The organism is Geobacter hydrogenophilus (assembly GCF_018501225.1).
GTDB classification, from domain to species: domain Bacteria; phylum Desulfobacterota; class Desulfuromonadia; order Geobacterales; family Geobacteraceae; genus Geobacter; species Geobacter hydrogenophilus.
Map to the genome: position 1 here is coordinate 1 of NZ_JAHCZI010000011.1, position 115,343 is coordinate 115,343.

The 115,343-nt window shown below is 60.7% G+C and carries 98 protein-coding genes, 1 pseudogene and 2 riboswitches (1 of these 101 running past the window's edge); of the genes and pseudogenes, 28 read left to right on the forward strand and 71 right to left on the reverse strand.

What is annotated here, in order from left to right:
• Window positions 1–57 precede the first annotated feature (57 nt).
• From KI811_RS14620 to KI811_RS18680, 13 genes are all read right to left on the reverse strand, one after another.
• Window positions 58–4,338, reverse strand: a complete 4,281-nt coding sequence (locus tag KI811_RS14620) for a tetratricopeptide repeat protein (protein WP_214187218.1) — start codon at window positions 4,336–4,338, stop codon at window positions 58–60.
• A 37-nt stretch (window positions 4,339–4,375) separates the two neighbouring features.
• Window positions 4,376–8,248 carry a tetratricopeptide repeat protein gene (locus tag KI811_RS14625; RefSeq protein WP_214187219.1) on the reverse strand — a complete coding sequence of 1,291 codons (3,873 nt, stop codon included), beginning with the start codon at window positions 8,246–8,248 and terminating at the stop codon, window positions 4,376–4,378.
• A 56-nt stretch (window positions 8,249–8,304) separates the two neighbouring features.
• Window positions 8,305–10,389, reverse strand: coding sequence for a caspase family protein (locus tag KI811_RS14630; RefSeq protein WP_214187220.1), 2,085 nt, complete (start codon window positions 10,387–10,389; stop codon window positions 8,305–8,307).
• 314 nt (window positions 10,390–10,703) lie between these two features.
• Complete coding sequence (locus KI811_RS14635; RefSeq protein WP_214187221.1) at window positions 10,704–11,438, reverse strand: hypothetical protein; 735 nt, start codon at window positions 11,436–11,438, stop codon at window positions 10,704–10,706.
• Window positions 11,439–11,526: 88 nt separating this feature from the next.
• On the reverse strand, window positions 11,527–12,666 hold the full coding sequence (locus KI811_RS14640) for a caspase family protein (protein WP_214187222.1): 1,140 nt from the start codon (window positions 12,664–12,666) through the stop codon (window positions 11,527–11,529).
• Between the two features lie 36 nt (window positions 12,667–12,702).
• Window positions 12,703–13,929, reverse strand: a complete 1,227-nt coding sequence (locus KI811_RS14645; RefSeq protein WP_214187223.1) for a formylglycine-generating enzyme family protein — start codon at window positions 13,927–13,929, stop codon at window positions 12,703–12,705.
• A 79-nt stretch (window positions 13,930–14,008) separates the two neighbouring features.
• Window positions 14,009–15,601, reverse strand: coding sequence for a S1C family serine protease (locus KI811_RS14650; protein WP_214187224.1), 1,593 nt, complete (start codon window positions 15,599–15,601; stop codon window positions 14,009–14,011).
• A complete protein-coding gene (locus KI811_RS14655) occupies window positions 15,601–17,418 on the reverse strand; it encodes a M48 family metalloprotease (RefSeq protein ID WP_214187225.1) in 1,818 nt (605 codons plus the stop codon). Before KI811_RS14655 ends, KI811_RS14650 begins: the two co-directional genes overlap by 1 nt.
• Window positions 17,419–17,517: 99 nt before the next feature.
• On the reverse strand, window positions 17,518–17,931 hold the full coding sequence (locus tag KI811_RS14660; protein WP_214187226.1) for a hypothetical protein: 414 nt from the start codon (window positions 17,929–17,931) through the stop codon (window positions 17,518–17,520).
• Window positions 17,932–17,943: 12 nt separating this feature from the next.
• Window positions 17,944–18,657, reverse strand: a complete 714-nt coding sequence (locus KI811_RS14665; protein WP_214187227.1) for a hypothetical protein — start codon at window positions 18,655–18,657, stop codon at window positions 17,944–17,946.
• A 134-nt stretch (window positions 18,658–18,791) separates the two neighbouring features.
• Window positions 18,792–19,937, reverse strand: coding sequence for a S1C family serine protease (locus KI811_RS14670; RefSeq protein WP_214187228.1), 1,146 nt, complete (start codon window positions 19,935–19,937; stop codon window positions 18,792–18,794).
• Window positions 19,937–20,353 (reverse strand): hypothetical protein, encoded by a 417-nt coding sequence (locus tag KI811_RS14675; protein ID WP_214187229.1) that lies wholly within the window; start codon window positions 20,351–20,353, stop codon window positions 19,937–19,939. Before KI811_RS14675 ends, KI811_RS14670 begins: the two co-directional genes overlap by 1 nt.
• Window positions 20,354–20,449: 96 nt before the next feature.
• Window positions 20,450–20,983 carry a hypothetical protein gene (locus tag KI811_RS18680; RefSeq protein WP_246551788.1) on the reverse strand — a complete coding sequence of 178 codons (534 nt, stop codon included), beginning with the start codon at window positions 20,981–20,983 and terminating at the stop codon, window positions 20,450–20,452.
• Window positions 20,984–21,152: 169 nt separating this feature from the next.
• Between KI811_RS18680 and KI811_RS18810 the strand changes: the two genes are divergently transcribed.
• Window positions 21,153–21,284 carry a hypothetical protein gene (locus tag KI811_RS18810; RefSeq protein WP_281415220.1) on the forward strand — a complete coding sequence of 44 codons (132 nt, stop codon included), beginning with the start codon at window positions 21,153–21,155 and terminating at the stop codon, window positions 21,282–21,284.
• 47 nt (window positions 21,285–21,331) lie between these two features.
• Here the strand turns inward: KI811_RS18810 and KI811_RS18980 are convergent.
• Both KI811_RS18980 and KI811_RS14685 read right to left on the reverse strand, forming a co-directional pair.
• Window positions 21,332–21,517, reverse strand: a pseudogene (locus KI811_RS18980) (hypothetical protein); the annotation flags it as partial.
• A 34-nt stretch (window positions 21,518–21,551) separates the two neighbouring features.
• The gene (locus KI811_RS14685) at window positions 21,552–22,439 is read right to left on the reverse strand and encodes a sigma-70 family RNA polymerase sigma factor (RefSeq protein ID WP_214187231.1); all 888 of its coding nucleotides are present in this window, start codon (window positions 22,437–22,439) and stop codon (window positions 21,552–21,554) included.
• Window positions 22,440–22,810: 371 nt separating this feature from the next.
• Between KI811_RS14685 and KI811_RS14690 the strand changes: the two genes are divergently transcribed.
• Window positions 22,811–24,010 carry a sulfotransferase family protein gene (locus KI811_RS14690; protein WP_214187232.1) on the forward strand — a complete coding sequence of 400 codons (1,200 nt, stop codon included), beginning with the start codon at window positions 22,811–22,813 and terminating at the stop codon, window positions 24,008–24,010.
• A gap of 14 nt (window positions 24,011–24,024) precedes the next feature.
• Here the strand turns inward: KI811_RS14690 and KI811_RS14695 are convergent, their stop codons facing one another.
• Both KI811_RS14695 and KI811_RS14700 read right to left on the reverse strand, forming a co-directional pair.
• Window positions 24,025–25,077, reverse strand: coding sequence for a lysylphosphatidylglycerol synthase domain-containing protein (locus KI811_RS14695; protein WP_246551789.1), 1,053 nt, complete (start codon window positions 25,075–25,077; stop codon window positions 24,025–24,027).
• Between the two features lie 5 nt (window positions 25,078–25,082).
• Window positions 25,083–25,655, reverse strand: coding sequence for a dual specificity protein phosphatase family protein (locus KI811_RS14700; RefSeq protein WP_214187234.1), 573 nt, complete (start codon window positions 25,653–25,655; stop codon window positions 25,083–25,085).
• Between the two features lie 329 nt (window positions 25,656–25,984).
• Here KI811_RS14700 and KI811_RS14705 point away from each other — a divergent pair, with 329 nt between their 5' ends.
• Window positions 25,985–26,272: a sll1863 family stress response protein gene (locus tag KI811_RS14705; RefSeq protein ID WP_214187235.1), complete on the forward strand. Its 288-nt coding sequence runs from the start codon at window positions 25,985–25,987 to the stop codon at window positions 26,270–26,272.
• Window positions 26,273–26,307: 35 nt separating this feature from the next.
• Window positions 26,308–27,663: an FAD-dependent oxidoreductase gene (locus tag KI811_RS14710; RefSeq protein ID WP_214187236.1), complete on the forward strand. Its 1,356-nt coding sequence runs from the start codon at window positions 26,308–26,310 to the stop codon at window positions 27,661–27,663.
• Between the two features lie 64 nt (window positions 27,664–27,727).
• On the opposite strand, the gene KI811_RS14715 is transcribed toward KI811_RS14710, so the two are convergent.
• The 18 genes from KI811_RS14715 to KI811_RS14800 all read right to left on the reverse strand — a co-directional run bounded on the left by KI811_RS14715 (window position 27,728) and on the right by KI811_RS14800 (window position 51,973).
• Window positions 27,728–30,124: a hypothetical protein gene (locus KI811_RS14715; RefSeq protein ID WP_214187237.1), complete on the reverse strand. Its 2,397-nt coding sequence runs from the start codon at window positions 30,122–30,124 to the stop codon at window positions 27,728–27,730.
• A gap of 13 nt (window positions 30,125–30,137) precedes the next feature.
• Window positions 30,138–32,060, reverse strand: coding sequence for an eCIS core domain-containing protein (locus tag KI811_RS14720; protein ID WP_214187238.1), 1,923 nt, complete (start codon window positions 32,058–32,060; stop codon window positions 30,138–30,140).
• Window positions 32,061–32,102: 42 nt separating this feature from the next.
• Window positions 32,103–35,156, reverse strand: coding sequence for a DUF6519 domain-containing protein (locus tag KI811_RS14725; RefSeq protein WP_214187239.1), 3,054 nt, complete (start codon window positions 35,154–35,156; stop codon window positions 32,103–32,105).
• A gap of 64 nt (window positions 35,157–35,220) precedes the next feature.
• The gene (locus KI811_RS14730) at window positions 35,221–36,726 is read right to left on the reverse strand and encodes a phage tail protein (protein WP_214187240.1); all 1,506 of its coding nucleotides are present in this window, start codon (window positions 36,724–36,726) and stop codon (window positions 35,221–35,223) included.
• Between the two features lie 150 nt (window positions 36,727–36,876).
• Entirely contained in the window at window positions 36,877–40,131 is a 3,255-nt protein-coding gene (locus tag KI811_RS14735) for a baseplate J/gp47 family protein (RefSeq protein ID WP_214187241.1), read from the reverse strand.
• The gene (locus tag KI811_RS14740; protein ID WP_214187242.1) at window positions 40,128–41,303 is read right to left on the reverse strand and encodes a baseplate J/gp47 family protein; all 1,176 of its coding nucleotides are present in this window, start codon (window positions 41,301–41,303) and stop codon (window positions 40,128–40,130) included. Before KI811_RS14740 ends, KI811_RS14735 begins: the two co-directional genes overlap by 4 nt.
• 4 nt (window positions 41,304–41,307) lie before the next feature.
• The gene (locus tag KI811_RS14745; RefSeq protein ID WP_214187243.1) at window positions 41,308–41,682 is read right to left on the reverse strand and encodes a GPW/gp25 family protein; all 375 of its coding nucleotides are present in this window, start codon (window positions 41,680–41,682) and stop codon (window positions 41,308–41,310) included.
• Between the two features lie 180 nt (window positions 41,683–41,862).
• Window positions 41,863–42,675 (reverse strand): phage baseplate assembly protein V, encoded by an 813-nt coding sequence (locus KI811_RS14750; protein ID WP_214187244.1) that lies wholly within the window; start codon window positions 42,673–42,675, stop codon window positions 41,863–41,865.
• Window positions 42,676–43,833 (reverse strand): phage late control D family protein, encoded by a 1,158-nt coding sequence (locus KI811_RS14755; protein ID WP_246551790.1) that lies wholly within the window; start codon window positions 43,831–43,833, stop codon window positions 42,676–42,678.
• 97 nt (window positions 43,834–43,930) lie between these two features.
• Window positions 43,931–44,221 (reverse strand): LysM peptidoglycan-binding domain-containing protein, encoded by a 291-nt coding sequence (locus KI811_RS14760; RefSeq protein WP_214187245.1) that lies wholly within the window; start codon window positions 44,219–44,221, stop codon window positions 43,931–43,933.
• Between the two features lies 1 nt (window position 44,222).
• Entirely contained in the window at window positions 44,223–44,861 is a 639-nt protein-coding gene (locus KI811_RS14765; RefSeq protein ID WP_214187246.1) for a hypothetical protein, read from the reverse strand.
• 67 nt (window positions 44,862–44,928) lie between these two features.
• Window positions 44,929–45,180 carry a hypothetical protein gene (locus tag KI811_RS14770; RefSeq protein ID WP_214187247.1) on the reverse strand — a complete coding sequence of 84 codons (252 nt, stop codon included), beginning with the start codon at window positions 45,178–45,180 and terminating at the stop codon, window positions 44,929–44,931.
• A complete protein-coding gene (locus KI811_RS14775) occupies window positions 45,174–46,511 on the reverse strand; it encodes an ATP-binding protein (RefSeq protein WP_214187248.1) in 1,338 nt (445 codons plus the stop codon). Before KI811_RS14775 ends, KI811_RS14770 begins: the two co-directional genes overlap by 7 nt.
• Window positions 46,511–47,545 (reverse strand): Pvc16 family protein, encoded by a 1,035-nt coding sequence (locus KI811_RS14780; RefSeq protein WP_214187249.1) that lies wholly within the window; start codon window positions 47,543–47,545, stop codon window positions 46,511–46,513. The genes KI811_RS14775 and KI811_RS14780 overlap by 1 nt, the downstream gene beginning before the upstream one ends.
• A 1-nt stretch (window position 47,546) precedes the next feature.
• On the reverse strand, window positions 47,547–48,599 hold the full coding sequence (locus KI811_RS14785) for a hypothetical protein (protein WP_214187250.1): 1,053 nt from the start codon (window positions 48,597–48,599) through the stop codon (window positions 47,547–47,549).
• A 16-nt stretch (window positions 48,600–48,615) separates the two neighbouring features.
• Window positions 48,616–49,431: a hypothetical protein gene (locus KI811_RS14790; RefSeq protein WP_214187251.1), complete on the reverse strand. Its 816-nt coding sequence runs from the start codon at window positions 49,429–49,431 to the stop codon at window positions 48,616–48,618.
• Complete coding sequence (locus KI811_RS14795; protein ID WP_214187252.1) at window positions 49,431–49,940, reverse strand: phage tail protein; 510 nt, start codon at window positions 49,938–49,940, stop codon at window positions 49,431–49,433. The genes KI811_RS14790 and KI811_RS14795 overlap by 1 nt, the downstream gene beginning before the upstream one ends.
• Before the next feature lie 116 nt (window positions 49,941–50,056).
• Complete coding sequence (locus tag KI811_RS14800) at window positions 50,057–51,973, reverse strand: phage tail sheath C-terminal domain-containing protein (RefSeq protein WP_214187253.1); 1,917 nt, start codon at window positions 51,971–51,973, stop codon at window positions 50,057–50,059.
• A gap of 232 nt (window positions 51,974–52,205) precedes the next feature.
• Between KI811_RS14800 and sfsA the strand changes: the two genes are divergently transcribed.
• Window positions 52,206–52,904, forward strand: a complete 699-nt coding sequence (sfsA, locus tag KI811_RS14805; RefSeq protein ID WP_214187254.1) for a DNA/RNA nuclease SfsA — start codon at window positions 52,206–52,208, stop codon at window positions 52,902–52,904.
• Window positions 52,905–53,013: 109 nt separating this feature from the next.
• Here sfsA and KI811_RS14810 read toward each other — a convergent pair whose 3' ends face one another.
• From KI811_RS14810 to ald, 23 genes are all read right to left on the reverse strand, one after another.
• Window positions 53,014–53,361, reverse strand: a complete 348-nt coding sequence (locus KI811_RS14810) for an NTF2 fold immunity protein (RefSeq protein WP_214187255.1) — start codon at window positions 53,359–53,361, stop codon at window positions 53,014–53,016.
• 75 nt (window positions 53,362–53,436) lie between these two features.
• Window positions 53,437–54,069 carry a hypothetical protein gene (locus KI811_RS14815; RefSeq protein ID WP_214187256.1) on the reverse strand — a complete coding sequence of 211 codons (633 nt, stop codon included), beginning with the start codon at window positions 54,067–54,069 and terminating at the stop codon, window positions 53,437–53,439.
• A 120-nt stretch (window positions 54,070–54,189) separates the two neighbouring features.
• Window positions 54,190–54,996, reverse strand: coding sequence for a hypothetical protein (locus KI811_RS14820; RefSeq protein ID WP_214187257.1), 807 nt, complete (start codon window positions 54,994–54,996; stop codon window positions 54,190–54,192).
• A gap of 65 nt (window positions 54,997–55,061) precedes the next feature.
• Entirely contained in the window at window positions 55,062–55,880 is an 819-nt protein-coding gene (locus tag KI811_RS14825; RefSeq protein WP_214187258.1) for a GIY-YIG nuclease family protein, read from the reverse strand.
• 81 nt (window positions 55,881–55,961) lie between these two features.
• The gene (locus KI811_RS14830) at window positions 55,962–57,200 is read right to left on the reverse strand and encodes an ATP-binding protein (protein WP_214187259.1); all 1,239 of its coding nucleotides are present in this window, start codon (window positions 57,198–57,200) and stop codon (window positions 55,962–55,964) included.
• 93 nt (window positions 57,201–57,293) lie between these two features.
• The gene (locus KI811_RS14835; RefSeq protein WP_214187260.1) at window positions 57,294–58,274 is read right to left on the reverse strand and encodes a hypothetical protein; all 981 of its coding nucleotides are present in this window, start codon (window positions 58,272–58,274) and stop codon (window positions 57,294–57,296) included.
• Between the two features lie 123 nt (window positions 58,275–58,397).
• Complete coding sequence (locus KI811_RS14840) at window positions 58,398–58,904, reverse strand: hypothetical protein (RefSeq protein WP_214187261.1); 507 nt, start codon at window positions 58,902–58,904, stop codon at window positions 58,398–58,400.
• A 178-nt stretch (window positions 58,905–59,082) separates the two neighbouring features.
• Window positions 59,083–60,513, reverse strand: a complete 1,431-nt coding sequence (locus tag KI811_RS18930) for a Ni/Fe hydrogenase subunit alpha (RefSeq protein WP_214187262.1) — start codon at window positions 60,511–60,513, stop codon at window positions 59,083–59,085.
• Between the two features lie 154 nt (window positions 60,514–60,667).
• Window positions 60,668–61,210 (reverse strand): NADH-quinone oxidoreductase subunit B family protein, encoded by a 543-nt coding sequence (locus tag KI811_RS14850; protein WP_214187263.1) that lies wholly within the window; start codon window positions 61,208–61,210, stop codon window positions 60,668–60,670.
• 42 nt (window positions 61,211–61,252) lie between these two features.
• Entirely contained in the window at window positions 61,253–61,969 is a 717-nt protein-coding gene (gene hoxU / locus KI811_RS14855) for a bidirectional hydrogenase complex protein HoxU (protein ID WP_214187264.1), read from the reverse strand.
• Window positions 61,969–63,678, reverse strand: coding sequence for a (2Fe-2S) ferredoxin domain-containing protein (locus KI811_RS14860; protein WP_214187265.1), 1,710 nt, complete (start codon window positions 63,676–63,678; stop codon window positions 61,969–61,971). The genes hoxU and KI811_RS14860 overlap by 1 nt, the downstream gene beginning before the upstream one ends.
• On the reverse strand, window positions 63,675–64,253 hold the full coding sequence (gene hoxE, locus KI811_RS14865) for a bidirectional hydrogenase complex protein HoxE (protein ID WP_214187266.1): 579 nt from the start codon (window positions 64,251–64,253) through the stop codon (window positions 63,675–63,677). Before hoxE ends, KI811_RS14860 begins: the two co-directional genes overlap by 4 nt.
• A 22-nt stretch (window positions 64,254–64,275) precedes the next feature.
• Complete coding sequence (msrP, locus tag KI811_RS14870) at window positions 64,276–65,256, reverse strand: protein-methionine-sulfoxide reductase catalytic subunit MsrP (protein ID WP_214187267.1); 981 nt, start codon at window positions 65,254–65,256, stop codon at window positions 64,276–64,278.
• A 63-nt stretch (window positions 65,257–65,319) separates the two neighbouring features.
• Window positions 65,320–65,658, reverse strand: a complete 339-nt coding sequence (locus KI811_RS14875; protein ID WP_214187268.1) for a DUF2845 domain-containing protein — start codon at window positions 65,656–65,658, stop codon at window positions 65,320–65,322.
• A gap of 10 nt (window positions 65,659–65,668) precedes the next feature.
• Complete coding sequence (locus KI811_RS14880) at window positions 65,669–66,277, reverse strand: HD domain-containing protein (protein ID WP_214187269.1); 609 nt, start codon at window positions 66,275–66,277, stop codon at window positions 65,669–65,671.
• Window positions 66,277–66,747 (reverse strand): flavodoxin family protein, encoded by a 471-nt coding sequence (locus KI811_RS14885; protein ID WP_214187270.1) that lies wholly within the window; start codon window positions 66,745–66,747, stop codon window positions 66,277–66,279. Before KI811_RS14885 ends, KI811_RS14880 begins: the two co-directional genes overlap by 1 nt.
• A gap of 26 nt (window positions 66,748–66,773) precedes the next feature.
• The gene (locus KI811_RS14890; protein ID WP_214187271.1) at window positions 66,774–68,792 is read right to left on the reverse strand and encodes a monovalent cation:proton antiporter family protein; all 2,019 of its coding nucleotides are present in this window, start codon (window positions 68,790–68,792) and stop codon (window positions 66,774–66,776) included.
• Complete coding sequence (locus KI811_RS14895) at window positions 68,792–69,865, reverse strand: mannose-1-phosphate guanylyltransferase (RefSeq protein WP_214187272.1); 1,074 nt, start codon at window positions 69,863–69,865, stop codon at window positions 68,792–68,794. The genes KI811_RS14890 and KI811_RS14895 overlap by 1 nt, the downstream gene beginning before the upstream one ends.
• A 103-nt stretch (window positions 69,866–69,968) precedes the next feature.
• Window positions 69,969–70,454, reverse strand: coding sequence for a transcription elongation factor GreB (gene greB / locus KI811_RS14900; protein WP_214187273.1), 486 nt, complete (start codon window positions 70,452–70,454; stop codon window positions 69,969–69,971).
• The gene (rpsA, locus tag KI811_RS14905; RefSeq protein WP_214187274.1) at window positions 70,455–71,660 is read right to left on the reverse strand and encodes a 30S ribosomal protein S1; all 1,206 of its coding nucleotides are present in this window, start codon (window positions 71,658–71,660) and stop codon (window positions 70,455–70,457) included.
• A gap of 129 nt (window positions 71,661–71,789) precedes the next feature.
• A complete protein-coding gene (locus tag KI811_RS14910) occupies window positions 71,790–73,316 on the reverse strand; it encodes a hypothetical protein (RefSeq protein ID WP_214187275.1) in 1,527 nt (508 codons plus the stop codon).
• A 59-nt stretch (window positions 73,317–73,375) separates the two neighbouring features.
• Window positions 73,376–73,609 (reverse strand): hypothetical protein, encoded by a 234-nt coding sequence (locus KI811_RS14915; protein ID WP_214187276.1) that lies wholly within the window; start codon window positions 73,607–73,609, stop codon window positions 73,376–73,378.
• 28 nt (window positions 73,610–73,637) lie between these two features.
• Window positions 73,638–74,735 carry an alanine dehydrogenase gene (gene ald, locus KI811_RS14920; protein WP_214187277.1) on the reverse strand — a complete coding sequence of 366 codons (1,098 nt, stop codon included), beginning with the start codon at window positions 74,733–74,735 and terminating at the stop codon, window positions 73,638–73,640.
• Window positions 74,736–74,897: 162 nt separating this feature from the next.
• On the opposite strand from ald, the gene KI811_RS14925 reads away from it, so the two are divergent.
• The 3 genes from KI811_RS14925 to KI811_RS14935 all read left to right on the forward strand — a co-directional run bounded on the left by KI811_RS14925 (window position 74,898) and on the right by KI811_RS14935 (window position 77,133).
• Window positions 74,898–75,512 (forward strand): hypothetical protein, encoded by a 615-nt coding sequence (locus tag KI811_RS14925; protein ID WP_214187278.1) that lies wholly within the window; start codon window positions 74,898–74,900, stop codon window positions 75,510–75,512.
• A 2-nt stretch (window positions 75,513–75,514) separates the two neighbouring features.
• Window positions 75,515–76,306: a sulfite exporter TauE/SafE family protein gene (locus KI811_RS14930; protein ID WP_214187279.1), complete on the forward strand. Its 792-nt coding sequence runs from the start codon at window positions 75,515–75,517 to the stop codon at window positions 76,304–76,306.
• A gap of 446 nt (window positions 76,307–76,752) precedes the next feature.
• The gene (locus tag KI811_RS14935) at window positions 76,753–77,133 is read left to right on the forward strand and encodes a hypothetical protein (protein ID WP_214187280.1); all 381 of its coding nucleotides are present in this window, start codon (window positions 76,753–76,755) and stop codon (window positions 77,131–77,133) included.
• Between the two features lie 91 nt (window positions 77,134–77,224).
• Here the strand turns inward: KI811_RS14935 and KI811_RS14940 are convergent, their stop codons facing one another.
• Window positions 77,225–77,707, reverse strand: a complete 483-nt coding sequence (locus KI811_RS14940; RefSeq protein ID WP_214187281.1) for a ferritin family protein — start codon at window positions 77,705–77,707, stop codon at window positions 77,225–77,227.
• 322 nt (window positions 77,708–78,029) lie between these two features.
• On the opposite strand from KI811_RS14940, the gene KI811_RS14945 reads away from it, so the two are divergent.
• On the forward strand, window positions 78,030–79,439 hold the full coding sequence (locus KI811_RS14945; RefSeq protein WP_214187282.1) for a cytochrome B6: 1,410 nt from the start codon (window positions 78,030–78,032) through the stop codon (window positions 79,437–79,439).
• Between the two features lie 95 nt (window positions 79,440–79,534).
• Here the strand turns inward: KI811_RS14945 and KI811_RS14950 are convergent, their stop codons facing one another.
• Window positions 79,535–80,494 carry a hypothetical protein gene (locus KI811_RS14950; protein WP_214187283.1) on the reverse strand — a complete coding sequence of 320 codons (960 nt, stop codon included), beginning with the start codon at window positions 80,492–80,494 and terminating at the stop codon, window positions 79,535–79,537.
• Window positions 80,495–80,664: 170 nt separating this feature from the next.
• On the opposite strand from KI811_RS14950, the gene KI811_RS14955 reads away from it, so the two are divergent.
• The 6 genes from KI811_RS14955 to KI811_RS14980 all read left to right on the forward strand — a co-directional run bounded on the left by KI811_RS14955 (window position 80,665) and on the right by KI811_RS14980 (window position 85,760).
• Entirely contained in the window at window positions 80,665–81,564 is a 900-nt protein-coding gene (locus KI811_RS14955; protein WP_214187284.1) for a polyphosphate kinase 2 family protein, read from the forward strand.
• A gap of 109 nt (window positions 81,565–81,673) precedes the next feature.
• Window positions 81,674–82,018 (forward strand): hypothetical protein, encoded by a 345-nt coding sequence (locus tag KI811_RS14960; RefSeq protein ID WP_246551791.1) that lies wholly within the window; start codon window positions 81,674–81,676, stop codon window positions 82,016–82,018.
• 251 nt (window positions 82,019–82,269) lie between these two features.
• Window positions 82,270–83,052: a trehalose-phosphatase gene (locus KI811_RS14965; protein ID WP_281875413.1), complete on the forward strand. Its 783-nt coding sequence runs from the start codon at window positions 82,270–82,272 to the stop codon at window positions 83,050–83,052.
• 91 nt (window positions 83,053–83,143) lie between these two features.
• Window positions 83,144–84,292 carry a Na+/H+ antiporter NhaA gene (locus tag KI811_RS14970; protein WP_214187286.1) on the forward strand — a complete coding sequence of 383 codons (1,149 nt, stop codon included), beginning with the start codon at window positions 83,144–83,146 and terminating at the stop codon, window positions 84,290–84,292.
• Between the two features lie 85 nt (window positions 84,293–84,377).
• The gene (locus KI811_RS14975; RefSeq protein ID WP_214187287.1) at window positions 84,378–84,809 is read left to right on the forward strand and encodes a c-type cytochrome; all 432 of its coding nucleotides are present in this window, start codon (window positions 84,378–84,380) and stop codon (window positions 84,807–84,809) included.
• Window positions 84,810–84,901: 92 nt separating this feature from the next.
• A riboswitch (cyclic di-GMP riboswitch) is annotated at window positions 84,902–84,978 on the forward strand.
• 105 nt (window positions 84,979–85,083) lie between these two features.
• Window positions 85,084–85,160: riboswitch (cyclic di-GMP riboswitch) on the forward strand.
• Between the two features lie 153 nt (window positions 85,161–85,313).
• Window positions 85,314–85,760: a c-type cytochrome gene (locus KI811_RS14980; protein WP_214187288.1), complete on the forward strand. Its 447-nt coding sequence runs from the start codon at window positions 85,314–85,316 to the stop codon at window positions 85,758–85,760.
• A gap of 85 nt (window positions 85,761–85,845) precedes the next feature.
• On the opposite strand, the gene KI811_RS14985 is transcribed toward KI811_RS14980, so the two are convergent.
• From KI811_RS14985 to yedF, 5 genes are all read right to left on the reverse strand, one after another.
• Window positions 85,846–86,856 carry a transglutaminase-like domain-containing protein gene (locus KI811_RS14985; protein WP_214187289.1) on the reverse strand — a complete coding sequence of 337 codons (1,011 nt, stop codon included), beginning with the start codon at window positions 86,854–86,856 and terminating at the stop codon, window positions 85,846–85,848.
• A 42-nt stretch (window positions 86,857–86,898) separates the two neighbouring features.
• Window positions 86,899–87,327, reverse strand: coding sequence for a rhodanese-like domain-containing protein (locus KI811_RS14990; protein ID WP_214187290.1), 429 nt, complete (start codon window positions 87,325–87,327; stop codon window positions 86,899–86,901).
• A 26-nt stretch (window positions 87,328–87,353) separates the two neighbouring features.
• On the reverse strand, window positions 87,354–88,526 hold the full coding sequence (locus KI811_RS14995) for a double-cubane-cluster-containing anaerobic reductase (RefSeq protein WP_246551792.1): 1,173 nt from the start codon (window positions 88,524–88,526) through the stop codon (window positions 87,354–87,356).
• 23 nt (window positions 88,527–88,549) lie between these two features.
• Window positions 88,550–89,311, reverse strand: a complete 762-nt coding sequence (locus KI811_RS15000) for an acyl-CoA dehydratase activase (protein WP_214187291.1) — start codon at window positions 89,309–89,311, stop codon at window positions 88,550–88,552.
• Window positions 89,312–89,380: 69 nt separating this feature from the next.
• Window positions 89,381–89,971: a sulfurtransferase-like selenium metabolism protein YedF gene (gene yedF / locus KI811_RS15005; RefSeq protein ID WP_214187292.1), complete on the reverse strand. Its 591-nt coding sequence runs from the start codon at window positions 89,969–89,971 to the stop codon at window positions 89,381–89,383.
• 140 nt (window positions 89,972–90,111) lie between these two features.
• Between yedF and KI811_RS15010 the strand changes: the two genes are divergently transcribed.
• The 11 genes from KI811_RS15010 to KI811_RS15070 all read left to right on the forward strand — a co-directional run bounded on the left by KI811_RS15010 (window position 90,112) and on the right by KI811_RS15070 (window position 104,857).
• Window positions 90,112–91,005 (forward strand): selenium metabolism-associated LysR family transcriptional regulator, encoded by an 894-nt coding sequence (locus KI811_RS15010; RefSeq protein ID WP_214187293.1) that lies wholly within the window; start codon window positions 90,112–90,114, stop codon window positions 91,003–91,005.
• Window positions 91,006–91,123: 118 nt separating this feature from the next.
• Window positions 91,124–94,582 (forward strand): PAS domain S-box protein, encoded by a 3,459-nt coding sequence (locus tag KI811_RS18685; RefSeq protein ID WP_246551793.1) that lies wholly within the window; start codon window positions 91,124–91,126, stop codon window positions 94,580–94,582.
• Window positions 94,575–95,993, forward strand: coding sequence for a sigma-54-dependent transcriptional regulator (locus tag KI811_RS15030; protein WP_214187294.1), 1,419 nt, complete (start codon window positions 94,575–94,577; stop codon window positions 95,991–95,993). The genes KI811_RS18685 and KI811_RS15030 overlap by 8 nt, the downstream gene beginning before the upstream one ends.
• A 245-nt stretch (window positions 95,994–96,238) precedes the next feature.
• On the forward strand, window positions 96,239–96,574 hold the full coding sequence (locus tag KI811_RS15035) for an STAS domain-containing protein (RefSeq protein WP_214187295.1): 336 nt from the start codon (window positions 96,239–96,241) through the stop codon (window positions 96,572–96,574).
• Window positions 96,571–98,619: a chemotaxis protein CheW gene (locus KI811_RS15040; RefSeq protein ID WP_214187296.1), complete on the forward strand. Its 2,049-nt coding sequence runs from the start codon at window positions 96,571–96,573 to the stop codon at window positions 98,617–98,619. Before KI811_RS15035 ends, KI811_RS15040 begins: the two co-directional genes overlap by 4 nt.
• A 27-nt stretch (window positions 98,620–98,646) precedes the next feature.
• On the forward strand, window positions 98,647–99,117 hold the full coding sequence (locus KI811_RS15045; protein ID WP_214187297.1) for a chemotaxis protein CheW: 471 nt from the start codon (window positions 98,647–98,649) through the stop codon (window positions 99,115–99,117).
• 66 nt (window positions 99,118–99,183) lie between these two features.
• Window positions 99,184–100,950 (forward strand): methyl-accepting chemotaxis protein, encoded by a 1,767-nt coding sequence (locus tag KI811_RS15050; protein WP_214187298.1) that lies wholly within the window; start codon window positions 99,184–99,186, stop codon window positions 100,948–100,950.
• A 9-nt stretch (window positions 100,951–100,959) separates the two neighbouring features.
• On the forward strand, window positions 100,960–101,862 hold the full coding sequence (locus tag KI811_RS15055; protein WP_214187299.1) for a CheR family methyltransferase: 903 nt from the start codon (window positions 100,960–100,962) through the stop codon (window positions 101,860–101,862).
• A 20-nt stretch (window positions 101,863–101,882) separates the two neighbouring features.
• On the forward strand, window positions 101,883–102,434 hold the full coding sequence (gene cheD / locus KI811_RS15060; protein ID WP_214187300.1) for a chemoreceptor glutamine deamidase CheD: 552 nt from the start codon (window positions 101,883–101,885) through the stop codon (window positions 102,432–102,434).
• A gap of 5 nt (window positions 102,435–102,439) precedes the next feature.
• The gene (locus KI811_RS15065) at window positions 102,440–103,744 is read left to right on the forward strand and encodes an HD-GYP domain-containing protein (RefSeq protein WP_214187301.1); all 1,305 of its coding nucleotides are present in this window, start codon (window positions 102,440–102,442) and stop codon (window positions 103,742–103,744) included.
• Window positions 103,745–103,771: 27 nt separating this feature from the next.
• Window positions 103,772–104,857 (forward strand): protein-glutamate methylesterase/protein-glutamine glutaminase, encoded by a 1,086-nt coding sequence (locus tag KI811_RS15070; RefSeq protein ID WP_214187302.1) that lies wholly within the window; start codon window positions 103,772–103,774, stop codon window positions 104,855–104,857.
• Between the two features lie 6 nt (window positions 104,858–104,863).
• On the opposite strand, the gene KI811_RS15075 is transcribed toward KI811_RS15070, so the two are convergent.
• The 6 genes from KI811_RS15075 to fdnG form a co-directional block, all read right to left on the reverse strand.
• Window positions 104,864–105,367, reverse strand: coding sequence for a nitroreductase family protein (locus KI811_RS15075; protein ID WP_214187303.1), 504 nt, complete (start codon window positions 105,365–105,367; stop codon window positions 104,864–104,866).
• Between the two features lie 517 nt (window positions 105,368–105,884).
• Window positions 105,885–106,067 (reverse strand): twin-arginine translocase TatA/TatE family subunit, encoded by a 183-nt coding sequence (locus KI811_RS15080; protein WP_214187304.1) that lies wholly within the window; start codon window positions 106,065–106,067, stop codon window positions 105,885–105,887.
• A gap of 50 nt (window positions 106,068–106,117) precedes the next feature.
• Complete coding sequence (fdhD, locus tag KI811_RS15085; protein ID WP_214187305.1) at window positions 106,118–107,554, reverse strand: formate dehydrogenase accessory sulfurtransferase FdhD; 1,437 nt, start codon at window positions 107,552–107,554, stop codon at window positions 106,118–106,120.
• Between the two features lie 123 nt (window positions 107,555–107,677).
• Window positions 107,678–108,889: an NrfD/PsrC family molybdoenzyme membrane anchor subunit gene (gene nrfD, locus KI811_RS15090; protein ID WP_214187306.1), complete on the reverse strand. Its 1,212-nt coding sequence runs from the start codon at window positions 108,887–108,889 to the stop codon at window positions 107,678–107,680.
• A complete protein-coding gene (locus KI811_RS15095; RefSeq protein WP_214187307.1) occupies window positions 108,886–109,719 on the reverse strand; it encodes a 4Fe-4S dicluster domain-containing protein in 834 nt (277 codons plus the stop codon). The genes nrfD and KI811_RS15095 overlap by 4 nt, the downstream gene beginning before the upstream one ends.
• On the reverse strand, window positions 109,716–112,748 hold the full coding sequence (gene fdnG / locus KI811_RS15100) for a formate dehydrogenase-N subunit alpha (RefSeq protein ID WP_214187308.1): 3,033 nt from the start codon (window positions 112,746–112,748) through the stop codon (window positions 109,716–109,718). Before fdnG ends, KI811_RS15095 begins: the two co-directional genes overlap by 4 nt.
• 278 nt (window positions 112,749–113,026) lie before the next feature.
• On the opposite strand from fdnG, the gene KI811_RS15105 reads away from it, so the two are divergent.
• Together KI811_RS15105 and KI811_RS15110 are read left to right on the forward strand one after the other, a co-directional pair.
• Window positions 113,027–114,415 (forward strand): sigma-54-dependent transcriptional regulator, encoded by a 1,389-nt coding sequence (locus KI811_RS15105; protein ID WP_214187309.1) that lies wholly within the window; start codon window positions 113,027–113,029, stop codon window positions 114,413–114,415.
• Window positions 114,416–115,343, forward strand: partial view of a cache domain-containing protein gene (locus KI811_RS15110; protein ID WP_214187310.1) — the beginning only. The gene runs 1,073 nt beyond the window's last position; only the first 928 of its 2,001 coding nucleotides appear in the window; it begins with the start codon at window positions 114,416–114,418; its stop codon lies beyond the right edge, outside the window.

Here is a 115,343-nt window from a genome sequence, read left to right on the forward strand (position 1 = left end):
TGAGAAGTTCTCTCCCAGGGAGTGGTACACTTTTCAATTCCCGTAACTGGTACACTTTTACGTTCCCATTGACACCTGTTGTGAAACCTGTTTGCCGGCGAGGAGATCGAATACTGCCTGGATGTTCCCCTTGGTGGCCTGTTCGTCGGCAAGGGTGATGGGAACGATGTCGGCGTAAGGGTTCGCCCCAGGAACCCGGTTTTCAAGGGACTGGCGAATCTTTTGCGCATCGCTGGCGGCGTACTGGAGATTCCAGGCGCTGTTCTGGTAGCGGTTGACGCCGATGGTGACGAGGTACGCCTTTCCCCTGACCGGCGTGATGTCGACGGGCATGGCGAAGGCGCTGCGGTTGGTGAGGCTCTTCACGCCGTCGTCGTTGAAGGCATAGGCGGAGAACTCCACTTCTTTGATTCCCGCAGTTCTCGGCAGACGGATGTCGGTGAAAGTGACGGTTCCTTTCCCGTCGCGGTCCAGGTCGATCCTTCCTTCCTGAAAGCCGACCAGTTGTCCGGCGCGGAACAGCTTCAGGTCGGCAGCGCCGGTTTCCCGCTCCCGTTCGCCGATCTTCCGCTTCTGGCCGTAGACGGCGACCGTCACGGAAACGGTGTCCCCCTCCCCTTCGCGGGTGACCGAGGTGATGGCGACCGTCGGCAGCACCCGGTTGAGCGTCATCAGGTTCTTGACCGGCTTGAAGGTGTCGCCGTTAAGGATGCGCGGCAGCAGGCGGGGTTCGTAGTACTCCTTCATAAATACTTCAAGGGGCAGAGGAGTGAGTGGATCGTCAGGCAGAACCCAGTGCAGATCTTTGATCCCCTCAATATCGTTGGTGTCGAATCGCCCTTCCGGCGTGGCTACCGCCCACCCGCCGCCATCAAAGAACTTAATCGAGTAGGCTAAAACCGGATTCCCTCCAGTGGCAGCCGCAGCAGAAGCACTGTGCAGCACCCTGACGACATTGCCTGAAAGATAGAGATAAATCCGGTCATTTTTGCTCTGGACGCTCTGAAGGTGGCCGTAATCATACCCATGGTAGATCTGCTTGCCATTCTTCTCGTACAGAAACAGTTCTCCCGATGACGTGACAAAGAAGAGATGCTTCTCACTTATGCCGGCCTTGACGACGTTATCAAGCGTAACCGGAAGCGAAGCACCTGCCTTGGTGTAGGTGAAATGTTCGTTGTCATAGGTTGATATGGTTTCGTCGTCATACACCGCGACAATCCTGCCCCGTATTCTCCATTTTCCTCCCGTGGCCTTATCGACGAAGTAGTAGCGGTGTTGCTCATTGTGTTTATAGAGAATACGAGTACCAATGACCGTTATGACTGAAAGCGGTGTTTTGCTGATGCCGAACTGCTTGACTTCCTGTTCGCAGAAACTCTTGAAATCAAGCAGGTCATAGTATTTCAGGACCATCCTCGCTCTGTCGTAAACCACAAATTCCGATGTGCCCGCTATTGCAAGTGGCACTTCGTTGTCGAGCAGGAGATGACAGGTTCGCCTCTCGGGAGCGCTGACATCCAGACTGCAAACACTCTTTTCATCAGTCGCGGCAATCTTGGATTTTGCGACAAAAATTCTCGTAATAGTGCTTAACTCATCAAGCTTGACATTGGCAGAGTCCAGATTTTCCGTATCGTACAGGGTCAACACATTGCCACTATATACGACATCGCCTGTGACCAGAGCCTGGGGGTTCACTCTGAGGGCAGGGACATTTGCCAATCGTTGCGCTGAAGACACCGTAAACTTGATCCTCAGGGTTTCTCCATTGCGCTCTACCAACATCGGTATGACTTGACCGGGAGGAATTTGTGAAACATAGCCACTAAAATTCCGTTGCGTCGTGGTGCTTGTGATTTCAAGATCACCAATTCGCTTCAGCCTGTCCCCAACCTTCAGCTCCGATGTATTTTCAACGTCACCGAACAAAAATTCTTTAACAACATAATTCCTGGAATCATATTTGATGCCGAGCGTCGCTTTATAATTCTTTCTCAGCAAAATTCCATGTGTCGTGTATATGTAGTCAGCCAACCTTGTTGACACCTTATACCCGGCATCATTGACCGTTGCTGCGACAATATCCTCATTGGTGGTATTTGCAAGGATCGCAACCCCATTCCGGCACACCTTGAATCTGTTCTTCTCGAATTCGAGAGCGATTTGTCCGCTACCGGTTGCGCCGGCATTCCCAGAGCATCTCTCGAAAATCAGTTTCGGTTCCACCTTCGCACACAAATCCTCAATAATTCGATACCGTGATGCAGGATTAGCAAACAAATCTTTCATATATGGGGTAATTTTGTCATTTTTATAGACGACTCTGAATATGTCCGCATACTGATAACCATCGAGAGCCCATCCGTATGTGATTAAATCCTCTGCGTTAAGGTAATTTTTCAACCTGTACAGGTCGTGATTCTGCATGACAGATATTGCAGTCCGATAGTCATGTCTCTCAAGGCTGGTTACAAACAGATTGAACGCTAGCATCAACTGCTGCTTTTCATTCAAGTTCATCAAACGGCTATATGCGTCTCTAACCAATTTGTCAGCCCTGTCGATATTTCCGGATGCTCTGGTTATGCCGGCAAAGAGCGAGACAATATCTATCATGTCGCCATCGTCTTGATTCAAATCAAGAGTGCTGTTCAATGCCATAGAATCGAGCAGCAGTAAATTTCTGGTGGTTATATATTTTCCAATATATTTTATATAAATGGCATGTTTTACAATTCTGTTAATATTCCCTAGTGCTTCTTCAATATTTCCTCTCCTTTCTTCCGAAACACTAATACTGAGATCAAAAATATTCTCAAGTAATTCTATCTTGTCTTTCCTGTTGGTGAACAGTTCAATATAATTTTCCGGGAACGACTTGTCGTCAGCAAGGACAAAGAGTTCTGGATAGCTGTCAGTCAGAGGATGTTCAGGCAACTTGCCTGCCTCCAGGTAACAATGAGCAATCCTGCGCGAAACAGCATCTATTTCTCCGTATTCACTGAGATCTAGGGAATACTCCTCCTTGGATTTGTTGCATTGGTATTCTTGACTGTACTTTCCGTTTCTCCCCTCCCCAGACTTTCCCTTATCTTTACTATCGCCACCGGTACTACTGCAGTAACCTTGCAGCCACGTTTCAACATCATATTTGTTTTTAATAAGGGAGATATAATCGCGGCAACGTAATGCTGCAGACGCTGTATCGCCTCTATTGACATATAGTTCGACCAATGCCTCTGCGTACTCGCTTTTTCTGTCATCCGAAGAAACAGTGAGGGCCTGCTGGTACAGACGTTCGGCATCGTCAAATTTGCGGTACCGTTCATAGTGGGCCGCGCGCCTTGCCAAGTATTCGGCATAGGTTTTTCTGTCTTTGGTTGAACCTTGCGAGAGGATTCTCTCCCCTTGTTCGTAGTACTGCTCGGCAGTATCATAGTTACCCATTGCCGAGTTAAATTCGGCAAGTTTAGCCAAGGTCTCGACGGCGGCGTCATTATTTTCCAGGCTGATCCCGGCCATTGCCGCATTCATGGAAGTTAATGCCTTGCGGTATTTGTTGTAGGCCACATACCGTGCCTGCTTGTCATGGATAAACCCCGCCAGGGTGGAAACAATTTCCACCCTTTGCCCGCTTGCGGAAAAATCCGGAAGCCTCCCTTCCAGTAGCGAAATGGCTTTATCGTGATCACCCGAGCGATACGTTGCCTTAGCAAGGGGCAAGAGATAGTAGGCCACCATTTCGGCACCTTTCCCTTCCACGGCTTCCCGCAGTCCAAGCGCCTTTTCAAAAAGCGGAATCGCTTCGACGTGCTTTTCTTGCCGGTAGAACGACAATCCTTGGGATCGGGCAAGCTGGGCATTGAATCTGGCGTCGGCCTTTTTCCAGGCACCGGCAGCATCGTCTCCTGAAATTGCCAGTTTCAGCTCGGCCAGATCGTAATTGCAATTATCAACCGTCGCGGCAAGGTGCCGCTCCTGGAGGGTGCCGCTGGCACTGTCACCATTGAGTGAAAGCTTCAGCCTGTGCCCTTCTGCCAGCTCCTGTTCGGCAAAGGGGTAAACGACGGCAAGCGACCCGGCGTCCTTGCCGCTGAACTGGCCAGTGGCGATATCCGTTCCGGAGAAATAGCCGGTCACCCCGGTGGCACCCTGATCGAGCACCAGTTCCAGCTCCACCGCCTTACCTGCTTCTTTACCCGGGCATGCCCCGCCCGATATTGCCTTCACCTCCAGCGAACCCTTGTAAAGCACCGGCGCGGCTTGGAGTTTCGCTGAACAATAAAACAAAAGTATGATGATCAACAAATAACGTATTGCACGACTTGATTCCATTTAACCTCTGCCTCCCTCACCCTGGCCTGCCCTTGCATCACTTCCAGTTCCCCATGAGGATGAACGGCGCCCAATAGTAGGGATGGGCATAGGGAGCGGTTGCCTTTGCCGTCTCAGTCGTTCCCTCGTTTGCCGGTTTCCGCAGGCTGATCCCTCCACGGTCGGCCGGGGACGCGGCGCCCCCAGGTCGTATCTCGCCGGTGAGCAGCCGAAGCTGCGCCTGGCGCAGCGCCTCCACCTTGGTGAGCTTCCCCTCATGCTGACGGTAAAACTCTCGCATCAGCAGCGCCGTGCTCTCGTCGGCCACCGGCCAGAGGGTAGCGATGACCGCCTTGGCGCCCTGCCCCATGGCCAGGGCGCCGAAGCCCTCAATCTCCGCACCCTTGCCGCTTGAGCCCATGGCGGTTTCACAGGCAGATAGGGTGAGCAGTTCGCTCTCCTGGAAGTAGCTCCCCCCCTTGACTTGGGCCAGAGTCAGTCTGCTGCCGTCACCCAGGAGCAGGAACGAATCGGTGTCGGTGCCCGGGACGAATCTGAAGTGGCTGGCGATGTGCAGTACCGGTTTGCGTGCCGCAGCCTCCTGCAGCGCGACTTCGGTGAACTGTTTGTCCAGATGGATTTCGCCGGGGATGACACCGCCGGCGTCGCTGCGGATGATGCCGCTCAACTCCCCCGGCACCGAGGGTAGCGGTGAGAAGCCGGGCCATTCGGCGCTGGTGCCCAGGGCCGCAACCTGCCAGGTGGAGGCTGCGGGGAGCGCTACTTTGTCCTTAGCCACTTCGGAGTACATGACGGTGCGGTACCGGCTGACCAGATAGCCCTTCCCGTCATACAGGGCGGCAAAGGGAAGGTAGCGCAGAGCGCCGTCCAGGGAGAGCATGAGGGTCCAGGCTTTACTCTCCTGCAGCTCCTTCGCCACCGGGGCGATGAGGATGCCATAGAGTTCCCTGGCCAGGATCAAGGGGTCGGAATGGGGGTTTTTGAGTTGTTCGCGGAAGGCGAAGATCTTCTTGTTCAGTTCTGTGGCCGTGATGGCACTCTGCCGGGCCAGTTGCATGTCGGGGGTGGTGAGGAGTATATGCAGCCTGTCGTCCATGATCAGGTAGTGCAGCACGACGGAGCCTTCGCCCAGGGCCTTCAGGGTGCTGCGCAGGGCCGCGGTCTTGGCCAGCCCCTTTTGCCCCAGTTCTTCCAGGCGCTGCTCCCGTGCATCCTCGGCCAGCTTACGGGCATCTTCCCGCAGCCCTTTGATGAGGCGCTCCAGGAAGGCGTTGAAGGCGGCGGTCTGCTTTTTGTTCTCCTCTTCGAGAACCGCCAACCGCTTCTTTTCTTCTACACGGATGAAGCCTTTTTTCTGCAGCTCCCGCAGCTCTCCCAGCTCTTTGCCCAGTTCGGCGGCCCCGGCGGAAAGGGCCTCATATTCCTGCTGCCACGGTTCTTCGGCAGGGGTGAAACTGGCGGTGGTGTTCAGTTTGGAGGCATCGGCGGCGGAGCGCTGCACGTATTGAAAGTACTCCTCCTCCTTGAGCATTGCTAGTACCTGCTGGGCTTCGGCCAGGCGCCCCTGCTCAATGAGGAGATTTGCTAGATGCTTGTAATTTTCCTCTACGGTTCCGGTGAAGCTGTTCAGGACATTCTTGCCCAGCTTGGCGACGTTCTGGCGCAGACTCTGGATGGTGTTTACCGCCTGTTTGAGGAAGAATACCGCCGCTGTCGGGTTTTGCTGTTTCTCCAATGACTGGCCGTAGCAGTTATTAACCTTCCAGTGCAACTCTGGATTGCCGGTATCTGCAGCGATCGCCAGGGCGCGCTTGTAGAGCGGCTCCGCATCGGCGTAGCGGCCGGTGGTAGTGTACAGCACAGCCAGATTGTGAAGGGCGGCGGCGGTCTCTGCATGCTCTGGACCGAACACCTTTTCCCTGATCGACAGGGCACGTCTGTAGAGCGGCTCGGCATTGGCGTAACGGCCGGTGGTATCGTACAGCGCAGCCAGGTTGTTGAGGGAGTCGGCAGTGTCGGGATGCTTCGGACCGAGCACTTTCTCCCTGATCGACAGGGCGTGCTTGAAGAGCGGCTCCGCATCGGCGTAACGGCCGGTGGTATAGTACAGCACGGCCAGGTTGCTGAGGGAGGCGGCAGTGTCAGGATGCTCCGGGCCGAGCGCCTTCTCCCTGATCGACAGGGCATGCTTATAGAGCGGCTCCGCATCGGCGTAGCGGCCGGTGGTCTGGTACAGCGCGGCCAAGTTGTTAAGGGAGGCGGCGGTCTCTGCATGCTCCGGACCGAACACCTTCTCCCTGATCGACAGGGCACGTCTGTAGAGCGGCTCTGCCTCGGCGTAGCGACCGATAGTATCGTACAGTGTAGCCAGGTTGTTGAGGGAGATGGCGGTCTCTGCATGCTCCGGACCGAACACCTTCTCTCTGATCGACAGGGCACGTCTGTAGAGCGACTCGGCATCGGTGTAGCGGCCGGTGGTTTTGTACAGCAAGGCCAAGTTGTTGAGGGAGGTGGCGGTGTCGGGATGCTCCGGGCCGAGCACTTTCTCCCTGATTTCCAGGGCGCGCTTGAAGAGCGGCTCCACATCGGTGTAGCGGCTGGTGGCGTAGTACAGCACTGCCTGGGAGTTGAGGATGGAGGCGGTGTCGGGATGCTCCGGGCCTAGGGCTTTCTCTATTATCGCCAGGGCGCGCTTGTGGAGCGGCTCGGCATCAGCGTAGCGGCCAGTGGCCTGGTACAACGCGGCCAGATTGCTGAGGGAGGTGGAGGTGCCAGGATGCTCCGGGCCGAGGACCATCTCCCTAATCGCCAAGGCGCGCGTGAAGAGCGGCTCGGCCTCGGCGTAACGGCCGGTGGTATAGTACAGAACGGCCAGGCTGTTGAGGGAGGTTGCCAACTTTATCGATTCCGGGCCATATTCTTTTTCCTTAAGGTCAACCGTTTCCCGGTAATACAGTTCCGCCTTGCCCCACTGCTGCAACTCCATGTGACAGGATGCTAACTGTGCCATAATATCGGCCACGTCATGGGGACGAAGGCGCTGAGCGATTTCAAGGGCTTTCTGATAGAGCGGGATCGCTTCGGCATAGCTCTGTTTGTCTTCGAGATCCCTCCCTTGGGAAAAGTACCGGTCGGCAAGGGTAGTTTCCGGCAGATCAATCAGCCATTTGTCTGTCTCCGCAAGGGCCTTGCCGACCTCCACGCCGTGAAAGCGTTTCACTCCGTCATCCAGCATCTTTCGGGCCTCTTCGAGGCGTCCCGCGTTACCGTAAGCCCGCACCAGTCCGTTCAGAAACCATCCAACCGCCTCGGCAGTTTTGCCGTCGGCTTCTTCTCGCAGAGTCAAGGCCTTTTCGTAAAGCGGAATTGCCTCGGCGTATTTTTTCTGCCGGTACAGCGCCTGCCCCTGCGACCTGGCCAAACTGGCATTGAATCTTGCCTCGACCGTTTTCCAGGCAGTGTTGGCATCATCACCGGCAAGAGTCAGCTTCAATTGGGCCAGATCGTAATTGCAATTATCAACCGTCGCGGCAAGATGCCGCTCATGGAGGGTGCCGCTGGCACTGTCGCCATTGAGTAAAAGCTTCAGCCTGTGTCCTTCCGGCAGCTCCTGTTCGGCAAATGGGTAAACGACGGCAAGCGACCCGGCGTCCTTGCCGCTGAACTGGCCGGTGGCGATGTCCGCTCCGGAGAAATAGCCGGTCACCCCGGTGGCACTCTGGTCGAGCACCAGTTCCAGCTCCATCACTTTCCCGACTTCTTTCCCCGTGCATGCCCCGCCCGACGTCGCTTTCACCTCCAGCGTCCCCTTGTAGAGCACCGGCGCGGCCCAAAGAGGCACAGAGGAAAGTAAAAAAAACACCATGCCCGACAATACCCGTATGGCAGCCCCTCGTTGCTTTCCGGTCATTGCTCAATTCCCCTCAAATCCTTCTATTGATTCTCACAACCAGCAAATCCGCCCTGTCACCGCACCTCAAACATGGCGGAAGCCGCCCCCCAACGGGCGTTGTTGCTGTTCGTGGCAACACCGCTCCCCCTCGTTCGGCCCCCCATGGCATTTGCCAGATAATCCTCCAACGGATTGGCTCCACCTTTCATTGCGCCGCGGGTCCGGTACCCCCCCTGCTCGAAGAGGGAGACATCAAGCGGCACCTGCGAGGCAATGACTTTCAGGGTCTCCTGCCCCGGCTCTTCGATTATGAGCCCGGCAACATCGGCAAAGTCGCGGGTGGTGCGGGCAGAAACGAGTACCTCGCTGGCGCTGTTCTCCGGTTTCGGATATATCGCCTCTATCTTGCCTGCCTGGGTGATGTCGATCAGGTAACAGTACAGGTCCGTGGTGGAATTGTTCCGCACGCTCAGGGTGAGGATATCGCCGCGGGAAAGCTGCTGCTCCTGCATCTGATGGGCAGGAAAGGTGCCCACCTTGCGGTAGAGTCCCTTGGCCTTTTCATCCGGCACATCGAGACATCCGTCGCCCGTGCAGTTCTTGTCGGGAACGTAGCGGGTAATCATCAACTCGATCGCAGCGCCGCCACCGCCGGACTTTTCGCCGAGACTCCGTATCTCACGCACTTTCGCCATCTTGCGGAGATTTTCCGTCACAAGCTCCCTGGCACGTTTCGGATCTGACGCAGAAATCCTGAGATTCTCCCGCGTCGGGCGCTCATCGGGGGCCAGCACCCAGATCTCCGGTTGCGCAGCAGGGTCTGGCTGGGGGAGTGTCGCATTGGGCGTTTCTTTCACGTACTGGTCCCCCTGGCGTTTGGGGCGGATAACCAGCAGCAACAGGTCGGCTTCTTTCTGGGAGGTGGCCGGAGCATATCCCGGAATACCGGTCACGGCGTCGCGCAGGATGGCGGCCACGGGAGAATCCTGGCCAAGGTCGGCCCGCACGAAGACCCTCAGGGGCTCGAAAGGATAGACATGGGTCTCTTCGACCACAAGGTCGCCGGCCTTGAAGGTTCCGGCCGTAACATCGGCGGTGCTGGCAAAGGGCTGGACGGATGTTATGACCAGCGTCGCAGCGCCACCCTTTTTGCGGAACGTCGAGCCGATGGTCATGCCGGTGAATTTCCCGGCCTTGAGGGTAACGGCTTTGCCATCGTCCAGAACATCGGTGACCGGTATGCTCAGAACCGGCGGCGGGAAACTGCCGTCAAAGGCGCTGCGCCGTATCTCCCCCTCGATCTGGGGATGCTGGCGGGTCTCGCGCTCTTTTCCGATCAGGGCCACGGTGCGCTTGAAGACATCGTCCCAGGTGTCGCCCGGCGAGGATTGATAGAGCGCTTGAACCCAATGCCAGGTGAAGAGACCATAGCTTTTGCCGTCAGGGGCAGGAAACTCCCCGGCCTCCTGGTCATCGCGGGCAGCCCCGATCCGCACCCCGGCCTGCACGGGCAGGGCGAATTTCCGCTCGCCGAGAGGGTGGCGACGCATATCGACGGGGATTGCCCGCGTCTTGGGAGCCTCGCCCCGAGTCATGCTCCCCGAATGGCACGAATCGGAGACAAAGGCCACGTTCGCCGTCTTCCGGTAAATGGGGGCAAGCCACTCGCCGAGCTCATCATCCAGAATGTCGTAGTTGTCCGCATCCTTCATCCCGCCGCGTGCGTCACCCTTCCCTTCGGCTTTGACCCGCGCCCCGAAGGATACCCAGGTGGAATCCAAAGGCTGGTCGCCTGAAAAGCGGGGCTTCTCATCACCATTGAGGTCGGGGGTTCGTGAACCATGCCCCGAATACTGGATGTAGACGAAGTCTCCCTCCTTGACCCGTGCCGCCAGGTCGGCAAAGGCCTTCTGGATACTGCTGTGATTCGCTGCGGCGTTAGTCAGCACCCGAATATCGCTCTCCGCAAACCCGAAGCGATCCTTGAGCATCCCGCGCACAAGTTCCACATCGTTCAGGGTACCGTCGAGATTCCTGAAGCCGGTGCCGCCGTAGTCGGAGATGCCAATGAGAAGCGCATGTTGCGCAGCGCGGGCAGAAATGACATTCTGGCAGAGCACCATCCAGAGCAGCAACGGCAACAGACGCAATGCCTTCATAGGGAACTTGCCTCCATATTCATTTCATATAATCCGCCTTTATACAAAAGCGGCGCGGCAGGGAAATCTGCACACGCCAGCAAAACGAACACGGCTATCAGCATGGGGATCATTCCCGTCATGGGTGGCCCTTTCGACATCCTTCTGCAACACCTGCTAAGTTAGACGGACAATGCGTCCATTAATCTCAATAACAGGAATCCATTGTTTGCCCTGCTGACTCCCTCACTGAAGCGGCAAGCTCCCTGTCGAATGCGTCCGCGCCTGCAAGGTCGTCCGGCAAGAGTTCAGAGGCAGCCACAACCCTGAACAGTTCAGATATTTCGCGATAGATAGTCAATCGCCTCATCCCAGCCGCTGAAACGGTGCGGCCGCTGCCGAAAATAGGGCATGAGTTCGGCACTTTCAAACGGGTAATCCCTATTAACCGGACCGTAGAAACCAAAGGTGCCGGGAGTTTCCTTGAATGCGGCAATCAGGAATTTTCGCCCCGCATCATCGAGGAACACACGACTGAAATATCCTTCCGACTCTGACGAGCCCTGCTCGACCAGCTTTGAGAATCCGGCCGCCCTGATATCCGAACGCTCAGCCACACAACGAGCCAGGCGCGACCTTATGGCGGCAGCTTCATCAAGCACGATCATAGAAACGCCGTCCCCTGAAACGGGCGGCACCGATGCGGGGATTTCCAGATCAGCCATGGAGTTTGGCTCATACTCGGAGAAATAGGCACTGGGGCGCACCACCCCCTGATCTGCCAGAGTCCCTTCAATCGCTATCCGGACCTTGTTTTCCATCACCCTGAGAGCGGTCGTAAGGTGCGGGGCAATGTCCGCAAGGTTTTCCAGCAGCCGGCTGCAAACGTAGGTGGTGCAGGCAAGGTGCGAATTGCAGAATTCGACCCCCCGGGTATTGTAAAGCTTGCATTCGTGCCTGTTCTCCTGGTCCCGGCAGCACAAGCCGCCGCACACCTCGCGGCAGTATGCGCGCACCCCCAGATCGTCCAATAACCTGCCCACGGCAACCACCAGATCACGGTACTTCATTCTCAATCCTTTCGGTCTGCATAGTCTTTGGGGGGTTCAGAGCGGCAAGCCTGCGCCGATGCAACATGTTCCGCATACGTTCAAAGGGTTACCGCAATTTTACGAAGACGAAGTCTCCGCCATCATGGCCGGAGTTGTGGATGACTTTATATTGGGGCGTTTGTGCGCTGTGGCCGGCCACAGATTCCTTTATCTGGCGGGTTAACAGTTCCTCTGCGGTAAATTGGGTGTCAAAGGGGCTTGTAAGGGCCTTGACGAATGCATCGGCAAAGGGAGAGTGCCCGGTGGCGCCGTCGGCGACTGGTTCATTGCCGCCGCTGGCTATCAGGACACGGGATGGCTTGCCCATCATCTTTTGCAGATAATTATTTCGAGAACCCTCACCTGCAAGATTGGGATTGAATGAACGGGAAATTGTGCCGGCATAGCAGGAGTCCGACACGATAAGGACCTGGCGGGCCTTGCACCTGTGCAACTCGTCGGTGACATCCCTGGTCGGCAGCCATTCTGTGACCTCATTCTGATCGGCATCCACCGGCAGCCAGTAGGATGTGTCGGTCTCTTTATCGTGAAAGCCGTGACCGGCATAATAGATCAGGAGCCGGTCTTCTGGATTGAGCTCTTTCCTGATCCTGGCCAACTCCCGGGCAATACCGGATCGTGTCGCCATTGCGTCGATGAGAACCGTTGTTACGAAGCCATAGTCGTCCCGCAAGACTTGAGTGACTGTATTAACGTCGTTTATGGCGCTCGTAAGTGGCTGAATGTTCTTATAGCCATTAATGCCTATCAAGAGAGCATAGTTCTTGCCCTGGCCCGAGCCGTTTACGTTGTCTGCAAGAGGCACGCTGCCTGAGCGGTTGAGGGTAATGACTTGTTGCGACTTGTTTCCATTGGCATCAAAGGCGGCCACTACTATTTGGCTTTGGCCGGGGTTAAGCATGACATCGGCAGCAAAGGCGCCTTGATCATCTATGGTAACCTCCTTGCCATTGACCGTGACAGAGGCCACGCCACTTTCGTCGGTCGCAATCCCCTTCACCGCCAATTTCGCCCCCTTAGCAAGCGTTACAGGACCACGATTTACTATCGGGGATATGATGACTATCGAGGGAAGGGTCGTATCAACATGAGGTTGCACCGACATCTTGACCTTTTGGCGCACAGCCAAGGCAGCCGTTGCGGAACAAATAAACAGCAGCACCATGACTGCAAGACGAATCAGCATAGTTCAACCTCACTGCCAGGCAATTTTCACGATCTTTCACGGAGACGGAAACGCCAGACGAAAGCCGATGGAGTTGGCGCCATAGTTCGGATTCATCCGGTCGCGAAATGTTGTGCGCGAATCATTGGGCACGGAGCGCCACGAACTTCCACGAACTACCCGCTTTTCACCGTTATTCGGACCAGTGGGATTATCACGGGGACTATCCTGGTAATATTTTTCGGAATACCAATCTGACACCCACTGAGAAACATTGCCGGCCAAGTCATACACCCCCATCTCGTTGGGAGCGTAAAAACCTACTTTTGACGTGAATGGCCAACCGTCATCGTATCCGACCCCGATATCGTACTTCCACCCAGCAAGCTCACGTTTCAATGCCTCGTCTCCAACATTCCCCTGCTTTTCGCCGTTTCCCCACGGAAATTGATAGAACTTGCCGCCATCTCTTGCTGCATATTCCCATTCGGCCTCTGTCGGTAGCCGGTAGGATTTCCCGCTTTTCCCTGATAGCCACTTTATAAAGGTAAGAGCATCGTTGTAGCTGATGCAGACAGCAGGATGATTCTGGTTTTGGTAAAAACCGGGGCCGGCCCAGTTCCCCTCGGGGATCATGCCCCATTTAAGGCCGGCGTAGCTATAACACCCCTTATCGGTCTTGCGTGTCTCCGCATCGCTGAGGTAGCCGGTTTCGCCGACGAATCTTTCGAAATCTCCGCGAGTGACGTCATACTTTGCCAAAGCGTAGTTATCGACACAAACCACATGTGCCGGCGCTTCATCCGAATCTCCCTGGCCAAAGGTGTTGCCCATTTTGAAACATCCGCCTTTTACGGAGACAAACTCAATACCGAGGGTCGGGTCGACGAATACGGCCCTGCTTGTTCCTGAATTTTCTATGACCGATCCGCCTGAGGCCTCAATATCCCAAATGACATCACCATCTATTCCTCCTGGAATGTCCTTCAGAACATCCCACCAGATTTTTTTACCCTTGCCGATTGTTACGTTTTTCCCGACATCGCCACTGATTGTAAGCTTATCGGCAGAATAGCGCTTACCGGCATATTCGATAAAAACCGTGATATCTGAATCTTTCTCATCGGACCTGCCTACAAGATCAAAGCTCGCGAGTCCCCGGTCCCCGACTTGGACGGGTTTCAAGTTCCTTATCTCAGCAGCATTCAGAGCTTGAGCGCAGCCGATAAGGATACTTAATGGCAATAGAACTCGCATGAGGATACTTATAAACTCATGGAACATGGCAAGCCCATTTCTCGTACAGTGGACGTGATAAAAGCCGAAGGACTTGTACCAAGCGAGTCATTTATCCCCCTTGTTTTCAGTAGATCAGCGTTTTCAGCACGGTTTCACCGCCATCATCGGTAAGCAACATTGTGACGATACTACGCTCGTCATCAACTTTTCCGCTTACTGAAACAGAACCATTCAGTGCGGCAAGCCTGATTATGAGCCCAAGATTGGCGAGGTTGCGGACACGCCACACCTTGTAGCGGTCATCCTTCAGGCCAATAACGACACCGGCAGCTGTGATCCGGTAATCCTCGTGACACCCCTCAAGCTCTTCGTAGTCATCACTCTTGCGGTCAAGCTCAGCAAATACGGCTCTGTTGCCGCACGAAACGGGATTGTTGGAATCGCCGCAGGTGGGGGATGGCTCGATAATGACGCTATCGGTCCCTCTTTTCAGGTCAAGAGAGGCAAAGGAACGGAGAAAATAGGATGCCAGTTCGCCATGCTGTCGCTGGCTCAGTTCGCCGGCGACAAAGCTCACCTGTGAACGCTCTTTGTTCTCTTCCAGTTCCAGGGTCACGCGGTCACCAGGGCGGACTTTCTCAAATTCTCCAAGTGCCTCCTCCACATTGCGAATGGTCACCCCGTTGATTTTGGCAAGCGCGTACCCTTCCCGCCCCTTTAGAGCCTCTGCTCCCGGGCCACCTGGAACAATGCCCGAAATGCGTGGGTGTGCCGTTTCGGCAACTGTTTTATCCTTACCAACCCTGTTGGTCAGCGTGAGCCCCATGTAAGCGCGAACAACTCTTCCCTGCTCGATAAGATCGTCGACAACCCTTCGGGCTATGCCTGATTCGAGGGCAAAATTGAGCTGGGGCTGAACAAATGTGCCGAATTTCCGCTCTACAATCTCGATCTGGGTGTTGATTCCGACAACCTCGCCGGCGGCATCTATCAACGGTCCACCGCTATTGCCCCAAATGGTGGTTGCCGAACTCTGCAGATAGCCGAACTTGCCGGTCATCCCACCACGAACCCGATTCTTGCCGCCGATGATCCCCTGGGTAACGGTGTAGGGGAAATCTCCAAGGGGATTGCCGATGGCAAAAACCTGCTCGCCGATCCTCGGCTCATCCTTGCGGAAGTCGATAACGCTCAGCTCTGTTCCGGGCTGGCGGTCGGTGAACTCAAGCACCGCAACGTCATAAAACGAGTCCGCGCCGATTACCCGCACAGGGTACCTGGTGCGATTGATGCTGAACGCGGCGATGGATCCGCTCTGGTCGGCAGCATCGTCGATAACGTGGGCATTAGTGACGATGTACTTCTTGCCGCCGCGCTCTACCACAAAACCGGAACCGCTGCTCTGGACGCCGGACAGATCGAGGGACTTCGCATAGGCGATATCACTGGCCGTACTGGCAAAACCATAGGCAGTCCCGATATCCGACCCTTCAAATACACCGATGGTTACGATGGCCGGCAAAGCCTGCTCCAGCATATCCGGCACGGACGCGACTTGCTGCTTCACCGGTCCAGGGTGTCCTGCGTAGACGGGCAAGACATCACAGCTCAGGCCTGCCACGGCAAGGGCGGCTGCCATGGCCAGCGACGAAATACGGCTGATCCCGGAAAGATCGTTCATCATGAAATTTCCTTTCTGCATGCGATTGAAAAACATCAGATCCCCCCCCGCGGAAAAAAGGCAATGCCGCGTACCATATCCCCTGTGATGTCGGCGACAAATCCATCATAAACAAGCGCTGCGCCGGCTGGAGTGCGCAGCTCCCGCAGGGGAGTGCCATAAGCCTTGCGAAACGCGTCAATTGTTTGCGGCTTCTCCACAACCATCTCAACAAGGTCGACCATGTCATCTTTTACCAGTGCCGTCACCCCCTTGCCGGCATACACTTGTACCTGCACGGTCCCCAGAGTGAACTCTTTCTTTGCCATGGCGTGAAGCAGTTTTGGCGTGGTCCCCTGAACGTCACCAAGAGGAATGGGTGACTTGGGAGCGGATTTCGCTTTGGCTGTTGCAACAGGTACCTGCTTGCCAAGAAGCCTGCCGGCAGCCGCAGCGAATGGGCCGTCCTTTTCTACGGCGAGAAAGGCATTGAGGTGCGACTGCATAGCAGCAGTTCTTCCCCGCTCCTGCTCGAAGGCGGCCATGTTGTAAAGAGCATCCGCGCTTGGGGTCGGCCCTTCAGCATAACTCCCGAGCAAGGCCAGCGACGCCTCCACGGTATCTATGGCATTGGCGCGTCCAAAGAGATAGAGCGCGACTGCCTTGGCCGATGTGGCGTTCACATCCCCCGGTTTTATTCGAAGGGCAGTTTCGGCTGCGGCCATGGCCCTGGTAGGTTCGCCTGCCATGATATACGCAGCGGCAAGATTCACCGGCGCGGGGAAGTAGCCGGAATCACGCGACTGGGCTAGTTCGAGATTGCGCACGGCCTCGGCAATATAGGTTTTGTAGGTTTCGTCCTGGAAGCAGCGGGAGGCCTGCGACAGGTCGCCTTTACCGCGGGTTGCAGCGGCAAGGGTTTCAGAATCGAACAATGTAGGGAGCTTGAAGCGGTAGGGCAGACTGGCATCACACTGGCTGAGATGCCCCATGGCCAGTTGGAAGTAACTCAATCCCAGGTCGTTAAATACTTCACGGCTCGGGAAACGCTCGCGAAAACGCCCCAGAAAGGCTACAGCATCTTCGTAGCGACCCTGCTGATAGTAGCGGACTCCAATCCTGAACAGCTCCAGTTCCTCTGCCACCGATGCAAGGTTGACCCTAAGGAAATCAGCCCGCTGGGCCGGCGTCGGATGCTCCGGATCCTCGTAGGCAACCTTGCCGGTGATCTGGGATACGAAATCCTGGATGAAATTGGTCCCATCGCCGCTGACCACATCATGGGGATCGTAGCCGGCCATCGCCATGATTACGATTCCGTAACCGTCGGCCTGGAGTTCTTTGATTTTGGCCACCTCCCTGGCATGAACACCGGCTCCGAGATCAGAGGTGCTCTGGATATACGAAGATACCGCCGCCAGCTCCTTACCGCTGCCAGCAAATTCCTGAACCGCCTGAGACGCCCGGGAATGCCAGAAGTCGTCTTTGGACTGGTGGGAGAGTTCATGCCCCAGCACAAATGCCAGACGGGCATCACCCCTCTCGGGCGTTACACCCTTATAACAGGTCTCAAGCCCTCCTCTGCTCAGGATAATGGTGCCGTCAGGGATTGCCGCCGCCCAGGGATCACCCTTCTCCCGAATGACTAGCAGTCGAGGGAGCCGGCCGGCCGCTTTGTCTGCTGCGGCAGCAACGCGCGAGAATACATCTGTTGCCCGCACTGCGAGGGGTTCATCCTTTGCGGAAACTGCCCCGTAACGACTGAGCCACCATTCGGCGCTATCCTTCGGATTCTGTTCAAGAGCAGCAGCAGGGGCAGACATCGAAGCGGCAACGATCATCACCGATAGAATTAAGTGGCCTATTGCTTTCATCGTCTCCCCAATCTCAGGTTCCCTGAAAGGATGTTGCCAAGTCTCCTTAAGGCAAGAGGCGGGTGTGCACCCCGCCTCTCTCCCTCGCTCTCTGTTGCATTACTTTGTGAGTATGCCGAAACAAAAATCCGTGTTTTTGTACACATCAACGGTGTAGGCAAATTTGCCTGTCCACTTTGGCGTATGCGACGCTACTGCCATGCGGACATCAGTGTCTTCCTCGATCAATTTTTCATTTTCGTCGAAGACCTTTACCCTGATCTTGGTTTCATCTTCAACGGCCACGCCTACGGCCGCATAGGTTACGTCTGCCTCTCTATTACCAGAGTACCGTTTGACTTGAGAGGTGGTCAGGTCGTCGGCATCGGCATAGTCAATCTCATACCCTTCTCCGGCTAACTTGAGAAAGGCAGCCGTGCAGAGGAGCTTGGAACCTTCACTTGCCGCGGCAAAGGCCGAACCGGCGGAACAGAGCATTACAGCTGCAACCATGGCGATAATTTTCTTTTTCATCGTATTTCCCCCTTAAGACATGGTTTCTTGAATTGCGGCAAGTGCCTTAAGTGCAGCTTTCACTTCGGCACCGGTAATTTTGGTCTTTTCAAGGGCAGCAAGGGAGGTGAGGCCGTCTGTTGCCCCCTGTGGCAGGTTCAATCCTTTCATTTCTTCAAGGAAGTAGGATGCCATGTTGACTCCGTTGAGGAAATTTCCGGCGAGGTTGCTTTTCTGCTGTTGTGAGGCCAGAAGCGCCAACCGGGTAGACTCAGTCCATTCGCCGAGTTTCTGGTATGCAGTCTTACCCTCCTTTTTTACAAAATCATCCAGGAAGGGGCGAAGGACCGGCATACTGGCGGCGCTCACCGCCTTGAGATCAGTTCCGCCGGTTATGGCGGCTTTGATGTTTACGACGGATATGACAAGCGGCGTCGGGGCTCCAAGGGCTGTCAGGCCCTCTGCCAGGGTATCCACAGCTTTGAGCGATTTGTCCTTGTCGCCGGCCAGAAGCGTTGTTTCAAGGTCGGCCAACAGAATCCCGAGCTTGAAGGAACCTTTTTCCTCGGAGACGCCGGTAGTAAAGCCATAGGCCTTTGCGGAAGCAGCCTTTACCCCTTTGGCAAGACGCTTTGCTCCGGCCGACTTAGTGGCCCCTTTTACCAACACGCGTGATGACGGGGGCACCACGACTGTCTTCTTCTCCTGCTTCGGGGCATCTGCCCCGATCGCCGTACCGGCAAACATGAGCCCAACGGCAACAACTGCAGCAATTCTTGAAAGTCTCATTATTGTCCCTCCTTGTTTTTATCTCAGCACAGCTGAGCAGTCTTGATACTGTTAGACGGACACATTGCCCATTTCCGATCGAAAATTTTCGTTCACTCCTTTCTGCCCGGTACAATCGTGATGCTGATCGTTTCCCCCAGACGTTTGAGCCGAATTGAAACGGCTTTTCCAGGCCTTTTGCTGCTCAACTGCTTCAGCAGATCTTCAGAACTGTTCACCTTGCGCCCGTCAACAAATAGAATACGGTCATCGGGCTTCAGCCCCGCTTCGTGAGCCGGACTCCCCACATCGACAGAGTCAACGACAGGAGAGCCATCCCCCTTGAGACGGATACCGATATACATGCCCTCCGCCTCATCCTTTCCTCTCATCAACTCTTTTACCCTGTTTGACGGAACGGCAAATGCGAGCCCGACATTGAATCCTTTTCCGCCCTGCCCTGTGGCAGGGGTGTAAATGGCATGGGAAACGCCGATGACTTCGCCGTCCATGTTGAGCAATGGGCCACCGCTGTTACCGGGGTTCAGGGGGGCATCGGTCTGGATGAGTCCTGAAGTCCCCTCGCCAAGGGAGCGGTTGAGTGCGCTTACAATGCCGCTTGTCACCGTAAAGGTAATGCCGAAGGGGTTGCCGATTGCGATAACCGGTTCCGCTATTTCCACCGCTTCGGAATCGGCAAGGGGCATGAACGGGAATGGGCCGTTGCCCCCTTCGACTTTCAACACTGCCACATCGTTTTCCTGTGATGACCTGGTTACCCGGGCACGGTAGATATTTTTGTCCCATGTGGTCACATACACTTGCCTGTGCCCCTCAATCACATGCTCCGCAGTCACCACAGTCCCTGTTTCGTCAACAAAAAAACCAGAACCGACCACAGCAATATCGTCGAGAGTTACGGAATCACTTTTCGGGTCCCACTGGGGCTTACCCTTCTTTCGGAATTCTTTTTCCTCACGCTTGTATTGTTTCTGGAACTCTTCCCAGAAAGAATTGTCCCCCGCGAACCGAAACCCTATCCTGGTCCTCTTGTCGACACCAATTCCAACCACAGCCGGCATGGCCTTCTTTACCATACCGACCTGCGGCAAAGGCGCAGGAGCAGCAATGGCGATTGATCCAGAACCAACCACCAGCAGAAGCATTCCGGCAAGCGATGACAAAAATGAGACCATCATCCCCTTCGCACCAATGGCCCAAAACCCTGCAGTTACTGCATCACGGATCGCAGTTCCCATTATCTCACCGTCACTACAAAAACTTGCTTGGTTATCCCGCCTGCACTATCGCCTAGCGTAAATCTGATTTTGTGAACGCCGGAAGGGACCTTGGCCTGAGCAACATGAATTCCCGTAGCAGAGGCATAGGGACGCACGCGAGAGGTAACATTCAGCGGCATGAGTTTAAGGGCCTCAACTTTGAGCGTGCCGAGATCAACCGAAGTTCCGGGTCTGGGAGTAAATTTCACCCTCAGGCTGAAAGGAGACTTCTGTTCCTGTTCCAGGCTCGGCGAAACCAGTTCTACCGCAGGCCCCGAATTTTCAAGAATCTGACTAGAAGCAAAGCCATATGACCTTTCATTCGGAATCGCACCTTCAGCGGATGTCAGGAGCTCGACTTCCGTAGAATCTGCCAGACAAAGCGATGCTGCCATGCATATTCCTGCAAGTATCGTCAACAAACGAAGCCTCATGTTTCGTACCTCCTCCCATCACCCATTAACACTGTTGGCACGACCGTCATCGACCCTTCAATGGATATCAGCTATTTCGTTCAGCAATCGTCGAATGTCACGATAATCCTTGTCAGAAAGGACCTGTCCCTCTTTGTACCGGGAGAGCTTCTCCAGGGCCTCCCTGACCGGCGCAGGGAGTTTCCCTTGTCCAGGATCGGCAAGAAAGTATTCAATAACCACGTCATTCACTATAGTCGACACTTCGTGCTGAGACGCCATACGCGCTGCTTCGACCCACGCTCCTAAACGGAATGACACAAGCTGGCCTGAAACTTCTGCGTGACGCTCTAATTGCCGGGCAATCTCAAGGCATTGTCCCCTCGATAACGGAACATCTCCCGGAAGCAGGCGCTTCACGCCAACCTCATTTGCATCATCTCCAAGCAAGACAACGAGACGATCAAGAACAGTCCGCTGATCTCCAATACTCGAGACATTCACTGCGGCGGCAAGGTCCAGAAGAGCAACACCGCTCCTAAAGCCAGCATGCGAAGGATCAATGGCACCACTGAAAGCGTAATGAGTGCCTGGTGCTTTCGGAACTCTCACTCCCGATTTTCGGTCAAGCACATTTAGCGCGTACGCAACTGCAGTCGGTTTAAAGGTCTCCATTGTGTTACGGGGAGAACTCGGAAGAGGACGAGATGATCGGGATTTGATCGGGGGGAGAGAAGACGGCGCCGACGCTGGTCGTGGTTCCGGGAGTGGTTGCCCGGGCATGACCGAAGGAGCCTTCGCCGTCTGTACCGGTACCTGCGGCTTAGCCATAATGACTGCAATAACTACCGCAGCCACCGCTGCCAATGCTGCAGCGGAACCGAACCACCTTCTCCGCTTTGCTGGCTTCTGACGTTGCAGCCTTGCCGCAAGCGTATAGGTTGCGAGACAACGATCGCAGGAAGCAAGGTGGGCCATCAGTCGGTCACGCTCGAGCCCAGACAGTGCCCCGGCGAGTAGTTCGGTCAGTGCAACTTCGCTTGGGCAGCAACCAGTGTGCTCAACCGTGGCAATTTCTGCGGAAAGCGCCCTGCCAAGGGTCTCATCACGCTGCTTTCGGGATATGTCACTCTGTTTATTGTTCATTACCGTTACATTATTTGACGGACAGATTGGATTTTCATACCAAGTCGTCGAAACTGACCCCTTTCCGGAGCAGCTCCTCTCGACACTTCTTCAAAATGTACCGGATTTTCCGGTCCACCTGCTTGGGGGACAGTCCGGTAAGGACAGCAATTTCACCAACATCACAAGGTTCCACATCATCAATGGGGAATCTAAGCCGCAGGATCAAACGCTCCTCGCCACAGAACCCGTCAATGAGCCCCTCAAGTATCTCCCTACAGCGCAACCGTTGGACGTTGGAGGAGCACATGTCTTCAGGCGTCTGATTATGGACAACTACAAGCTCCCCTTCCTCTCCCCAAGCCATCTCCAAGTCGCCGTCAGAATGACAACGACTGCGGCGTCCGAGTAATCCTTCATGGATTTCACGCAGTTGATCCGGCGTAGCTTGAATGGAAAATGTGGTTTGAAGAATATCGACGGCTTCATCTGCCGTGTGTCCGCGCCCCACCATGAGTTCATAAACGTGAGACCCAAGGGTGCCATAGCGTTCAGCCCGTTCCCTGGCCCGATTGCGCCCGGTACGCTGGCGAACGATATCAACAACCAATCGACTGATAACGGTGGTGAGATAGGTAGGGAGGGATGACCGGCCCTTGAACTCTCTCAAACGCCGGTAATCGTCCTCACGAAGATGGTCAACTGCCTGGATGAAAAGCTCGTCGGCATCGATGACAACTTGCTGCTGAACAACGTATCTTGCTCCACCCTCTCCGGTAATACCGTGATAGCCGCCATATCCTCGAATCCCCGAGGCAGCCTTTTCGCAGATCGTGGCGACACAGTCGAGATTTTCATTAAGGAACTCTCGATAGTCATCAGATTCAAGGCTTGATGGAACCTGCGGATTCCCCGGTCGTTTGCGAATCAGAAAACGGGTCATGACATCTCATGGATTAAGACACTTATTCTTCCCAATCCAACTTTCAGTCAACATTTTATATAGTTACATTGCACAATTAATATAAACCACCAAAACAAGACAAAATGAGCCCTTACGGTGTGCAAACATCATTAGTGCAATCAGCTTGGTGAAATTTTGCTATTGAATGTCTTGTTTATTAAATTATCGACTACATGAAGAAAAACTTTAGCTGACGGTCTAAAAAAACGACTCATTTGGCAAGGGGCAACGAGGTTTTGGGGCTGGGTCGTAATTTCGTTGCGATGGGTTATACTTTGGTCACAGGTTGTGCGGGAGGGATGATGCGTCGTGCTGCAGGGGTTGCAGTTTTGAATCGTGGGGAGATTTAATTGTCAATTTCCAGCCTCCTGGAAAAAATCAGATGCACATTGATTCCCATCGATTTCGACAAACTACTTTCGACGGCAGAACGCCGAACCGGATTGAAGTATTTCTGTGATCAGCAGTGTGAAGATTCCTTAAAATTCCTAATCGATTCGTGTAATAACGAGGCCAATCTCAGCCTGATCGGACGGATCGGTGCCCGGCAGCATCTGCTCGAACTGCTCAAAACACGTTTCAGACTTATTGATCACTGGTTGCGATATCCCGAGATCCAGGAGCAGCCGGTGCTTCCTCAGATATTCATTACCGGCACGCCCAAGAGCGCCTCAACTTTCCTGCATCGCCTGTTAGGACATGATGGTACCAATCGTGTGCCACGGATGTGGGAAGTGATGTTCCCCCTCCCTTCCCCTAAGAGCGTTACGTTCGATTCCGATCCACTCATCAAGAAAGCGGAGAAACGCTTGCGATGGCTGCGTCTGATCCATCCGGATCTCGCCAGGGCCCATCCCATCGGCGCCTTTATTCCCCAAGAATGCGGGTCCATTTTAGGCTATTCCTTTAAATCAAATGTCTTTCTCGATATGTTCTCAATTCCTTCCTATGAAACTTGGCTGAGAATCCAGGATATGGACTCGGCTTATGAATTTCACCAGAGGTTTTTGAAGCACCTGCAATGGCATTGCCCTGCTGAGAGGTGGGTATTGAAGTCATCTGACCACGTACACTCCCTGAAAACGCTGATCAAGATATACCCGGAAGCAAGGATTGTTTTTCTTCACCGTGACCCGCTGAAAGTGTTGCAGGCGGCCTCCAGCCAGATGACCCTTCTGAAGAGAGTATTCAGCCTCACCATAAATCTTCGCCAATTGGGCGCCTACGAAACCCGCAGTTTGAATGACAAGGTAAAAAAGATAATGGAATTCCGTGAAAATCATGTCGATTTGGAAGACCATTTTATGGACGTCCGCTTCCTGGATCTGGTTTCTGACCCGATCGGAACGGTACGGGCCATCTATGACCGCTTTGGCCTCACCCTTTCCGCCGAAGATGAGTCCCGTATGGAAGCCTTTGTAATCGGCGAGCGGCACAAGAAGAGATCGGACACCTTCTCACTGGCGGATTTCAGCCTCGGTCCCGAGCAGGAATCCGCTCACTTCGATCTCTACTGCGAGCGCTTCAGCATCGGACGCGAAGCCTTGTGATTTTGACCAGGCACTCATTTTTTCCGTCTTCTCCAGAGCGACCAGAGGTGTTTCCCTTCCAGACCTTGCCAGACGAGCAAGCCCGGCACGCCGAAGAGAACATCCTTCATTCTCTGAACCAGCGACAGGGCAAGTCCTGCTGCCGGCGGAATGCCGAAAAGCCACCACCCGACCGTCATGTAGGAGGCTTCCTGGACTCCCAGAGATGCCGGCATGACAAAGGCGGCGGAACATATGATCATCGTGAGGCTCTCTATGACAAAGGCATCTAAAAATCGGGTCTCGAGCCCCATATAACGCATGGCTACCCAAATCTGCAATGCTCCCGGCACCCAGGCTACAGCATGCAGGAAAGCCGCAAGAATGAGGCGGGGAACGTCCCCGTATATTCCCCATACGGTTTCGTGAATGCTGATATTATTGCTGCCTTCCCCACCGCCGCCCCACATTCCTGAAAATTTTTTTACCACCCTGTCGACAAGGTTCAGCAAGCCCCAACGCTGGGCTGCAAGAAAGGCAACCAGAACAGCGAAGGTCGCACCCAAAGCTCGAATTGCCCAGTATCTGGCACTGTTACTATTCACGCCACTTTCAAACAAAATGACAAATCCGGCCACTGCGAACAAAAAGAGTCCCAGAACCTCAAGCGTCTTGTCGGCCACCACGCTGGCCGCTGCGGTATTTACGTCACGCCGACGTGCTGCGAGCAACCGAACTGCCACCATATCCCCGCCAAGGCGGCCTACCGGAAGGAGATAGTTGATCGATTCACGTATCCAGCGAAGAATAAACAAGGTATTGGTAAAACCTGACTTCTCCGAACGGAAAAGAGCACGCCACGCGAGGCCGTTAAGGGCTATGCCCGAAACCTGAATCAGGAGAACCAGCGCGAACCCCCACCCGATACGGTGCGCCGCTTCAATTACCGAGGAAAAGTTGTGATAGGCTACGAGCGCAGTGGTAACACCCACCCCACCGAGTAGAATCAGGAGGCTACCCAATCGAAAGGTGCTCTGAGTTCCGCTGGGCTTATCATCTTTGGATGTTTCTTCAGGTGGCGGTTTCATATGTCTTAGGCGTTTGGAATAGCTTCTTTTGTCAATTCGGGCTGCCAACCTTCAAAAAACCGGTCCATAGCAGCAGCCGGACCAACCGGCAAATGCCCGAACATGATAGACAGTTGTTTGCCCGCCTCTCCCTTGGATTCTTTGTTCACAATCACTTTCCACAGTGCCGCCACCAGCCCCGACCTGTCCGCTCCAGCCTGGCAGTGGATCAATACAGGACGTGGCGCTGACCTAAAAATCTCCATGAGAGACCGCATCTCTTCCCGCGTCGGCTCGCGATCGGCCGATAATGCCAGGTCATAATGCTTTACGTGATTTTCGGCACTTATCTTCGTTTCCTCGGTGTACCACTTCCCCTCTTCCTTCCCACGGAGATTTATAATGCTTTTGATACGGTAACTATCGATAGCGCGCCTGAGTTCGTCTCCATTCATCTGGGCAGATCGGTATGCCTCTCCATTCGTGACAATATGGAAATTATCCTTCCCCGCCATATACAAGGCATACGTCGAAGCTACCAAAAGCGGCATCACCATAATTGTTATGCCAAGCCGCAACGTTCTTCCCAAAAACTTCATGTTCGTCGCCTCTCTCGATCATTGTTTCTTCGGAAGTAAGCCAATTTCTCCTCTTTTGTAACCAGTATAGTCTTTCAGGGCATCGGTTGGCAATTGTGGGCAGGGTTGCCGGCAGAGAGCGGAAGAGCCTCCCATTAAGTCCACTCAGAGTTGATGGTTGAGACCTATCCTGCACGTATAATGCACTGGAATTACTCCGGACAATTGGTAGAATTTCCGGGTGGGGCATGATGCGGGCGTTGTTCCCGCCATGCGCTGCAGAGTGCTAGCCAGCGATGGCTGAAAAACCGGTATAAAGTGGGCTTTCAGATGATGCGGAGGGTGCTGTCATGGACGAGCGAAAAGAGTATGTGGAAAAACTCTCGGCACAAATTGTCGAATGGGATGCACAGATCGACCGGCTCAAGGACAAGGCGGAAAGCGCCACGCCCGAGGAGAGGTTTGACTATAACAACACGATCACGGCATTGCAGCTCAAGCGGGATGAAGCCGCGGAAAAACTGCAGGGCATATCTGCCGCCACCGATGATGAGTGGGAAGACCTCAAATCGGGAACGGAACAGATATGGGGCGAGGTCAAATCCATTTTGCGCGACGCTATCAAAAAAGTTACATGAGTACGTCGCTGAGCCTGCCCTAGAGGAAACGAATCATGACCAAGGAAAAACTCGTTGTCATCGGCGGAGATGCCGCGGGGATGAGCGCCGCATCCCAGGCAAAGCGCCGCCGGCCCGAACTGGAGATCGTCGTTTTCGAGCGGAGCCCCCACACTTCTTTTTCGGCCTGAGGGATTCCCTACTACGTCGGCCGGGTTGTCGACAAGGAAGAAAAACTCGTTATCCGTTCCCCGGAAAAGTTCCGGGAGAAGTATGGAATCGATGCAAGGGTCCTGCATGAGGTGGTGGAAATCGATGCGGCACAGAGAAAGGTGCTGGTGCGCGATCTGCAGCGCGGCGATTCGGCATGGGAGTCCTATGACCAGCTTTTGATCGCCACCGGCGCGGTCCCCCTCTGCCCGGACCTTCCCGGCTCCGATGCCGTCGACATCTGCGGGGTGAACACCCTTGAAAGCGGCCTGGAGATCCGCAGGCGTCTCGACAGGGGAGGGATGAAAAAGGGAGTTGTCGTCGGGGGCGGATACATCGGCCTGGAGATGGCGGAAGCGCTGGTAAGGCATGGCCTTGAGGTTTCCCTCGTCAACAGGGCACCGCAGGTCATGGGAACCCTCGACCACGACATGGGGGCACTGGTCTCGCAGGCACTGCGCGATGTGGGGGTCAGCCTGTATCTGGAGGAGACCCTCACCGCGTTCGAGACAAGAGCCGGGAAAGTGACCGGGGTGGTCACGGACAGGCGCACCCTGCCAGCCGATATCGTAATTCTCGGCCTGGGGGTGCGCCCCAACACGGCCCTTGCCGCTTCTGCCGGCATCCCCCTCGGGGATAAGGGGTCGATCAGGGTGAACGAGCGGATGCAGACCGGCGTTGCCGGTATCTGGGCAGCGGGGGATTGCGCCGAATCGTTCCACCTGGTGAGCCGCAGGCCCTTCCATATCGCCCTCGGCACCGTCGCCAACCGGCACGGGCGGGTCGCGGGGATCAACCTGGGAGGCGGCTATGCCACGTTTCCCGGGGTCGTGGGAACAGCCGTCACCAAAATATGCCAGATGGAGGTCGCACGCACCGGCCTCCAGGAAGAGGAACTCAGGGAACTGGGGATCGAGTGGATCAGCGCCGTCATTAAGAGTCGCACCAGGGCCGGCTACTTTCCCGGCGCAGGGGAAATAACCGTAAAGGTGCTGGCGGAACGGGGGAGCGGCCGCCTGCTGGGAGGCCAGATCGTCGGGATGGAAGGGTCGGCCAAGCGGATAGACACGTTGGCAACAGCCCTTCATGCCGGTTTTACGGTGGAGGAGATGATCAACCTGGACCTGGGCTACGCCCCACCGTTCTCACCGGTCTGGGACCCGGTCGTAATCGCTGCCCGTGAGGTTGCAAAGGAACTTTAGGAGGAATCGGGACCGTCACCTCAAGGAAGGGGGGTCCATGCCGATGTCAAACCCGATGGAGAGGTCAGTCGATGGGCCATAGGAAGCTATCCTCCGGAGCAAAGGGTGGTTCCACGGCAGCCCCTTTCATAAGTTCACTGAGATAGCGCCAGAACCACGCCGTTACCCATCCACCCAGATCGAGCCGCTGGTAGGGGCTGACCCGCGCTCCCTTCGCGAGCACGTCGGGATGCTCGGCCAGATAGCCGGAAATCTCCACCTGCAAGACAATAAGCTTTCCCCGTCCATTCTCGACCTTCTGAAACGCGGCGTCCAGGGCCTGCCGGTAGGGAGCGATCGTTTTCTGGTACTCGTTCTCGGCTTCGGCCTGCCCCGTCCCGCCGGCGGCCGCCTGGAGGCGGGCATGGGCCTTGCGGATCGCATCCCGGTGCTTGAGCCAGATGCCGCGCCCCTCCACGTTCCAGAACGGCACATAGGTTTCATTGAACCATTCTTTATGCATTTTGAGGAGTTCCAGATACTTGAGATCGAACTGGTAGTGGGGGGAGCCGGGTTTGCCGATGGCGGCGCTGAAGAGTTCGGCGGTGGCAATCCGCCTGGTGTAGAGCTTCCAGAGCTGATCCTTTATCTCCGCGGGCTTCCCCTTGGGAGGTGGGAGGTCGATGATACGGAACGGGATGTCCACGTTGGGGACGAACTGCGAGGCGGAAACCTCTCCCAGAAACTGCCGCTCGTCGAGGGGGGCGGGTTTGCGCGGATCCCCCATCTCGTCGGTTTCCCGCCATTGCTTTCGCAGATCGGCCATTTCGGCTTGGCTCACCGGGATGAACTGGTCGTTGTGGACCACATACGCCGGGAGCCCCGTCCCGGTAATCACGAGCCCCACGTGGAGCGGAAGGCGCACGAACCGGAACTCCAGATCAAGCTCAGTGCGGACCAGAGAAAGGATATAGGCGATCCGGATGGCGTAGACCCCGCAATCGTGAATGAGCTGGCCGGTCAGCGCCCGGGGGAAGGTGCGGTTCAGGTAATTGACGCCGAAATCCTCGATATTGTAAGGGGTATGAGTGGTGAAGGCGAGGAGGTAGAACGCGAGCAGGTCGATCACCTTGGCAAAGGCCTTCTCTCGTCCCACCTGCGGCTCCAGCGCCCGGAACTTGGCGAGGAGGAAGGTGCGCCAGTCGTCGTTATTGTGGAGCCGCATCCTCCCCTTGAGGGACTGGTCGATGAGCTCCCGGTTCTCCTTCGCCTCGGCCGTCACGGCGCCGGTCTTGTCGCGGGCCTCGCCGTAGAGAAGCTCCAGCACTTCGATCTGCTTGCGGCGAACCTGGAGTATGCGTCCAAGGGGAAGCTCCTTCTCCTCGGCAAAGGTCCCACCCATCTCCCTTTCGTAGTATTCGATGCCGATGCTCCGTTTTTCCGCAGCCTTTCCCTCCAGAAAAATATCGAGGTGCCGCCCCTTCTTCTCGCTGAACACTGACTTGGTAACTTCCACGGTAAGGCCGGGTATCCTTTTCCCCTCCTCCGTTTTCCCCTCCGGCACCACCACCCCCTGGAGCCGCGCAAGCCGTTCCTTCGCCTCACCCAACCGTCGTCCCCCCTTCCCCTTCTCCAGGTCGGCCACGGCCAGGTCGAGCACTGCCTGGAAGGCCTTCTGGGTCCCGGTTGCCGCGGCCCGCATCAGTTCCACCAATTGTCCGTAATATCCCGACAAGGTGTGCCTGATGCTTGGCATGAGGGACTGCCCAATGGCCGCAATCTCGGCGTTGCTCCGGGCGTCCTCCTTGACGGCGTCGAGGTCCAGGGTGGCATGCCTGTCCCGCAGCCACCGCAGAGCCTCGATAAACCCGTCCAGAGCCCCGAGCGCCCCATCGGCGCCGGCCGATTCCAGCATCGCCGTTGCCCGCTCCACGACGGTTTCCGCCAGGTACGCCTCTTCGGCATATTTGCGCCACGGCGAGGCGTAGATCTGTTCCTTCCTCTTGCGCGCCAGGAACCAGTCCTGCAGCTTGAGCGCCTCCCCGTGGCGCCCCTGGACGGCCATCCTCGCCACCAGCTCCCGGAAAACCGTATCAAAGATGACATAGGGGGCATTGACTGGAGGGTCTTCTTTTACGAACTCCGGTACCTGCCGGGCGACCTCCTTGGTGTCGCCCGCTTCGACGGCCTCGCACAGTTCCTTCAGTTTATTGAAAAACCGGAGGCGCTCGGGAAAGAGGTTTATCCCCCCCGACTCCGACACGCTCTTCTCTTCGCCGGCGATCTCGTCGAGCACCAACTGGTAGAAGACGGCCGTTTTCGCAGCACCCTTTTTCCGGAGGACCGTCCCCTGCCGCAGTTGATCTCCCCGGAGAATCAGCCGCACCTGCCTGGACGAAGCCAGCGGTAGCGACGTGGGTGCAGGCGCCGGATTCCGGTTTCGCAACCCTGCACTTTCCTGTTTTCGGTCGAAAATTTTCATGGTGTGTCCGTAATCAGGGAGGTGAGGCCGGAGCCGCGGCGCGAACCAGCACAAGCTCCACCCGCCGGTTCAGCGCCCGGCCGTGGATGGTGGCGTTATCGGCGGTGGGCTCAGCCTCGCCACGGTGGGGAGGGGTGGCGGCGTCCAGGAGTTGGCTGTCGGGAACGCCGGCATCCCGTGCCATCTGGTAGAAGGCCTCGGCCCGGCGCAGCGAGAGGTCCAGGTTGTGCCGGGCACCACCGGTCTCGTCGGCATGGCCCACGAAGCGGATCTTTACATCGGGGTGACCATCCAGGTGCCGCTGCCTGATCCCCTCGAAAAAAGCCACATGTTCCGGCTTGGGAGCCGTCTGGTTAATGGCCAGATTCATGAAGCGGTAGCGGCTCCCCTCCGCCACGGTCTGCACGATTCCGTGGGAACTCTGCGACTCGGCCACTTCGGTGCTGCGGGGTGCCCCCTCCTGCATCCCCACCTGGGTCTCGAAGAGCTGCCGGGCCACGGCGGAGGCGGCTTCCAGGCGCCATACCTCACCCTGGAAGTAGGCTCGGGCAATGTCGTCGTCGGGAACGAAGGTGGCCACCTTGTCCTGGACAGCCTGGACGTTGGGGGCATAGTTGTTGCGGACGGAGCGTTCCTGGGGAGTCATGACCATGCGTGCCAGGTACTCGGTGAATCCCTCGGTATAGAAGCGGGGCGACGTGGTGGCGTCGACCCAGTCATTGAACCCCTGGGCGGCGTAGAAGTGGGTCAGTTCGTGGATGAGGATGAGCCGCCGCAGGTCTGCCGGCGCGCCGCGATGGATGAAGATTCGCGTGCCACTTTCGACGAAGGCGGCCTGCCGGCTGGCTAGGGTGCGGACGTTGGGCCCGGCCCAGCTGTCGGCCAGGATATCGGCGAGCATCTGCCGGTAGCGGGGATCGGTCGCCCGGATGTTGAACTCGTCGATGTCGGTCATGAGGCTCAGGCGGTTCTCCAGCCACTGGTTCAGGAACTGGGGATCGGAGGTCTGGGATGGTTGGATGATGCCGACCGCGGAACGTATCTGCGCCTCGGGGATGGGGGTCGTGATCTGGGGGAAGGTGGAGCGGATGTCCTGATCCGCGGCAATGGCGGTGGTCTCGGCCTGGGATTGGGTAGTAAGGGTAGGGACGGTTCCCCCTACAGAGAGGGGATTGGCCGCGATATGCGCCTGGAGCGCGGTGATGAACTGGTTTTTGATATCCGCCGCAGTGCCGGCCACCCCGTTGGCCGGATCGGGGTCAACCCACGGACGGAGAGTCCCGCCGCTGGGGGCGGAGACGAAGAGGGCCTGGTGGACCTGGGTGAAGCGGGTCGGGTCGTCGAAATCGGGGGTGCGCCGGATGGTGGCGACCGGTGCCTCCCCCTGTTGCACCACGTGGGCAAGCTCGTGGGCAAGGAGCCGCATCCCTTCTTCCGTACCGGGAGAGTACCGCCCAACGCCGAAGGCGATGTCGTGCCCCACGGTAAAGGCCTGGGCATTCAGCGCCCGGGCTGTCTCCTCCGCTGCCGGGCCGGTGTGGAGGCGCACCCGGCTGAAATCCGCGCCGAAGCGCGGCTCCAGGAAGGCCCGTTCCCCTTCGCCGAGGGGAACCCCGCCCCCCTCCAGTTCCCCCACCCCTTCAGCCAGTTCGCCTTCGTTCCTCACGCTGGCCGGCTTCGCCCGAACCGTACCATCCTCGTTGCTGCCGACCCCGAAAGGAACTTCTCCCTCGGGCATTCGCAGCACCTCTTCGGCCGCCTGATCAGCCTCGCGTTCGAAGGGATCATCAGGTGCGCCGAGCACCAGCTTCGCCTGGACTGAAAAGGGGCGGAGTATCTGTTGAACCTCCAGCCTGGCCACATGCGAAGGCGGCGAGCTTGACACCGATGGGACGGCCCCGCCGATAATCTTCAGTTTTTCGGCGAATGTCTTCACGGTCGCCTCCTCGCCTATCCCCTCAAGTCTCTCGTGTCGTACCTACCCCGAGATGGTGATCCCCAGGTTGGCGGCCTGCTGGGAGCGCCCCTGGGGGGTGATGTTGATGATGACCGCTTCACCTGCTCCCCGGTTGCCGACGTAGATTGTCGTGCTCCCCATTACCACGGCGACGAGAACCGATCCCGCTTCGAAAACCGATGACGAGAGGCTCGTGTTCAGGAACGCCATCTGATTGTCCTGGCTGAAGAGCGTTATATCGCCCAGCATGGCGGTGGAGAAGAGATCGGTGAGCGTACCCCCCGAACCGGCGATGATGTCGGCGATCCGCTGCCGGACGGCGGTGCTGACATCGATCCGGGTCACGCGGCATCCGGTGGCCCGGAAGGTGGTACCGATTCCCGCGAACGTCGCCTTACCCTGTTTCACCAGGGCATCGAAGTTTTTCGTCACATCGGCGGGGAGGGGACCCGACGGGAGGGTACCGTAAAGCGTGACAATACCGAGGATGTCGCAGTCACCGAGGGTCCAGTCAGCGCCGGCATCAACAACCGACAGGGCCACCGCAGGGCGCGCCCGGTTCGCCTCGATGCGGATCGCCCCGAGGGCAGCGACGAAATCAGCCACGCTCACCTTTGTCTGGCGCAGAAGAATTGTGAAATCCAGGTAACTTTGTCGCTCGCGGTTCCCCAGGACTGCCGTTGCCGCCTTCACCCGCTGGCCGATTTCCCCCGAAAGAGTCCGGCGATCCTGCAGCGAAAGGTCGCTCAGGGCCTTTGCCGCCTCAACCGACTTCTGGTCGAAAGCGGTCCGGTCAGTAATCTGGTAGAGTTCAGCCAAGGCAGGGTGGGCACTGAGGAGTTCGACAGCCATTTTCAAGCTGTCGGGACTGGCCGCCTCCAGCTCCAGGCAGTGCATGGCCACGGACTTGGCTCCATGGGCACCCACCAGGAACCCTTCGGTGATGAACCCGGAAACCGCCATACCTTTCAGGGAAACATCCCGACAGTGGTCAAAAACGAATGCCCCATTCGGCACATCATGGGTGAAGACCTCCATGTCCGAGAGGCAGACCGATGCGAATCCCCTGAAATGAGCCGGCTCCTTCAGCAGATGGAGCCGCGTGGCGTGGCCACACCCCGACAGGCAGAGATTGACGTTATCGACCTTCGGCGAGACCAGTTGCCCGGGAAACTCGTGGTCCCCCGGCAGGAGGCAGAGACAGATATCACGCTTCCCCTGTTCCAGGTGGGTCTTGAGGGCCTCCTCCAGGGTGGCGAAAACTCCCCCATCCTTCCCCACGGTGATCCGGCACCCACCGCCGGCAGGACGGGCACAGAGGGCATCGAGGGCCTCCTGCACCGTGTCGATACCCGGCTGGTTCAGGAAGGTGCAGGCGCCTCCCGGCGTGTAGGCAATCTGCCCGGCGGTGACGTTGCAGAGAAGCCGCAGGGCGTCCTCCACCGTGGCAACGGTCTGTCCCTGGTAGATGCTCGTGTCGCACGGCTTGGCGAAGCCGATCTGCCCCGCCGTCACGTTGCAAAGGAGCCTCAGGGCATCGTCCACCGTGGCGATGGTACTTCCATGGTAGACGCTCGTGTCGCAGGGCTTGGTGAACCCCACGTGGGAGGCCTGGATCTCGCAGATCTTGTCGAGGGCCTGTTTCACGGTGCCGACAAAGCCGGCGTAGAGCCCCTTGGTGCAGTCGGCGGTGTAGGCGATATGCTCGGCGGCCAGTTGGCAGAGGCGGTTCAGGGCCTTCTCCACGTTGTCGTGGGTGGCATCGAAGAGGCCGCTGGAGCAGGTGGTCACGTACCCCACGTCATGGGCATGGAGGTCGGTGAGGGGCGGGAACGCGTGCCGCCGCTTGTCGGCGTCGTTGAAAGGAATCAGCGTCCCATCGGCCTGGACGCGGGCCAGGAGCAGGTAGTGATGGACGATCCCCCGGGGCTCGGTGCTGGTCAGCACCGCATCGCCCGGATTCAGGACCGCCTCCCGGACCGGGGCAAGCCAGAAGTCACCGGCCATGAAGGTTTTGCCGGAGAGGTCGAGAGTGAGCTGGAGGGCCTCCAGGTTGATCTGGATGCTGGAGCCGAGGGTCACGTGGCCGGGGGCCGTGGCAAGTCCGCCGGTGGTGAGCGTCACCCCCTTGTCGACACCGGTCGCCAGGGACCAGACGGAACCCGACTTGGTCAGCTCGCAGAAGCCGTCCCAGCGGCGGACGAGTTCCTTGGGGGGTGCGACGGGAATCTCGTAGGTGGTCTTGATGGCGCCGTGGGTCGGTGTGAACCCTGTCCCCAGGAAGACTCCCAGCTGCTTCTCGGTGGCGGGGTTGTGGAACTCGTAGACGTAGTTGGTGGCCACGAAACCCGGCGGCATCTTCTCCACGGCCAGGGCCTCGTACTGCTCGGCCCCGTTCTCGCTGGACCACTTGAGGATGAGGCGGGTGGGATTGGCGGCCGTCCCCTCCACGGCGTGGACCTCCAGCCGGAAGAGGTAGCTCCCGACCCTCCCCTTGCCGGCGGCAATGAGACCGGCGCAGGGGTCGCAGGGATCCCCCGCCTCCAGGTTCGTGTGGAGCGAGAGGGAGAGGGTGGCATTCCCCCGCTTCGGGATGCCCGTCTCGGGGTTCACCGTATCGGGGCAGGTCTTCACCTGGAGCATGGTCTGGGTGCGGGTGCAGGTGTCGGCCCCGTGGAGCCCCGGGTCCCGCAGGGTGCCGTCCTCCAGGGAGGTGACGACCCGGTCCCACACGTCGGCATAGACAATGTAGGGCCCGGTGGCGGGGAGCGCGGGGTAGCCCGGGAGATCGGGCTGGGCGCTGGCCAAAAGCGGTGCGCTCCCCGGCAGCTCGGCCCGGATGCCGTCCACGTAAAGGTCGCCTGGCTGGATCTTCCGGTCCGCCGTGATGGCAACGGCGCCAGTACGGGGCGAACCGTTGCCCACCACGTCGGCGAGGGCCTGGATGAGCTGTTCCCGGCAGACGTCCACCAGCTCGTTCCAGTCGGCGTCGGTGATCACCCGCCCCTGCTGCTGGTGGACGCCGGTGTAGCGTTTTTCAGGCTGGAAACTGTCGCGTGAGATCTGAGTTTTCATGGGCTACCCCTGGAATTGATAAGTGACTGCGGATACTCCTGACTACTGAAAGCTTTCAATCAATTCAATCGCATGGCGGAAACGGCTTCCGGTGCAGCCGGAGGTCCGGGGCGATGACTGCCTCCATCCCCACCGGGAGAAACTCCTTCAGCTTGTCGAGCACCGCAGCCATGAGGAGGCTGTAGCGCCACCCGTGGTGGGCCCCCACCTCGCCGCCGTCCTCGGCCCCGAAGCGGACCGCTTCCGGCGTGGCCGGGTGGAGCACTCCGCACCCCGGCTCCCCGAACCTGGCGGTGCGGCGCACCACCGCTCCCCCCTCGTCGAACTCGAAGACGTAGAAGACGGGCCGCTCGGTGGTGTTGCGATGGGTGAGGAGCGCCGTCGCCAGTACTCCCTCCGGAATCCGGGAGAACCGGACGCAGTGGGGGTTTTTGAGCAGTCCGGGCTCCAGTTCCAGCTTCCCGGCGAAGAGGGAGTCGCTGGCCTGGAGACGGCCGGCCTCGCAATCGCCAAGGACGGTGCAGTATTCGAGGCGGGCCAGGCCCGGCACCGCCATCCTGTCGAAAAGGGACTCCCGGGCATCCACCACCGGTTCTTCCATGGCTCCGGCCGGGATGGTGACCTCGAGGGCCCGGACCGCGCACCGCGTGAGCTGCAGCGTCCCGGCAGTCACCCTGAGGGTGCCGTCGATGATGAGATTCTCCAGCAGGTGCTCCTGCTCCTCATCCAGGAGCATGTCTCCCGTGTGGACCGGGAAGCGCCCCGGCTCGAAAAAGCCGAGGGGGGGCGGAGCGTAGAGGATCACTCGCTTGGGGTGGATGTGACCCTGCCGCCAGTCGGGGGTACGGAGATCTACGGTGCGGCGGGAAACGTCGTCGAAGCTCCCGGGGAAGCAGGGGGCGCCGTGGGGGTTCACCTGGCGCCACCATACGGGCGTTCCGCTGAAAGTGGTGAGCTTCGCGGAGGGGTTCGACGGGAATTCCCCCGTGGGCACCGCCACCTCCATGGCCCGGGTGGGGTAGCGAAAATCCGCCGTGGCCGTGGGGAGGTCCGGGTGCCGTGCCGCCCAGAGAGGATGATTCTGGAACTCGTCGAAGCGGGGGTCTTCCCCCAGGGCCCCGGCCGGAAGCTGCGGCATGCCGATGCGGGGTGTGACGGCGGTCCGCCGCCACCCCTCCTGGATCTCCACCTCCATCTGCCCCACCGCCTCGGCGATCTGCTCGATGGCCGTGAGAGTCCCCTTCCGCTGGCGCCACGCCACGGCATTGGCAACCTCGTCGCGCCGCCCCTCCTCTTCCGGGGAGACGAGACGCACGTCGAGAAGCTGGGCGAAGTAGGGGATGAGCCAGGGCTGGCAGGAGAGCCCCGACGGCGGGTTGTCGGGGAAGGAGTCGGCCTGGCGCTGGTCCAGGGTGGCGCGAATCCGGTCCAGGAGCTCGCCGCAGGCATCCAGGAACCGCGCCAGGTCCCCCTCGCCGCCGAACTCCACGCTGTCGCGGGTGCGGTAGACCTCGGGGAGGATGCCGTAGAGTTGCGTGCCGGTGGCAGTTGTCGGTTTTTCGGTGGCCATGATTTTCCCGTTCTCTCTTGAGCTGGTTCTGTTATTCACCCCCTGCTCGCCTTGCTCGCTTCCCCCCTACAAGGTAGGGGGGACTGAGGGGGGTCATTTCGTGTCCTCATTTGCGTGCCGATAAGCTGGCAGCACGCTTTGTTATTATGTTCAATCCAGCTCGCTCAGAAGCTCCCGCAGGGTGACCGTGGCGAAGACCTCTTCGTCCAGGGCGATCTGCAGGAGGCGAAGCTTCGCTTTCAGCCCGTCCACGGCCGCGGGCGCCTCGCCGGTGAGTTGGACCAGTTCAGCGGTGGAGCCTTCGGCCAGGTCGTGGACAGTGCGGCTGAGGAGCGGCGAGAGGCGGGTGCGGTCTGCCGCGAGCCCCACGACGATCTCCGCCTTGGTCTTGAACTCCCACAACCTGACCAACGAAATGTCGACCGTGAGATCAACGGGGTCGATACCCCGCAGATCGTTCACGGACCGGATGCCGGCCCCCCGCAGGAGCTCGCCGTAGCGGGCACCCACCCCCTGGATGACTCCCACTCCCCGGCGCCCCACCAGCCGCTGTTTGGGAGCCGCCGGTCCAGCCTCGGCAGCCTCTCCCGGTGAGGGACCGGCCGCGGCTTCCCCTTCCACCGTGACCACCAACTGCCCCAGGGTGAGAACCTCCCGGTCGGCGGCAGCCACCCGCCGCAGGGTCCGGTCGCCGTCGATGACCGCCACCGAATGCTCCACGCCGGTCACCCCTTCCACCACCTGGTAGACCTCGCTCAGGAAAAGGGACTGCCCCAGCTTCCGCTTCTTAAGGGAGAAGGCGTCCTGGAGGGCGATTTTTACGGCTGCGGTCACCACGTCGGGTTTGTAGGCGGCGGCATCCACGGTCAGGAGCACCTCCAGGGCGAAGGTGCGTGATTCGTAGGGGAGGACCGTCACCTCTACCTCCGGCACGGCGTGGGCCACGAGGAATGCGGTGAGGGTCACGGCGAGGGTTCCCAACGCCCCGCCCCCAGCGGGGACCACCACCACCTCCACCTTGTCGTTTCGCCCGAGCCCCGTGGGGCGGCTGAAGGCCCGGGCCTGCCAGACGCTGCTCTGGGACATGGCCAGCCAGCCGAAGTCGTCCAGGGAGACGGCCCGCTCCAGGGTGAGTAGGGTTGCCGGGGCGTTTTCCCGCAGGGACTCCACCCCTTCCCGGTCGTTGCCGCCGGTGGCGTCCAGGGGCTGGCGCACCTTCTCCACCAGCCGGTGGGGCCGGGAGGGCTTGAAGGCGCTCCCGGCCGGGAGGTTCCCCCCAAGCCCGGTGCCCGAGCGGAAGGTGAGTCGCACGTTGTTCACGCCGGTGGGGAGGCGGCGGCCACGCACCCCGTCGCCGAAGGCGATCAGAAGCTGCCCCGCCTCGGTCATCCTCACCGTGTAGTGGTGATCGGTGGGGCCCGAGGAGGCGAAGCTCCCCACCTGCTCCCAGACCCGGCCGGCCACCGACAGGTCTATGGCGGCCCGCACCCCGGCTGGCTGGGTCGGGTCGGCCACGAAGGAAACCCCCGTCTCGGCGAAGACGAAGGACTGGTTCGCCCGGGTGGCGTCGCCGCTCCCCAGCACCTTCTCCCCCTTGCCCTCGCCGTGGCCAAAGAGGAGCACGTTGCCGGCGATGAGGGTGTTCCCCCAGGTGAATCCGGCAGGGAGGTCCCGGGCCAGGACGAGGGTGGTTCCCTCGATCTTCGCCACGGTGGTGAAGAAGGCGGCCGTGGCGTCGTCGGTCCGCTCCACCATGAGGACGCGCCCTTTCTCCAGGGCCGACGGCACCGACGCCAGGGGGATGCGGCTTCCGGTCACGGGCTCGCGGTTCTCCTGCCACGCCACGGTCCTCAACTCCTCCTTGAAGTGGGCGTAGACCTTCGTCTCCGTGAGGTAGTAATCGTCTCCCCCCCGGTCGTCCCAGCCATCTTCCGCCGTGAGGGTCGCCTCCTCCCCTTCCAGGTCGACACTCACGGAGGCAAGTCGGGCCCAGGCGGCCTGATCCTCCATGACCACAACGGCCAGGTCGCCGGCCGTGGTCTTCTTGGGCTTGGCGGTGACGATGGAGGGCGGGAGGTGGCCACCCTGCTTCTCCAGGTAAGTGTCAGCCTGCCACGGCCCATCTCCCACCGGCGGCACGAGCAGGGTATGGGGATCGTCCAGGGGATTATTCTTGTTCCCTGAAACGGTCAGGACAGTGTAGCCGTGAAGGGAGTGCCCGCCATCGGCCGGATGGTAGGTTGCCGACGTCACGGTGTAGAAGGTGAGGGGCTTCTCCTTCCGGCCTTCGACCGTCTCGTGGGCGACCAGCCGGTTGGCGAGCCGCGACCAGTCTCCGGCCGTCTGGAGGACGGAGATTTCAGGGCCATTCACGCCTGTGGTGCCTTCCTTCAGGGTACTTACCGTTATGGTGACCGGATAGCCGACCCGGGCCGTGTCGAGCCGCAGGGGCCCCACGTTGGTGTCGAGGAAGAGCCGCTTCCCCGTCACCGAGAGGACCCTGCGGTAGAGCTCTTTTGCCCCGTCACCGATGTAGATCACCATGTCGTCGAGGAGTCCCTCCGGTTCTTCGACGAGGTGGAGATCCCGCCTCAGTTCGACCCCCGTGGCGGCGGGAGCGATTGCCGCAAGCCCTTCGGCGGGCTTTGCGTGAATGAGAGTGTACCCCTTCCGGAACGCCCCCGAGAGTTGCGGCGTGACCCGCACCTCGGTGTTTCCCTCGACAATCCGCGTTCCCACGATGAGATGGGCATACAGGAGCCCGCTCTTCTCGTCCTCCAGAACCAGAGGCTCGCCGGTCTTGAGATCCCCCACCTCCCCTTGCAGGAGGAGAAGATCACCGCTGAGGATTTCCTGATTCTTGTTGTATTCGGCGGGACGCAGGCCATTGAGGGCAGGATCCAGCTTCAGCTCCTCCAAGGTCTCGAAGACCACCGGGGGGCTCCCGTCGGCAGGGGTATGCTTCGCGGCGAACCCCTTGGGGAGGGCCCCCACCTCCTTCGCCTCGATGACGAGCCGGGTGGAGGCCGAGGCTGGGGGGGCCGGGTGGTAGTCGATCATCTCCACGAGCCGCCTCACCGTGTCCCACTGGGTGGCGGTCCCCAGGAACCCCTCGTTGGCGTAGGCGTCCAGGTGCTCGGTCAGGACGGAGGAGGAGCGGGCCAGGACCCGGGCGATCTCCCAGGCCCAGTCCCGGCGCGAAGCGTGGTACTGCTCCAACATCCGCTCCTGGCGCTCGCTTTCCGTCTCGGTGACGGGAAGGTTTGTCACCTCCTGCCAATTGGGGAAGCGCTCGGCAAGCTCGGCCCGGAGCAGTTCCAGGAAGGTGACGGCATTGCCGTCCACGTACCTGAAGCGGCGAAGTCCTGCGCGGTTCCAGCGGGTGAGGTCGGTTCCGGTGCTCATCCTCGGCGCCCTCCGGTCAGGCTGAGGTTGATGTAGCCCCTCTCGGGGCGGCGCGGGTCGTTGTCGCAGACGGCGATTTCGAGCCCCTGGAGCGGGATGCGTCCCGTGTCGGTCTGGTCCGGGTACTGGTCCCCGAACCGCTTAAAGCGGTTGAGGCAGACGTTCTCGACCCCGTCCAGGGACATGAGGGTCTGGAAGACGTCGCTGGCGTAGAGGTCTTCGCCGAAGCCGAGGCGCCCTGGCTCGAAAAAGCCTCCCGGCCCGGTGCCGAGGGCCTGGTTGACGGCGTTGCGGACCTCGGACTGGAAGTAGTTCTCCCGCACCCGGATGGAGATGAACATCTTGATCCCCACGGGGACGGCATCCTCCAGCACCACCTCCTGGCCGGCCATGCGCCATGCCTCCAGGTAGGGATGGAGGATGGTCCGGATGGTGGGGGGCTCGGGTTCCCAGACCGGCTCCCATATCCGGTGCTCTTGGTGGAACGCCTCGACCCGCTCCCGCAGGTCGTCGGGATAGGCGATCCCCTCTTCGTCCAGGGGATAGTCGTTCCAGAGGACCGTGGCAACCCGGACCGTGGGCCACGACCCGGTCCAGGCGCTCCAGCCGCTGGCCCGCAGCACCAGGGGGTGGTCGGTGAGCCGGTCGGCGTAGTCGGCCACGGTCACCATCCGCCGCTGGGTATGGATGGCCCGGGGCCCTTCAAGGCGGGCCGGGTCCATGAGATGGGGGTTGCGGCGCCAGAGCTCATCCAGCTTCTGGTGGCGGCTCTTGCCGTCGGGGGTGGCGGGGGGGTCGTCCTCCAGCCCGGCGGCGGTGGCGGCGTCGTAGCCGATGAGGGAGAGGAGCCGCCGCACCGATTCGGGGCGCCGCGCCGTCTCCAAATATGCCTCCGTCGCCACCCGGTCGGCCATGTCCGAGAGCTGATCAAGGACCGCGGCCAGGGCCTCCACAAGGACCACCTCCAGGTCGCCGGCAGTCCAGCGGGTCCGCTCGGGGAAGCGGCCCGCCAGCTCTTCGAGCATGAGACGGCGGAAGCTGTCGTAGTCCCGGACGAGCCAGTCGAAGTCGTCGCCGGGGTCGGGAAGGGGCTGGGGAAGCTCCACTTTTCGCTCGGCGCAGTCGGGGCATCGCCCTTCAAAGGTCAGTATGCTTTTCGGGTTCTCGGCCATGGTCTCACACCAGGAATTCGTGCCGCTCGCCGTGGCCGATGGCGGCCAGGGCGTAGGAAACGGTTATCAGAAGCTTCTCCCCCTCTCCCCTCACATCCACCTCCAGGCTCTTGGGGTCCACCTCTCCCCGGAGGGCCTCGGCAAGGGACGAGGAGATCCGCTTGCGGGTAATCTCCCACAGGACCGAGGAGTTGGGCTCGAAGACCAGTTGCTTGAGTCCGGCCCCGAAGTCGGGGCGGAAGACCCGCTCGCCGGGGTTCGTGAAGAGGACCTGCTCGATCTGCTGCCGCACGTGGGAACGGCGGTCGGCCGTGGCGGCCCCATGGTCGCCGATGCGGAGCGGAAAGGCCATGTAGGGTGGATCGGTCAGGCGGTTCATGTTGTCCTCCCAGATGGGGCTGCGGCCTTCACGCCATCTCGCCGCCGTCCTCGTCGCTTCCTTGTGCGGCGTAGCTTGGGCTACGCCTCCGCGATCGCTCCTGCGGGTGCGACGATCTGCCGCAAATTCCGCAGCCCTTGTGTTGTGTTTTATACAAGGGGCAACCACGTGTGGTTGCACCTACGACGTCATCACCTTCATGGACAAAGTACTCATCTCCCCCTGCGGTATGGGTGGCCCCGTAGGCCCCATGGCGCTGGGATGGACGTGGGTGGCAAAGAGGGTGAGGAAGCTCTGCCCCTTGATGATCGGCTCCCCCCCCTGCCCTGCCAGCATCACCGTCTGCCCCTCCACCACCACCTGCTGACCCTTCACCGTAATCCCCGATGCGGCCATCTCCACCTTGTTGCCGTTGGAGTCCTCGATGGTGGTGCCGCTGGACGACATGGTGATGGTGTTACCGTTGCTGTCCTCCACCACCACTTTCCCCGCGTCGGCGTCGAGGGTCAGGGTGTTCCCCTTGGCGTCGGCCACGATCACCGTCCCCTTCTCATCCACGGTCATCTCGGTGCCGGCCGGATGGGCGAGCCGGAACTTCTCCTTCCCCGACTCGTCGTCGAACTGGAGGATGTGGCCCGACGGGGTCTTCAGCACCCGGGTCGTGGGGGGGGACTTGGCCGCCTCCGCCGGCGGGTCGCCGCTTGCCTGCCAGAAGGTGCCGGTCCAGATGGGGAGATTCACGTTCCCCGCCTCGAACTCCACCCAGACCTGGGCATCCACCTCGGGGACCACGAAGAGCCCCTGGTCGGCAAGACCGCCGAAGGGGAGGCTCGGCAAGGCCCAGCCCGTGGGTGTTTCACCGAGGACCGACGGGACCATGAGGCGGAGCCGCCCCCGCTGCTCGGGGTCGTCGTTGTCGGTCACGAAACCCCGGTACTTGCCGTAGTAACGGTTGCGGTACTGCCGCGCCAGTTCCAGGAGCAGGTCGTCCATCTATCCCCCCAGCACGCCGGCCAGCACGCCGCCAGCGCCGCTTCCCAGGTTGTCGCCGTAGGCGTTGCGCAGAAGGTTGAAGCTCTGACGGTACCCCTCGGTGCTGAACCGGTGATTGACGGTATCCACGAACCAGATGCCGCCGTACCGCTCACCCACGCCGTCCACCCCCACCGGTTCCCCCACCCGGAGCACGTGGCCGTAGAGGGAGCCGTCCAGTTCCCCCTCCCCCTTTACCCGGAGGGAGAGGTCGTTGGCCCGGCGCTGGGCCCGGGCCCGCCATTCGTCTTCGCTCATCTCCCCCTGGCGGCTCATGCGCCAGGCGAAATCGGGAAGGCCGCTGCCGGCCCCCGTGGCCGCCTCGTTCCCCAGGAGCGGCAGGTCCGGGTCCACCGTCTCCGAAACGGTGCCGCTTCCCGCGGTCTCGGCCCGGTCGAAGGCGACCCGGTCGGCCTGGTGGCCGTCGTCCTTGACCGAGAAGCGGTAGGCGCTGGTATCCTCGCCGGCGTAGACCATGATGGTCGCCTGGGGCTCCGCGTCGAGGCGCATGGGGCCGAAGTAGGCCATCCCCTCCCGGAAGATGAGGTCGTAGCCGTTGGCCTCGGCCCGGTTCCGCAGGAACTCGATGTCGGTCCCGTCCTGGTTGATGACAAGCCCCGTCTGGCCACTGCCGTTGGCCGGGTCCGGGGCGAGGCCATACTTGGCGAGGATCGTCGGGACGATCACCTGGTCGGCGGTGGGGGCGTCCCCTCCCCAGACCTGCCGGACATGCTCCCGGTCCAGGGCCAGGGAGTCGTCCCGGCACTCCACAATCACCCGGGCGCTCCCGGCATCCTCCGGATAGTCGGCCCGGACCTCCCGGATGTACCCCCGCATCACCTCCTCGGTGGAGAATCCAAAGGCCGCCTCGATGACGATGGGCTCCCAGGGGGCGAGGCGCCCGTCATCCTGGACGAACCACTTCCCCTGCTCATCACGGCGACTCTCGAAGGTGATGGTCGCCACCGTCGGCTCGGCCCGACTGGCATCCACCGTCACCTCCGTGAGGAAGGGATAGAGGTCGGCGATCTCAAGCCCCGCGCTCCCCACGCGGATGATGCACTCGGCCGGCTCGCGGTGTTTTGATGTCAGGAAATCGAGAAGCATCGTGTCCACCATTTCCCCTCACCCGGCCTTCGGCCACCCTCTCCCAGAGGGAGAGGGTTATTCCTGCTCCCTCTCCCCCTGGGAGAGGGCTGGGGTGAGGGGGAAAATATCACTCCTTCGCCTTCGGTATCAGGATCACCCTTCCCTCCATCGCCTCCAGCACCATGTCGCCGCCGTAGAGGAAGTCGGGGTTGGCGTCGACGATCCGCCACCAGAGGCGGTCGTCGTTGTAGTAGTGGCGCGCCAGGAGGTCCAGGCGGTCGCCGGCCTTCACCACATGCTCCACGACCCCGGTGGCGGGGCCCATGGCCCGGGGGCGAATCCCCGCGAAGACCGTGGTCCCGTCGGAGGACGGCGCGAATCTCTCGGTTTTCTCGTAGCGGCTCCCCTTCTGGAACATGTCAGAAAATCCCTCCGATCACGGTGCGTCCCGTGTTGAGGGCGGCACCCACCACCTGCCGCACCTTCTCCACCTGGTAGAAGGGGTTGTTCCCCTCGATGACCTGCATGGTGAGGCTGGCCCGGGCCCGGTAGGGAACCAGGGACGGGAGATGGGCCTCCTCGGTAATGCGGACACTGGTAAGGAACACGGGAAGGATGTGGGTACCCCAGACCAGCAGCAGCACCGATGCCGACTCGCTCCGCTGGAACGCCCGCTGGCCGCCGAGGCCAAGGCTCGCCAGGGTCTGGAGTCCGCCGGGCCCCTGGGCCTTGGGTTCCACCATGGTGCGCAGTGTGTCCAGCTCCGGCTCGATGCCGGCGACGGTGGCGATGGGGTCGCCGTCGTTCATCCGGTCGGTGGCGTCCAGGAGGATATCCATGGTGAAGCTCTCGGGCTGCACCGTGACCCCTTGGGCCACCCGGGCGGTCTCGGTGGGGAGGGCGAAGTCGTACCCCCCCCGGGTGCCGGGGGCGCTGCCGGTCCGCAGGGTGATGGTGCGGGAGCGGGTCAGGGACTGGGGGTTGAAGTCGAAGACCAGCACCAGCGGCGGGAGCGCCAGGGCGTATTCGATGAGCATCCCCTTGATGGTGTTGAGCATCTCTTACCTCGTTTCAAGTACAAGCTTCCAACTTACCCCCTCACCCGGCCTTCGGCCACCCTCTCCCTCAGGGAGAGGGTTGGGGTGAGGGGAAATGGGCATTGATACCAGCACTTACCGCCACGGCCACGGCCCGGGCCACCTCCCGGTCGGTGGCCTGGTGATGCACCTCCACCGGCGGCACCGCCAGCCGGTCGATCTGCAGGTCGGCGCACACGGAAACCGTTGCCAGTTCCTCCCCCACCAGTCGGGCGATCTCCCCGGCCCGGTCCCGGAAGGCGGGGGGGAGCTGGAGGCGCAGACGGTCGACGGTCAGCATGGGGCCTCCTTGGGGAGGAAGGGGGCCAAGGGACCCAGGTCGGTGGGGGAGAGTTCCCGGCCATCCTTCCCCAGCTCCCGCCAGACCGCCAGGGCAACGTGGCCGAGGCTCAGGGGGCTCCCGGCGCCGGCGGCCAGGTAGGCGGCGTGGAGGGCGGCGTTGCGGATGCTCCCGCCGGTCAGGTTCACGGCAGCTCCGAGGAAGGAGGGGTCCACCCCCGGCTCCCGGGGCGCCCGGGGGGGGAGAAGCCGCTGCCAGAGCCGGGTGCGGGCCTCGGCGTCGGGTCGGGGGAAGTCCACCACCACCTGGAAGCGGCGGGCAAATGCCGGGTCCAGGTGCTTGCGGAGGTTGGTGGTGAGAATTACCGGCCCCTGGTGGGACTCGATGCGGGCCAGGAGGTGGCTCACCTCCATGTTAGCGTAGCGGTCCCGGGCCTCCCGCACCTCCCCTCGCTTGCTGAAGAGGCTGTCGGCCTCGTCGAACTGGAGGATCATCGGCTGGCCGTGGGCCGCGTCGAAGAGGCGGTTCATGTTCTTCTCCGTTTCGCCGATGTACTTGCTCACCAGCCGCCCCAGGTCGACCCGGTAGAGGGGCCACCCCAGCTCCGCGGCCAGGACCGCCGCGGCAAAGGTCTTGCCCGTTCCCGATGGCCCGGCGAAGAGCCCCACGGGCCCGCCGCAGTCGCCGCCCCCCCACTCTCCGACCACCGTGGCCTTGTGGGTGATCCAGAGGAGAAACTCCCGGAGCATGGCGACCCGGTCCAGCGGGAGCACCAGATCGTCCCACCGGGCCGGGGTTTTCACCAGGACTGCCCCGGGGAGGTCGCCGGTGACGGCCGGACGCCCCAGGAGCCGGGCCGTTACGCCGGGAACCGGTTTCACCGGCTGGAACGGGTCTCCCCCCTCCACCTCGATGAGTCCGCTGATCCGCAGGGGGGATGACTCGGTGAGGGCACCGTAGAGGAGCGGCGTCTCTTCCGGGGCCATGGCCAGGAGTTCCTGGAGGAGTGCCGGCGTTGGGTAGGGTGTCGGCGCACCGGACTGCAGTGTCTGGAAGAGCCACCCCAGCCGGGGTTCCGCCTCGGGAGCCACCACGCAGGCCAGGACGTCGAACTCGATGGGAGAGAGCCCCGCCGGCGCCACGGCACGCCAGCCCCCCTCCTGCCGGCGGGACGCCTCCACCTGCTGCTGGAGCGTCCGGAGCCGCTCCAGCTCACCCTGGGATGCCTCCCGCCCCTGGCGCGACCCGGCCAGGATATGGGCCAGGAGGCCGATCCGCTCCCACTCGGGGGCAAATCCATCCTCTCCTATCGCACGGGCGGCGGCTTCCATCACGCCCCTCCGTGGACGGTGACGAGGAGGGGATTGCTCCGCACCGTCACCGTCACCCCATCCGATCCCCGCACCAAGCTCCGCTGGGCGTAGAGGACCGCCTGCCCCCCGCCGGAAACCAGCTCCGCCGGAAGGGTCACCTCAACGGTCTGCGCATCGACGGCTGCTTCGGGGTCGAGAGTCAGGTCCGTGGCCGTGGCTGCCGTCGGGTCAGGCACATCCTCCCAGCCGATGGTGCTCGTCCACCGCTGCCAGGCAAGGGTCACCGGGGCGTCGGGCTCACCGGCCACCCAGACGTGAGGCGTGAAATCCGCAAGTTCCTGGCTTCCGTGGGCGAAGAGGAGGCTCTGAGCGCAGGTTTCGTCATCGAGCACGAAGCTGATAACCGGCGCCCAGTCTGGGCTCGAAGTGTCCACCGTTGTGCGGGGAACCGGCGGCGCGGCGGCGGCACCGGCAAAGGGGGCGGTGCGGGCGGCGGGCACGGCCCGGACCTCGGAGCCGATCCGCCCCACCAGGGGGCTTTCGGGGCGGCGCTCCGAGGGGAGCACCGGCGCCAGGGCCATCTCGTAGGCCACTGAGGGGCGGTAGCTCACGTCCCCCTGGGTCGACCAGATGTGATTCAGCTCGTCGGCGCCCAAGGGGTGAAAGAGCACCTGGAGCCGGAACGTCTCGTCGTCCACCGTGAGGGCCGACTGCACCGGCGTCTCGTGGAAGAGCCGCATCACCTCGCCCAGGAGGCGCAGGTCGTTCTCGCCGGCGCTCACCTTATCCTCGTCAAGGCCGAAGCCGGTGACGAGGCAATGGAGGCGCACCCACCAGGGGTCGCCGGGAGTATCGCCGGTAAAGAATCCGGCCGGCTCGACCCGGTAGAAAAAGAGGTTCACCCGGTGGGACGTGTCGGTGGTTGCCGGCGCGGCGCTGGCTGGGGAGCCGATCATGATCTGGATCGAGTTGGCGCTGGCGTCGAGCCCCACGCTGACGAAGTCGGCGATGGCCCGGCAGACCTGGGAAAGTGAAGAGCGCGGAAGGGCCATGTCAGAAATTCCTCAAGTAGTGGCGGCTGGCGAGATCGGGCCGCGTTCGCTCTTCGCTCCGGGGAGGGCGTTCCGCCGGCGCCGGAGCCACCACCACGACCTCGATGGTGCCGATCCTGACCTGGGGCTCGGGGGGAGCCGTCCGCCGCTCGGCAGGGCGCTGGAACGGCTCGCCGATGGCGGGGACAGGGGGCTGGCGGAGCGTCACGGAGGCCGGTACCGCCCCGGAAGGTGGAGCGGAGTGCGTTTCCTCCAGGGATTCCCTTCCTTGCGGGACGACAGACCGCCCGGCCTCCTCCGGCACCTCGCCGGGCTGCGACGCCTGATCTGCCCTCGTTGCCGACGGAGGCGGATTCCGCGGTACCAGGGGGGCCGGCAACACCTCGGCGCCGGTCAGGAGAGGTTCGTCCGCCACCGGTTCGTCCGGCAACTCCATGGCCGGGTTTTCTACTGTTTCGCTGCCCATTAGTCCGGCAGGGGTGGTGGAGTCCGCACGGGTTTCCCCCGCTTGCCGTCTCCCCTGAGTTTCCACAGGCACTTTCCCAGCTTGTAACGCCGCATATCCGGACGAAGATTCCCGTACGAATGAATCGTTCGCGCCCACTGAAACCAGAGGAACATCGAGAGGACCAACGTCGTGAAATGACTCCATCTGCTCAACGCGGAAATCGCCACGTGCCGATCGGTCGCTTTCGCTTCCAGCCTGCTCACGTTTCCCAGGAATGGGAAGGGTTACCCCTTTAACCATCGCCTCCGGAATCCCCGCAACCGGGGTGTGTTCCGAAAGCGGAGTGCCCACCACCTTGCGGGCGACGGCTCCAGCCTGCGCAAGACTCTGCCCCGCTGTAACCGGCGTACCGCTCCCCTCCTCCCGAAGCCGTATCACCGACACGTCACTCCCCGTGGCTGCGGCGGGTTCAACTGCTCCCCCGTCCGCCACTTCCGGAGCGTCAGCCGGCACCTCCACGCCGCCAAAGGGCGCGGGTGCCTCGGGAGGACTGACTGCCATCCCCCCTCTTCGGCTGTCGCGTATGATGTCGGCGAAAAATCCCATAACGTACTCCACTGTCCTACCGCGCCATTCCCCGCGCCCGGTCGATCAGCTCCAGGTAGCGCCGGCGGCGCTCAAGGGGAAGGGCCAGGATTTCCCCCTCGCTCCAGTGGTAGCTGGCGGCGAGGATATGGATCTCCTGGAGAAGTCCCCCTCCGGCATTGCGGGACAAGGCGGCATAGGGGTCCACGTCGATCACATGGGTGGTGCCGCAGGCAGGGCAGGCAGCCTGGACAGACACGGCCACCTCCGGCGCCACCGCCTCCAGGGCCGATTCGATCCGGGCCACGTCGTCGGCGGTGAATGTGGGCTGGCCATCCCCCGTCCTACGGCCGGGAGAATCCACCAGGCAACGGCCCACGAGGCACCGGAAAGCCTCACGTTCATCATCGAGACCGGCAAGGAACTCCTGGTCAGCCCCGGTGGGGACCCGGAAGCGGCACGGCCCGAGGCTTGTCTCCACCGTGGCGAAGGGATATCCCTCCCCCGCCTCCTTCACGGGCAGGTCCGCGTGAGTTACGGAGAAATCGAACCGCTCGCCGCACCTGCCGCAGCCGGCAGTGAGCCAGCTCTCCCCCAGGCCAAGCCCCGTGGCCAATCGTCCCATGAGAAACTGGCGGTCAGCAACGGCGAGCCCCGCCACCGTCGCCGGCAACGGAGCTTCCCCCCCAACGTGCGCCAGAGCTGCGGCCAGGGCCGCCGTCACCCTCGCCGGCAGGGTGGAGCCAACCCCGTCCGCCTCGGCCAGGGCCAGTTCCACGGCGCCGGTCAGGGAACGGAAGGCGAAGTCACGCCGCCGGGCGCCATCGCGCACAATGCCTCCGGGAAGCCGCATCAGGTCTCAGCCGGCTCAGGGACGCTGGTGTCGCGCTCCCACCCCTCGTGCTGCAGGGTGATGGTCTGGATACCGACCGTGTTCATGTTGCTGGCGTCCAGGTCGGGAAGCGCCTGGTAGTCGGAGACCCAGGCCCGGTAGAGCTTGTAGGAGATGGCCACCTTCCCCTGAAGGTTCAGGACGTTAATGATGATGTCCTTGCGGTAGTTCTTCAGGGACATGCCGGCGTCCCCCTGGATGTTGTTCACCAGGTTCGCCCAGTTTTCGAAGACAGGATCGTGGGTGAGCCCCTGCTCAAGAGTCACCGGGTCGTAGCTGGTTCCCCCCGGCATGACCCGCTCGTGGGACGGGTCGTTGGAAGCGCGCCACTTCACCGGCGTCGTCTTCTTCTTGAGGGCTCCCATTTTCTTCAGCCCCGCCACCACCTTGCCGTCGATGACGACCTGGAACTTGAAGGTGCGGTAGGGATCGTGCCGATGGGTGTTCACGGGAAAGAGCGGTGCAGCCATCACAAGCCTCCTTGTATGCTGAAAATCGTAACTTGTCGGGTGCTCACCCCCCTGCTCGCCGTGCTCGCTTCCCCCCTACAAAGTAGGGGGGATTGAGGGGGGTCTTGCAGTACAGGCTATTGTTCAGCAACCTTCTGCTGAATCCGGACAATGACGAACTCGGCCGGCTTCAGGGGGGCGAAGCCGACGATGACGATCACCTGGCCCCGGTCGATGTCTCCCTGGGTCATGGTGTCCCCAAGGCCGCAGCGGACGAAGTAGGCATCGTTGGCCTTTTCCCCCTGGAAGGCGCCGGCCCGGAAGAGCCCGTCCATGAACGAGCCGATGTTGGCCCGCAGCGAGGCCCAGAGGTTGTGGTTGTTGGGCTCGAAGACCGCCCACTGGATGCCGTTGTAGATGCTCTGCTCGATCATGATGGCGGTGCGGCGGATCGGGACGTAGCGCCATTCGGGGTCGGCCTTGGTGGCCAGGGTACGGCTCCCCCAGATGACCGGCCCGAAGCCGGGCATCTTCCGGAGGCAGTTGACGCCGAGGGGGTTGAGGGAATCCTGCTCCCCGTCCTCCACCGGATACTGGAGGCCGGCCACGCCGAGGAGCGACGTCTCGACCCCGGCCGGGGCCTTCCAGACGCCGCGGCGGCCGTCGATCTTGGCCCACATGCCGGCGGCGAAGCCGCTGGGGGCCACGAGAAGCGTCGAGGGGACGCCGGGGTTCCTCTCGGCGTTGTAGAAGGGGTTGGCCACCTTGGCCCAGGGGTAGTAGACCACCGAGTAGGTCTTGGGCTTGAACCCCAGGTCGTTGACCGCCTTCTCGGTCCTGAGCTCGGTCCCCTCGGGGGGATCGATGATGACCATGCGGCTCCTCATCTTCTCGGCATGGGCCACGGCGGCGTCGATGATCGACTGCTCGGTGGTGGAATCCCAGGCCTGGCCCGGCAGACTGAGGATGCTGATGTCGCGCACCTTCTCGAAGGCGGCGAAGATCGCGTCGTAGGCGTTCTTGTCGGGCTCGCTGCCGTTGGTCCCCCCGGCGAGGGAGACCTGGCCGGCGATCCCCGACAGGAGGGCGTTGAGGGATTGCTGGCCGGTCCGCTCGGTGCCGTCGTTAGCCAGCCCCAGGAGAAGGATTTTGGAGGCGTCGGTGGCATCCCCCGGCCCGGTCACCACCACCGACGAGGTGGTAAGGCGGGTGCCGGAGGTGAGGACGAGCTGCTTTCCATCCACGGCGCAGGTGAAGTCGCGCACCGCGGGATTAGCCACCACAGCGCCTCGCACCAGGGTCTGGATGCTCCCGGCCACGTCGGCAAGGGTGCTCGTGGCGCTGAAGTCAGTGGCGCCAAAGGTCACTGTCCGGGCGGTGCCGTCCACGGTGACGGTCATGGTCAGATCGTTCAGGACGCTGAAATCGGCAACGGCCGCCAGGTCCTGGCTGATGCTCAACCCTAGGAGGTACTGGCTGATGTCCTGCATCTCCACGTTGATCAGCGTCGAGGCGTCATTCACCTTGCTCTCGATGAAGTCGGGGGCGCCGTCGTCGGCCACGGTCAGGTCGTTGAACCGCTCCCGCTCCTTGAACTCGGTCCCGTCCATGACGCCGACCCGCAGGGTGTAGAAGCCGGGGGCGTCCGCCTTGGCCTCGAACCTGATCCGGAGTTCACTCCCCCACTCCCCCGGGTTTGCCGCGGTGAAGCGGATGATCCGGGTGGCATCGCCGGGATTCACCAGGAACCCCTCGGCCGTGTCGGCGCTCCCTTCCGTGATGGCCCGCACGATGTAGGCTGCGGTCCCCCCGTTCTGGAAAAAGCTGTAGACCGCGAACCCCATGGGGTCGCCCGTGGCCGATTTCCCCAGATCGCGGATACCGCCGAACTGCTCCTCGTAGTCGCTCCACTTGAACAAAAGCGTCGGTTCGGCCACCGGACCCTTCGTGGTGTAGCCGACAAACGCCGCGGTGGACGTCCCGACCCCTTCGATGGGCCGGGAACCGCTCGGGATCTCCTCCACATACACACCCGGGTGAAGATACGTAGGCATCGTCTGAACTCCTTTCGTCAGAATGTACGTACGGCAATCTGTGTAACTGCTTCTGGCATCGTGGTTTTATCGCGGGAAACGACATCGGAAAGTGAAAAGAAAAAGCCCAGTGATTCCGTATTGTTTTAAACTAGATAACAGAGTTTTACCCCCTGTCAATAAATCCACCGTCATTTTCCTTTCCTCACCTTTCACCTTGCCCTGCCGCGACACGCCATGCTACACCCTCTTCATGCGACTACCCACCCCCCTCTACCCCGGCACCCTTATCCGCCGCTACCAGCGCTTCCTGGCCGACGTGCAACTGGCCGACGGCACCATTGTCACCGCCCACTGCCCCAACTCGGGAAGCATGAAGGGATGCAACCTCCCCGGCAGCCAGGTCTGGCTCTCCAAGAGCACAAACCCGGCCCGCAAGCTGGCCTACACCTGGGAACTGGTCATGGCCGACGGCTTCTGGGCCGGCATCAATACGGGGCTCCCGAACCGCCTGGTGCGGGAGGCCATCGAGGGCGGAACCGTCACGGAGCTTCAGGGATATGGGAGCATCCGGCCCGAGGTGCGCTACGGCGAGGAGAGGAGCCGGATCGACCTCCTCCTGGAAGGGGAGCCGGGACGCTGCTGGGTGGAGGTGAAGAACGTGACCCTGGTGGAAGGAGGGCGGGCTCTCTTTCCCGACGCCGTGACGGAGCGGGGGCAGAAGCATTTGCGGGAGTTGATGGAGATGGTGCGGCGGGGTGATCGGGGAGTGATCTTCTTCGTGGTGCAACGAGGGGATGGCGACGGGGTGGCGCCGGCCGACGCCATCGACCCGGAATACGGGCGGCTGCTTCGACTGGCCGTGGCGAGCGGCGTGGAGGCCCTCGCCTACCGTGCCCTCGTGACGCCGGAGGAGATCCGGCTCACCGGGCGGCTGCCGGTTATTCTGTAGAGGTTATTTCATCCACCACCGTCCCGTCCGGCGCCCTGAGTTTTTCGACGGTTTGAGGGTCTGCTGTGGATCGTAGCGGAAACAGCGGCACCCGATGTGTTATGAGTATCTACTTCCCGTGGCTTATCCTCAGAATACGACCATCGTCCTTTGAAATCTCAGCTTCCGGCACTCCGCCCACCCGTCCAAAAGGAAGGGAACCTGTCACATACCAGATTCCCTCCTTGAGAGTTGCTTTAAATGGTTTCTTTTTTTCGATGTTTTCTTTTCCATAAATTGGGTTCCAGACAGCAACGGCAATTGCAATAGCAGTCTCTCTGTCAGGAACATACCCGTTTGCAGGTTTGTAATTATGCTTTGTTCCCTCTTCGGCCTGCAACACGCCAGCCGGCACAGTCAGCGCCATCAGCAGGGACAGCATTAAAAAGGTTATTATCGCTTTTCTTCTTTTATTCATTTTTCTCCTCATAACGGGGCTGAGGCGCAGCGGCGAAGCGTTAGCGTAGCCCGTCTGCCGTCGAGTGGTTGACAGCTACATATTGCTGCGTGGCTGAATTACTCCCTCTTCGATCACTGTGAGGCCAAGCTTGAACAGCATTGGTCTAACTATGAGTTCATAAACTGCAACGGAGACATTAAGACCAAGCTTTGCCTGCTCTGGACCGCAAGTGGCACCTTGGTGGATGATCTTATTCCGTAGTTCTTGGAGCGATTTGCACTCAGCAAGCAATTTCTCCTTTGATCCATTTCGTTCAATTGACTTTAACTCGATTCCGGCTAGTTCAGAGTACAGCTGTGAAAGTAATTTTTCGTAGCGCTCAAAGCCTGTCTGACCGAGGGTTTGTTGCACAACGATATTTGCGAGGCCTTCGATGTGAATGAGACCGTGAACAACTGGTTTAAGCACTGTGGCTTTAAGTAGTAACTCAATTGCTGTCACAAAGAACACGACTGCCGCAGAATGATGACTGCTATTGAAAAGCAGCTTTCCTTCCTGAAGCGCGTCTACTGCTGGTCGCATCACTCTTGGATTCGATATGTAAAAAGAACGTAGCCGTTCTGCCGTAAACTCATTAATAGCTTGTACTTTATGATCCGGATACAGCTCACGTCCGATCTGCTCGTACATTTCATCAAATGCCGCGTCTCGTTCGTCATAACTCATAAAGCTCTCGATTCTATTGATTCTATTTTCTGCCAACGGGGCTGAGGGTGTGCGGCATGGCCGCACCACCCGATGGATTTCAGAGCAAGTGCGGTAAGTGCGCAAAAATTCATAACCTTATCACTGGTACATGCTGATAGGTATCTTACCAAGCTCCCATTCCTTCAAGAACGTTAAAAAGTTTTCTGAGTTCACAACAAAAACGGTTCGTTCATTCGCTTTTGCAACTTCTGTCACTGTTGTTACGCCCTTAAGCTTTGCAGGTCGGGGTGTTAGGCTTTTTCTGAAGCGGATCCAAGGGACACTTTCAAACTTCGTCGTTGATATTTCTCCGTTTGAAAGGCTGATGTCTTCAGGATTGAACTTACAGATCTTTAGGTTTGCGGTGGTTACGATCACGTTTGTATAAATCCGCAAGAACTCCGATTCACTTTTTTTGATGCTGAGCTCCTCAAATGCCAATGCCTCGGTGGAGTCAATCAGTTCAGCAGCGGTTCTTTCCAGCATTGGTTTCGCTTTGGGGTCTTGCCCATGTACAATACAGAATTCAGACTCGCAAGAGCCTGGGTCTGATGTTAAGTTCACCCACGAGAATTGTTTAGTTGCTCCATTTTGGGTGTACGTGAACCACGTATTAACGTGAGCCCTCGGGTTTGGGTTCTCTTTTGGAATGAGAAATATCCATTCTGTATCACGTACCCTCTTGCACTCCACTACCATTACCTGTGTTTTATGGTAGTCCTCTACCACTAAATCAATGAAACCACTGTCACCAGATTCAGGATGTTGCCAAGGGTGCTCATTCAAGATGACTTTCCAGCCGGCTGTCTGCCAAGTTGCATAAATATGATGACTAATTGCTATCTGAAGAGGAAAACCTGAAGAGTTTACAAGCTTCTTAAGTTTTTCATCTGGATGTTCAGACATGTTCTTCTCCTTTTCATCCAACGTCTCAAGGCGCCAGCGGAAACCGCTATCGCCGCTGGTTATGCTCAATTCGCGTTTAACCCAAAACCCTTGGACTTCAACACGTTTTTCCAGTGAGATTCCCTTCCCCTTATGTACTCATCTGATGCATGTGAATCTGCAATTTCTAGAATTGAATATTGAAAATTCTTTTTATATTCAGGACCTTCTCGCTTCAAAAGTCTTGTTAGGAGCTTATTGCCACCATGCCCGGTGTCAACATAATCACACCATCTTTGCCAAATACCACTACCTCCTACTGCACTGCCAACGTAGTGGTCTCCCGCTTTAGTATCAGTTATCAAGTATACACCTTTGACGTTACAGAGAGCTCCGTACCAAGTATCCACTTTTTGTTTTACTATCGTTTTCAGTTTGTTGTATGGCACGGCAACTGAGTTAAACCCAGGGAACTCTTCAATAGTTAATCGTTTCTCTCTTATTTCCGAAACGTGAAACTCGCCGCCATCTTTCTTGCCCAAAAGATATGACTGGCGACTAGTCCTTTTATGGTTAACAACTATCCTGCCAATGAGATTCTCCTGGCCATCCAGCAGCTCCGTCGCGTATTGATAATGCTTTTCCTTTACTTTCTTGTTGCCCAAAACCTTGTAGATTCCTGCAAATAGCCACCTATTTTTTCTGACTTCGATGAGGGATATAACCATTGAGCATTGAAAGTTTCTCTTCGTTTGATGTTCTTGCCACGCTTTGAATCTTCCTGCAAAAAAGGCGTCAAGAGGAGAATCGGTACCACTTGGGTCGGTTGCTAAATGCACTTTGTAGCTGCCACGGTTGATGGGCAGGCCGCAAGCCTCCAAAAAATCGACCAGCTTCATTATCATTTCGCATCTCCTTTTGCTGCATAACGCCTTAAGGCGCCAGCAGCGGAGCGTCAGCGGAGACTGCTGTCGCCGCTGGTTGTATCATTTTTTACGGTCTCCGAATAATTTTATCCATAGAGCAAATCCCCTTTGTTGAAGTCGATATTCTCCGATTTTAGAAGGATTTTTCAAAATAATTTTTCTCGTTGTCAAAGCTTGAAGAGCGTTGTTTAAGGTTATTTCATCACCCGTGAACTTTTCTCTTATTTCGCTCTTTTTTATCCAAGCATTCATTTTATCTGCCATAATGCTTAATACTTGACGATACTCGTCTGATTTTATCTTGTCACGAAAAGCACTAACATAATATCTATCTCCAATAGCATCAATTGCTCCACCTTTCTTAAAGGCGCCTTCTATAACATCTTCATTTGTTATTTCATTATTGCTATCTTGATCAAATGCAGAATAAGCAAATTGCTGAATAAAATGGGGGTACCCTTCTGATAACTGTGATATATAGACCTTGGCTGAATTAGTTATGGTAGTTGATACTGAATTTAATCTGTTTGCTTGGTCAAGCCCCTTGTCAATAACATATTTCCTGTCATCTTCATTTAGTTCTTTTATTTTTAGCTGACTAAATATTCTAACCGAAGATTCATGCGATGCTATTAATTTATCAACTACATCAGGAAGTCCAGAAACTACAAACATGACATTGTTGCATGAGTTGTGCTGTAATAATTCTGTAACTACCTTAAAGAAATATCCTAATCGCAAAGTTGGGCAAGCGTTATCTGCCTCATCGATGAGGAATACTATGCCATCCTTTATCTTTTCACCTTTTTCAGGGTTAGTTATTCTTTTGCACGTTTCTGAAACAGAATAGGCAAAATCATCAATAATAAGGTCTATTTCTGAATTTGATTCAGATTTATCGATACCAGAGTCCATGATCTTTAATCTTTGAACAAAAGACCAAGTATCAGCCACAAAACTTCTAACCTTTTCTATTTTGCCTAATTCCCTCGATATATTTTTCTCTATCAATTTTATAAACGTAGTCAAATCAGTTTTATCTGATATAACAACTGGAATTGTTACAAAATTGAACTTACCGTGTTCAAGGGTTTCAATATCCCCAGAAGATACATATTTTAAGTACATCAATAGTGATGACTTACCGATCCCTCTTTCTCCAGTAATTAAAAAATTACTATTTTGACCATGTTTTGTCTGATAAAGACCTTTTTCTAGAGCGATTAGCTCGTCATACCTTCCCGCAAACATAGCAGTTGGCACCGGATCATTTGGCTTGAATGGGTTTACTTTTGGCATTTTCCCTCCAAATCATTATTTGATACAACGGTGGTGAGGCGCACCGGCGCGTCAGCGTCTGTGTGCCGCCGCCAGGTTGGGCTACTTTTCAAGCTAAATACTTGAAAATGATGCTAATAGCTTTCTCGTCCGCAGTTTTTGCTCAATACTTTTCTTTGTCCCTCGAATGTTAATAAGTGAATCAATGGAGAAAGACAGTGCGGGACCAGCTACATCCTTTAAGTAGCCAAGAAGAGTTGGATCATTGGCCAAAGCCCAAACGGACAGCCCTATTAGGGAGACACCTGTGCCAAGTTTAAGAATTTCATCTGAAATGTCTTTAAACCGTATACTTAGAGATGACATAAAGGCTTCAGGGCTCGTTCCTGTTTCGACACAAGACAGAAACTTCTCTATTTCATCATGAAACGAAGAAAGGTTCTGTGAATAACTGTCGTTTTTCCTCAGCTTGATAATTGAATCTATTGAAATGTTGCAAAGGTTACGAGGCAATTTAAGGTTAAACACTGCGTTTGCTAATTCAAATGTGTCATCAGTGGGTTTAGCTGTTTGAAGTATCATAGGAAGAAGGTGATACTCTTTGCTGTCAGTTATGACACCCTTTTTATCACTGCCAGCTATAGCATTCGCCAGTAGGGTCATATACAAAAACGCTAAACCTCTATTGACGGCCATGCCTTTGTCAACCTCATGGCAAATACTATGTTTTTTACAAAATTCCAGAAATTCAGACGTGAATTTACCACGGTAAAGAGTGTAATTTTGATTACCGACTCCTTGCCATCGAGACGCTATATCAGCGTCGTTGAAAACTTCGCGATATAGTTCTGGGTTTCGCAATATCCTCTCTATTTGGTGTGCTGCATCAACTGATGCTTTAATTCCCTTTTTATAATCCGGCTCTCTAAATTCTATAAAATTTGTCTCTGCTTGAATTTTCTTAGACAGGTCGGAAATTTGGTTTTGCCCTTCATATGGCACTATTGTTTCTATTTTTGGAAGGTATAGGAGAGCAAATTTAAGCCACTCGGTATCCTGGACTTCAAAATGTGGATAATAAATAAATGAATTCATATAAACCTCCGAGTAGTGTCCGATCTGAGATTAGTTATAGTCGTGCCCAACGGCGTAGGCTGTGACCCGCCCGCCCAGCTTTTTCGGGCGGTCGGTGTCCACCGACTTTGTTGGGCATTTGCTTTATCTGCTGTAGGCTTTGCTGACGATATGCGGGTTTAATTTCACCAACTCGGATGTCAGCGACTCTGGATTATTAATAAGGTTAGTGACTCGAATAGCTCCTGTACTCGTAACAATTTTTATGACAATTAATCCATCTCTTATTTCAGAAATGTCAGTTGCTGCGATCTTCCTCCGCTTAGTGACAGACCAGAATGACACGCTTCCTCTGCCTGTAACTTCGACTTTATAGGCTGTGATTAGGAGGAAATACCAGAACATCGGTAAAATGATCGGAAGCATCAACACTGTAGCGTGACGGCCGGTGTAGGGTGGGAACGCAAGGATAATGGAAAACAAGAACAGCGCAGCAAGAACTACCTTTAAGCCCGTCGAGGTATTAAATTCTTTTGTCTCGTCGTCCATTTGTCTTTCTTCTTTCTTGATCAACGGGGTGAGGCTGACCGGCGGCGCTTTGCGCCGTCCGTGTCCAGCCGTTGGTTCACCGCAAGACACCGGTACATTCACTGAATCCGTCGGAGGGAGCTAAGGCAGGGGTTTAAAGGCTGGAATAAACATTTCGCCGCGAAGCGGCGTGCCTGTCTGCTCCTACGCCTCAACGGCGTTGAGCAGCGGCTCGCCGCTTCGTAGCATGGAGACTTACAGCCTCTTGAATTCCTCTGGGACTCGCTTCAAGCCGCCAGCTCTAGCTCGCTATCTCATCCACCACCGTCCCATTCGGCGCCAGCAGAAGCATCTGGAACGGCATTCTGCCGTAGACGTGGGTGGCGCAGGAGAGGCAGGGGTCGTAGGCCCGGATGCCGTGCTCGATCCGGTTCAGAATCCCTTCATTCACTTTCCCCCCCTTGATGTACAACTTGGCCACCTGAAGGATGGTCCGGTTCATGGCGAGATTGTTCTGCCCGGTGGCAATCAGGAGATTGAGCCGCCGGATGAGGCCGTCGTCGTCCACCTCGTAGTCGTGGAAAAGGGTCCCCCGGGGGGCCTCGCAGAAGCCGACGCCATGCAGGCGGTTGATTCCCGCCTCGCTCCGGATGTGGCGGTCAAGAATGGCCGGATCGTCCAGGATCTCGCCGATCCGCTCGAGGGCGTGGAGGATCTCGATGAGCCGGGCATGGTGGTAGTGGAAGCTGCCGGTGACCACCCCTCCCGCGCCCCGCAGCTGCCGGAATGTCTGCAGCTCCCGGTCAGCCTCGGGGGTGCCGGCCCGTTCGCAGAGGTTGAGGCGTGCCAGGGGCCCCACCCGGAACATCCCTCCCCCCTCACGCCCGGCATGGTTGCGGTAGAAGGGGAACTTCATGTAGCTCCACGGTTCGCTCCTCTCGCCGATGGCGAGGTCGTAGTGGTCGGGAGGAATCTCCTCCACCACGGCGCCGGAGCTGTCGGTGAAGCGGAGCATGCCGTCGTAATGCTCGAGTCCTCCGTCTTCCCCCGCAAGGCCGGCGAAGAGGGAGGGGAAATCGCCGTAGGTGCCGACCTCGGCGCCATGGCGTCCGTAGATCTCGTCGATCAGCTCGAAAGACGAGCGGATGATGGCAACTCCCTCGGGGAGGAGTTCGGCGACCTTCCGGCGACGCTCGGCGTCAAGGGGCTCCCGCACCCCACCGGGGACGGCCCATGAGGGGTGGACCCTCTCACCCGCCAGGAGGCTCACGATCTGCTGGCCGATCTGCCGCAGGCGGATGCCGTTGCGGGCCACGTCGGGGCGGCTCTCCAGGAGCCCCCAGAGGCTGCGGCGGGCCGGGTCGTGGTCCATCCCCAGAAGAAGATCGGCGGCACAGAGATGGAAAAAGCTGAGGGCGTGGCTCTGGATGAGGGAGGCCAGGTTGGCGATGCGCCGAAGCTGCGCTGCGGCAGGGGGAATATCCACTCCGAGGATGGCGTCGCCGGCCCGGGCGGAGGCGATGGAGTGGCTGATGGGGCAGATGCCGCAGATGCGGGCCGTTATGCCGGGCATCTCCCAGATGCTCCGCCCCGCGCAGAAGGCCTCGAAGCCCCGGAACTCGGTGACGTGGAGCCGGGCGTCCGCCACGGAGCCGGCGTCGTCGAGCCGGATAGTGATGGTGGCATGCCCCTCGACACGGGTGACGGGGTCTATGGTAATGGTCTTTGTCACGGTCTGAATCTACTCCTCTTTGTCCCCTCACCCGGCCTTCGGCAACCCTCTCCCGAAGGGCGATGGTAAAATATGCCCCCTCTCCCATGGGGAGAGGGCTGGGGTGAGGGGGCAACGACGGGCCTACCTTGCCTTTGGTGCAGTAATAGTGCTCCTACCCGAACGTCAACTGCTCCGGCCCCAACTCCACCGGCTCCCCCCGCAGGAGGCACCCGATGGCGGTCCAGATCCTCTCCGGTTCCGGGGGACAGCCGGGGAGAAACCCGTCCACCGCAATCACCTGATGGAGGGGAAGCGCCCGGGGGAGAAGCTCCGGCACGGCATCGTAATCCATGGCGGGAACGCTCCCTTCCCCGCAGCTCAGGAAGGTTGCCAGAACGTCGGCCACCGGGAACTGGTTCCGCAGGCTCGTCACGTTGCCGGTAACGGCGCAGTCGCCCAGGCTCACGACAATGCGGCTCCGTTCCCGCAGCATCAAGGCCATGGCCAGGTTGGCCCGATTGGTGACCGCCCCCTCCACGAGGGTCACGTCCACCTTTCGGGGGAATTCCTTCGCATCCATGAAGGGGCCGTAGACCATGTCGGCCAGGCCGGCCAGTTCCACGAGGCGCTCGTCCAGGTCGAGGAAACTCATGTGGCACCCCGAGCAGCCACCGAGCCAGACCGTGGCGAACCGGATCCTTCCCTTCCTACCCATTGCCGCTCCCCTCGCTACGCCCCTTCGGGTCGATGATGGCCGTCATTCGTTCCATCCCTTCTTGTCCCGCCCCTCGATAACCCGCGTGAGCATGCCGGCATCCTTCACCATCTCGCCAACGGCTGCCCCTTTGGCAAAGAGGGCGCCGGTGGGGCAGACCTGGACGCACTTGCCGCAGCTGGTGCAGGTTTCGCTCCTTCCCCAGGGATGGTTCAGGTCGGCGATGACCCGGCTCCTGACACCACGGCATGAGACATCCCAGGTGTGGACCCCCTCCACCTCGTCGCAGACCCTCACGCAGCGGGTGCAGAGGATGCAGCGGTTGTGGTCGATGCCGAACCGCTCGTGGGAGAGGTCCATGGTGAGCCGGGGGGAGAGGTACTCGTAGCGGACATGGTCGACCCCCAGAGTGGCTGCCACCGTCTGGAGCTCGCAGTTCCCGGCGGAGACGCAGACGGCGCAGTAGTGGTTGCGCTCGGCAAAGAGGAGTTCCACGATCATGCGGCGGTAGCGGATGAGCCGGTCGGTGGCGGTCCGGACCACCATCCCCTCCTGGGCGACAGTGCTGCAGGCCGGTACGGGGCGAAGGCTCCCCTCCACCTCCACGATGCAGAGCCGGCACCCTCCCCGCTCGGAAAGCCCCTCCATGTGGCAGAGGGTGGGAAGCTCCATGCCGTGCTCGCGGATCACCTGGAGAAGCGTCTCACCGTGCCGGCCGCTCACCAGTTCGTCGTCGATGGTCAGGGTCACGACCGACATCACGCCTCCTCCCCGGCAACACCCGTGGCGTGCACCAGCGCCTCCTGCTCGGGGCCGGCGGGCACTTCGGCCATGGAGCAGACGCCGGCCGCGCAACGGTGCCGGCTGATGTGTTCCACGTACTCGTCCCGGAAGTAGCGAAGCGTACTCAAGACCGGGTTGGGGGCGGTCATGCCGAGACCGCAGAGGCTTGCGGCCCCCACCAGCTCGCAGAGTTCCTCCAGCTTCGCCAGGTCGTCCATGGTGGCGGCCCCCCCCGTGATCCGCCGCAGCAGCCGGTGCATCTCCACGGTGCCGACCCGGCAGGGGGAGCACTTGCCGCAGCTCTCGTCCCGGCAGAAGTCCAGGAAAAAGGAGGCCACGTCGGGCATGCAGCTCGTCTCGTCCATGATGATGAGCCCCCCCGACCCCATGATGGTGCCGATCCGCTGCATGCTCTCGTAGTCGAGGGGGGTGTCCAGCTCCCCGGCCGGGATGCACCCTCCCGACGGCCCCCCCGACTGGGCCGCCTTGAAGCGCTTCCCACCGGGAATCCCCCCGCCGATGGCGAAGACCACCTCCCGCAGGGTCGTTCCCATGGGAACCTCGATGAGCCCCGCGATCGCCACCTGGCCGGCAAGGGCGTAGACCTTGGTCCCCTTGCTTGCGGCCGAGCCGATCCCCGCGTACCACTTCCCCCCCTTCCCGATGATTGCCGGAACGGTGGCAAGGGTCTCCACGTTGTTGATGAGGGTGGGGCATCCCCAGAGCCCCCGCTGGGCCGGATAGGGGGGGCGCTGCCGCGGCTGGCCCCGCCTTCCCATGATGGATGCCATGAGCGACGTTTCCTCGCCGCAGACGAAGGCGCCCGCGCCGGTGCGGATGTCGATCCGGAAGTTGAAATTGCTCCCCAGGACCCGGCTCCCCAGGAGCCCCGTGCGCTCCGCGGCCCGGATGGCCGCCTCCAGGCGCCTCCCCGCCAGGGAGTACTCGCCCCGCACGTAGATGAACCCCTGCTCCGCGCCGATGGCGTAGCCGGCCAGGGCCATCCCCTCCAGTATCCGGTGGGGGTCCGACTCCATGACGGAGCGGTCCATGTAAGCGCCGGGATCCCCCTCGTCGCCGTTGGCCACCACGTACTTCCGCTCGCCGGGGGCCTTGCGGGCCAGGTTCCACTTCACGCCGGTGGGGTAACCGCCCCCTCCCCTCCCCCGGAGGCCCGATACGGACACCTCGCGGCAGACATCCTCGGGGGTCATCTCGTGGAGGGCATGGGCCAGGGCCCCGTACCCCCCGGCGGCCACGTATTCCTCGACCCTCTCGGGATCGATGGAGCCGCTGTTGGCCAGCACCACCTTCATCTGCCGGGCCAGGAACGGGAAATCGTGCGGCAGGGCCGAAACCGTCGGCGGCCGACGCCCCTTGACGAGGGAAAAGAGGATCTGCCGGGCCAGATCGGGGGTGACCCGCTCGAAAATGATCTCCTTCTTCCCCTGCTGACGGACCTTGACGAGGGGTCCCCTGCTGCACGGCCCCATGCACCCGCAAGCCACCGCCTCGATCTCGACAGCGAGGCGGCTCTCGTCCAGGGCCTCCCGCAGGGAATCGAGAATCGACAGCGCCCCGGCAGTCAGACAGGGGGTGCCGGCACAGACCATGATCCGGCAACGGAGCCGCTCCTGCCGCTCCCGTTCCGCCTCGGCCATATGCCTGAGATCGGCCCTGTTCATGGGATGTTCCCCCCTCCCCGATTGCGCCGCGACCGGCCATCATCGGTGGACGGCACCCGGCCGCTCTCCAGGAGGACCGTAACCGCGGCCGCGGCCGAATCAGGGGTGCATTGCCCCATCGTCTCCCCGTCAAGAACCATGACCGGCGCCTGGCCACAGGTGCCGAGGCACCGGACCGTGGAAAGGGTAAGGCTGCCGTCATCGGTGGTCTTGCCGGCCTTCACGTCGAATTCCTGCTCAAGGCGCGTAACGATCTCGGCGGAGCGTTTCACGTAGCAGGCGGTGCCGGTGCAGACGACGCAGGTATGGGCGCCACGGGGTTCCAGGGAGAAGAAATGGTAGAAGGTGGCGACCCCGTAGACCTGACTGAAGGGGATCTTCAGCTGCCGGGCCACATGGGCCATGAGCTCGTCGCTCAGATAGCCGAAGGCCTCCTGGGCCACGTGGAGCACCTCGATGAGGGCATCGGCCCGGCACTGGAACTGCTTGATGGTCCGCTCCACCGCCTGGAAACGGGGATCGGATGCCAGTTCGGACGGGATGCCGGCGGGATGTTTGCTTTCAGGATTGCGCACGATGGTTTCTCTCAAGTGCTGCTCAATAGAAATACTCCAGCCGCGGCGGACGGTAGAGGTGGGCAACGTAGTCGCCGTAGCCGTTAAAGATCACCGAGGGGCGCCGCTCGCCGGTGCCGAGCATCCGTTCGCTCTTCTGGGACCAGCGGGGGTGGTCCACTTCGGGGTTCACGTTGGCCCAGAAACCGTACTCGTCGGGACCGAGGGAACTCCAGAAAGTGGGGGGCTGCCGGTCGGTGAAACTGATCTCCACGATGGACTTGATCCCCTTGAAGCCGTACTTCCACGGCGTGACGAGGCGGATGGGAGCTCCGTGCTGCTTCGGCAGCTCCTTCCCGTAGACCCCCACCGCAAGGAGCGCCAGCTCGTTGGTGGCCTCGGCAAGGGTGAGCCCCTCGTGGTAGGGCCAAAGCTCGGTGGTGAAGAGCCCCCCCTGATTCGGAGCCTGGTCCTTGCAGAGAAAGGAGAGAAAGCGGATGTGGGTGGCGCCGGAAAGGGGCTCCACCCGCTTCACCAACTCCGCCAGGGGTAAACCGGTCCAGGGGACCGCCATGGCCCACGCCTCCACGCAACGGTGGCGATAGGTCCGCTCCTCCAGCGGCATAGTCCGGATCAGCTCGTCGATATCGAAGACCCGGGGCTTTTTCACCATACCGGTCACCGCCACCTGCCAGGGGCGGGTGACGAACCGCTCCACGGACCGCCAGACATCCTTGCCGGAGGTGAACTCGTAGAAGTTGTTGTACTTCGCCGCCTCCACACGGTCGGTGAGGGGGCGGTCGAGTGAGTAACGGTCGTTCTTCCGGGCAGTAAGGGTCTTGAGGTTCACCAGGGTACCGCCCAGTTCGCGCTTTTCAGCGGCGAAGTTGGTGCAGGCGTTCAGCAGGGGCCAGGCATTGAGGCCGGCGAAACCGAGGGCCTTGAGGAAAGCCCGGCGGCTGAAGAAGGCAGCTTCTGGGGTGATTTCCGATGAAGGGAGGGTAAAACGGTTGCTTCGTGCCATGGGCAAACCTCCACTTCAGAAGTAAACCACGAGCTCCGGCAAAAACAACTTCATTCAGCCTTATCAGTATCCCCACTCCAGGCTCTCAATCCTCGCCACGTTGCCGTTCTCGAAGATAACCCGGTACATGAACTCATTGGGTCCGAAGTTGTAGGTCCAGTCGTCCACCGTGACTTTCACGTAGGTGCGGCTGACGCCGGGCTTTACGCTGCCGCCGACTTCCACCTGCTCCCGCTGGGAGGAGAAGGCGGGGGGGCCGCATTTCTGCAGCACCTCGGGGATGGCGTCGCCAATAGAAACGATCCCTCCCTTGCAGATCATGGTTCCGGTTTCGGTGGCGCCGGCACCCCACGGCACCAGTGCCAACAGGATGGTGCCGATGATTCCCGCTTTCCCGTTCATGGCTTACCTCCTAAAGATCCGCCCACCCTTTGGTGACGTCGGCGTACATGTCGGCCAGCTGCCCGATCTTCACCCCCTTGTCGCTCCCTCCCCGGGAGCCGGCGGCGTCGGCGTCGCAGACCTCCAGAAGGAGCGGAAAGAGGGGATGCTCCATGAACCGGCGCTGCTTGGGCGAAAGCCGTGCGCCGGGAGTCAGATTCCAGGAGAAGTGGAAGGTGTGATGCTTGACGAGCCAGGTCACATCGGCAGCAATATGAGAAAGGCCGAGCCGCGTCATGATGGCAGACACCTCCCCGGCCCCGGCTTCCGCATGTCCCCAGGAGCGCCACCGTCCCTTGATGAAGGCGGTGGTTTCGGCCTTTCCGATATCGTGGAGGAGCACCCCCCAGAAGACGCGGGGGTCGGCGTCGTCGGGGACGGCGTCCATGGCGAGCATGGTGTGGGTCCAGGCGTCCCCCTCGGCGTGGTACTGCTCGGGCTGGAGAACGCCGCGCAGGCGGGCCACTTGCGGGAGCCGCGCATCGAAGCTCCCGTCGGCAAGCCACCGCTCGACCAACTCCCGGCAGTGGCGGGCGGATTCCATCCCTCCGCTGCCGTTATGGACCCCCCCGGCGGTCATCAGATCCTGTTCACGAGCGCCGCGAACTTATCCACCAAGACGCCGACCTCGTCGGCGATCCGCCCGTCGGGAGCCCCCACGGCCACGGGACCGTAGTGGCCGGCCGAGGTGAGCCCCTGGACGACGCAACCGTGGATCAGGAATGCCTTGAGGATATCGAGGACCACCGTGTCGCCGCCACCGCCGATCATCCCCTCGGAGGTGAAGGCGGCCGCCGCCTTGCCGTCCAGCTTCTTGAAGTACTTGACGCTCTCGTCCACGAACTTCTTCACCGGCCACGCCATGGTGCCGAAGTAGTTGGGGGAGCCGATGATGAAGCCGTCGTAGGAAGTGAGTGTGTCGATGTCAACCTCTTCCACCTTCTTGAGGTCAACAGCCACATCCTTCGTGGCGAGGCCGTCGGCGATCATCCGCGCCATCTTCTCGGTATTGCCGCTGCGGGAGTAGTAGGTTACGAGAACTTTCTTCATGGTTTCCTCCTGTTGGTTATGGTGTGTCAGTGGGCGCCCAAAGCCGCTGCCCCCTTCGAGGGGACCGTCGGCGCCTCGAAGAGCCGCGCCGCGGCAGCCAACTGTTCCGGCGTGCCGAGAAGCAGCACGATGTCCCCCTCCTGCAGCACCCAGACCGGATCGGGGTTGGGGGTCACTTCGTCACCCCGCTTGATGACCAGGAGCGTTGCGCCCGAGCGGCTCCGCAGCGTGCCCTGGCGGAGGCTCTCCCCCTCCAGGGGCGCCCCCTTCTTGACCCGGAAGCTCCCGATCTCGGCGCCGGTCAGGTAGCCGGCGATGCCGACGGCGTGACTGTGGCGGCGGCTCATGGTGCGGAACATGTCGTAGGAATCCCGTCGGATATCGGCAACGCAGTAGTCGATCTGGTCGTGGGGGACGAGGAAATTGCGCAGGACCCGGGAGAATATCTCGATGGAGGTCTCGAACTCTTCGGGGATCACCTCGTTGGCCCCTATCCTGTACAGGGGTTCCATCTCGGCAATGTAGCGGGTCCGGACGATGATATGGATCGTCGGGCTCATCTGCCGCGCCTGGGCCACGACGCGGCGGCTGGCGGCGGCGTCGGAAATGGCGATGACGATGATGCGGGCATGCTCCACGGCGGCATGGGTCAGGACCTCGGGCCGCGAGGCGTCGCCGAACATGATGCGGGTTCCCTTGCTCTTCTCGGCGGATACCGTGAAGGGGTTGGTCTCGATGATAACATGGCGAATCTTTTGTGCCTTCAGCACCCGGGAGAGGTTCTTGCCGTTGACCCCGAAGCCGACCACGATCACATGGTCCGAAAGGGAGACCTTCTTCTCCTTCCCGCGCAGGACTCCTCTTCCCCGCGTCAGTGGAGCAGGCAGAATCCGCACCAGCCACGCGGCCACCGGGGCACCCATCTTCAGACAGAGCGGGGTGAGGGCCATGGTGGCCACTGAAGCAGCCAGAAAGACCTGATAGTGCTCCTTGGAGAGCAGGCCGTGCTGAACGCCTGTCTGGCAGAGGATGAAAGAGAATTCGCCGATCTGGGCCAGGGCAAGCCCCGTAACGATGCCGACGCGGGCGGGAACTCCCAGGGCCACGGCAGCCCCGCCTGTGACCAGGAACTTGACCACCAGGATGGTCACAACGAGAGAGCCCACCAGGAGCGGCTGCTTCAGGATGACCGAGGGATCGAGGAGCATCCCGACGGAGATGAAGAAGAGGCTCATGAAGGCGTCGCGGAACGGGATGATGTCCCCCAGGGCCTGGTGGCTGTACTCCGATTCGGAAATGGCGAGGCCGGCGATGAATGCCCCGAGGGCAAGGGAGAGCCCCACCTGGGCCGTGAGCCAGGCGGTACCGAAGCCGATAAAGATGATGGTCAGGATGAAGAGCTCGCGGCTGCGGCTCTTGACTACCTGCTCGAAGAGCCAGGGAACCGCGAAGCGGGAGCCGTAGTGGGCGATCACCACCACGCCCACCGCCTTGGCCGACACGAGGAGGATTCCCGTCCAGCCATTGCCGGCCCCGGCCAGGAAGGGGGTGAAGAGCATGAGCGGCACCACGCAGAGGTCCTGGAAAATCAGGATGCCCAGGGCCATCTTGCCGTGGGGGGTGTCCATCTCCCCGCTGTCCATGAGGAGCTTCATGAGGATGGCGGTACTGGAAAGGGCCACCAGGAAGCCGTAGAAGGTGGCTTGGGGGAGCGTCGAGCCGAAGGCGACAGCCAGGGCGGCCACGATGAGAATGGTGACCCCCACCTGCATCCCGCCGCCCCAGAAGACCAGATGCTTGATCCGCATCAGCTCCTTGAGGGAGAACTCGATGCCGATGGTAAAGAGGAGGAGCACCACCCCGATCTCGGCCATCTGCTCCACCTGGTGGGTATCCTCGATGAGCCCGAGGGCGTAAGGGCCGGCCAGGATGCCAGTGGCGAGAAAGCCGATGATGGAGGGGAGCATGAATCGGCGCAGGAGCACCACCGTGAACACGGCCAGGCCGAACAGGATCTCCAGATCTTTGAGGACTTCGTAACTCATCAGAGGTAGCGCTTCAAGCCGCGCCGCTCCATCTCTTCCACCACCTTCTTCACGTCCTGGGCCCTGTCCCTGGCGCAGACAAGAAGGGCGTCGGGGGTATCGACCACCACGAGATCCCGAACCCCGACCAGTGCCATGAGCTTCTCGCCACGGAGGATGCAGCCGGCGGCATCGGCGATGACCGTCTCCGGCGCGCCGATGACCACGTTGCCGGCCGCGTCGGGCTCCATCACCTCGGGAAGCGCGCTCCAGCTCCCAACGTCGCTCCACCCGAAGGATGCCGGGATCATGGCCACGTTATCGGCCTTCTCCATGACGCCGTAGTCGATGGACTCCCCCTTGACCATGGCGTAGACCGCCTCGATCTGGGGGGCCAGGTCAGCCGGTTCCCAGATGTCGGGGGAAAAGGTTATGCCGGCAAAGGCCCGAGAGAGCTCCGGCATGTGGGCTTCCATCTGGTCGAGGATCACGTCGGTGCGCCAGAGGAACATGCCGCTGTTCCAGAAGAAGGTACCGGCGGCAAGGAACTCCAGGGCCCGCTCCCGGTCGGGCTTTTCCACGAACCTCTTTACCGGGTAGGGCCCGTCACCCCGCAGCGACGTCTCGGCCTCGATGTAGCCGTAACCGGTTTCGGGGCGGTCAGGGGCGATTCCCAGGGTGACCAGGTAGCCGTTCAGGGCCGCCTCCCTCCCCTTCTGGATGGTGGAGCAGAATGCATCCTCGTCACGGATGAAATGGTCAGCGGGGAGCACCGCCATCACCGCTTCGGGGTCGTGGCGGGCAATGAGGGTGGCGGCGAGGCAGATGGCGGGGGCCGTGTTGCGTCCCTGGGGCTCCTCGATCACCTCGATCCGGACACCCCGCAGATACTCCAGCTGGCGCCGGGTTTCCTCGGCCTGGAGGTGGTTGGTGATCACGAGGATGCGCTTGGGGTTAAGGGGAAGGACCCGTTCCGCGGTCCGCTGGAGCATCGACTTGCCGCCGAAGACCGACATGAGCTGTTTGGGGTGGAGCTTGCGGGACAGGGGCCAGAAACGGGTGCCGGAGCCGCCGGCGAGGATGACGACGTACATGGGGAACCTCCGGTTCAAGGAGTCAGTAGTCAGGAGTCAGAATTCAGGAGCAAGGCTTCTTCTCATTCTGAATTCCGACTCCTGGAGTCTGATTTCTGATTCTTCAAGAAATTGGTTGGTAGGCGACTTCAAGCACCGTGAAGACCGCTTCCCCGGCCGGCCGGCGAACAGGGACCTCGTCCCCCTCGCTGCGGCCCAGGAGCGCTTTCCCCATGGGTGAGTCGATACTGATGAATCCCTTGGACGCGTCGGTCTCGTCGGGGCCGACGACGCGGTAGACCACCTCGTCACCCTCCTCGGTTTCGAGCCGGATCCAGGCGCCGAAGAAGACCTTGCCGTTGGCGGGAGGCGGATCCTCGACCACGGTGAGGTGGTCGAGGCGCTGGGTAAGGAAGCGGATGCGGCGGTCGATCTCCCGCAGCCGCTTCTTGCCGTAGATATACTCGGCGTTTTCCGAACGGTCCCCCTCGGCGGCGGCGTCGGAAACGCCCTGGGTGACGCGGGGGCGTTCCTCCTTCCAGAGCCAGGTAAGCTCGTCGCGGAGTTTTTTCGCCCCCTCGGGGGTGATGTAGTTGGACTGTTTCGCCACCTACCCCTTCTCTTCGATCTTGGCCTTGAGGAGGTCGCCGAAGGAGCCCATGGACTCCTTGGCAGGAGACGCGGCCTGCTGGCGGAAGGAGGCGACGCTCTTCTCCTCCTCTTCGGCGGCACGGCTCACTTCGGCAAGGGCCAGGGAGAGGCGGCGGGCTTCACGATCGACACCGTCCACCTTCACTTCGACGGTCTCACCCTCTTTCAGCACATCGCTCGGGTGATTGATCCGCTTCCCCTTGCCGAGCTTGGAGATGTGGATCAGCCCGTCGATGCCGGGAGCGAGGGTCACAAAGGCGCCGAAGGCCGCAAGGCGCGCCACGGTGCCGGTGTGGTAGGACCCTTCGGGGAACTGCTCGGCCACGGTGGTCCAGGGATCGGCCAGGGTATCCTTGAGGCTGAGGGAAATCTTGCCGGCTTCCCAGTCGATCTTCTTGATGACCACGCTCACCTGCTCGCCCACGGAAAGGACGTCGCGGACGTGCTTCACGCGGGTCCACCCCACCTCGGAAACGGGGATGAGGCCATCGACCCCGCCCAGGTCCACGAAGGCACCGAAGTCGGCCAGCCGGGTCACGGCGCCGGTGACGGTCATTCCCTCTTTGAGGGTCTCCTTGAGGGCCTCCCGCTTGACCCGCTGCTCCTCCTCGAGGATCTGGCGGTGGGAAAGGACGATGTTGCGGCCCCGCTCGCTATACTCGGTGACCTTGAAGAGGAGGTGCTTTCCCACGAACTCGGCCGGATTCTCGGCGCGGCGGAGCGAAATCTGGGAGAAGGGGCAGAAGGCGCGGGTGCTGCCGCCGATCTTCACCTCGAAGCCACCCTTGATCTCCTTGGCAACGAACCCTTCAACGGGAATGCCGGAGCGATAGGCCTCCTCAAGCTGGGCATTGGCAGCGGCGCCCCCCGCCATCTTGGTGGTGAACCGCATCTCGTTGCGCACGCTTCCCGTGAACCAGGCGGTGATGGTGTCACCCTCGGCAACGGTCAGGTTGCCATCGGCGTCCTGGAGCTCCTTGCGCTCCATGACCCCTTCGCCCTTCTTGCCGATATCGATGAAAACCCACTCGGCGCCTATCTTGAGGATCTTCCCCTCCACCTTAGAGCCTGGGCGCAGGCGCTGGGTCTCGCTATTGCTTTTCTCGAAAAGCTCGGCAAAGCTCTCCTCTTCGGTTTCAACTACGTCTTTCTCGTCCATGTCCATGTTCTATGACTCCGTCGTGAAATGGCAACAGTTGGTAAAAAGTTGCGAATAGTACAAACTAATCGAAATAACGCGTTAAGTCAAGCTTGTGAAGCCTTTTCTCCGCTGTGACGTGAAGAACGTTCCCGCTCACATCGGAACCGGGTAATTCTGCACAATGAAAGTTTCCCTGCCAAGATTCCACGAAGTGTCCATGAACACCTCCTGGCGGGTGACTTTCAGCTTTGTGAAGAGCCTGTCGCACATGGCGTTATCGGGCTCATGGTGCCATACCCACATATTCCCGTACCCGAGCCAGTGATAGGTCACGTAAAATCCGTTCGTTTTCTTGCCGAAGAGGTTGGTCTCCGTTCCGGCACGGTATTCAACCCAGTAGTTCCGGTTTTTGCTTTCGTAGGCCTGCTTGTCCGCTTCGGTATAGCGGGAGAGAAAGGCGGGATCGCTTGATGATGTCATGTGGTGCCATTTTATCTTCACCAGATCCTTCCAGACGGAAATTTCCATCAGCCGGCTCGCCTCCCTCCTCAGGTCGCCGTCTTCCTCCGGCCAACAGCGGGAGCCGTCCTCCCGCTCAAGGGCCATTCCCATCTCCGAGAGCTTGCCCCAGTCGGAATAAACAGCGCCCTGCATCTTCTGGATAGAAGTGATGAGTTTGTTGAAGAGGTCAGAGAGGCCGTCGCGGGCGTTGACGAGGGCCACTGCCAGGGTGGTAGCGTTCGGCCCCTGGTCCTGCAGCATCCAGCTGAACAGGGCGCCGAGGGCACCGGACACGACCCCGGAGCCGGGAAACGGCAGCGCCCCCACCCCCTTGGCCACCAGGCTGAACATCCCCTGAATGAGGAGGTTGACCCCCTGGTTCTTGTCGAGCTTCACCAGGTCGCCGACGGTTTCCACGACGCCGCTATTGGCGATGAACACATTCTGCACGAAGTGCGTCAGCGCTTCAAAATACGACTTGCACAAGAAGCGGTAGTGGATCTCAAGCCGCAGCTGATCGCCAACCTGCTGCCAGGCGGATTCGGAAATATCGTTGGGTCGGTGCAGCCGATCAAGGGCCGCTTCGTCGAGCCGGTCGCTGTGGGGATCGAACCTGAGTTGCTGGGCGATGACATCGAAGGCGCGCTTCGCCTCTCCTTCGAACTGGGGAAAACCGACGGTGCTCGACGTCCGCAGAATGGCCGTCGTGTTCATGTCGATCGCGAAGAAGCGCTGCTTCTCCTCGATCCCCTCCATGAGCTCTCCTGCCATTGCGCGTCCCCTTGCCGACCGCGAGGCGTCATGGAGGGGTGACACGGTAAGTGATCTCATGGCGCGGGCGGTTTCCGCCAGAAGGGTAAGGCGAAACCCCATGCACCCGTCATGGGCAACCGCGACCGGAAGCTGCACCGCCGGTGCGAGGGGCGCCCCCTTCACGCCGCGAACCGCGGCGGCATGTTCCATGGGCACGGGCTCGGCAAGCATCGGGCACTGTTTTCCCTTTGCCCATTCATCCGGTGCCGCGAAGCGGAACAGATGCCGCACGCGGCTGACGGGAACCGTCACGAACCGTTTCGGCGCACCGTCCTTCCCCACCTCCACATCGAGGTACTCGCCGTTGGCAGCCTTCACCAGCCAGGCACCATTGAGCATCAGTTGCGAAACGGGTCGTTTTTCCATACTCTTCCTCCCTGGTGTTCTACGCCTGAACCAACAGAGCGCGATCTCCCGCAAACTTGTCACGCCAGCGACCATTCGTCGCCCGTCTCGTCGTGGCAGATAACGTAGGTCCGCCAGTCGCTCCCCTTCACCCGGAAGCAGCGCCGGCGCCGCTTCGAAAAATGGTTCTCCTCCGTCCAAAGGTCCAGGAGCTTCATGACATCCACCTGCACCCCGCCCACCACGAAGGCCCGAGGGCACTCCTCGCCCCGATATCCCGCATAGGCAATCACCTCGATTCGACCGCTCGCCATGGCGACCTCCCTCTCACAATTCCCATTTTCAGGAAAAGGGTGAAAACGGCAGTTCCAGCGCCTCTGCCAGGGCACGGTGGACCACGGCGCCGCGCCAGGTATTGAGGGCGCCGGCCAGGGCCGGGTCGGCCCGGAGCGCTTCTTCGATCCCCCGCTCGGCCAGGGCCTTCACATAGGGGAGCGTTGCATTGGTGAGGGCCAGGGCCGAGGTGCGGGGATAGGCCCCGGGCATGTTCGCCACGGTATAGTGAATGACGCCGTCCACCGTGTAGACCGGGTCGTCGTGGGTGGTGGGGCGGCTCGTTTCGGCGCATCCCCCCTGGTCGATGGAGACGTCGACGAGGACGGCTCCCTGCTTCATGGTGCCGAGGGCTGGCCGGTCGATGAGAAGGGGTGTTCGTCCCCCCGGCACGAGCACTGCGCCGACCACCAGGTCTGCCCGCGAAAGTTCCTCCGCCAGGGACTCCCGGTTCAAGGCCACGGTCCGGACTCGGCCGGCCAGAATTTCGTCGAGGCGCTGAAGCCGGTCGATCCCCCGGTTCATGACCACCGTCTCCATGCCGAGGCCGGTGCAGACCCGCGCCGCTCCGCTCCCCACCACGCCGGCCCCCAGGATGAGGGCACGGGCGGCGGATACCCCCGGCACCCCCGTGGGAAGGACCCCCGCCCCCCCGAGAACCCTCTGGAGATGGTACGCTCCCACCAGCGGCGCCATGCGGCCCGCCACCTCGCTCATGGGGACCAGAAGCGGCAGCGTCCCTCCCTTCTCAAGGGTCTCGTAGCCGATTCCCGTGACCCCCTTCTCCAGGAGCAACTCCGTGAGGGGGCGGTTGGGGGCCAGGTGCAGGTAGGTGAAAAGGGCCTGACCCTGCCTCAGCAGGCCGTACTCGGACGGAAGCGGCTCCTTCACCTTCACGAGGAGCTCCGCTGGGCCGAAGACCTCTTCCCTGCCGCAGACCCGGGCTCCGGCCCGCAGGTATTCCCCGTCGGCAAAACCGCTCCCCTCCCCTGCTCCGGTTTCCACGAGAACCGTGTGTCCTCCCCGCGCCAGCTCTGCAATCCCGGCCGGCGTCATGCCGACCCGGTACTCGTGGGTCTTTATCTCCCGCGGCACTCCGACGATCATGGTGCTTCCCCCCGCGCATGGCATTAGGATTGATGCATTAAATGCAAGTATACCCGTCCGGACATCGTCGTCCACCGAGTAACCGCAGGGTTCGGGTAAATCCGCGCGACAAGCGGGGCCGTTTCGGGTATAACAACACCTTCAAGCCCCAAAGGAGCCCCCATGGACTATCGGATCAACGAGCTCATCGAACGGATCAAGGCCCTCGAAGAAGAACTTGAAACCGAATTCGAAAAAAAACGTGAGGAGTTCCATCTCATCATCGAGGAGAAACGGGTCCGCTTCGCCCGGGAGGTGGTGGAACAGCAGCGGCGGCTCAAGACGGGGGCGCTCCGCTACATCGCCGAAGCCCAACCCCTGGCCCTCCTGAGCGCACCGGTGATCTACGCGGGCTTTATCCCGTTTCTCCTCCTCGACTTTTTCGTCACCACCTACCAGGCAGTATGCTTTCCCATCTACGGCATCCCCAAGGTGCGCCGCCGCGACTACCTAGTCTTCGACCGTGAAGACCTCCCCTACCTGAACGTGATCGAAAAGTTCAACTGCTTCTACTGCTCGTACGCCAACGGCCTTGCCGCCTACCTGCGAGAGGTGGCGGCCCGCACGGAGCAGTACTGGTGCCCCATCAAGCACGCCCGGCGCATCCTGGCCCCCCACGCACGCTACAACCGCTTCTTCGAGTTCGGCGACGCCGAGAGCTTCCGCAAGGGGCTGGAACGGCTGAGGGCCGAATTCGAACGGAACAACGGCAAAAACGGCACGAAGGGGGGAAGATAGCCATGTTCCTGCTGGCCTACCTGGCCCTCGGCGCCTTTGCCGGCGTCCTGGCGGGGCTTCTCGGCGTGGGAGGGGGGATTATCATCGTGCCGGTCCTTACCTTCCTCTTCACCACCCAGGGGCTCCCAGCCCCCTACATCGCCCACCTGGCGCTGGGAACCTCCCTCGCCACCATCATCTTCACCTCGGTGTCGAGCCTGCGGGCCCACCATGGCCGGGGAGCCGTGGAGTGGCGGGTGGTGCGCCGCATCTCCGCCGGCATCGTCGCCGGAACTCTGGCCGGGAGCTGGGTGGCGGCACAACTCTCGACCCGCTCCCTCAAGGTCTTCTTCGTGGTCTTCCTCTACTACGTGGCAATCCAGATGCTCCTCAACATCCGCCCCAAGCCCTCGCGCCAACTGCCGGGCACGGGAGGGATGCTCGGCGTTGGGGGGGTCATCGGAGCGATTTCCAGCCTCGTGGGAATCGGCGGCGGGAGCCTGTCGGTCCCCTTCATGGTCTGGTGCAATATACCGATGCATAACGCTATCGGCACCTCGGCCGCCATCGGCTTCCCCATAGCCCTGGCCGGAGCTGCCGGCTACATGGCGAACGGCCTCGCGGTCACGTCCCTTCCTCCCTGGTCCGTCGGTTTTGTCTACCTCCCGGCCCTGGCCGGCATCGCCCTGGCGAGCGTCATTACTGCCCCCTTCGGCGCACGCCTTGCCCACAATCTTCCCGTATCAGGCCTCAAGAAGATCTTCGCCTTACTCCTCATCGTCATGGGAACAAAGCTCCTTTCCGGTATTCTGTGAAAAAGTAACAAACCCCACAATATCACCCTGAAATATCACCCACGCCACCACCTAAGAGAAAAATAATTGTTGCCGCCGCGCCCGACCATCCCAAAAATAATCGGGCATTTCGCCATATAACCATTTTTCAGCCACGACCACGCCAAAACATGTCACTATCTCCGAGAGATAAAATAGTCACAACCAGCTATTTTTTCGGTTAATTAATTACCCCATCCCCCTTGAGTCACACCCCGCCAATACAAAATTTCGTCAAAAAACCATTTATAACGCCCTCAAATTATTGTTAATTCACAATTCAATATAATAAAATACGCGCACTTTCAATAAGTTATCACCGAATCTTACCCCACATCACGTCTGCGTCTCCAAGTCAATTGACGGCAATACTTTTGCTCTTTCCCTGGCAAAGGCAAAACTTTCGGACCACTCTCAGGGAGGACCCAATGGAAACGCTCTATACCGTCATGGCATTCATAACCGTATCCGTGGCAGCCATTCTCATACCTCGCATGATGATCGACTGGCAACGGTGCCGGGAATTCCTCCGGGACAGCGACGGGGAGGCACTGCGCCGGTTTGTGGCCGAACAAAGGCAATGGATCGTGCGGCACGGCATGTGCGCCGCAGGAGCAATCGGCATGGTCGCCGTCGTCACCTGCACCCCGGGAATGGCCGCATACGAAAGACTGGCCGGCGTAATGACCGCCTACGGCATGATGACCCTCACCTTCATGTTCATCGAATCGCTCCTGGCCCAACGGGCCGAGAGCCTGCTCCAGGCACGCCCCGCGTCCGTGGAACAGGCCCGGGAGTTCGGCAACTAGCATCCCAAAACAAAAGGCGGAACGTTTCCGTTCCGCCTTTGACAGTTGTTATGCCCTGAATGTGTCGATCTGCCTGCACCTTACCCGCACCTTACCGGTCGCGGGTTTTTGTTTGCCGTTCATAGGCCTCCCTGAGCCGGCTCACGTGGATTTTATCGTCCATCATCAGGGCGTTGAAAAACTTTCTACAGATATCGTCCTCGAAGTCCACCACATACTGCACATGCATCCCTGACAGATCCTCCTCCAGCTTGATTGCCGAATGGAAGGCCTCCTCCAGCGTGGGGCAACTCAGTTTCACTCTATCGATGGCGAACTGGAGTTCCTTGAGAACGTATTCAACCCGGCAGGGGTCGAGGTTAACCTCCCGTATGACTCCATCCCTCATCTTCAAGGCGAGCCGGAACTGGTTGGCGTGGTCCTCCTCCTCGCGGGCAGCCCGGCGCCACATCCGGGCAATATCCAGATCGTGCGTGAAACAGTCGGCATAGAGATCATACAGCTCCATGCTCTTGAGCTCGATCTCGGCACACTTGTGAAGCACCGTCATCATATCGACCGACATTCTTGCCATGGTTTCACCCTCCATCCTCTACCGCAGCCGCACCGGCCGATGCCTGTGCCGAATTTTTCATTCCCGGCATTTTATCTGCAAATCCGGTTCCCATCTTTTGGGGCCGAGAACGCCGTCTCCCACCTCCGGCAATTGACAAGGCCCCTTTATGGGGTATTTATCTATAAATACTTGTAATTCAATGCACATTCCATTCAGTTCCCACTAATCCCCCCCCATTCGTCTCGGCCCCTCCAGAAAGATCGGGAAACATCAAACAGGACGGTGTCGAACGTCGGCGCAACGTCGCCGATGCCACCTCAGAGCGAAAGGAGAGTTCACCATGGATGGAAAGAACCGATCAAGCACACGGAAAATGGTCCTGTTGGCAGGAGCGGTTGCCTTGGCAAGCGCCACGGCAACCCTGGCGGAAGAACGGATAGTCGGCAAGACGAGCTATGCGCCGGTCGCAGGCACCGAAGCATTCTCGACCGTCAAGGAAACCATGGAGAAGCAGAAGCAGGCGGTAATGAAGCGCCAGATGGAGCTGCTCGGCATGCGGTACGACCTGGCCGACAAAGCGATGCAGGGGGTTACCATGTCCCGGGGCAAGGGGGTGCAGGAGGGGGTGCGGGTCAAGCTTCCCGCGGGGGCAACCTGGCAGCAGCTTGCGGCCATGTCCCCGGAAGCCGTCAGGGAGAAGGGACTGTTCCCCAAAGGGTTCATGCCGCTCCCCCATCCCAATCATCCCGAGGGGGGGATGCTCTTCCCCAAGTTTCACATCGATGAAGTCAAAAAACAGACTGCCCGGGACCTGACCCGCTTCGATCTCGACTTCGACATCCCGGACCACTTCCTTCCCGAGTTCCCGGCTCCCATCTACCTGACCACCCGCCCCGACCTGGGGGACGTCTCCCAGGGGAAGCTGGTGACCACCCAGAACTTCTTCGAGCTGTTCAACGGCATTCTCAACCCGAAACAACTGGAGGGGCTGCGGCTGCTTCTCACCCCCTTCCCCCAGCAGCAGTTCAACGCCACCACTGACCGCCGCTCGGCCGAGCCGAGCCTGGGAGTTGCCTGCTTCGACTGCCACGCCAACGGCCACACCAATGCCTCGACCCACCTGGTGGGGGACATCCGGCCCCAGGAACTGCGCCACCGCCTCGACACGCCCCCCCTGCGGGGAGTCAATATCCAACGGCTGTTCGGGTCCCAGCGGGCGATGAAGAGCGTCGAGGACTTCACCGAATTCGAACAGCGAGCTGCTTACTTCGACGGCGACCCGGTGATCGCCACCAAGAAGGGGGTGAACATCCTGGAGCGGGGCAGCCAGGTCCACTTTATGGCCGAATTTCAGAATATCCTCGATTTTCCCCCGGCTCCCAAACTGACGGTATTCGGCAAGCTTGACCCGGAAAAGGCCGGCGAGGCCGAACTGCGGGGCCAGGAGATTTTCTTCGGCAAGGCCCGCTGCGCCGAGTGCCATCCCGCCCCCTACTACACCGACAACCTGATGCACAACCTGCGGACGGAGCGCTTCTACAGGCCGGAGACCATTAACGGCAGGCTGGCAAGCGCCGACGGCCCCATCAAGACATTCCCCCTCCGCGGCATCAAGGAATCCCCCCCGTACCTGCATGACGGGCGGCTCCTGACCCTGGCGGACACCATTGAGTTCTTCAATCTGGTTACCGGCGTCAAGCTCACCGACGAGGAGAAGAAGGATCTCCTGGCCTTCATGCTGACCCTGTAATCCCTTCGATGACGCGGCCCAATCGAAACCATGAAAATAGAAAGGGCGGGGATTTCCCCGCCCTTTCCCATGCCTGAGCCGTGAACAAACGGAAGCTACGGCTTCCCCGCCGCTGCCAGGGCTTCGCGCTTTGCCCGCGCCCTCGCATCGACCTCCCGCGCCAGCTCGTCATAAGCCACCAGGTTCTTGATGATCGGCAGATCCTTGCGTGCCGTCTCCTCGAAGAGGGTAAGCCTGTTGTTGAACGCTCCGGCCTGGCTCGTGAGCCCCTCGATGCTCGCAGCCAGGTAGCTCTTGTCTTTCTTGTAGGCATCGTTACGGGTGATGAAGGCCTTGGTCCTGGCCCAGTATTCGTCACTGCCCCCCACATAGCTGTCAAGGGTTTTAAGGAACGACAGGGTGGAGGCGGAGATGTCGGCGGAGGTCCGCAGTTTGACCTGGACGTCGGTCATGGCCCGCAGAAGCTCCCCGTCGGCGAAACGGACCGCGGCGGAGACCCGGACGGAGTCGGGGCGTTTCGGGTCGATGGCGCCTACCAGTGCCAGGTACTGGTCGGATGTCTTCAGGTACGTGGCAATGGAGCCCGAGGCGGCATTGAGGGAGAGAATTCCCAGGGAAGCGAACTTGGTCAGCACCGACGCCTGGCCGGCGTAGGGAATGGGAAGGACCCGGGCGAAGCCGGCCACCACGGAGCCGGCCTGGATGTACTTCTCGTAGCCGGAAAGGCTTGAGCTCATCCAGGTGACGAAGGTCCTGAAGTCGGCCATGGTCTGGCGCTGGGCGCGGGTATTGGCCGCCAGACTCTGGAGACGGTGGAGGTTTCTCGCCAGGAGCTCATCGCTGGAAACAACCGGGGCGCACTCCATATCCCGGATCTTCTGCTCCAGCCGGGACTGATCCGCCTTAAGGGCGGCAAGGGCCTCTTCCTGGCGCTTGAGCGTCTCTTCGCAAAGGGGAGGAGACGGCTGGGGGAGCACTTCGTCGTCGGCACGCGACGCTGGCGAAAAGACAATAACCAAAGCCATGCAGGCCAAGGCGATCAGCGGGGTTTTCACGGGGGTGGTTCCTTTCTTCAGGTGATGCGCAACAACGGGGAATAGTACCCCTGCCCCGACCTCTCTGTCCAGCGTTTCATGGCAGCCGGGCCAGTTGAAGCAGGGAGCGCCCGTGGTAGTATGGATAGGTCGGGAATCGCCCCCCAGTGGGGCCAACGAGGAGCCAAACCATGAGCGAGACGATCAAGAAAGCCAAATCCTTTGCCAAGAGCTTTCGGGTGGAAGAGGGTAAGAAGTTCAGGCTCAAGGACCATGACCCCAACGAGACCCTCGGGCTCAAGCACGAGGAGGGGATCAAGGACCGGTCCGCCGAGCTCCTCCAGCAGGGGGTCGAAATCCTTGCGGAGATGCAGGAGATGCTCTATGCCCAGGACCGGTGGGGACTCCTCCTTATCTTCCAGGCCATGGATGCGGCGGGGAAAGACGGCGCCATCAAGCACGTCATGTCCGGGGTCAACCCCCAGGGATGCCAGGTCTTCAACTTCAAGGCTCCTTCAGCGGAGGAACTGGATCACGACTTCCTCTGGCGGAGCGGCAAGAGCCTCCCCGAGCGGGGGCGGATCGGCATTTTCAACCGTTCCTACTACGAAGAGGTCCTGGTCGTCAGGGTCCACCGGGAACTGCTCGAAAAGCAGAAGCTCCCGCCGCAACTGGTGACGAAAGATATCTGGAAGGAGCGTTACGAGGACATCAACGCCTACGAGCGCTACCTGACCCGCAACGGCATCGCCATCCGCAAGTTTTTCCTCAACGTGTCGCGGGGGGAGCAGAAGAAGCGCTTCCTGGAGCGGCTCGACAATCCGGACAAGAACTGGAAGTTTTCGGTGGCCGATGCCCAGGAGCGCCAGCACTGGGACGAATACATGGACGCCTACGAGGCTATGATCCGTCACACCGCCACTGAATACGCCCCCTGGTATGTGGTGCCGGCGGACAACAAGTGGTTCAGCCGCCTGGTGGTGGCGGGAGGCATCATCGAGGCCCTCGACGGGCTGCAACTCGCCTACCCCGAGGTGGACGAGGCGAAACGGAAGGAACTGGCCGCGGCCCGGGCGATGCTTGAGGGGTGAAACAGGGTATGGCGGGAAAGGGGTATATTCCTCGAAAGACCTTGACAGCGGCACCCGGACTCCCTATCTTCTAATTGGTTATGCGCCTCGGCGCCCCACTCTGAACGCCATGAAAACCATTATCCTTTCCCATAGAGTCCTCGCCGCGGCCCTGGTTGTGATCCTCCTGCTCCTCTCCACGTCCGGCTTCGGCCTTGCCCTCTCCCTTCACCTGAAGGACCAGACCCTCTCCAAACACGCGGACTGCGGATGCATCACCGCCGATTCCGACGGTGGAGAGTCGGGCGGCCCCGCATCCGAGGCGTTCCACGGCGATTTCAACCCTTCCTGTATCGCTCCCCTTATCATGCCGGTCTATGCACCGGCGGTGGAGAATCTCCATCCTTTCGAGCCGTTCCGGGCGCCACCCCAGGTCTTCTACGATCTCTTCGTTCCACCTCAAAACCACTGCTGACGGAGGGGGCGTGCAGCGCGCAAAGACCGGTAACGGACGATCTCATCCATGACGGCTTGGCGCATACACTGTCACACCTCCTCTCTGCTGTCACTGAACCCTGAACGGTGATCCGGCCGGAATCACGGCGCCTCTGTGCCGCGACCTCGGCCCTCACGGATCCGGCTGCAGTCATTCAATGGCGATAGCCGGACAATTGCCGCGCCCGGTTGCCAGATGCCACGGGCGTGCAGGGAGGTGTAACCTTGCAGGTGAACGATTCGTCACAACGACTCTGGATATTTTCTTTTGATGGTGTACTCACGACAGCGGGGACCGACCGGACCAGGGCCCGCCTGCACCGGCTCACCCGCCAACTTTTGGAGGAACTCGCCGGCACGCCCGGCGAACGGGTTGCGGTCCTCTCCAGCCGCTCCCTTGAGGACCTCGTCTCCCGGGTCGCCATACCGGGAGTTTTTCTCGGAGGGGGATGCGGGACCGAATGGCACATTCCCGGCGGGGACTCCATGACCCTTTCCGGCCGGCCCAAGGATCTCCTCATGGAAAACCGGGACATCCTCCTGCCGGTGCTGCGGGACCTGGCCGAGCTGCCGGGGGTGACCTTCGAGGACCGCCGCTGGTCTGCCGTCTTCCATGTCGCCGGCGCGGCACCAAAGACAAAGCGGACCCTCGATGACCGGCTCCAGGAAGCCTGCCGCGACGGACGCGGCGCCCTCTATCGTTACCCCGACATGGTGGAAACCCTCTTTCTCCCCGAAATCACCATGGAATTCGGCGTGCGCGCCCTCTGCCGCCTCCTCAAGCACGAGGGCGCGCTCATATGCGCCGGCAGCGATACCAACGATGCCACGGCCCTCCGCTGGGTGGTGCGCCAGGGGGGAACGGCCTTCTCCGTCGGCAGACGCCCCCTTGTGGCCGGCTCGACAGCCGTAGTAGACTTGCGGTCGCTGGTGCGTCAGGTCCGGGACCTTGCGGGGACAAGACACTCCCTCCCGGCACGATGGCCCGAACGGCGTTACAACCAGGCAGCATGAATTTTGTCGCACCTCGTCCGGCGGTGTCGCCGCGGGGACGGGGCTCCTCCCCTATCCTCCCGGCACCGCCGGCTATCAGGAACAGGATTGCATGAGAAAACCGATCAATCTGCTGAGGGAGTTCTCCGTCCCCCTCATCGCCGGAGTCATAACAGCCCTCGCCTGGGCAAACCTCGATCCCCGGGGGTATGACGCCCTTATTCATCAGCCTTCTTTCGGGGGGGTCAGCCTCCATTTCCTGGTGAACGAGCTCTTCATGGTGCTCTTTTTCGGGATCGCAGCCGCCGAGATCACCCAGAGCTGCCTTCCCGGCGGGGATCTGAACCCTCCCCGCAAGGCCGTCAACCCTCTGCTGGCGACCCTCGGCGGCGTCATCGGACCGGTGATTGTGTACCTGATTCTCAATGCCGCCATCGGCAACCCTGCCCTGAGCCGCGGATGGGGAATCCCCACCGCCACCGACATTGCCCTGGCCTGGCTCGTGGCGCGACTCGTCTTCGGCGCCGTCCACCCGGCAGTATCGTTCCTCCTGCTCCTGGCCGTGGCCGACGACGCCATCGGCCTCGCCATCATCGCCATCTTCTACCCCGACCCGATCCACCCCACCGAGCCCTTGTGGCTTTTCCTAACGGTGGCCGGCATCGTGGCCGCCTACATCCTGCGGGGCGCCAGGACGAAAAGCTACTGGCCCTATGTGATCCTGGGGGGGGGGCTCTCCTGGACCGGCCTGTTCAAGGCCCACCTCCACCCGGCCCTGGCCCTCGTCTTCATCATCCCCTTCCTCCCCCATCCTCCGCGGGAATCGGCGCACCTGTTCGAGGAGGATCCCCGCGACACCTCCACCCTCGCCCGTTTCGAGCACGACTGGAAGATCGTCGTCGACTTCGGCCTCTTCCTCTTCGGCCTCGCCAACGCGGGTGTCCGCTTCTCCTCCGTGGGAACGGCCACCTGGCTCGTGCTGACGGCGCTCCTGGTCGGCAAGACGGCAGGCATCTTCACCATGGGCTACCTGGGAAAGGCCCTCGGCTTCCCCCTCCCGGACAGGGTTGGGTTCAAGGAACTGGCGTTGACGGGGCTGGTGGCCGGCATGGGGCTCACCGTCGCCCTCTTCGTGGCGGGGGTAGCCTTTGTGGATCCCGACATCGAGAGTGCGGCCAAAATGGGAGCGCTCCTCTCGGGGGGGGTGCTCCCGATGGCCGTGGCGCTCGGCAGAATCCTGAAGGTACGGAGAATCCCCTGAACAGGAGAGACGTGCGTCTTGACATACAGAATCGCTTCATTATACTCGCCTAAAACATCCCCATCAAAAGAGCGGAGGGAGCACCATGCATGACAGATCCATTGTGACGAAACTGAAGGGTTCGGGACACAGGAGCATCATCGTTGCCGCTATCCTTGCCGGCTGTCTGGCAGCCGCCGGCTGCAAGCAGCAGGAAAAGCCCGTCCAGGCCCCGGCCGAAAAACCAGCCACGGGAGCGGTCACCCAGACAACCATGGGAGGCCCCATGAGTGACCAGCAGAAGCAGGCCATGGGGAAAGCCATTTTCAAGAAACAGTGCGCCAGTTGCCACGGCGAAGAGGGTAAAGGGATGAGCGCCCCCTCTCTCCAGAAGGCCGACTTTAAATACGGCCGCACTCCCGAGGCGATCAAGGAGACCATCACCAAGGGACGCCCCGGCGGCATGCCCGCCTTCGGCAGCCTCCAGGAAATCGAGGTGGAAACCGTCGCTGCCTATGTCCTGAGCCTTAAACGGTAGCCTGTTTAGGACAAGTTCCACATAAGAGTTGACACACTCAAACAAATAGGTTACACAATAGCAACACTTTCATCAGCGAATCTGGCTGAAGATAGCGATACTACTAAACCATCCGCGAGGATGGGGCGGAAAGCCCATAGGGTCTCATCGAGACAGCCGGGTTGCCGAACTATCACATCATAGATAGGCGGCGACCCGGCTTTTTTATTTTGCCCGGATTGCCTTGAAACCTTCCGTGGACACAGACGCGTGCCGCGGCAATAGCTTCAGGCGATAGCGATACTACTAAACCATCCGCGAGGATGGGGCGGAAAGCCCACAGGGTCTCACCGAGACAGCCGGGTTGCCGAACTATCACACCACAGATAGGCGGCGACCCGGCTTTTTACATTTTGACAGGCTGGCAGCGAAAGGAGGTGATGACGTCTCACAGAAATCAAACTTCATGGCAATCTCCCTTAGCGACTAACATTAACTGAATTCACGGAAACAGAGGAGGACATCATGAAATTCAGAACATTCACATTGACGGAAATGCTGACCCTTGCCATTGCCTTTGCGGCATATGGCGTCATCTGCATAGCAGGAACAGCCACGGGAAGTACCGGCGGAGCCGGCTTCACAACAGGGCATGGCCAGACACTCTCCGACACATCTTCCGCCAGCGCCCCCACAAAAACTGAGGACTTCAGGGGAGCTGCCGATTTCCCCGAGCCGTCGCCCGCCCGCAAGACCGCGAAGAAAACAGTGGCCCAGCGGTCCATACCCGTGGATGGCGCATCGCTCTACTACACCAGCAACTGTGCCGGCTGCCACGGCACCATGTCCAACCTGAGAGGGGCCACCGCGGAGATGATCCAGTCCGCCATAGACAGTAACGCAGGGGGGATGGGATTCCACGTCACCCTCTCCCCTGAGGAGGTCCACTCCATCGCAGATGCGCTGAAGTAGCGCTGGCGCAAAGCAAAGGGGGCCCCCTCACGGGAGGCCCCCAGCAGATCCTTCATGTGGTGAGGAGGCGGCATGGAGCCGCCTCCTATTTTTCTCTGTATCTGATCGCGTAGCGGAAGTTCTTCGGATCGTAAAAATCGACCGCCTTCCCCCCTACCTCGGCATAGGGATAGCCGAAGGTGTTCAGGGGCGCCCCTGCCTGGGGCGGGTTGAGGACCACATCGCGCCCAACTGCCAACGCGATGCGGTAGGGGTCGATTCCCCCCCAGAAATACTCCCGGTACTCCTTTGTCTTCGCATCGTCCAGTTTCAGGCTTTCCACCAGCATTGCCTTGCGGACGTCGGCCGGGTCCACCGGCACCCACCCGTAACCGGGGAGGAAAAACTCGGCCCAGCAGTGCTGCCAGGTGGTGATATCCTCTTCGGCCTTCTTGCCGAGGCGGATGCCGAAGACCTCCCGGGCCGGCACCCCGGCGGCGCGGGAGAGGGCAATGAAGACCGACGAGATGTCAGTGCACTTCCCGCCAGGCTTCTCCAGCAGGGCACAGACGTCACCCTTGCCGCACCCTCTGGTGTTCGGGTCCCGGTAGGTGTTCTCGCAGGTCCAGTCGTAAATGGCCCGGGCTTTCTCCAGCACGGTTTTCTTCCCCTTGATGATGGAATCGGCCAGTTTCTTCACCTCACCGTCGGTGGGGCCGAGGCTCGTGGGTGTCAGGTACTGCCGGTAGTCGGCCGAGTCCCAGGCGGCTTCCTTCTTTGGAAAATCCCGTCGGATCACCTCCTGCCGCTCGGCGGTAACGGTAAAGGAAAGCTTACGGCTGGTGGCGTCGCTCTTCCACCGGGCATAGAGGATCGGCGTACCGTTGGTCCGGTCGGTGTAGACGCCGGACTCGGCGTAGTCCCCGGAGACGCTGATGCCGCTGATGGTCTGGTTGGCGTCGGTAACCGGATAGGGAAGCCAGAGTTTCACCTCTTTCCCCTTTTCCTGGGTCGACAGGTCCACATCGACGGTCACCACCCCGGCCCGGCTGGTAGCTCCGAAGGCGGTGGCGGCGCTCACGATGGTCAGCATCGCCGCCATAAACAACTTCTTCATGAATCCTCCCCTATGGTAGTGCGGAACTGCGGCTCCGCGATTTTATTTTTGCCGGCCAGTGACGCACATCCCAGGCCAGGGCCATCCCTCGCTCCCCTTCTCCAAAATGTAAAGCCGGTTTTCGTCGACCCCCTTTGACTTCAGGTAGTCATAGGTATTCTTGGCACCGCCGCCCCCCCGGGGGCAGACGATTACCACATCATCCCTGGTGGCGCCGATCTTCCTAAGGATGGCGTCAAGCCGTTTCTTCTCCTCGGCGCTTTTCACGGGGAAGGCGTTGGTTTCCACGGCACCCTTGAAGTGCCCCTTGGCAAATCCCTCCGAAGGCTGGATATCGACGATGATCATGGAGCGGCCACTCTCCAGCCACCCTTTGAAGGTGTCCTGCTTCACGAACCGGTAGTCGGCCGCCATGGCCGCAACGGCAACCAAAAGAACAGAGACCGTCAGTAAGGTGATCCATTGTTTCATGCTCTCTCCTTTTCGGTGAAATGTACTTATTGCGCGCTACGCCGAGCCCGATTCAGGATCTCCAGGAACGCCTCGATCCTCACCTTCAGCTGCTCAGTGTCCGATTCGGAGTAGTCAGTCTCGATCTGGAGGAAGGGAACAGAGGTCCGCTCCTGGAGGTATTTCTTAAGGCTGTAGGACTCGATGTTGTAGGTGTGGCATCCCTGCCAGGTGAGGTCGATGACCCCGTCGGCCTGGAACTCCCGGGCAAGGCGTTCCACCAGCTCGAAGCGCCCCTGGTTGGGGGACATGCACGAGCAGGGGATGCGCAGATAACGCTCGGCAATGGCCCGGAGGGGATCGTCGGCATCCTCGGCCACCGGCTCCACCTTCTTGTAGGCGCCGCAGCTCTCGAAGCAGACCACGCTCCCCCCGCACTCTTCCACAAGCCGCACCACCTTGTCGGAGCCGATCCCCACCGGCACGCCGGTCAAGAGAACCCGGGGGGTCTCTTCCGTAAAGGGGGAGATTCCCGCGCCGGCCATCTCCCAGAGCTCCGCCGTGAGCCGGTCCACCAGGGCGATGGCCTCCTCCTTGTTCACGGAAAAGCCCCGGTTGTGGAGCACCGTCAGCAGATCGAGGCCGCTGATGGGTGACGGCTTCAGCTTGCAGAGATCCTGGAGGGCCTGGAGGGAGCGCCGCTCGTCGTTGCAGAGGCGGATCGCATCCCGAAGCCGCTCCGGGGTCAGCTCCACGCCGAATTCCTGCTCAAGCCTCGCCGCGAGGCGCTTCAGCTCCCCGAGCCAGTAGTCGAGGGCGGCCCCGTCCTGCACTTGGGGAAGCTGCATCAGGTGCAACGGCTTGAACTCGTTCAGGAGCTCATACATCTTCTTCTTGCCGTCGCAGGTGGTCTCGGCGATGAGGAGGTCGGCAAAGTGGAAATAGGGGCAGGTGTCGGTGGCCGCAAAACCGTAGCTCGACTTGATGAGGGGACAGAGGCTGCGGGGGAGGACCTTCTCCGCCGCCGGGATCGGGTTCGGGCTCGTGCCGCAGAGGGAGACCGGAATGGCCCCCGCCGCCACCACCAGTTCCGCAGGCGAGTAGAGGCAGTAGGTCCCCACGATCCGCGCCCCGGCTTCCTTCGCCTCCTTGAGGGCAAGGGCGTTGCGCTCCCGCAGGGTAGCAATCTCGGTGAATGTCTCGGCTTTCGTCATATCCATGATCTCTTTCTCTTTCGTGAAGTTCAAGCGTCCCGGCCGATGAGGGCTGCCCCCAGCGCCCCCACCAGCTGCGGCTCGCGGGGAACGTGGAGCGATACGCCGAGCCGCTGGGCGATAGCCCTGCATATGGCGTGGTTGCGGGCCGTCCCCCCCGTGAAGGTCACCACCCCCGCGAGCGGCAGACGTCCCGCAAGGCCTTGTACCCGCCGGGCGATGGAGTCGAGGATGCCGGCCGCGATGGCCCCCTTGGAGACCCCCTGGGCCAAAAGGCCGATGATCTCCGACTCGGCAAATACCGTGCACATGCTCGACAGGGGGGCCGGCGCGGCGGAAGCGGCCAGTTCCCCCAGCCCGTCGAGGGTCACGTCGAGGATCCCGGCCATGACTTGCAGGAAGCGGCCGGTGCCGGCGGCGCACTTGTCGTTCATGATGAAATCGGACACCCCGCCGGCGGCGTCCAGGGCGATGACCTTGCTGTCCTGCCCTCCGATGTCGATAACGGTGCGGGTCGCTCCGTTCAGGTGGTGGGCGCCCCGGGCGTGGCAGGTGATCTCCGTCACCTTCCGGTCGAAGATGGGGAGTGAAATCCGCCCATACCCGGTGCCGATGACCCGCTCAAGCCGCTCTTCGCTCACCCCGCCGGCCGCGAGGGCGTGCCGCAGGGCCATGAGCCCCGCCTCCCGGGGTTCCCAGCCGGTAGGCACCACTGCGGTCCCCCGCACCTCGCCGTCAAAGATCACGGCTTTGGTGGCCGTGGAGCCGATATCGATGCCTGCAGCAATCATCGTTTCGCTTCCATGAATTAATAATCCGGAGCGCCTGTGGCGCCCGGAGTGCTTCAACCGTTCGCGACGTTACAGCCTGACCACCGAGCCTGCCCCCATGAGGCTCTCGGCAATGGTGAACATATTGGTGACCGAGCCGGCCACAAGCTTATCCTTGCGGTGAAAGAAATCGAGGCAGACACCGCAGGAGAGGACCTCCACTCCCCGGTTGCCGAGGCTCTCCAGGGCCTCCAGTACCTCGGAACCTTCCGTGGTGAGAAGAACCCCGGTGTTGACGAAGAGCATCCGGTCCGGAAGTTCCGCCAGATCAAGCAAGGTGATGATAAAGTTCTTCATGAGGAGTCGCCCCAGCTCCTCGGGGCCATCGCCGAGCCGGTCGGAGGCCACGAGTATGACACTTTTCCCTCCCCGATCCGCCACAGTCCGGACCGGCACGGCCGGGGCACTCCCCGGCGAGGTGATGGTGAGGGTGAAACCATTGTCAGTCTCGGCTTCACTGACGGCAAAACCGCGGTTCTCGGCAAAGCGGGTCACGTTCTCCCGGGGTGCCCCCGGATCCACGAGTACCTGCACCGCCTCGCCTCCCGCCTCCTCCAGTGCCCGCTTGGTGGTCACCACCGGCGCGGGGCAGGCCATATTCCTGCAGTCGATTATTTTCATCCAAACCCCTATATTCAAAGTTCATAAGATGTTCTGACAAATTCTGGTAAAGTATTGCGTATTTGACAGAACAAGGTCAAATTGATAATTTTGATAAACTAAATAGTTCGTATCGTAAATTACGATAACAAGAGAGTCCCATGAACCTCAAACAGCTGGAAGTATTCCTCGCCGTGGCCGAAAGCGGCAGCTTTTCCCGGGGGGCCGAGGCAACGTTTCTCACCCAGTCGACGGTGAGCCAGCATATCGCGGCCCTGGAACACGAAGTGGGGGTGAAGCTCCTGGACCGCACGGGGCGTGGGGCGCTCCTGACCGAAGGGGGAAAGCTCCTGCTGGAGCACGCCCGCAGGGTGGTGGCGGGCGCCCGCGAGATCGAGCCGGCCATGCGGCGCTTCCGGGGGTTGGAAGAGGCGGAGCTTCGCGTGGGGGGAAGCAACATACCCGGCGACCACATGATTCCCGAAGTGCTTCCCCTCTTCCTCGCACGGCATCCCGGCGTCCGCCTGACGCTCCTCCAGGGGGACAGCCGGGAGATTCTGGACAAGGTGGCGCGGGAAGAGGTGGAGATCGGCATCATCGGGAGCCGCTTCGACGACGAGGGGTTCGCCTTCACCCCTCTGGGACGCGACGAAATCAGGCTCATTGCAGGAAGCACCCACCCTTTGGCCGGCACAGGCCCCGTCGGCCTCAACATCCTGACCCGCCAGGAGTTCATCATGCGCGAGCAGGGGTCCGGCACGGCCCAAACCATCGCGCACGCCCTGGCCGGCGCCGGCGTCGCACCGGCCACCCTTGCGGTGCGGGCGAGCCTTGGGAGCAACGAGGCGGTCAAGCATGCCGTGGCCAGCGGATTGGGAGTGTCGTTTCTGTCGGAAATCTCGGTGAGAAAGGAACTGGGACGCGGCGAACTGGTGGAAATTCCGGTCGACGGGCTGAAGATTTCCCGCACGTTCTACCTTGTGCAGCGGGAGGGGCGGGAGCTTTCGCCGGCGGCCCGCGCCTTTGCCGACCTGATGGTGGACCAGTACCGCTAGCGGGCCGCCACGGCCTGCGTTCGTCCAATCGCCTCCCTTCCTTTGGTATTCCTCTTGCAACCCCTCCAACGCATTCATTTATCAAATACTATTCAGGACATTCCTGCGACAACGTTTCATGCGAAAAATCACAATAAATGTTATTACCCTGAACATATTCTTCGTCATCGGAGCCACCGCGATCTCCACGATTCTCTTCCTGGCGGAGATTCGCGATGAGTCGGAGCGACTGGCAAAAGTGGAGCAGGAACAGGGGATTCAGACGTTCTGGAGGCTCCTCAAGGCCAAAGGAAATGATTTTAAGATCGTCAACGGCAGGCTCATGGCCGGCGACTACGTCCTGAACGGCAACTTTGAGCTCCCTGACATGATCCAGTCGATCTTCGGCGGAACGGCGACGGTCTTCATGGGGGATACGCGGGTTTCCACCAACATCCTCAAGGGAGACGGCACCCGGGCGGTCGGCACGAAGCTGAACGGGCCCGCATACAACGCTATTTTCAGACATAACCAGCCGTACCGCGGGGAGGCCATGATTCTCGGCATCCCCTATTTCACCGCCTACGATCCCATCAGAAACAGCCGGGGCGAAATCATCGGCGTACTCTATGTGGGTGCCAAAAAGAACGAATTCTATTCGCGCTACGAGCACTACAAGGCCAACGTCATCGCCGGCGCGGCGGTCATCTCCACGATCTTTGCAGTGCTGGCCGTTGTCATACTGAGGGACAGAAAGCTCCACGTGGAGGCGCTCGAGGAGAACGAGACCAAGTACCGGACCCTCTTCGAGAGTTCTGCTGAGGGGATCCTGCTGTTCGATCACATTATTTTTGACTGCAACGAACAGCTGTGTCGGCTGCTTGGCAGAAGCCGTGACAAAATCATCGGGAGATCGCCCCTTCACTTCTCGCCTGACCTGCAGCCCGACGGTACCCCCTCAGCCGACAAAGCCCGCCAGCTGATTGACGCTGCCCTGGCAGGAGAAGCCAGATTTTTCCCCTGGCAGCACCAGAGACAGGATGGAACCTTGGTCGACGCCGAGGTTTCCCTGAAGGCTCTGACCATCCAGGGACGCACGGTTCTCCAGGCGGTGGTGCGAGACGTAACCGAACGGGAAAAGGCCGAGCGCCTGCTGACGGGAGAGAAGTTCGCCCTGGAGCTTGTCAACTCCGAGGCCTCCCTCGACAAGGTCCTCGAATTCCTCTGCCGGCTCATGGAAGAACAGGCCCGCGAACTTCGCTGCTCCATCCTGCTGGTGGACGCCGACGGCAGGCACCTGCGGCACGGGGCCGCACCCAGCCTCCCCGCCGAATACAATCGGATCATAGACGGCACCCGCATCGGGCCCAATATCGGGACCTGCGGCACGGCTGCCTTCTCGGGGAGCCTCGTCGTCACCGGCGATATCGAGACCGACCCGCGCTGGGTGAAGTACCGCAAACTCCCCCTCAGCCACGGGCTTCGCGCCTGCTGGTCAATGCCCGTCAAAGCGCGCAACGGTGCGATTCTCGGAACCTTTGCGGCCTACTCGACGGTTCCCCGGGAGCCTGCCGCTGCCGAACTGCAGCTCATGGAGCGGCTCGGGCACCTGACCAGCATCGCCATCGAGCGCAAGCAGGCCGAGGAATCGCTGCGGATGATCCGCCTGCAGCAGCAGGCCATACTCGACAACATCCCTGACCTGGTCTGGCTCAAGGACATCGAAAGCAGATTCATCGCCGTCAACGCGGCATTTGCCAAAGCCTGCGGCACCACTCCCTCTGAACTGGTGGGAACGAATGACCTGGATCTCTGGCCCACCGACCTTGCCACCCTCTATCGCGAGGACGACGCCCGGGTCATGGCGTCGGGAAAGCAGATCCGCACCGAGGAACCCCTCGTCGACATCAACGGAAAGAGAGTCTGGATCGAAACCATCAAGATGCCCATTTATGACGAGGCGGGAGCGGTCATCGGCACCACGGGCATCGCCAGGGACATTTCGGAGCGGCGGGAGACGGAACTGAAGCTGAGGGAGAACGAGACCCGGCTCGCAAAGGCGCAGCAGATTGCCCATGTGGGGAACTGGGACTGGGATATTCTCAACAACACGCTTCACTGGTCCGATGAGATTTTCCGGATTTTCCGCATCCCCCCCGACCAGCCCAACATGACCTACGAAACATTCCTGGAAGCGGTCCATCCCGACGACCGGCAAAACATGACCGATGCCATGCAGGCTTCCCTGCACGATAAGGTTCCTTACGGAATAACATATCGCATCATCTGCCCTGACGGAGAGATCAGACATCTGAGAACGGAGGGAGAGGTCGAGTTCGATACGGAAGGGGCTCCGGTGCGGATGCAGGGGGTCGTCAAGGACATTACGGTGAGTACCCTTGCCGAGGAGGCTCTGCGTGAGAGCGAAGCCCGCTTCAGGGAGATCTTCGAACAGAACGAAGACGCCATCATTCTGCTCTCGCGGGAAACCCTGGACATCATCGATGCCAACAAGGCGGCGGAGACACTGATCGGCCGCGACAAGGAGTCTCTCAACTGGCTCGGCCCCTGGTCGTTCATCGTACCCGACGACTACAACCCGTTCATCGGGGCCATCCCCCACGCCGAGGATACGACCCCCTTCCACCTGGACCGTATCGGCGTTGTCAGGTCCGACGGAACCCGTCTCATCTCTTCGATCTGGGGCAAAATCATCCGATTGCGGGACACGGAGGTGGTCTACTGCTCCATCCGCGACATCACCCAGAGAATCCGCATGGAGGAAGAGGCACAGATCACCCAGTCCCGCCTCATCCACACCAACAAGATGGCCTCCCTCGGCGTCCTCGTCTCCGGCATAGCCCACGAGATAAACAACCCCAACACCTTCATCCAGGGAAACGCATCGCTCATCGAGAGTTTCTGGCGCGACACCGTCCCGATCCTCGACCGCCATCACACCGAAAACGGCGACTTCGTCCTCGGCGGCCTGCCGTTCGTGGAGGTAGAAAAAATTTTCCCCCGCCTTCTCCTTGGGGTAAAGGAGGGTTCGCGCCGCATCAGCGCCATTGTCAACAACCTCAAGGACTTCGCCCGGGAGGATACCGCGAAGACTTTCGTGCCGATCGCCGTCAACAACATCGTTGAAAATGCGAAAATGATTCTCAGCTACCAGATTCACCGCTACACCGACCATTTCCGCATGGAACTGGGCGAAGACCTCCCGCAGGCCCGGGGAAAATTTCAGCAGATAGAACAGGTGGTCATCAACCTGATCATGAACGCCCTGCAGGCGCTTCCCGGCAAGGACGCAGGGGTCACCGTCTCCACATCCGCCGACCTCGTTGCCTCGGTGGTCACCATCAGCGTACGCGATGAGGGAGAAGGGATGCCGTGGGAGGTTCTGGAGCGGATCACCGAGCCCTTCTTCTCCACCAAGCTTGAACAGGGAGGGACCGGACTCGGTCTCTCCATCTCCGCTGCCATCATCAGAGAGCACGACGGCACGCTGACATTCGAATCGACTCCCGGCAAGGGAACCACCGCAACGGTAACCCTGCCGCTCGCCTATCCTGTCGGAGAACGAAACCATGCCTGATCAACAGACTTTTCCCATTCTGGTGGTGGACGATGAGGAGGAAATCCTCTTTACCACCAGCATCACGTTGCGAAGCGCCGGCTTCCCCCTGGTGCTGACGGAAAGCGACAGCCGCAACGTCATGGAAATCCTTGCCCGGCAGGAGGTGGCCCTCGTTCTCCTTGACCTTTACATGCCGCACCTGCCGGGATACGAGCTCCTGAAGGAGATCACCGCGAATCATCCTGAGATCCCGGTCATCGTGGTCACGGCGGCAAACGAGGTGGGAATGGCCGTGGAGTGCATGAAAGCAGGTGCATTCGACTATTTCGTCAAGCCGGTGGAACCGCCGCGGCTCCTGGCAACGGTCAGGAAAGCGCTGGAGATGCACGCGCTCCGCTCCCAGGTGAATTCCCTGAGCAGCCATATCCTCACCGGCGGACTCGACAACGAGGAAGCGTTCGCCCCGATCATCACCCGCAACCGGAAGATGCACTCCATCTTCCAGTACCTGGAGGCGATTGCCCCAAGCAACCAGCCCCTTCTGGTTACCGGCGAGACGGGGGTCGGCAAGGAGCTTGTCGCCCGTACCGTCCACAACATCAGCGGCCGTAAGGGTCCCTTCGTGGCGGTCAACATCGCCGGCCTTGACGACATGGTCTTCTCCGACACCCTGTTCGGCCACCGCAAGGGGGCATTCACCGGCGCCGACCGGCAGCGGGAGGGCCTCATCGCCAAGGCAGCGGGCGGCACCCTCTTCCTCGACGAGATCGGCGACCTGCAGCCGTCGTCCCAGGTGAAGCTGCTCAGACTCCTCCAGGAGCAGGAATACTACCCCCTGGGGGCGGACACGCCGGTCCGCGCCGACGCCCGGATCGTCGTCGCCACGAACCGTGACCTGAAGGCGATGATGGCGGACGGAAGCTTTCGGAAAGACCTCTACTACCGCCTGAGCGCCCATCAGGTTCTGATCCCCCCCCTGCGCGACCGGCGGGAGGATATCCCGCTCCTGGTGGAGCACTTCTTCGATGAGGCCGCGGCCTCCCTCTCCCGGCAGAAGCCGACGATCCCCCCGGAACTCACCTGTTACCTCGGCACCTATGCGTTTCCGGGCAACATCCGGGAGTTGCGGGCCATGGTCTTCGATGCCATGGCGCGCCATGAAAAAGGGGTGCTTTCCCTGGCCGCCTTCAGGGAGGTGATCGGCAATCCTCGCTCCCCGGCTGAAACATCTCCCCTTCCCTTCCTCAAAGGACTGAGGGAAGAGTCCGGCAATGCCGGCCGCATGCCGACCCTGAAGGAGGCGGAGGATGCCCTCATCGCCCATGCCCTGAGCATCGCCAACGGCAACCAGGGGATAGCCTCGGCCCATCTGGGGATCACCCGTCAGGCCCTCAACAAGCGCCTCAACAGAAGAACCGCCGACGAATAACCCCTGCGCCATTTGTTGCACCGGCAACCAATGGCGCATATCCCCCGAAAACCCGCGCCAGCTGCCTATTTCCCAGCAATCACCCCGCCATCTGCAACTTCCGTCGCACCCCTTTCCCTCGACACACCTTTCAACACCCTGTAATTACACAATTTTATTCTCATGCACTCTGGCATTTCGACTGCAATACGTATCGTCGTAGCGATCACTTTTTCAGTCAGCCGACAATGCCAAGGAGGCCCACCATGCCAGAGAACGCATCAGCGAACCTGACGATAAGACTGAACGGCGACTGGTCCATGACCGGCGTCACGCAGCAGCTCCTCCCCCTGACGGAACACCTGGCCGCCCTTTCCGGGGTGCATCCGCAGCAGGCGCAGCCGGTCATCGACCTGACGGAGGTCGCCCTGTTCGATGCCTGCGGATGCCAACTCCTGACGATACTCCTTCGCCATCTGAGGCTCCTGGGTTTCGCTCCCGTCCTGACCAATATCCCGGCAGAACTCCGCGGCAGCATCGAGCTCCTCGGCTTCGGCCACGAATTCGAGACAATGCTCGACATTGCCAAGGGCCACGCATGACCACCCCGGATCACCACAATACCTCCATCGACCTGGATCGCTTCAACGCCGTCTTTTTCGAGGAGTGCGCCGAACACCTGGCCGATATGGAGCACATCCTCGTGGCCCTCGACCCGGCACATCCCGACGGCGAGGAACTGAACGCCCTGTTCCGCGCGGCCCACTCCATCAAGGGAGGAGCCGGCATTTTCGGCTTCAGGGACCTTACCGTGGTGACCCACGAGCTTGAATCGCTCCTGGACAAGGTACGCGGCAACGAACTCGGCCTGACCGCCACCATGATCGACCTTTTCCTGGAAGCCCGCGACGCCATCGCCATGCAGTTGGCGGGACACCGTGACGGCGCCGCGGTGGACCAGGGGGTTATCGAGGATATCTGCCGCAGGCTTCGCGACCAGATCGAAACAAATGCTGCCGCTGCCGAAGCTTCCACTTCGTCCCACGTTCCAAGTGCTGAACCCATGACCGGCTTCCGCCGGTTGGAGATCGTCTTTTCCCCCGACAACGACATCTTCCAGCGGGGCGTGCGGCTCGAAAACCTCTTCAACGAACTGGCGCAGTTGGGGGACCTTTCGGTGAAGGCAGAGATCCCCGAAGCGCCTCCCTTTGAGGCGTTCGATCCCGAGGTCTGCCACGCCCGGTGGATTTTCGCCCTCGACACGGCCGCCGCCGATGAGGAGATCTGGGACATCTTCGAGTTCGTGGCCGAACGGGAGCAGCTGACGATCATCACCAGGGACGAGCAGGCAACCGCCGCGCCGTCTCCCGCAAGGGAAGACATCCCTGCACCCGCAAGCACGCCGGCAGAGGCAGCCATAGCCCCCATGGGGCGCCGTGCCTACGACCGCGATGAAACGGCGCCCGGGGCCTTCGGCCGCCGGGGGGGCGAGGCTGAGTCCTCCATCCGGGTGGGGGTCACCAAGGTGGATCAGCTCATCAACCAAGTGGGCGAACTGGTCATCACCCAGTCCATGCTGTCCCAGATGGCGGCGGTTCTCGATCCGGTCCTCTTCGAGAACATCCATCGGGGACTCCTGCAACTGGAGCGCAACACCCGCGACCTCCAGCAGAGCGTCATGTCGATCCGGCTGGTCCCCATCAGCATCGTATTCAGCCGCTTCCCCCGCCTGGTGCGCGACCTGGCTGCCAAGCTCGGCAAGCAGGTGGATCTGAAAACCGTTGGCGAGGCCACCGAGCTGGACAAGGGGCTCATCGAAAAGGTTGCCGATCCCCTCACCCACCTGGTGCGGAACTGCCTCGACCACGGGCTCGAATCCCCTGAAGCGCGCATGGCCGCAGGGAAGGATCCCGTCGGCACCATAACGCTGCGGGCCTCCCAGGTGGGGGGACGGATCGTCATCGATGTCATGGACGACGGCGCCGGTCTCAGCCGGGAGAAGATCCTCCGCAAGGCGGCCGAACGGGGCATCCCGGCCAGCGACGCCATGACCGATGAGGAGGTCTGGCAACTGATCTTCGCCCCCGGCTTCTCCACCGCCGAAACCGTGACCGACATCTCCGGCCGCGGGGTCGGCATGGACGTGGTGCTGCGAAACGTGCAGGCCCTGAGCGGGCGGGTGCAGGTCTCGTCGGAGCCGGGCGCCGGAACCCGCGTCACCATCAGCCTTCCCCTGACCCTGGCGATTCTCGACGGTCTCTCCGTGGCGGTGGGTGGCGAAAAGTTCATCATCCCCCTGAACGCCATCATCGAATCCCTCCAGCCGAAGCCGGAGGAAATCAAATCGGTCAACGGCAGGACCGTCGTCCACGTCCGGGGCGAATACCTCCCCCTTCTGCCGCTCCACCAACTCTTCAACCTGGAAACGGCGGTCACGAGGGCTGAAGAGGGAATCGTCGTACTGGTGGATGTGGAGGGGGAAAAGGCGGCGCTGCTGGTGGACGCCCTCCTGGACGAGCACCAGGTGGTCATCAAGAGCCTCGAAGCCAACTACCGCAAGGTTGAAGGAACGGCGGGCGCGACGATCCTCGGGGACGGGCGGGTGGCGCTGATCCTGGACGTCCACGCCCTGCTCCGGATGAGATAAATACGAGTCAGGAGGATATACACAACTATGGATACGTCTGAACGAATCATCCCCCATGAATACCTCACCTTCACCCTCGGCAACGAGGAGTACGGCATCGACATCCTGAAGGTGCAGGAGATCCGGGGCTACGACGCCGTGACCCGCATCGCCAACGCGCCGGAGTTCCTCAAGGGGGTCATCAACCTGCGAGGGGTGATCGTACCCATCGTCGACATGCGGATCAGGTTCAACCTCGGCACTCCCCACTACGACGAGTTCACCGTGGTCATCATCATGAACGTGCTGAACCGGGTCATCGGCATGGTGGTGGACGGCGTCTCCGACGTGGTGGCCCTGGAACCGGAGCAGATCAGGCCGGCGCCGGAGCTGGGCTCGGCCCTGGATACCCGCTACCTGACCGGCCTCGGCACCGTGAACGGCCAGATGCTCATCCTCATGGACATAGAAAAGCTCCTGAGCAGCGACGAGATGCAGCTCATGGACAGCGCGGCGTAGAGGCACCGCCGCTGCCTGATATCTTCAAGTACCGACGAGATACGCACCCATGAAAGGGGAAACAGCATGAAATTCAAAGCATTTAAAGACTGGAAGATCCTCACGAAAATCCTCAGCATCTCGGTGGCGACCATCGTGCTCATCGTCTCGGGCATCCTCTTCTATGTGTTGCCGCTGGTGGAAAAGAAGCTGATGAACGAAAAGAAAGCGACCGTTGGCAGCACCGTTGACACCGTGGCCACCCTGATCGATGGCTACCACGCGAAGGTCAAGAGCGGAGAACTGACCGAGGCCGAGGCCAAGAAGCGGGCCATCGACAACATCCGCTCGCTCCGGTACGAGGGGAACGAATATTTCTGGATCAACACCGTCGAGCCGGTCATGGTCATGCACCCGATCAAGCCGGATCTGGAAGGGAAAAAACTCGACGATATCAAGGACCCCAACGGGAAGCAGATCTTTGTCGAAATGGCGAAGGTTGCCAAGGAGCAGGGTGAAGGGGATGTGGAGTACCAATGGTCGAAACCGGGCGCCACGGCACCGAGTCCCAAGATCTCCCATGTCCAGTTGGACAAGGAATGGGGATGGGTCATCGGCAGCGGCATCTACGTGGACGACGTTAAAAAGGAACTGATGGCCATGAGGATCCAGATCATCGCCGCCACCCTGATTTTTGCGCTGCTGATCTTCGCCTTCGCCTTCGTCGTGGCGCGCCGGATCAGGATGGCCCTGGGCAAGGCGATCACCGCCTCCGAGCATATCGCCGCCGGCGACCTGACCGCCGCCATCGAGGCCTCCAGCGAGGACGAAACCGGCCAACTCCTCCGCTCATTAAGGGAGATGAACGACAGCCTCTCCCACATCGTGGCCGAAGTCCGCACCGGCGCCGACTCCATCGCCAGCGCCACCGAGCAGATCTCCGCCGGCAACGCCGACCTCTCCCAGCGCACCGAAGAGCAGGCCTCGGCCCTGGAGGAGACCGCCTCCAGCATGGAAGAGCTCACCTCCACCGTGAAGCAGAACGCCGACAACGCCCAGCAGGCCAACAAGCTGGCCATGACCGCCAGCGACGTGGCGGAGCGGGGGGGCAACGTCATCGGCCGGGTGGTGGACACCATGGGAGCCATCACCGAGAGCTCCCGCAAGATCTCCGACATCATCGGCGTCATCGACGGCATCGCCTTCCAGACCAACATCCTCGCCCTCAACGCGGCGGTGGAGGCGGCCCGGGCCGGCGAGCAGGGGCGCGGCTTCGCCGTGGTGGCCGGCGAGGTGCGGAACCTTGCCCAGCGTAGTGCTGCAGCGGCCAAGGAGATCAAGAGCCTCATCGAGGACTCGGTGAGCAAGGTGGAGGATGGGAGCCGCCTGGTGGAAGAGGCCGGGGAGACCACCCGGGAGATCGTCACCAGCATCAAGCGGGTGGCCGACATCATGGCCGAGATCTCCGCCGCCTCCATCGAGCAGTCCAGCGGCATCGAGCAGGTGAACACCGCCATCACCCAGATGGACGACGTGACCCAGCAAAACGCCGCCCTGGTGGAAGAGGCCGCGGCGGCCGCCGAGGCGCTGGAGGACCAGGCCCGCACCATGGTCTCCACCGTGAGCCGCTTCAAGCTGGCCGACGGCGGACGCGCCGACTCCGGGGCTACGCCGAAGAAGGAGCGCAAGCCCACCGCAGCCAGGGTGTCGCCCATTGCTCGGAACACCCCGGCCGCCAAGGCCGCCCCCAAGGTGAAAGCCGCCAATGGCTACCACAAACCGGCAGTTCCTGAACACCACGAGGCCGAGTTGCCCAAGGCCGTGGGGTATGACGACGACTGGAAGGAGTTTTAGAGAGGCACGATGCCCAACCACGCCATTGCACCGCTGACAGGAACCGACGCGGATTTCCCCCCGAGGGATCTCCGCGAGTTCCACTTCACCGACGGCGACTTTGCCCGGGTTCGGGAGCTCATCTACCGCACCGCGGGGATCGCCCTCAGCCCGGTCAAGCGTGACCTGGTCTACGGCCGCCTGGCCCGCCGCCTGCGGGTCAGGGGGCTCACCTCCTTTGACGATTACCTTCGCATCGTGGAAAGCGGCGACCGGCAGGAGCAGGAGGCGTTCGTCAACGCCCTCACCACCAACCTCACCTCCTTCTTCCGGGAGCCCCACCATTTCCCGATCCTGGCTGACCACCTGAAGGGACTCGGCGGCCGGCGGCCGCTCTCCATCTGGTGCTGCGCCGCATCCACCGGTGAGGAGCCCTACTCCATCGCCATGACCGTGGTGGAGCAGTTCGGCACCTTCACCCCGCCGGTCAGGATTCTGGCCACGGACATCGACACCAGCGTCCTTGACCGGGCGCGCCAGGGAATCTACCGCATCGACCGGATCGAGCGCCTTCCCCGGGAGCAGTTGAGGCGGTTCTTCCTCAGGGGAGAGGGGAAAAATTACGGCCTTGTCCGGGTCAGGCCCGAGCTGCAAAAGCTCATCACCTTCCGGCAGTTGAACCTGCTGGACCCGCAATGGCCCATGGGGGAGCGGTTCGACGCCATCTTCTGCCGCAACGTGATGATCTACTTCGACAAGGAGACCCAGTACGGCATCCTGAGGAAGTTCGTCCCCCTGCTCCACCCCGGGGGGCTCCTCTTCGCCGGCCACTCGGAGAGTTTCCATCACGCCGCCGACCTCTTCCAGGTCCGCGGCAAGACGGTCTACGCCGTTCGGGATGGCGCCCCCCTCCCCACCAGCCTCCGGTCATAACCGGAAACAGGGAGAAGTTCATGCACACCGGCAAATACTTCGCGAAAAGCTCCTATTACGACCGGACCTTCAACAAGCAGGCAGTGAAGATTCTTCCGGGCGAATACCACGCCACCGACAGCGATACCATGATCGTCACGGTGCTCGGCTCCTGCGTCTCGGTCTGCATCCGCGACCGGGTAAGCGGCATCGGCGGCATGAACCACTACATGCTTCCGGGCGAGGCAGGCACCGCCGGGTCCCCTTCACCCCGCTACGGCACCCACGCCATGGAACTGCTGATCGATCACCTGCTCCAGCTGGGAGGGAGGCTTCCCTACCTGGAGGCAAAGGTCTTTGGCGCCGGCAGGGTCATCAACGGAGTAACCGATGTGGGGGAGCGCAACGCCGAATTCGCCCTCCGTTACCTGGAAGAGCGCGAAATACCGGTAACGGCGGTGGATGTGGGAGACATCTACCCGCGCAAGGTCTACTTCGCTCCTGCAACCGGCCGCGCCTTTGTCAGGCAGATCCGCTCCCTTCCCATCGAGACAAGCCCCCTCAACCAGGAGGGGATCACCACAGGACGTTGACCGCTATGCTCTATACGACCCAGAAAGTACTTCTTTCCGACATGATCCTCTGCCTCTCGAAGGTCATGGAATGGATCAGCCCGGCCATCGTCAGCCACCAGATGCGGGTGGCCTTCATCGCCCGGAACATCGCCGCTGAATTGGGCCTGTCAATCGAGCAGCAGAACCAGCTGGCACTGGCCGGGGTACTCCATGACATCGGCGCCTTCTCCCTCAAGGACGACAGTTCCCTCCCGGACTACGAAACAAGCCCCGACCTCGTCACGGGGCATTCGGAGTTGGGATACCTCCTGATGCGCGATTTCCGGCCGTTCCGGCAGGTGGGCGAGCTGATCAGGCACCACCACACCCCCTGGGAGCACGGCAGGGCCAGGGGGCTTCAGGGTGACGGGGAATTCCATCCGGCCCAGATTATCTACCTGGCAGGAAAAATCGACGGTCTGATCGACAGGAACGAGGAAATCCTGGGGCAGATCCCCGCCATCTGCCGCTACATCAGGGAAGGGGCCGGCGAACTCTTCGTCCCGTCCTACGTTGACGCCTTCCTGGCAGTGGCGGAGCGGGAGTACTTCTGGTTCACCCTCGATGCACCCACCATAACCCAGGCGGTCGTGAAAGACCTGCGTTTCGTCAATATCGAACTCGATTACGACAACATGATCAACCTGAGCAAGGTCTTCAGCCACCTGATCGACTTCCGTTGCCGCTACACCGCAACCCATTCCAGCGGCGTGGCCGGCACCGCCGAGGCGCTGGCGCGGCTCTACAGCTTCTCCGAAAGCGGCGTACACATGATGAAGGTCGCGGGTTACCTTCACGACATCGGCAAGCTGACCATCCCCCAGGAGATCCTCCACAAACCCGACAGACTGAGCCCGGAAGAGTTCAACAGGGTCAAGAAGCATCCCTTCTGGACCTACCAGGTGCTCAGCAACATCCAGGGGATGGAGGAGATCAGCACCTGGGCATCCTTCCACCACGAGCGGATCGACTCCCGCGGCTATCCCTTCCACTACAACGGCGGCGAACTCCCCCTGGGCTCCCGCATCATCGCCGTGGCCGACGTCTTCACCGCCCTCACGGAGGACCGTCCCTACCGCAAGGGAATGACCAGGAAAAGCGTCCGCGCCATCCTCCAGGAGATGGTGGACGACCGGGCCCTCGATTCCGGGGTGGTCGCCTCGCTCCTCAGGAACATCGACCAGATCGACGAGTGCCGGGTGACATCCCAGGACGAATCGGCCCGGCTCTACGCCGAGTTCAACCGCGCCGCCTCCTACCAGAACGCCGGCTACCGGAATGCGGTCTGACCCGTTCACCGCGGAAGGGGAGTACCTATGGCCATCAAAGTTCTCATCGTCGATGATTCGGCCCTCATCCGAAGCCTGATGACGGACATCATCAACAGCCAGACCGATATGGAGGTGGTGGGAGTGGCGCCCGACCCCCTGGTGGCCCGGGAAAAGATCAAGGCCCTCAATCCCGACGTTCTGACCCTCGACGTGGAAATGCCCCGGATGGACGGACTGGTCTTCCTTGAAAAGCTGATGCGCCTTCGCCCCATGCCGGTGCTCATGGTCTCGTCACTCACCGAAAAAAGCTCATTCCTGACTCTTCGGGCACTGGAGCTGGGGGCCGTCGACTTCGTCACCAAGCCGAAGATCGACATCAGCCGGGGCATGCAGGAATACGCCCGGGAGATCACCGACAAGCTCCGTATCGCCGCCAGGGCCAGGGTACGGCAGCCCCCCCCCCACATCCACCTCTCCGTGGAGCGAAAGAACACCGCCGACGCGGTGCTGCCGATGGAACACCGGACCTTTTCCTCCACCGAGAAGGTCATCGTCATCGGCGCCTCCACCGGCGGCACCGAGGCCTTGAAATCGTTCCTCGTTGCCATGCCAGCCGACTCTCCCGGCATCCTCATCACCCAGCACATGCCCGAGGCTTTCACCCGCACCTTTGCCCAGCGACTGAACGGCCTTTGCAGGATCAGCGTCAAAGAGGCGGAGCACGGTGAACGAATCCTCCCGGGCCACGCCTATGTCGCTCCGGGAAACCGGCACCTTCTCCTCGCCCGCAGCGGAGCCAACTACGTGGTGGAGCTCTCCGACGGCCCGCCGGTCAGCCGCCACCGGCCGTCGGTGGACGTCCTCTTTCGCTCGGCAGCCAACCGCGCCGGCAGAAATGCCGTCGGCATCATCATGACCGGCATGGGAGACGACGGCGCCGCCGGCATGCTGGAGATGCGCGAAGCCGGCGCCTACACCTTTGCCCAGGACGAAAAAAGCTGTGTGGTCTTCGGGATGCCCAAGGAGGCCATAGCGCGAGGGGGGGTTGACGAGGTGGCGCCCCTGGGCGAGATGCCGCGGCGGCTCTTCGGCTGGCTGGAGTCACAGGGGAACAGGGCCTTCAGGGTGTGAATCACATCAATATTCCCCGACGATCAGGTCATCGAGGTCCTTCCGATCACCCTTGCGGGGGAATTCCGCCGGCCGTCCCACAGCCACCACGGCCATAAGCTCCAGCCCCTCCGGCAATACCAGCAGTTCCCGCACCTTGTCCGCACTCTTCAGGATCTCCCCGAGCCACACGGCCCCAAGCCCCATGGCATGGGCCGCCAGAAGCATGTTCTGGAGGCACGCCCCGACAGACTGGTGATCCTTTGTATCGTTGTACATGGCGGCCCGGTCGCAGAAGACCGCAATGGAGACCGGCGCCCCTTCCAGGATGTGCCGGTACTTCGTAAGTCCCGCCAGCGCCCTGCGCTTTTCTCCGTCTGACACAATGGCAAACCGCCACGGCTGGTTGTTTAGCCCCGACGGCGCCCAGGAACCTGCCCGAACGATCTCCAGAACTTCCTCCCGCGTCACCGGCTCGCCGGTATACTGCCGCACGCTGCGGCGTCCGTAGATTGCCTCCAATACCTCCATCTCCATCCTCCTCGTCTTAAGCTAACTACACGTAAAATAAATTAAAGTTTTGCCGTTACGCTCCGATTAACTAAGAAAAATGTTATGAGGTCATCCCCATGCTGGACAAAGCCATTGCCGTCATCTCGGTGCTCATGTTTTTCGTTGCCCTCTGCTGCGTCTGCATTGGGGGAATTATCTTCCGATAGCCCCGCCTAGCTTCACACCTCCCAACGACATGTACGGCATACCAGGCATGGGTCGGCAACTCCTTTATCTTTTCACTCAGGACTCTATTGTGCCACAGCCCGTGGCACTATTGCGTATGTTTTCATTTGCTCCACGGGCGGTGGCACAAAGGGCAGTGGGATACTCGCGATAACAAGTCACAAAATGTTCTCCTACTGACAAGTGATGCCATGCAATCTTGTTTGGACGATGATGCGGCTGATTTGCAGGGACGATTCGGCAGGAAAACAAAAAACCCGCCTCCTATGCCGGGGGCGGGTTTTCGCTCGTCTGGGGGATCGAGTGGGTGTCAGGCGGCACCCTTCTCCTTATCCTTGGCCGCGATCTGCTCCGGCTCTTCCAGCGTTGCCTTTTTGAAGTTCCTGATGCCGGCTCCCAGCGACTGTCCCAACTGGGGGAGCTTGGCAGGGCCAAAGACAACAAGGGCAATGACGAGGACAATTATCATTTCAGGCATTCCGAATCCGAACATGGGTGAATCTCCTTTAGTGGCAAATTAGAGTATCGACGCAGAGTGTTGCATCACCCTGCGATGCGGTCGGCGCCGAGAGCGGCGTCGAGCTCGTCCCGCTCGCCATCCCGAAGCCGGTAGTAGTCCACGGGGGTATTGATGTTGCTGAAGGTGGCGTAGTCCGGATCGAAGAGGGCCACCTGCTCGGCGTTGACCCGGTTGACGTTGGTCCGGCCGAAGAACGAAACGATCCGCCGCTCGCCCGACAGGAGCGTTGTCTCGATGGCGGCCAGGCACCCCTTGCCGTAGACCGCATGGAGCGGTTCCAGCCCCGCCGGGCTCTCGGGAATGAGGACCCCGCCCGGGTCGGCCAGGGTGGCCAGATGCCGGATCAGGTCGCTGTTCAGGTAAGGCATGTCGCAGGCGACCATGAAGGCGGCGGGGTTGGCGGCGTGATGGAGCCCGGCGTGGATGCCGGCCAGGGCTCCCATCCCCGGGTGGATATCGGCCACTTTCCGGCAGGTGAGGAAATCGTACTGCTCCGGGTTATTGGTGACGAGGAGCACCTCGTCGAAGATCTCGGCCAGCTGCCGATGGATCGCCTCGATGAAGCGCCCCCCCTTGTAGGGGAGGAGCGCCTTGTTGCTCCCCATGCGGCGCGACTGCCCGCCGGCGAGGATGACGCCGGTGACGCCGGGAATGCGCCCCTTGGCAATGACCGGCAGGCGACAGGGCTCCGCCGGCAGGGCGAGCCGCCCGTGGTGGGCGTAGACCGTGAACTTCCCTCCCCGGACGTAACCGATGAGGGGAATCCCCGCCTCGTCGCACATCTTCACCGCCATGTCGGTGGCGGAGGTGCGGGAGGCGATGAGCCCTATCCCGAGCCGGGCGCACTTGGCGGCCATTTCGGTGGAGACCCGCCCCGAGGTGACGAGGATCTTTCCAGTCAGGTCGATTCCCCTGAAGAGGGCTTCCCCGGCGATCCGGTCAAGGGTGTTGTGGCGGCCGATGTCCTCGGCAAAGAGGAGGAGGTTCCCCTCCCCGTCCCCCACGGCCGCCGAGTGGATGCCGCCGTGGCTCCGGTAGTTGTCGGCCCGCCGCGCCAGCTCCTCCATGAGCCGGAATACCGCCGTAGGGGCGACCCGGTGGGTCGCCCGATCCGGGCGAGGCATCGCCTCGCCCCTGCCATCCATTTCTAGGGTGAAGGTGACGCCGGTTCCGCAGCCGGAGGTCAATACCGGCTTCAGCCGCTCCGGAAGCTCACCCCTGATCCGCACGTTGGCGATGCCGAAGTCGTCGCAGACCGCCAGCATGTGGAAGTCCTCGGCCCGCTCAACGAACCCCTGGTTGCGGAGGAACCCAGCAACGAGAAACCGGAGATCGTGGGGAGAAGAGATCAGCGTCGCGATCTCCCGGCCGTTCACGTGGAGCACCAGGGGGAATTCCCGAACGATGCCCGACTGTTTTTCTTCGAGACGGCCGTTGGTGTAAACGTGGATGGTTTTCATAGTGAGTTCGTCCTCTCCCCTCACCCGGCCTCCGGCCACCCTCTCCCGGAGGGAGAGGGGAATCTATAGAGAATACTCCCCTCGCCCTCTGGGAGAGGGGCTGGGGGTGAGGGTTAAAACCTGTTACGCCTCGCTCGCCTTCCCATGCCCCTCGCCGTGTTGCTCGATCTTGCGGAAGCGGTCGGGGATGGTGTAGTCGGTGGCCTCGGGGTGGTGCTCGAAGATGGGGAAGTACTTGGCGACGAGCACGAAGAAGAGGATATGGGCCGCGATGATGCCGATGGTCACCACCGACTCGATGAAGTTGGGGAAGTAGGCCGGCTGGCCGGGCTGATGCATGGCGAACATGGAGACGTTGAAGCGGTTCAGCACGAGGCCGGTGATGACCAGGGAGGCGGCCCGCAGCTGCATCTGCTTGTCGGTCCTGATCCGCTTCGTAAGGAACATTGAGAACGGAATCAGGAGCCCCACGACCACCTCCACGCTGAAGAGGGCTGTCAGGACCGGCCGGTCGAACAGTGGGCCGTGACTGAGGAACGCCAGGGCGTAGACCTTCACCAGCATGTAGACCCCCATGATCCAGGGGATGATCTTCGTCAGCGTGGCCAGAAGGTCCGACTCGTCGGGCTGTCCCATGTACTTGTGCACGAGGCTCGCCTCGAAGATGACGATGGAGAGGCCGGTAAAAATCGCCGAAAGCCAGAACTGGAGCGGCAGGAGCGGATTGTACCAGAGGTTGTGGAGCTTGTCGACGGCGATGAGGAAGAAGGTCCCGAGGGTCGACTGGTGGAGCGTGGAGATCATGGCCGCCAGGATGGCGAACGGCAGCTCCAGGGTCCGGAGGAGCCGCAGCGGGATGTGCCAGCCGAACCGCTCGCTCACCGGGTGGAGGAACTCCAGGAAAAGGACCGTGGTGTACGCCATGACGCACATGGAGACCTCGAACATGGGGGAGTGGACGTTCCAGTTGAAGAGAACGTAGGGCCCCCGCTGGGGCTGCCCCAGGTCGAGGAGAAGCCCCACGCAGACCAGGGAGTAGCCGAGGAAGCCGGTGACGATGGCCGGCCGCACCAGAGGCTCCAGCTTCTTGATGTGGAAGACATGGGCCACGATGCCGATGGTGAAGGCGCCGGCCGCAAGGGGCACGGCGGTGACCACGTCGAAGGAGATCCAGAGGCCCCACGGGTAGAGGTCGTTGAGATTGGTGGTGGCCCCGAGTCCGAAGATGAAGCGTACGGCGGAAGCCAGGGCCGCCGCCCCCACGAGGACCATCATGAACTTGATGAAGCGATGGTACCCCTTGATTTCATTGATGACGATGCGTGCGGCGGTCATTGGTTCCCCTCCTTCCGGTTGTTCCGCTCCTCTTCCTCGCGTCTCACCCGGTCCTTGCGGTGCTGGAACCAGGTGACCAGCGACAGGGTGCCGCCGACGGTGAGGAATATTCCCGGCACGAACCGCAGGGCCTGCCAGGTGTAGGACGGCAGTGGCCGCTTGGTGACCGGCCTGAAGCCGAGCTCGTCCAGGGGCTGCTGGGTCAGGTAGAGGACGCTGGTTCCGCCGGCCTCTTCCTTGCCGTAGATCACCTTGAAGTAGCGGTCGGGCTTGGCGGCCATCCGCTTCTCGGCCTCCTTCAGCATCTCGTCCCGGCTGCCGTAGGTGATGGCGGTGGGGCAGGCGGTGGCGCAGGCGGGGTGAAGGCCGTTCTTCACCCGGCTGTAGCAGCCGGTGCACTTCTTCACGAGCGGAAATGCCTTGCTCCACTCGTACTTGGGAACGCCGAAGGGGCAGGCCACCATGCAGAAGCGGCAGCCGATGCACTTCTTGGCATTGTAGATGACCGGCCCTTCCGGTGTTTTGTGGAAGGCGCCCACGGGGCAGACGGAGGCGCATGCGGGGTCGTTGCAGTGCATGCACATCTCCTTGTAGAAGGCGAACTCGTTCTGCCCGTGCTTTTCGTAGTCCTTGAACTTCACCCGGGTGAAGGTGAACTCGGACATCTGGGGCGGGTTCTGGTACCCTTCGCCGGTGAAGAACGTGGTCTTTTCACCCTTGAGCTGGTTCCACTGCTTGCAGGCCACCTGGCACCCCCGGCAGCCGGTGCACTTGGTGGTATCGATGAGGAACGTTTTGGTCTTGCCGTAGTCGATGGTCGAGGAGCTCATGCCCGCTTACCCCCTTTTTCGATGTTGCAGAGGAACGCCTTGAACTCCGGAATGCCGGTGTTGGCGCACCCGACGGTGGGGGTGAGGACGTTGCCGCTGTCGCCGGTGGCAAGGCCGGCGTAGCCGAAGTGCCACGGCATCCCCACCTGCTCGATCATCCGCCCCTGCACGTTGAAGGGCTTGAGGCGGCTGGTGACCAGGGCCACCGCTTCGATGGAGCCCCGCTCGGTGGTGACCTTCACCGTGTCCCCCTGCTTGATCCCCTTCCGCTGGGCCAGGGTCTCGGAGAGTTCCACGAACATATCGGGAACCAGTTCCACGAGCCACGGGAGGCTCCGGGTCATGGCCCCCGCCTGCCAGTGCTCGGTCACCCGGTAGGTGGTGCCGACGTAGGGGAACTTGGCGGTGTCGCTGGAGACGTTCTTCGGCACCTTGACGACCGGGTTGCTCTGCACCCGGGAGAGGAGGTTCCGGGCCGGGCTCTCCACCGGCTCGTAGTGCTCGGGGAACGGCCCGTCCTTCATGTCGAGGGCGTAGAGGCGGCCATGCCCCTCGGGGAGCATGATGAAGGGGTACTTCCCTTCCTTGTCGTCCTTCATGGGGGGCCAGGGACCGTCGGGGACGTCCCCCCTCCACTTCTTCTCCAGGGGGTCCCAGGCGATGACCGGGCGCTTGGCGTTGAAGGGCTCCCCCGCCGGGTTGACGGAGGCGCGGTTGTAGATGATCCGGCGGTTCACCGGCCAGCACCAGGACCACTTGGGGAAGAGGCCGAGGCCGGTGGGGTCGGCCAGATCGCGGCGGGCCATCTGGTTGCCGTCCTTGGTGTAGGAGCCGCAGTAGATCCAGCAGCCGGAGACGGTGGAGCCGTCGTCCTGCAGGTACTTGAACATCGGGACCTGGTCCCCCTTCTTGAACTCCAGGGTCTTGTCCTTGTCGACGATGGTCATGTCTTTGGTGAAGTAGCCGTTGATCTCCCTGGCCACCAGGTGGACGTCGGGCTCGTGGCCGTTACCGTAGTTCCAGGAGAGCTTGGTGATCGGCTCGGGGAATGCGCCCCCCTGCTTCAGGTAGAGGGCTTTCACCCGCTTGTAGAACTCGTCGATGATGTGGAGGTCGCTGCGGGAATCCCCCACCGGATGGATGGCGGCGTAGCGCCACTGGGCCCAGCGGCCCGAGTTGGAGATGGAGCCTTCTTTCTCGATGGAGGATGCGGCCGGCAGCATGAAGACCTCGGTCTGGATCTTCTTCGGGTCGACGCCCGGGCGCTTCCAGAAAATGGAGGACTCGGTCTCCCAGAGGTCGGCGGTGACGAGCCACTTGAGCTTGCCGAGGGCCTCCCGGGCCGCCATGGAGTCGGGCCCCCCCACGGCCGGGTTCATCCCCATGCAGACGAGCCCTTCCAACTCACCCTTCCCCATCTTCTCCATGATCTTCACGTAGGAGTAGTTCCCCATCCGCTTGGGGAGGTAGTCGTAGCAGAAGTCGTTCTCGGCCGTGGCGTTCTCGCCGTACCAGGCCTTGAGGAGACTCGTGATGTACTTGGGGGTGTTCCCCCACCAGTTGGCGCTCTTGGGGTCCTTGGTCTTGGGGGTCCACTTCTCGTTGTAGGCCTTGAGATCCACATTGTCGAACTCCGGCGACTTGAGGTAGCCGGGGAGGATGTGGAAGAGAAGCCCGTAGTCGGTGGAGCCCTGGACGTTGGACTCGCCCCGCAGGGCGTTCACGCCGCCGCCGGCGATGCCGATGTTGCCGAGGAGCATCTGCAGGAGCGCAACGGCCCGGACGTTCTGGCTGCCGTGGGTCGACTGGGTGATCCCCATGGCGTAGAGGATGGTCCCCGCCTTGTCGGCGCGGCCGGTGCCGCAGAACGCCTTGGCCACCTTGAGGTAGTCCTCTTTCTTGGTGCCGGTGATGGCGCAGACGGTGTCCACGTCATAGCGCTTGTAGTGGTTCTTCATGAGCTGGTAGACGGACTTGGGGTCCTTCATGCCCATGTCGCGCTTCGGCTTCCCGTCGGCGGTGGTGGCGTAGGCCCAGGACTTGAGGTCGTAGGTCTTCTCCTGGTCGTCGAACGCGCAGAACATGCCGTCCTGGAAGTCGAACTGCTCGGAGACGATGAACGTCGCGTTGGTGTACTCACGGACGTACTCCTCGTGGATCATGGTGTTCTGGAGGGCAAAGTTGATTATCCCCCCCAGGAAGGCGATGTCGGTCCCCGGACGGATCTGGGCGTAGATGTCCGACTTGGAGGCCGTGCGGGTATAGCGCGGATCGACGGCAATGAGCTTGGCGCCGCTGTCCAGGGCCTTCTCGATCCACTTGAACGAAACAGGGTGGTTCTCGGCCGGGTTGCAGCCGATGGCCAGGATTACGTCGGAGTTCTTCAGGTCAATCCAGTGGTTGGTCATGGCACCACGACCAAATGAAGCCGCCAGACCGGCGACTGTTGACGAGTGTCAAAGTCGGGCCTGGTGTTCGAGCTGACCCACCCCCATGGCGCGGGCGAATTTGGTCCAGAGGTAGCACTCCTCGTTGTCGAGGCCGGCGCCGCCGAAGAAGGCCATGCCGTCGGTACGGTTCACCACGTACTCTTTGCTGTCCTTCTTGTTCAGCTCGGTCTTCTTGAAGGACTTGTCGCGGGTTTCCTTCATCCGCTGGGCGATCCGGTCAAGGGCCCAGTCCCAGCTCTTCTCTTCCCACTTGTCCGAGCCGGGAGCCCGATACTTCACCTTCTGGAGCCGGTTCTCGTTGTTGGCGATCTGGAAGAGCGCGCCACCCTTGGGACAGAGGGCTCCCTGGTTGATGGGGTGCTGCGGATCACCTTCCGCGTTCACCACCCTGCCGTCCTTGGTGTGGACAATCAGGCCGCACCCCACCGAACAGAACGGACAGATGGTGGTCGTGGTCTTGAGCCCCTTGGTCCGGAGCTCGGGAGCATCGACGCTCGCCTCCCCCGGCTTGCCGGAGAGCGCGATGGCCGCCCCGGCCAGTGCCCCCCGCTGCAGAAACTGCCTGCGTGAAATTCCCATTTCACAAACCCCCTTCGAAAAGATCGGGCCGTGGAGCCCGTTGCGTTGAATGTGACAACGGGCTCTCAAGGGCAACCTCCGTGCCAATACCGTTTACACGTCTACATCATCTACAACACGCTGAAATAATTGAAATTCACAGATTTTTTACCACAAAAGGAAAATACCGTGTGGAATCTTGTCTTGCGGAATCCTGGCCGCCTCTGTATCATTTTGTCCATGTAGACATACTGAAAACTAATGAAACGAACGGCATCGGCGGGGCACGGAAAACCATCATGAAAGCACGCATTCTCATTTGCGACGACGAGGAAGGGATCAGGCGCTACCTCCAGAAGATGTTCCTGGCCAAGGAGTACGAAGTGGAGACCTTTGCCGACGGGACGAGCCTCCTGGCGCGGATCGAGGGGGGAGCGGAGGGGGATGCCGACATCCTCCTCCAGGACGTGCGGATGCCGGACATGGACGGCATCGAGGTGCTGAAGCGGGTGAAGAAGCTCCGGCCGGCCATGCCGGTGGTGGTCATGACCGCCTTCGGCACCATCGACGCGGCGGTGGAGGCAATCAAGCTGGGGGCCTACGACTACGTCACCAAGCCATTCCCCAAGGAGAAGATCCTCGGCCTCCTGGAGAACGCCCTTCAACTGGACCTCCTCATGAAGGAGAACCGGGTGCTGAAGGAAGAGCTCTCCCGCCCCGACATCCCCGACAACATCGTCTTCACCAGCGCGAAATTCCGGGAGGTCTACGAGCTTACCGTCCAGGTGGCCTCCAGCGACGCCAACATCCTGGTACTCGGCGAGTCGGGGACCGGCAAGGAGCTCATCGCCGGGGCGGTCCACGTAAACAGCCAGCGCAAGGGACGCCGGTTCCTCTCCATCAACTGCGCGGCCCTGTCGGACACCCTCCTGGAGAGCCAGCTTTTCGGCCACGTGCGCGGCGCCTTCACCGGCGCCATCACCACCCAGAAGGGGCTCCTGGAGGAGGCCGACGGCGGCACCCTCTTCCTGGACGAGATCGGCGACGTCTCGGCCGCGGTCCAGGCGAAGCTCCTGCGGGTCATCCAGGAGCGGGAGTTCATCCCCGTGGGGGCCACCAAGCCCAAAAGCGTCGACATCCGCTTCGTGGCCGCCACCAACAAGGACCTGGCCAGGGAGGTCGCGGACGGGCGCTTCCGGGAGGACCTCTACTACCGCCTCAACGTCATCACCATCGCCCTTCCCCCCCTGCGGGAGCGGCGCGAGGACATCGAGCCCCTGGCCATGCACTTCCTTGCCAAGTATGCCCGGCGCATCCGGAAGGATATCCGGGGGTTCACGCCCGAGGCGCTCCACTCCCTCCAGGGTTACCGCTGGCCCGGCAACGTACGGGAACTGGAAAACGTCATCGAGCGGGCCGCCATCCTCACCCGGGGCGATCTGGTCACCCCCGACGTCCTCCCCATCCGTCCCCGGGAGGATGCGCCACCTCCCCGGCCGGACAACGTGCTCGTTTCCCTGGAAGACATGGAGCGGGAGCACATCGAGCGGGTCCTGCGCCAGACCGGCTTCCACAAGAGCCGCTCGGCGGAGATCCTCGGCATCTCCCGCAAGACCCTCGACCGCAAGATCGTGGAGTACGGCCTCGTCATCCCCGGCCAGTCCGGCGCCGGCTCCCAGGACGACTGAATGGGTCCGAAGCGTTTCCCCATCCGCCTCAAGCTCACCTTCGCCACCCTCACCCCCCTCTTCGTGGCTTCGGTCATCTGCTGGGTCATCGGCATCTCCATCATCAACTCCCGCATCGTGACCCAGGCCCAGGAAAAGGTCCGCACCGACCTGAACTCGGCCCGGGCCGTCTACCAGAGCGAGATCGACCACATCCGCGACGTGGTCAAGTTCACCGCCACCAACCCCTTCACCTCCATGATCATCTCCCAAGGGGACCGCACGACCCTCAACAACCTCCTCTCGCCGCGCATGACGAGCGAGGGGCTCGACTTCCTCACCGCCGTGGACCGGTCGGGCCGGGTCGTCTTCCGGGCCAGCAACCACGGGGCCTTCGGCGACAGCAAGATCAACGACCAGATCGTCTCCCGGGCACTGCAGGGGGAGCACATCGCCGGCACCGAGGTGATCCCCCCCGGGGAACTGGTGAAGGAAGGGAAAGAGCTGGCCGCCAAGGCGTCCATCCAGATCCTCCCCACCCTCCACGCCCGCCAGCGGGACGAGTCCGTGGAGCGTTCAGGCATGGCCATGGTGGTGTCGGTGCCGGTGCGGGACCAGGCCGGGACGGTCGTGGGCGCCCTCTACGGCGGGGTCCTTCTCAACGGCAACAACACCCTGGTGGACCGGATCAAGAAGATCGTCTTCGAGGCGGTGAGCTACCAGGGGGAGGACGTGGGAACCGCCACCATCTTCCTAGGGGACCTGCGGATCGCCACCAACGTCCTCCTGGCGCCGGAACGGCGGGCCATCGGCACAAGGCTCTCGGAGGAGGTCTACAACAGGGTTCTCCTGGCCCGCGAGAAATGGGTGGGACGGGCCTTCGTGGTGAACGACTGGTACTACTCCGCCTACGAGCCGATCCTGAACCTCCAGGGGAAGCCGGTGGGCT

Excerpts from the sequence above, each read along its gene's own strand:
- ald (WP_214187277.1), bottom strand. The coding sequence starts at position 74,735 with ATGATCGTCGGAGTGCCGCGGGAGATAAAGACCCACGAGTACCGGGTC.
- KI811_RS18810 (WP_281415220.1), top strand. The coding sequence starts at position 21,153 with ATGACCGAAGGAGCCTTCGCCGTCTGTACCGGTACCTGCGGCTTAGCC.
- KI811_RS15055 (WP_214187299.1), top strand. The coding sequence starts at position 100,960 with ATGCCCAACCACGCCATTGCACCGCTGACAGGAACCGACGCGGATTTC.
- KI811_RS14960 (WP_246551791.1), top strand. The coding sequence starts at position 81,674 with ATGAAAACCATTATCCTTTCCCATAGAGTCCTCGCCGCGGCCCTGGTT.
- hoxU (WP_214187264.1), bottom strand. The coding sequence starts at position 61,969 with ATGTCGGTCGTGACCCTGACCATCGACGACGAACTGGTGAGCGGCCGG.
- nrfD (WP_214187306.1), bottom strand. The coding sequence starts at position 108,889 with ATGACCGCCGCACGCATCGTCATCAATGAAATCAAGGGGTACCATCGC.
- KI811_RS14910 (WP_214187275.1), bottom strand. The coding sequence starts at position 73,316 with ATGGAAAAACGACCCGTTTCGCAACTGATGCTCAATGGTGCCTGGCTG.
- KI811_RS14760 (WP_214187245.1), bottom strand. The coding sequence starts at position 44,221 with ATGTTCCAGAAGGGGAGCCGCTACGAGAAAACCGAGAGATTCGCGCCG.
- KI811_RS14695 (WP_246551789.1), bottom strand. The coding sequence starts at position 25,077 with ATGAAACCGCCACCTGAAGAAACATCCAAAGATGATAAGCCCAGCGGA.
- KI811_RS15035 (WP_214187295.1), top strand. The coding sequence starts at position 96,239 with ATGCCAGAGAACGCATCAGCGAACCTGACGATAAGACTGAACGGCGAC.
- KI811_RS14820 (WP_214187257.1), bottom strand. The coding sequence starts at position 54,996 with ATGTCTGAACATCCAGATGAAAAACTTAAGAAGCTTGTAAACTCTTCA.
- KI811_RS14655 (WP_214187225.1), bottom strand. The coding sequence starts at position 17,418 with ATGAAAGCAATAGGCCACTTAATTCTATCGGTGATGATCGTTGCCGCT.
- KI811_RS14875 (WP_214187268.1), bottom strand. The coding sequence starts at position 65,658 with ATGAACGGGAAAGCGGGAATCATCGGCACCATCCTGTTGGCACTGGTG.
- KI811_RS15000 (WP_214187291.1), bottom strand. The coding sequence starts at position 89,311 with ATGATTGCTGCAGGCATCGATATCGGCTCCACGGCCACCAAAGCCGTG.
- KI811_RS14620 (WP_214187218.1), bottom strand. The coding sequence starts at position 4,338 with ATGGAATCAAGTCGTGCAATACGTTATTTGTTGATCATCATACTTTTG.
- KI811_RS14850 (WP_214187263.1), bottom strand. The coding sequence starts at position 61,210 with ATGGGTAGGAAGGGAAGGATCCGGTTCGCCACGGTCTGGCTCGGTGGC.
- KI811_RS18685 (WP_246551793.1), top strand. The coding sequence starts at position 91,124 with ATGCGAAAAATCACAATAAATGTTATTACCCTGAACATATTCTTCGTC.
- KI811_RS14800 (WP_214187253.1), bottom strand. The coding sequence starts at position 51,973 with ATGCCTACGTATCTTCACCCGGGTGTGTATGTGGAGGAGATCCCGAGC.
- KI811_RS14835 (WP_214187260.1), bottom strand. The coding sequence starts at position 58,274 with ATGAATTCATTTATTTATTATCCACATTTTGAAGTCCAGGATACCGAG.
- KI811_RS14780 (WP_214187249.1), bottom strand. The coding sequence starts at position 47,545 with ATGGCCCTTCCGCGCTCTTCACTTTCCCAGGTCTGCCGGGCCATCGCC.
- KI811_RS14790 (WP_214187251.1), bottom strand. The coding sequence starts at position 49,431 with ATGCGGCTTCCCGGAGGCATTGTGCGCGATGGCGCCCGGCGGCGTGAC.
- KI811_RS14880 (WP_214187269.1), bottom strand. The coding sequence starts at position 66,277 with ATGACCGCCGGGGGGGTCCATAACGGCAGCGGAGGGATGGAATCCGCC.
- rpsA (WP_214187274.1), bottom strand. The coding sequence starts at position 71,660 with ATGGACATGGACGAGAAAGACGTAGTTGAAACCGAAGAGGAGAGCTTT.
- KI811_RS15045 (WP_214187297.1), top strand. The coding sequence starts at position 98,647 with ATGGATACGTCTGAACGAATCATCCCCCATGAATACCTCACCTTCACC.
- KI811_RS14755 (WP_246551790.1), bottom strand. The coding sequence starts at position 43,833 with ATGGTGGACACGATGCTTCTCGATTTCCTGACATCAAAACACCGCGAG.
- KI811_RS14935 (WP_214187280.1), top strand. The coding sequence starts at position 76,753 with ATGGAAACGCTCTATACCGTCATGGCATTCATAACCGTATCCGTGGCA.
- KI811_RS15075 (WP_214187303.1), bottom strand. The coding sequence starts at position 105,367 with ATGGAGGTATTGGAGGCAATCTACGGACGCCGCAGCGTGCGGCAGTAT.
- yedF (WP_214187292.1), bottom strand. The coding sequence starts at position 89,971 with ATGAAAATAATCGACTGCAGGAATATGGCCTGCCCCGCGCCGGTGGTG.
- KI811_RS14775 (WP_214187248.1), bottom strand. The coding sequence starts at position 46,511 with ATGGAAGCCGCCGCCCGTGCGATAGGAGAGGATGGATTTGCCCCCGAG.
- KI811_RS14740 (WP_214187242.1), bottom strand. The coding sequence starts at position 41,303 with ATGGCCGAGAACCCGAAAAGCATACTGACCTTTGAAGGGCGATGCCCC.
- cheD (WP_214187300.1), top strand. The coding sequence starts at position 101,883 with ATGCACACCGGCAAATACTTCGCGAAAAGCTCCTATTACGACCGGACC.
- KI811_RS15105 (WP_214187309.1), top strand. The coding sequence starts at position 113,027 with ATGAAAGCACGCATTCTCATTTGCGACGACGAGGAAGGGATCAGGCGC.
- KI811_RS14785 (WP_214187250.1), bottom strand. The coding sequence starts at position 48,599 with ATGGGATTTTTCGCCGACATCATACGCGACAGCCGAAGAGGGGGGATG.
- KI811_RS14975 (WP_214187287.1), top strand. The coding sequence starts at position 84,378 with ATGCATGACAGATCCATTGTGACGAAACTGAAGGGTTCGGGACACAGG.
- KI811_RS14890 (WP_214187271.1), bottom strand. The coding sequence starts at position 68,792 with ATGAGTTACGAAGTCCTCAAAGATCTGGAGATCCTGTTCGGCCTGGCC.
- KI811_RS14990 (WP_214187290.1), bottom strand. The coding sequence starts at position 87,327 with ATGAAACAATGGATCACCTTACTGACGGTCTCTGTTCTTTTGGTTGCC.
- KI811_RS14645 (WP_214187223.1), bottom strand. The coding sequence starts at position 13,929 with ATGTTCCATGAGTTTATAAGTATCCTCATGCGAGTTCTATTGCCATTA.
- KI811_RS14985 (WP_214187289.1), bottom strand. The coding sequence starts at position 86,856 with ATGAAGAAGTTGTTTATGGCGGCGATGCTGACCATCGTGAGCGCCGCC.
- KI811_RS14885 (WP_214187270.1), bottom strand. The coding sequence starts at position 66,747 with ATGAAGAAAGTTCTCGTAACCTACTACTCCCGCAGCGGCAATACCGAG.
- KI811_RS14915 (WP_214187276.1), bottom strand. The coding sequence starts at position 73,609 with ATGGCGAGCGGTCGAATCGAGGTGATTGCCTATGCGGGATATCGGGGC.
- KI811_RS14930 (WP_214187279.1), top strand. The coding sequence starts at position 75,515 with ATGTTCCTGCTGGCCTACCTGGCCCTCGGCGCCTTTGCCGGCGTCCTG.
- KI811_RS15010 (WP_214187293.1), top strand. The coding sequence starts at position 90,112 with ATGAACCTCAAACAGCTGGAAGTATTCCTCGCCGTGGCCGAAAGCGGC.
- KI811_RS15030 (WP_214187294.1), top strand. The coding sequence starts at position 94,575 with ATGCCTGATCAACAGACTTTTCCCATTCTGGTGGTGGACGATGAGGAG.
- KI811_RS14860 (WP_214187265.1), bottom strand. The coding sequence starts at position 63,678 with ATGAACAGGGCCGATCTCAGGCATATGGCCGAGGCGGAACGGGAGCGG.
- KI811_RS14945 (WP_214187282.1), top strand. The coding sequence starts at position 78,030 with ATGGATGGAAAGAACCGATCAAGCACACGGAAAATGGTCCTGTTGGCA.
- KI811_RS14830 (WP_214187259.1), bottom strand. The coding sequence starts at position 57,200 with ATGCCAAAAGTAAACCCATTCAAGCCAAATGATCCGGTGCCAACTGCT.
- KI811_RS15080 (WP_214187304.1), bottom strand. The coding sequence starts at position 106,067 with ATGTTCGGATTCGGAATGCCTGAAATGATAATTGTCCTCGTCATTGCC.
- KI811_RS14955 (WP_214187284.1), top strand. The coding sequence starts at position 80,665 with ATGAGCGAGACGATCAAGAAAGCCAAATCCTTTGCCAAGAGCTTTCGG.
- KI811_RS14670 (WP_214187228.1), bottom strand. The coding sequence starts at position 19,937 with ATGGGAACTGCGATCCGTGATGCAGTAACTGCAGGGTTTTGGGCCATT.
- KI811_RS14745 (WP_214187243.1), bottom strand. The coding sequence starts at position 41,682 with ATGAACCGCCTGACCGATCCACCCTACATGGCCTTTCCGCTCCGCATC.
- KI811_RS14765 (WP_214187246.1), bottom strand. The coding sequence starts at position 44,861 with ATGCTCAACACCATCAAGGGGATGCTCATCGAATACGCCCTGGCGCTC.
- KI811_RS14635 (WP_214187221.1), bottom strand. The coding sequence starts at position 11,438 with ATGAAGTACCGTGATCTGGTGGTTGCCGTGGGCAGGTTATTGGACGAT.
- KI811_RS15050 (WP_214187298.1), top strand. The coding sequence starts at position 99,184 with ATGAAATTCAAAGCATTTAAAGACTGGAAGATCCTCACGAAAATCCTC.
- KI811_RS14810 (WP_214187255.1), bottom strand. The coding sequence starts at position 53,361 with ATGAATAAAAGAAGAAAAGCGATAATAACCTTTTTAATGCTGTCCCTG.
- KI811_RS14795 (WP_214187252.1), bottom strand. The coding sequence starts at position 49,940 with ATGGCTGCACCGCTCTTTCCCGTGAACACCCATCGGCACGATCCCTAC.
- KI811_RS14825 (WP_214187258.1), bottom strand. The coding sequence starts at position 55,880 with ATGATAATGAAGCTGGTCGATTTTTTGGAGGCTTGCGGCCTGCCCATC.
- KI811_RS15065 (WP_214187301.1), top strand. The coding sequence starts at position 102,440 with ATGCTCTATACGACCCAGAAAGTACTTCTTTCCGACATGATCCTCTGC.
- sfsA (WP_214187254.1), top strand. The coding sequence starts at position 52,206 with ATGCGACTACCCACCCCCCTCTACCCCGGCACCCTTATCCGCCGCTAC.
- KI811_RS14625 (WP_214187219.1), bottom strand. The coding sequence starts at position 8,248 with ATGACCGGAAAGCAACGAGGGGCTGCCATACGGGTATTGTCGGGCATG.
- KI811_RS14970 (WP_214187286.1), top strand. The coding sequence starts at position 83,144 with ATGAGAAAACCGATCAATCTGCTGAGGGAGTTCTCCGTCCCCCTCATC.
- KI811_RS14940 (WP_214187281.1), bottom strand. The coding sequence starts at position 77,707 with ATGGCAAGAATGTCGGTCGATATGATGACGGTGCTTCACAAGTGTGCC.
- KI811_RS14700 (WP_214187234.1), bottom strand. The coding sequence starts at position 25,655 with ATGAAGTTTTTGGGAAGAACGTTGCGGCTTGGCATAACAATTATGGTG.
- KI811_RS14685 (WP_214187231.1), bottom strand. The coding sequence starts at position 22,439 with ATGACCCGTTTTCTGATTCGCAAACGACCGGGGAATCCGCAGGTTCCA.
- KI811_RS14995 (WP_246551792.1), bottom strand. The coding sequence starts at position 88,526 with ATGGATATGACGAAAGCCGAGACATTCACCGAGATTGCTACCCTGCGG.
- KI811_RS15070 (WP_214187302.1), top strand. The coding sequence starts at position 103,772 with ATGGCCATCAAAGTTCTCATCGTCGATGATTCGGCCCTCATCCGAAGC.
- KI811_RS14895 (WP_214187272.1), bottom strand. The coding sequence starts at position 69,865 with ATGTACGTCGTCATCCTCGCCGGCGGCTCCGGCACCCGTTTCTGGCCC.
- KI811_RS14725 (WP_214187239.1), bottom strand. The coding sequence starts at position 35,156 with ATGAAAACTCAGATCTCACGCGACAGTTTCCAGCCTGAAAAACGCTAC.
- KI811_RS14675 (WP_214187229.1), bottom strand. The coding sequence starts at position 20,353 with ATGGCAGCATCGCTTTGTCTGGCAGATTCTACGGAAGTCGAGCTCCTG.
- KI811_RS14665 (WP_214187227.1), bottom strand. The coding sequence starts at position 18,657 with ATGTTTGCCGGTACGGCGATCGGGGCAGATGCCCCGAAGCAGGAGAAG.
- KI811_RS14925 (WP_214187278.1), top strand. The coding sequence starts at position 74,898 with ATGGACTATCGGATCAACGAGCTCATCGAACGGATCAAGGCCCTCGAA.
- KI811_RS14815 (WP_214187256.1), bottom strand. The coding sequence starts at position 54,069 with ATGAGTTATGACGAACGAGACGCGGCATTTGATGAAATGTACGAGCAG.
- KI811_RS14735 (WP_214187241.1), bottom strand. The coding sequence starts at position 40,131 with ATGAGCACCGGAACCGACCTCACCCGCTGGAACCGCGCAGGACTTCGC.
- KI811_RS14715 (WP_214187237.1), bottom strand. The coding sequence starts at position 30,124 with ATGAAAATTTTCGACCGAAAACAGGAAAGTGCAGGGTTGCGAAACCGG.
- KI811_RS14630 (WP_214187220.1), bottom strand. The coding sequence starts at position 10,389 with ATGAAGGCATTGCGTCTGTTGCCGTTGCTGCTCTGGATGGTGCTCTGC.
- KI811_RS14705 (WP_214187235.1), top strand. The coding sequence starts at position 25,985 with ATGGACGAGCGAAAAGAGTATGTGGAAAAACTCTCGGCACAAATTGTC.
- KI811_RS14750 (WP_214187244.1), bottom strand. The coding sequence starts at position 42,675 with ATGGACGACCTGCTCCTGGAACTGGCGCGGCAGTACCGCAACCGTTAC.
- KI811_RS14730 (WP_214187240.1), bottom strand. The coding sequence starts at position 36,726 with ATGGCCACCGAAAAACCGACAACTGCCACCGGCACGCAACTCTACGGC.
- KI811_RS14640 (WP_214187222.1), bottom strand. The coding sequence starts at position 12,666 with ATGCTGATTCGTCTTGCAGTCATGGTGCTGCTGTTTATTTGTTCCGCA.
- KI811_RS14980 (WP_214187288.1), top strand. The coding sequence starts at position 85,314 with ATGAAATTCAGAACATTCACATTGACGGAAATGCTGACCCTTGCCATT.
- KI811_RS15095 (WP_214187307.1), bottom strand. The coding sequence starts at position 109,719 with ATGAGCTCCTCGACCATCGACTACGGCAAGACCAAAACGTTCCTCATC.
- KI811_RS14770 (WP_214187247.1), bottom strand. The coding sequence starts at position 45,180 with ATGCTGACCGTCGACCGTCTGCGCCTCCAGCTCCCCCCCGCCTTCCGG.
- KI811_RS14650 (WP_214187224.1), bottom strand. The coding sequence starts at position 15,601 with ATGTTTTTCAATCGCATGCAGAAAGGAAATTTCATGATGAACGATCTT.
- KI811_RS14660 (WP_214187226.1), bottom strand. The coding sequence starts at position 17,931 with ATGAAAAAGAAAATTATCGCCATGGTTGCAGCTGTAATGCTCTGTTCC.
- fdhD (WP_214187305.1), bottom strand. The coding sequence starts at position 107,554 with ATGAAAACCATCCACGTTTACACCAACGGCCGTCTCGAAGAAAAACAG.
- msrP (WP_214187267.1), bottom strand. The coding sequence starts at position 65,256 with ATGGCACGAAGCAACCGTTTTACCCTCCCTTCATCGGAAATCACCCCA.
- KI811_RS15040 (WP_214187296.1), top strand. The coding sequence starts at position 96,571 with ATGACCACCCCGGATCACCACAATACCTCCATCGACCTGGATCGCTTC.